103 protein-coding genes, 2 tRNA genes and 1 pseudogene (1 of these 106 running past the window's edge) are annotated in these 115,343 nt (G+C 69.7%); 63 read left to right on the top strand and 43 right to left on the bottom strand.

Annotated elements, in window-relative coordinates; all coding sequences use genetic code 11:
* Positions 1-361, top strand: partial view of a radical SAM family heme chaperone HemW gene (hemW, locus tag NE236_RS15240; protein ID WP_252842621.1) — the final stretch only. The gene continues 848 nt to the left of window position 1, outside the view; 361 of the gene's 1,209 nt are visible here — the last part of the coding sequence; its start codon lies off the left edge, out of view; its stop codon occupies positions 359-361.
* Between the two features lie 10 nt (positions 362-371).
* Here the strand turns inward: hemW and NE236_RS15235 are convergent, their stop codons facing one another.
* The 4 genes from NE236_RS15235 to NE236_RS15215 all read right to left on the bottom strand — a co-directional run bounded on the left by NE236_RS15235 (position 372) and on the right by NE236_RS15215 (position 3,728).
* Positions 372-1,079, bottom strand: coding sequence for a DUF4870 domain-containing protein (locus NE236_RS15235; protein ID WP_252842620.1), 708 nt, complete (start codon positions 1,077-1,079; stop codon positions 372-374).
* Between the two features lie 8 nt (positions 1,080-1,087).
* The gene (locus tag NE236_RS15230; RefSeq protein WP_252842619.1) at positions 1,088-1,732 is read right to left on the bottom strand and encodes a DUF4870 domain-containing protein; all 645 of its coding nucleotides are present in this window, start codon (positions 1,730-1,732) and stop codon (positions 1,088-1,090) included.
* Between the two features lie 101 nt (positions 1,733-1,833).
* Positions 1,834-2,655: a DUF3097 domain-containing protein gene (locus NE236_RS15225; RefSeq protein WP_252842618.1), complete on the bottom strand. Its 822-nt coding sequence runs from the start codon at positions 2,653-2,655 to the stop codon at positions 1,834-1,836.
* Between the two features lie 251 nt (positions 2,656-2,906).
* Positions 2,907-3,728, bottom strand: a complete 822-nt coding sequence (locus NE236_RS15215; RefSeq protein WP_252842617.1) for an MBL fold metallo-hydrolase — start codon at positions 3,726-3,728, stop codon at positions 2,907-2,909.
* A 135-nt stretch (positions 3,729-3,863) separates the two neighbouring features.
* On the opposite strand from NE236_RS15215, the gene hrcA reads away from it, so the two are divergent.
* Together hrcA and dnaJ are read left to right on the top strand one after the other, a co-directional pair.
* Entirely contained in the window at positions 3,864-4,877 is a 1,014-nt protein-coding gene (gene hrcA, locus NE236_RS15210; protein ID WP_252842616.1) for a heat-inducible transcriptional repressor HrcA, read from the top strand.
* The gene (dnaJ, locus tag NE236_RS15205; protein ID WP_252842615.1) at positions 4,878-6,011 is read left to right on the top strand and encodes a molecular chaperone DnaJ; all 1,134 of its coding nucleotides are present in this window, start codon (positions 4,878-4,880) and stop codon (positions 6,009-6,011) included.
* Between the two features lie 48 nt (positions 6,012-6,059).
* On the opposite strand, the gene NE236_RS15200 is transcribed toward dnaJ, so the two are convergent.
* Positions 6,060-7,529: an MFS transporter gene (locus NE236_RS15200; protein ID WP_252842614.1), complete on the bottom strand. Its 1,470-nt coding sequence runs from the start codon at positions 7,527-7,529 to the stop codon at positions 6,060-6,062.
* A gap of 126 nt (positions 7,530-7,655) precedes the next feature.
* On the opposite strand from NE236_RS15200, the gene NE236_RS15195 reads away from it, so the two are divergent.
* The gene (locus NE236_RS15195; protein ID WP_252842613.1) at positions 7,656-8,771 is read left to right on the top strand and encodes an Lrp/AsnC family transcriptional regulator; all 1,116 of its coding nucleotides are present in this window, start codon (positions 7,656-7,658) and stop codon (positions 8,769-8,771) included.
* On the top strand, positions 8,768-9,499 hold the full coding sequence (locus tag NE236_RS15190) for a 16S rRNA (uracil(1498)-N(3))-methyltransferase (RefSeq protein ID WP_252842612.1): 732 nt from the start codon (positions 8,768-8,770) through the stop codon (positions 9,497-9,499). The genes NE236_RS15195 and NE236_RS15190 overlap by 4 nt, the downstream gene beginning before the upstream one ends.
* An 8-nt stretch (positions 9,500-9,507) precedes the next feature.
* Here NE236_RS15190 and NE236_RS15185 read toward each other — a convergent pair whose 3' ends face one another.
* Positions 9,508-10,158: a hypothetical protein gene (locus NE236_RS15185; protein ID WP_252842611.1), complete on the bottom strand. Its 651-nt coding sequence runs from the start codon at positions 10,156-10,158 to the stop codon at positions 9,508-9,510.
* Complete coding sequence (locus NE236_RS15180; RefSeq protein ID WP_252842813.1) at positions 10,158-10,697, bottom strand: SigE family RNA polymerase sigma factor; 540 nt, start codon at positions 10,695-10,697, stop codon at positions 10,158-10,160. Before NE236_RS15180 ends, NE236_RS15185 begins: the two co-directional genes overlap by 1 nt.
* 313 nt (positions 10,698-11,010) lie before the next feature.
* On the opposite strand from NE236_RS15180, the gene NE236_RS15175 reads away from it, so the two are divergent.
* From NE236_RS15175 to era, 6 genes are all read left to right on the top strand, one after another.
* On the top strand, positions 11,011-11,361 hold the full coding sequence (locus tag NE236_RS15175; protein WP_252842610.1) for a histidine triad nucleotide-binding protein: 351 nt from the start codon (positions 11,011-11,013) through the stop codon (positions 11,359-11,361).
* A 117-nt stretch (positions 11,362-11,478) separates the two neighbouring features.
* Complete coding sequence (locus NE236_RS15170) at positions 11,479-12,525, top strand: PhoH family protein (protein ID WP_252842609.1); 1,047 nt, start codon at positions 11,479-11,481, stop codon at positions 12,523-12,525.
* Positions 12,526-12,616: 91 nt separating this feature from the next.
* Positions 12,617-13,099: an rRNA maturation RNase YbeY gene (ybeY, locus tag NE236_RS15165; protein ID WP_252842608.1), complete on the top strand. Its 483-nt coding sequence runs from the start codon at positions 12,617-12,619 to the stop codon at positions 13,097-13,099.
* The gene (locus tag NE236_RS15160; protein WP_252842607.1) at positions 13,096-14,406 is read left to right on the top strand and encodes a hemolysin family protein; all 1,311 of its coding nucleotides are present in this window, start codon (positions 13,096-13,098) and stop codon (positions 14,404-14,406) included. Before ybeY ends, NE236_RS15160 begins: the two co-directional genes overlap by 4 nt.
* A gap of 42 nt (positions 14,407-14,448) precedes the next feature.
* Positions 14,449-14,778 (top strand): cytidine deaminase-like protein, encoded by a 330-nt coding sequence (locus NE236_RS15155; RefSeq protein ID WP_252842606.1) that lies wholly within the window; start codon positions 14,449-14,451, stop codon positions 14,776-14,778.
* Positions 14,779-14,829: 51 nt separating this feature from the next.
* On the top strand, positions 14,830-15,753 hold the full coding sequence (gene era / locus NE236_RS15150; RefSeq protein ID WP_372494347.1) for a GTPase Era: 924 nt from the start codon (positions 14,830-14,832) through the stop codon (positions 15,751-15,753).
* On the opposite strand, the gene NE236_RS15145 is transcribed toward era, so the two are convergent.
* Positions 15,744-16,202, bottom strand: coding sequence for a hypothetical protein (locus NE236_RS15145; RefSeq protein ID WP_252842605.1), 459 nt, complete (start codon positions 16,200-16,202; stop codon positions 15,744-15,746). The two genes, era and NE236_RS15145, sit on opposite strands and share 10 nt — an antisense overlap.
* Positions 16,203-16,537: 335 nt before the next feature.
* On the opposite strand from NE236_RS15145, the gene NE236_RS15140 reads away from it, so the two are divergent.
* Both NE236_RS15140 and ddaH read left to right on the top strand, forming a co-directional pair.
* Positions 16,538-17,152 carry a TerB family tellurite resistance protein gene (locus NE236_RS15140; RefSeq protein ID WP_252842604.1) on the top strand — a complete coding sequence of 205 codons (615 nt, stop codon included), beginning with the start codon at positions 16,538-16,540 and terminating at the stop codon, positions 17,150-17,152.
* Between the two features lie 53 nt (positions 17,153-17,205).
* The gene (gene ddaH / locus NE236_RS15135) at positions 17,206-18,006 is read left to right on the top strand and encodes a dimethylargininase (RefSeq protein ID WP_252842603.1); all 801 of its coding nucleotides are present in this window, start codon (positions 17,206-17,208) and stop codon (positions 18,004-18,006) included.
* Here ddaH and NE236_RS15130 read toward each other — a convergent pair.
* Both NE236_RS15130 and NE236_RS15125 read right to left on the bottom strand, forming a co-directional pair.
* On the bottom strand, positions 17,996-18,415 hold the full coding sequence (locus tag NE236_RS15130) for a type II toxin-antitoxin system death-on-curing family toxin (protein WP_252842602.1): 420 nt from the start codon (positions 18,413-18,415) through the stop codon (positions 17,996-17,998). The two genes, ddaH and NE236_RS15130, sit on opposite strands and share 11 nt — an antisense overlap.
* On the bottom strand, positions 18,412-18,624 hold the full coding sequence (locus NE236_RS15125; protein WP_252842601.1) for a ribbon-helix-helix protein, CopG family: 213 nt from the start codon (positions 18,622-18,624) through the stop codon (positions 18,412-18,414). Before NE236_RS15125 ends, NE236_RS15130 begins: the two co-directional genes overlap by 4 nt.
* Positions 18,625-18,864: 240 nt before the next feature.
* On the opposite strand from NE236_RS15125, the gene leuA reads away from it, so the two are divergent.
* Complete coding sequence (leuA, locus tag NE236_RS15120) at positions 18,865-20,574, top strand: 2-isopropylmalate synthase (RefSeq protein WP_252842600.1); 1,710 nt, start codon at positions 18,865-18,867, stop codon at positions 20,572-20,574.
* Between the two features lie 79 nt (positions 20,575-20,653).
* On the opposite strand, the gene NE236_RS15115 is transcribed toward leuA, so the two are convergent.
* The 3 genes from NE236_RS15115 to NE236_RS15105 form a co-directional block, all read right to left on the bottom strand.
* Complete coding sequence (locus tag NE236_RS15115) at positions 20,654-20,911, bottom strand: protealysin inhibitor emfourin (protein ID WP_252842599.1); 258 nt, start codon at positions 20,909-20,911, stop codon at positions 20,654-20,656.
* Complete coding sequence (locus tag NE236_RS15110; RefSeq protein WP_252842598.1) at positions 20,908-21,945, bottom strand: M4 family metallopeptidase; 1,038 nt, start codon at positions 21,943-21,945, stop codon at positions 20,908-20,910. The genes NE236_RS15115 and NE236_RS15110 overlap by 4 nt, the downstream gene beginning before the upstream one ends.
* A 106-nt stretch (positions 21,946-22,051) precedes the next feature.
* Entirely contained in the window at positions 22,052-22,513 is a 462-nt protein-coding gene (locus NE236_RS15105) for a DUF2076 domain-containing protein (RefSeq protein WP_252842825.1), read from the bottom strand.
* A 66-nt stretch (positions 22,514-22,579) separates the two neighbouring features.
* On the opposite strand from NE236_RS15105, the gene recO reads away from it, so the two are divergent.
* Together recO and NE236_RS15095 are read left to right on the top strand one after the other, a co-directional pair.
* On the top strand, positions 22,580-23,386 hold the full coding sequence (gene recO / locus NE236_RS15100) for a DNA repair protein RecO (RefSeq protein ID WP_252842597.1): 807 nt from the start codon (positions 22,580-22,582) through the stop codon (positions 23,384-23,386).
* Positions 23,387-23,401: 15 nt separating this feature from the next.
* Positions 23,402-24,226 (top strand): isoprenyl transferase, encoded by an 825-nt coding sequence (locus NE236_RS15095; protein ID WP_252842596.1) that lies wholly within the window; start codon positions 23,402-23,404, stop codon positions 24,224-24,226.
* A 174-nt stretch (positions 24,227-24,400) separates the two neighbouring features.
* Here NE236_RS15095 and NE236_RS15090 read toward each other — a convergent pair whose 3' ends face one another.
* A complete protein-coding gene (locus NE236_RS15090) occupies positions 24,401-24,589 on the bottom strand; it encodes a hypothetical protein (protein WP_252842595.1) in 189 nt (62 codons plus the stop codon).
* Between the two features lie 439 nt (positions 24,590-25,028).
* Between NE236_RS15090 and NE236_RS15085 the strand changes: the two genes are divergently transcribed.
* Positions 25,029-25,829, top strand: a complete 801-nt coding sequence (locus NE236_RS15085) for a DUF559 domain-containing protein (protein WP_252842594.1) — start codon at positions 25,029-25,031, stop codon at positions 25,827-25,829.
* 300 nt (positions 25,830-26,129) lie between these two features.
* On the opposite strand, the gene NE236_RS15080 is transcribed toward NE236_RS15085, so the two are convergent.
* From NE236_RS15080 to NE236_RS15055, 6 genes are all read right to left on the bottom strand, one after another.
* A complete protein-coding gene (locus tag NE236_RS15080; protein WP_252842593.1) occupies positions 26,130-26,444 on the bottom strand; it encodes a siderophore-interacting protein in 315 nt (104 codons plus the stop codon).
* A gap of 241 nt (positions 26,445-26,685) precedes the next feature.
* Entirely contained in the window at positions 26,686-27,054 is a 369-nt protein-coding gene (locus NE236_RS15075) for a Fur family transcriptional regulator (RefSeq protein ID WP_252842592.1), read from the bottom strand.
* Positions 27,051-27,872 carry a metal ABC transporter permease gene (locus tag NE236_RS15070; RefSeq protein ID WP_252842591.1) on the bottom strand — a complete coding sequence of 274 codons (822 nt, stop codon included), beginning with the start codon at positions 27,870-27,872 and terminating at the stop codon, positions 27,051-27,053. Before NE236_RS15070 ends, NE236_RS15075 begins: the two co-directional genes overlap by 4 nt.
* Positions 27,869-28,624: a metal ABC transporter ATP-binding protein gene (locus NE236_RS15065; protein ID WP_252842590.1), complete on the bottom strand. Its 756-nt coding sequence runs from the start codon at positions 28,622-28,624 to the stop codon at positions 27,869-27,871. Before NE236_RS15065 ends, NE236_RS15070 begins: the two co-directional genes overlap by 4 nt.
* On the bottom strand, positions 28,621-29,511 hold the full coding sequence (locus tag NE236_RS15060; RefSeq protein ID WP_252842589.1) for a metal ABC transporter substrate-binding protein: 891 nt from the start codon (positions 29,509-29,511) through the stop codon (positions 28,621-28,623). The genes NE236_RS15065 and NE236_RS15060 overlap by 4 nt, the downstream gene beginning before the upstream one ends.
* 60 nt (positions 29,512-29,571) lie before the next feature.
* Positions 29,572-29,859 (bottom strand): DUF6703 family protein, encoded by a 288-nt coding sequence (locus NE236_RS15055; protein WP_308209106.1) that lies wholly within the window; start codon positions 29,857-29,859, stop codon positions 29,572-29,574.
* 48 nt (positions 29,860-29,907) lie between these two features.
* Here NE236_RS15055 and NE236_RS15050 point away from each other — a divergent pair, with 48 nt between their 5' ends.
* The 10 genes from NE236_RS15050 (at position 29,908) to NE236_RS15005 (ending at position 39,737) form a co-directional block, all read left to right on the top strand.
* Positions 29,908-30,189: an antibiotic biosynthesis monooxygenase family protein gene (locus NE236_RS15050; protein WP_252842587.1), complete on the top strand. Its 282-nt coding sequence runs from the start codon at positions 29,908-29,910 to the stop codon at positions 30,187-30,189.
* A 121-nt stretch (positions 30,190-30,310) separates the two neighbouring features.
* Entirely contained in the window at positions 30,311-31,510 is a 1,200-nt protein-coding gene (locus NE236_RS15045; RefSeq protein WP_252842586.1) for a DUF1906 domain-containing protein, read from the top strand.
* Between the two features lie 206 nt (positions 31,511-31,716).
* Positions 31,717-32,163 carry a hypothetical protein gene (locus tag NE236_RS15040; protein WP_252842585.1) on the top strand — a complete coding sequence of 149 codons (447 nt, stop codon included), beginning with the start codon at positions 31,717-31,719 and terminating at the stop codon, positions 32,161-32,163.
* Positions 32,164-32,177: 14 nt separating this feature from the next.
* The gene (locus tag NE236_RS15035; protein ID WP_252842584.1) at positions 32,178-33,587 is read left to right on the top strand and encodes a WXG100 family type VII secretion target; all 1,410 of its coding nucleotides are present in this window, start codon (positions 32,178-32,180) and stop codon (positions 33,585-33,587) included.
* Complete coding sequence (locus NE236_RS15030) at positions 33,523-34,668, top strand: S8 family serine peptidase (protein ID WP_252842583.1); 1,146 nt, start codon at positions 33,523-33,525, stop codon at positions 34,666-34,668. Before NE236_RS15035 ends, NE236_RS15030 begins: the two co-directional genes overlap by 65 nt.
* A gap of 146 nt (positions 34,669-34,814) precedes the next feature.
* A complete protein-coding gene (locus NE236_RS15025; RefSeq protein ID WP_252842582.1) occupies positions 34,815-35,468 on the top strand; it encodes a YbaB/EbfC family nucleoid-associated protein in 654 nt (217 codons plus the stop codon).
* A 2-nt stretch (positions 35,469-35,470) separates the two neighbouring features.
* A complete protein-coding gene (locus NE236_RS15020) occupies positions 35,471-35,851 on the top strand; it encodes a hypothetical protein (protein WP_252842581.1) in 381 nt (126 codons plus the stop codon).
* A 3-nt stretch (positions 35,852-35,854) separates the two neighbouring features.
* Positions 35,855-36,538 carry a WXG100 family type VII secretion target gene (locus NE236_RS15015; RefSeq protein WP_252842580.1) on the top strand — a complete coding sequence of 228 codons (684 nt, stop codon included), beginning with the start codon at positions 35,855-35,857 and terminating at the stop codon, positions 36,536-36,538.
* 1,201 nt (positions 36,539-37,739) lie between these two features.
* Positions 37,740-38,150 carry a hypothetical protein gene (locus NE236_RS15010; protein ID WP_252842579.1) on the top strand — a complete coding sequence of 137 codons (411 nt, stop codon included), beginning with the start codon at positions 37,740-37,742 and terminating at the stop codon, positions 38,148-38,150.
* Between the two features lie 198 nt (positions 38,151-38,348).
* Complete coding sequence (locus NE236_RS15005; protein ID WP_252842578.1) at positions 38,349-39,737, top strand: glycine--tRNA ligase; 1,389 nt, start codon at positions 38,349-38,351, stop codon at positions 39,735-39,737.
* Positions 39,738-39,826: 89 nt separating this feature from the next.
* On the opposite strand, the gene NE236_RS15000 is transcribed toward NE236_RS15005, so the two are convergent.
* Entirely contained in the window at positions 39,827-40,012 is a 186-nt protein-coding gene (locus NE236_RS15000) for a DUF397 domain-containing protein (protein WP_252842577.1), read from the bottom strand.
* The gene (locus NE236_RS14995; RefSeq protein WP_252842576.1) at positions 40,009-40,830 is read right to left on the bottom strand and encodes a helix-turn-helix domain-containing protein; all 822 of its coding nucleotides are present in this window, start codon (positions 40,828-40,830) and stop codon (positions 40,009-40,011) included. Before NE236_RS14995 ends, NE236_RS15000 begins: the two co-directional genes overlap by 4 nt.
* A 191-nt stretch (positions 40,831-41,021) precedes the next feature.
* Between NE236_RS14995 and NE236_RS14990 the strand changes: the two genes are divergently transcribed.
* The 8 genes from NE236_RS14990 (at position 41,022) to NE236_RS14955 (ending at position 58,626) form a co-directional block, all read left to right on the top strand.
* A complete protein-coding gene (locus NE236_RS14990) occupies positions 41,022-41,495 on the top strand; it encodes an ATP-binding protein (RefSeq protein WP_252842575.1) in 474 nt (157 codons plus the stop codon).
* A 120-nt stretch (positions 41,496-41,615) separates the two neighbouring features.
* Positions 41,616-43,061, top strand: a complete 1,446-nt coding sequence (locus tag NE236_RS14985) for an ATP-binding protein (protein WP_252842574.1) — start codon at positions 41,616-41,618, stop codon at positions 43,059-43,061.
* A gap of 63 nt (positions 43,062-43,124) precedes the next feature.
* Positions 43,125-45,509, top strand: coding sequence for a hypothetical protein (locus NE236_RS14980; RefSeq protein ID WP_252842573.1), 2,385 nt, complete (start codon positions 43,125-43,127; stop codon positions 45,507-45,509).
* Between the two features lie 638 nt (positions 45,510-46,147).
* Entirely contained in the window at positions 46,148-53,578 is a 7,431-nt protein-coding gene (locus NE236_RS14975; protein WP_252842572.1) for a toxin glutamine deamidase domain-containing protein, read from the top strand.
* Positions 53,579-53,768: 190 nt separating this feature from the next.
* Positions 53,769-54,035 (top strand): hypothetical protein, encoded by a 267-nt coding sequence (locus NE236_RS14970; RefSeq protein ID WP_252842571.1) that lies wholly within the window; start codon positions 53,769-53,771, stop codon positions 54,033-54,035.
* Positions 54,032-54,427 (top strand): hypothetical protein, encoded by a 396-nt coding sequence (locus NE236_RS14965; protein ID WP_252842570.1) that lies wholly within the window; start codon positions 54,032-54,034, stop codon positions 54,425-54,427. Before NE236_RS14970 ends, NE236_RS14965 begins: the two co-directional genes overlap by 4 nt.
* A gap of 155 nt (positions 54,428-54,582) precedes the next feature.
* The gene (secD, locus tag NE236_RS14960; protein WP_252842569.1) at positions 54,583-56,778 is read left to right on the top strand and encodes a protein translocase subunit SecD; all 2,196 of its coding nucleotides are present in this window, start codon (positions 54,583-54,585) and stop codon (positions 56,776-56,778) included.
* 774 nt (positions 56,779-57,552) lie between these two features.
* Complete coding sequence (locus NE236_RS14955; protein WP_252842568.1) at positions 57,553-58,626, top strand: monodechloroaminopyrrolnitrin synthase PrnB family protein; 1,074 nt, start codon at positions 57,553-57,555, stop codon at positions 58,624-58,626.
* A 286-nt stretch (positions 58,627-58,912) separates the two neighbouring features.
* Here the strand turns inward: NE236_RS14955 and NE236_RS14950 are convergent, their stop codons facing one another.
* Complete coding sequence (locus NE236_RS14950) at positions 58,913-60,787, bottom strand: glycoside hydrolase family 15 protein (RefSeq protein ID WP_252842567.1); 1,875 nt, start codon at positions 60,785-60,787, stop codon at positions 58,913-58,915.
* Between the two features lie 235 nt (positions 60,788-61,022).
* Between NE236_RS14950 and ppdK the strand changes: the two genes are divergently transcribed.
* The 6 genes from ppdK to NE236_RS14920 all read left to right on the top strand — a co-directional run bounded on the left by ppdK (position 61,023) and on the right by NE236_RS14920 (position 69,189).
* Complete coding sequence (ppdK, locus tag NE236_RS14945) at positions 61,023-63,683, top strand: pyruvate, phosphate dikinase (RefSeq protein ID WP_252842566.1); 2,661 nt, start codon at positions 61,023-61,025, stop codon at positions 63,681-63,683.
* A gap of 32 nt (positions 63,684-63,715) precedes the next feature.
* Positions 63,716-64,693: a YdcF family protein gene (locus NE236_RS14940; protein WP_252842565.1), complete on the top strand. Its 978-nt coding sequence runs from the start codon at positions 63,716-63,718 to the stop codon at positions 64,691-64,693.
* A 37-nt stretch (positions 64,694-64,730) separates the two neighbouring features.
* Positions 64,731-65,150, top strand: a complete 420-nt coding sequence (locus tag NE236_RS14935) for a PPOX class F420-dependent oxidoreductase (protein ID WP_252842564.1) — start codon at positions 64,731-64,733, stop codon at positions 65,148-65,150.
* A 291-nt stretch (positions 65,151-65,441) separates the two neighbouring features.
* Positions 65,442-67,058 carry a cellulose binding domain-containing protein gene (locus NE236_RS14930; RefSeq protein WP_252842563.1) on the top strand — a complete coding sequence of 539 codons (1,617 nt, stop codon included), beginning with the start codon at positions 65,442-65,444 and terminating at the stop codon, positions 67,056-67,058.
* Positions 67,059-67,129: 71 nt separating this feature from the next.
* Positions 67,130-68,695 carry a cellulose binding domain-containing protein gene (locus NE236_RS14925; protein ID WP_252842562.1) on the top strand — a complete coding sequence of 522 codons (1,566 nt, stop codon included), beginning with the start codon at positions 67,130-67,132 and terminating at the stop codon, positions 68,693-68,695.
* 275 nt (positions 68,696-68,970) lie between these two features.
* Positions 68,971-69,189 carry a hypothetical protein gene (locus NE236_RS14920; protein ID WP_252842561.1) on the top strand — a complete coding sequence of 73 codons (219 nt, stop codon included), beginning with the start codon at positions 68,971-68,973 and terminating at the stop codon, positions 69,187-69,189.
* Positions 69,190-69,375: 186 nt separating this feature from the next.
* Here NE236_RS14920 and NE236_RS14915 read toward each other — a convergent pair whose 3' ends face one another.
* Positions 69,376-69,948, bottom strand: coding sequence for a TetR/AcrR family transcriptional regulator (locus NE236_RS14915; RefSeq protein WP_252842560.1), 573 nt, complete (start codon positions 69,946-69,948; stop codon positions 69,376-69,378).
* A gap of 89 nt (positions 69,949-70,037) precedes the next feature.
* Here NE236_RS14915 and NE236_RS14910 point away from each other — a divergent pair, with 89 nt between their 5' ends.
* Together NE236_RS14910 and NE236_RS14905 are read left to right on the top strand one after the other, a co-directional pair.
* Entirely contained in the window at positions 70,038-70,409 is a 372-nt protein-coding gene (locus NE236_RS14910; RefSeq protein WP_252842559.1) for a DUF4267 domain-containing protein, read from the top strand.
* A gap of 43 nt (positions 70,410-70,452) precedes the next feature.
* The gene (locus NE236_RS14905; RefSeq protein ID WP_252842558.1) at positions 70,453-70,947 is read left to right on the top strand and encodes a cupin domain-containing protein; all 495 of its coding nucleotides are present in this window, start codon (positions 70,453-70,455) and stop codon (positions 70,945-70,947) included.
* Between the two features lie 52 nt (positions 70,948-70,999).
* Here NE236_RS14905 and NE236_RS14900 read toward each other — a convergent pair whose 3' ends face one another.
* Together NE236_RS14900 and NE236_RS14895 are read right to left on the bottom strand one after the other, a co-directional pair.
* Positions 71,000-72,520 (bottom strand): M48 family metallopeptidase, encoded by a 1,521-nt coding sequence (locus tag NE236_RS14900; RefSeq protein ID WP_252842557.1) that lies wholly within the window; start codon positions 72,518-72,520, stop codon positions 71,000-71,002.
* 91 nt (positions 72,521-72,611) lie between these two features.
* A complete protein-coding gene (locus NE236_RS14895; protein WP_252842556.1) occupies positions 72,612-73,115 on the bottom strand; it encodes an NUDIX hydrolase in 504 nt (167 codons plus the stop codon).
* Between the two features lie 53 nt (positions 73,116-73,168).
* Between NE236_RS14895 and NE236_RS14890 the strand changes: the two genes are divergently transcribed.
* The 5 genes from NE236_RS14890 to NE236_RS14870 all read left to right on the top strand — a co-directional run bounded on the left by NE236_RS14890 (position 73,169) and on the right by NE236_RS14870 (position 79,120).
* Positions 73,169-74,407 (top strand): deoxyguanosinetriphosphate triphosphohydrolase, encoded by a 1,239-nt coding sequence (locus NE236_RS14890; protein WP_252842555.1) that lies wholly within the window; start codon positions 73,169-73,171, stop codon positions 74,405-74,407.
* Positions 74,408-74,525: 118 nt separating this feature from the next.
* Entirely contained in the window at positions 74,526-75,761 is a 1,236-nt protein-coding gene (locus tag NE236_RS14885) for an NAD(P)/FAD-dependent oxidoreductase (protein WP_252842554.1), read from the top strand.
* Positions 75,758-76,642: an RNA polymerase sigma factor SigJ gene (sigJ, locus tag NE236_RS14880; protein ID WP_252842553.1), complete on the top strand. Its 885-nt coding sequence runs from the start codon at positions 75,758-75,760 to the stop codon at positions 76,640-76,642. The genes NE236_RS14885 and sigJ overlap by 4 nt, the downstream gene beginning before the upstream one ends.
* Positions 76,643-76,730: 88 nt before the next feature.
* On the top strand, positions 76,731-77,171 hold the full coding sequence (locus NE236_RS14875) for a carboxymuconolactone decarboxylase family protein (RefSeq protein ID WP_252842552.1): 441 nt from the start codon (positions 76,731-76,733) through the stop codon (positions 77,169-77,171).
* A 245-nt stretch (positions 77,172-77,416) separates the two neighbouring features.
* On the top strand, positions 77,417-79,120 hold the full coding sequence (locus tag NE236_RS14870) for an L-lactate permease (RefSeq protein ID WP_252842551.1): 1,704 nt from the start codon (positions 77,417-77,419) through the stop codon (positions 79,118-79,120).
* A 34-nt stretch (positions 79,121-79,154) separates the two neighbouring features.
* On the opposite strand, the gene NE236_RS14865 is transcribed toward NE236_RS14870, so the two are convergent.
* Entirely contained in the window at positions 79,155-80,423 is a 1,269-nt protein-coding gene (locus tag NE236_RS14865) for an ABC transporter ATP-binding protein (protein WP_252842550.1), read from the bottom strand.
* 252 nt (positions 80,424-80,675) lie between these two features.
* On the opposite strand from NE236_RS14865, the gene dnaG reads away from it, so the two are divergent.
* From dnaG to NE236_RS14835, 6 genes are all read left to right on the top strand, one after another.
* Positions 80,676-82,556 (top strand): DNA primase, encoded by a 1,881-nt coding sequence (dnaG, locus tag NE236_RS14860; RefSeq protein WP_252842549.1) that lies wholly within the window; start codon positions 80,676-80,678, stop codon positions 82,554-82,556.
* 71 nt (positions 82,557-82,627) lie between these two features.
* Positions 82,628-83,770, top strand: coding sequence for an RNA polymerase sigma factor RpoD (gene rpoD / locus NE236_RS14855; RefSeq protein ID WP_252842811.1), 1,143 nt, complete (start codon positions 82,628-82,630; stop codon positions 83,768-83,770).
* A gap of 210 nt (positions 83,771-83,980) precedes the next feature.
* Positions 83,981-85,108, top strand: a complete 1,128-nt coding sequence (gene efeO / locus NE236_RS14850; RefSeq protein WP_252842548.1) for an iron uptake system protein EfeO — start codon at positions 83,981-83,983, stop codon at positions 85,106-85,108.
* The gene (efeB, locus tag NE236_RS14845) at positions 85,108-86,331 is read left to right on the top strand and encodes an iron uptake transporter deferrochelatase/peroxidase subunit (RefSeq protein WP_252842547.1); all 1,224 of its coding nucleotides are present in this window, start codon (positions 85,108-85,110) and stop codon (positions 86,329-86,331) included. Before efeO ends, efeB begins: the two co-directional genes overlap by 1 nt.
* A gap of 220 nt (positions 86,332-86,551) precedes the next feature.
* A complete protein-coding gene (locus NE236_RS14840) occupies positions 86,552-87,829 on the top strand; it encodes an amylo-alpha-1,6-glucosidase (RefSeq protein WP_252842546.1) in 1,278 nt (425 codons plus the stop codon).
* 25 nt (positions 87,830-87,854) lie between these two features.
* Positions 87,855-88,319 (top strand): hypothetical protein, encoded by a 465-nt coding sequence (locus NE236_RS14835; protein ID WP_252842545.1) that lies wholly within the window; start codon positions 87,855-87,857, stop codon positions 88,317-88,319.
* A 192-nt stretch (positions 88,320-88,511) separates the two neighbouring features.
* Here NE236_RS14835 and NE236_RS14830 read toward each other — a convergent pair whose 3' ends face one another.
* The gene (locus tag NE236_RS14830; RefSeq protein ID WP_252842544.1) at positions 88,512-88,847 is read right to left on the bottom strand and encodes a hypothetical protein; all 336 of its coding nucleotides are present in this window, start codon (positions 88,845-88,847) and stop codon (positions 88,512-88,514) included.
* A 137-nt stretch (positions 88,848-88,984) separates the two neighbouring features.
* Between NE236_RS14830 and NE236_RS14825 the strand changes: the two genes are divergently transcribed.
* Both NE236_RS14825 and NE236_RS14820 read left to right on the top strand, forming a co-directional pair.
* Positions 88,985-89,057 (top strand) — tRNA-Asn (locus NE236_RS14825).
* Between the two features lie 255 nt (positions 89,058-89,312).
* On the top strand, positions 89,313-89,822 hold the full coding sequence (locus NE236_RS14820) for a hypothetical protein (protein ID WP_252842543.1): 510 nt from the start codon (positions 89,313-89,315) through the stop codon (positions 89,820-89,822).
* On the opposite strand, the gene NE236_RS14815 is transcribed toward NE236_RS14820, so the two are convergent.
* Complete coding sequence (locus NE236_RS14815) at positions 89,776-92,739, bottom strand: AfsR/SARP family transcriptional regulator (protein ID WP_252842542.1); 2,964 nt, start codon at positions 92,737-92,739, stop codon at positions 89,776-89,778. The genes NE236_RS14820 and NE236_RS14815 overlap by 47 nt on opposite strands.
* Positions 92,740-93,064: 325 nt before the next feature.
* Here NE236_RS14815 and sigE point away from each other — a divergent pair, with 325 nt between their 5' ends.
* The gene (gene sigE, locus NE236_RS14810; protein ID WP_252842541.1) at positions 93,065-93,682 is read left to right on the top strand and encodes an RNA polymerase sigma factor SigE; all 618 of its coding nucleotides are present in this window, start codon (positions 93,065-93,067) and stop codon (positions 93,680-93,682) included.
* 17 nt (positions 93,683-93,699) lie between these two features.
* On the opposite strand, the gene NE236_RS14805 is transcribed toward sigE, so the two are convergent.
* The 3 genes from NE236_RS14805 to NE236_RS14795 form a co-directional block, all read right to left on the bottom strand.
* On the bottom strand, positions 93,700-94,041 hold the full coding sequence (locus tag NE236_RS14805; protein WP_252842540.1) for a molybdopterin-binding protein: 342 nt from the start codon (positions 94,039-94,041) through the stop codon (positions 93,700-93,702).
* An 8-nt stretch (positions 94,042-94,049) separates the two neighbouring features.
* Entirely contained in the window at positions 94,050-94,859 is an 810-nt protein-coding gene (locus NE236_RS14800; protein WP_252842539.1) for a molybdopterin-dependent oxidoreductase, read from the bottom strand.
* 346 nt (positions 94,860-95,205) lie between these two features.
* The gene (locus NE236_RS14795; RefSeq protein WP_252842538.1) at positions 95,206-96,369 is read right to left on the bottom strand and encodes a MalY/PatB family protein; all 1,164 of its coding nucleotides are present in this window, start codon (positions 96,367-96,369) and stop codon (positions 95,206-95,208) included.
* 102 nt (positions 96,370-96,471) lie between these two features.
* Here NE236_RS14795 and NE236_RS14790 point away from each other — a divergent pair, with 102 nt between their 5' ends.
* Entirely contained in the window at positions 96,472-97,857 is a 1,386-nt protein-coding gene (locus NE236_RS14790; RefSeq protein ID WP_252842537.1) for an FAD-binding oxidoreductase, read from the top strand.
* 18 nt (positions 97,858-97,875) lie between these two features.
* Here the strand turns inward: NE236_RS14790 and NE236_RS14785 are convergent, their stop codons facing one another.
* Entirely contained in the window at positions 97,876-98,703 is an 828-nt protein-coding gene (locus NE236_RS14785) for an IS5 family transposase (RefSeq protein ID WP_252842810.1), read from the bottom strand.
* A gap of 196 nt (positions 98,704-98,899) precedes the next feature.
* Complete coding sequence (locus tag NE236_RS14780) at positions 98,900-99,310, bottom strand: MerR family transcriptional regulator (RefSeq protein WP_252842536.1); 411 nt, start codon at positions 99,308-99,310, stop codon at positions 98,900-98,902.
* Positions 99,311-99,365: 55 nt separating this feature from the next.
* On the opposite strand from NE236_RS14780, the gene NE236_RS14775 reads away from it, so the two are divergent.
* Positions 99,366-100,295, top strand: a complete 930-nt coding sequence (locus NE236_RS14775; RefSeq protein WP_252842535.1) for an SDR family NAD(P)-dependent oxidoreductase — start codon at positions 99,366-99,368, stop codon at positions 100,293-100,295.
* A gap of 362 nt (positions 100,296-100,657) precedes the next feature.
* Positions 100,658-100,891: pseudogene (locus tag NE236_RS14770) on the top strand (NUDIX hydrolase); the annotation flags it as partial.
* Here NE236_RS14770 and NE236_RS43535 read toward each other — a convergent pair.
* A complete protein-coding gene (locus NE236_RS43535; RefSeq protein ID WP_289850492.1) occupies positions 100,862-100,984 on the bottom strand; it encodes a hypothetical protein in 123 nt (40 codons plus the stop codon). The pseudogene NE236_RS14770 and the gene NE236_RS43535 sit on opposite strands and share 30 nt — an antisense overlap.
* A 104-nt stretch (positions 100,985-101,088) precedes the next feature.
* Entirely contained in the window at positions 101,089-101,949 is an 861-nt protein-coding gene (locus tag NE236_RS14765; protein ID WP_372494355.1) for a phosphotransferase family protein, read from the bottom strand.
* A gap of 141 nt (positions 101,950-102,090) precedes the next feature.
* On the opposite strand from NE236_RS14765, the gene hemC reads away from it, so the two are divergent.
* Positions 102,091-103,095, top strand: a complete 1,005-nt coding sequence (hemC, locus tag NE236_RS14760) for a hydroxymethylbilane synthase (RefSeq protein WP_252842533.1) — start codon at positions 102,091-102,093, stop codon at positions 103,093-103,095.
* A gap of 31 nt (positions 103,096-103,126) precedes the next feature.
* Here hemC and NE236_RS14755 read toward each other — a convergent pair whose 3' ends face one another.
* From NE236_RS14755 to NE236_RS14725, 7 genes are all read right to left on the bottom strand, one after another.
* Positions 103,127-103,723, bottom strand: coding sequence for a histidine phosphatase family protein (locus tag NE236_RS14755; RefSeq protein WP_252842532.1), 597 nt, complete (start codon positions 103,721-103,723; stop codon positions 103,127-103,129).
* Positions 103,724-103,750: 27 nt separating this feature from the next.
* Entirely contained in the window at positions 103,751-106,177 is a 2,427-nt protein-coding gene (locus NE236_RS14750; protein WP_252842531.1) for an FAD-dependent oxidoreductase, read from the bottom strand.
* A complete protein-coding gene (locus NE236_RS14745; protein ID WP_252842530.1) occupies positions 106,174-107,232 on the bottom strand; it encodes an alpha/beta fold hydrolase in 1,059 nt (352 codons plus the stop codon). Before NE236_RS14745 ends, NE236_RS14750 begins: the two co-directional genes overlap by 4 nt.
* Positions 107,233-107,362: 130 nt before the next feature.
* A complete protein-coding gene (locus NE236_RS14740) occupies positions 107,363-110,266 on the bottom strand; it encodes a helix-turn-helix transcriptional regulator (RefSeq protein WP_252842529.1) in 2,904 nt (967 codons plus the stop codon).
* A 408-nt stretch (positions 110,267-110,674) separates the two neighbouring features.
* Positions 110,675-111,214: an ATP-binding protein gene (locus NE236_RS14735; RefSeq protein ID WP_252842528.1), complete on the bottom strand. Its 540-nt coding sequence runs from the start codon at positions 111,212-111,214 to the stop codon at positions 110,675-110,677.
* Between the two features lie 116 nt (positions 111,215-111,330).
* Positions 111,331-112,005 carry a response regulator gene (locus NE236_RS14730; RefSeq protein WP_252842527.1) on the bottom strand — a complete coding sequence of 225 codons (675 nt, stop codon included), beginning with the start codon at positions 112,003-112,005 and terminating at the stop codon, positions 111,331-111,333.
* Positions 112,002-113,627, bottom strand: coding sequence for a sensor histidine kinase (locus NE236_RS14725; RefSeq protein ID WP_252842526.1), 1,626 nt, complete (start codon positions 113,625-113,627; stop codon positions 112,002-112,004). The genes NE236_RS14730 and NE236_RS14725 overlap by 4 nt, the downstream gene beginning before the upstream one ends.
* A 134-nt stretch (positions 113,628-113,761) precedes the next feature.
* Here NE236_RS14725 and NE236_RS14720 point away from each other — a divergent pair, with 134 nt between their 5' ends.
* Together NE236_RS14720 and NE236_RS14715 are read left to right on the top strand one after the other, a co-directional pair.
* Entirely contained in the window at positions 113,762-115,156 is a 1,395-nt protein-coding gene (locus tag NE236_RS14720; protein WP_252842525.1) for a cation:dicarboxylate symporter family transporter, read from the top strand.
* A 98-nt stretch (positions 115,157-115,254) separates the two neighbouring features.
* Positions 115,255-115,328, top strand: a tRNA-Ile gene (locus NE236_RS14715).
* The last annotated feature ends 15 nt before the right edge of the window (positions 115,329-115,343 follow it).

Here is a 115,343-nt window from a genome sequence, read left to right as displayed (position 1 = left end):
CCTGCTGTACTGGACCGGCGGCGACTGGTGGGGGATCGGTCCCGGCGCGCACAGCCACGTCGGCGGCACCCGCTGGTGGAACGTCAAGCATCCCGCCGCGTACGCCGCCCGGCTCACGGCCGGCACCACTCCGGCCCACGCCCGGGAGATCCTCGACGCCGCCGACCGCCGGTTCGAACGCGTCATGCTGGAGCTGCGGCTGGCCGAGGGCTGCCCGCTGAACCTGCTGGACGATGCCGCCGTCCGCGGCGCGGTCGCGGACGGGCTGCTGGTCCCGGAGGCGTACGACGCGGGACGCGCGGTGCTGACCCTGCGCGGACGCCTGCTGGCCGACGCGGTCGTCCGTGACCTGACCCCCTGAGGGGCCTCGATCACTTGACCATCGGCCAGCACAGCCACCTCGGGATGACGTACGGCTGGGCCTTGCCGGCCCGTACGGCGGCGAGGATCAGATAGATCAGGTGCGCAACGCCGTACACCAGGAGCGCCGGGAGGACGAGGATCGCGCCGAATCCGAACGTGACGACGATCAACAGGATCGAGCCGAACGTCAGGATCAGGCTGGTGAGTGCAAGGTTCAGTGCTTGCGCGCCGTGGTGGCGGACGAACGGAGACCGGTCCTTACGGGACAGGTAGACGATCAGCGGCGCGACGAACCCGATCGCGAACTGCCCGACGTAGGCGAGGATCGCCCACGTCGTGTCGTCGGCCGCCGTGATCCCCGGGGCGGGGAACGGAGGCCCGTAGCCGTACGGGACGGGAGGCCCGCCGTACGGCGGACCGGGCGGGTTCGGCGGGCCGCCGTATGGAAGAGGCTGTGGCGGTCCGCCGTAGGGCCGTCCGTAGGCCGGCGGCTGCCCGTACGTCCCCGGCGGTGTCTGCGGGCCGCCATAGGGCGGCGGCTGGTGTGGTGCGCCGTCGTGGGGCGGCCCGCCGGGCGGGGCGCCGTGGGGGTGCGCGTACGGTCCCGGCCACGGCCCGCCGGGCGCCATGTCGTACGGACCCGGATCCGGCGGCTCGAATCCGGGTTTGGGGTCCGGGGGCTCGAAACCGGGCCGGGGATCCTGGGGTTCGCTCATGCGCGGCCCTACCGGAGGATCGGCCAGGCGGCGATCGAGGGCAGGCGGTACCACTCGCAGCGGTTCGCGCCGATCGCCGCCTTCACGACGCAGAAGAACTCGATGGCGATCACCGCCAGCGTGATGAGCAGCCCGGTCATGCCGACGAAGTACGTCACCGCGAAGGCGACGAGGTTGCACGCGGTCATGGCGATGGACAGGTTGAGCGCCTGGACGGCGTGGAACCGCGCGAACCGCGAGGAGCGGCCCTTGGCGAGGTAGACGATCGCCGGCGCGATGAACCAGGCCACGAACATCCCCACGTAGGCGGGAACGGCCCACCTCTCGTCCTCGTCCGTGACAGGTCCGCCGGTCGGCGTCGGCTCGCGGCGCCGCTTCGCGGGCTGGGGCGGGCCGTGTCCCGCGGCCGGAAGGGCGTGCTGCTGGGGGGGCGCGCCGTACGGCTGCTGCTGGTAGCCGTACGCGCCCTGGTCGTACCCGCCCGGGGCGTATCCGGGCTGGGCGTGCGGCGACGGCCCGTGGCCCCGGACCGCGGGCCGTCCATGGCCCTGGCCTCCATGGCCGGGCCCGTACGCCTGGCCTCCCGGCCCGGGGCCGTAACCCGGACCGCCGAGGCCAGGGCGTCCATAGCCCGGTTGCTGGCCATAGGTCATGTTGGTGTCCCTTCCGGCGGAACATCGAGAAATAGCGGTCGGTGACCGAAGAGGTCGGCAGTCTATGAGACGTACGCCGCCGGAGATTGGTTGCGCCGACCTCACCCCTGGTTCGGCACGGTGACGAAGTCGATCAGCTCCTCGACCCGGCCGAGCAGCTCGGGCTCGAGATCGATGTAGGCGCGGACCCGGCCGAGGATCGCCTGCCACACCTCGCCCGGCTCGCCCTTCCATCCGAGTGCGGCGATGACGCCCTCCTTCCACGGAGTACCACGCGGGATCCGCGGCCATCCCGGGATGCCGAGCACCGAGGGCTTGACGGCCTCCCAGATGTCGATGAAGGGGTGGCCGGTGACGAGCACGTACGGCGAGGAGACCTGGTCGGCGATGCGGCTCTCCTTGGATCCGGCCACGAGATGGTCGACGAGCACGCCCAGCCGCCGCTCCGGTCCCGGGCCGAACTCCTCGACGATGTCCGGAAGGTGGTCGACGCCCTCGAGGTACTCGACGACGACGCCTTCGACCCGCAGGTCGTGCCCCCAGATCTTCTCGACGAGCTCGGCGTCGTGGCGGCCCTCGACGTAGATCCGGCTCTCCCGCGCGACCCGCGCCCGCAGGTTCGGCACGGCGATCGAGCCGGAGGCCGACCGCGCCCGGCCCGGCGCCCGTACGGGACGGACGAGCGTCACCGGCTTGCCGTCGATGAGGAACCCCGCCTTGGCCAGCGGGAACACCCGGCGCTTGCCGAACCGGTCCTCCAGGGTCACCGCGTCCTTCTCGCAGGCGACGACGGCGCCGCAGAACCCGCTCGCCGGATCCTCGGCGACCAGACCGGGCTCGGCGGCGACCTCGGGGATCTGGCCCTTCCGCGGGCGGCGCCAGTCGCCGGACAGAACGTCGCGTCCATAGTCTTTGCTCCCCACGCGTCGCACCGTACCGGTCCGGGGGCGAGCGGGTCAGCCGGCCGCGCGCCCACCGCCGGGTCCGGGTCGGTTCGCTCCGGTGAACGGTGCTCCGGGTCGAGGGCGGCCCCATCGGGCGGCCGCCAATCCGGGTCCGGGTCGGTTCGGCGGGGCGGGCGGCGTTCCGGGTCCAGGGCGGCCCGGTCGGGGGACCGTCCATCAGGGTCCGGGCCCGCCCGGTCGGGCGGACGGCGAACCGGGCCCGGGGCGGCTCAGCCGGGGGTGGGCCGGTCGTCCGGGCCGGGTCGCCGGTCCAGGTGGTCGTGGCCGCGCCGCACCGCGTCCCGCAGCGTTTCGGCGGGATACGGCCAGTCGCCCGCCGCCAGGGCCTCCTCGACGTCCAGTCCCGCGTCGTGCGTCTCCCCGATCCGGCGGGCCACCAGGTCGATCTCCTCCCGCTGCCGGGCGGCGAAGCCCGGATCCACGGGCGCGCCGTGGCCGGGCACGAGCACGCCGTCCACGGTCCGCAGCAGCGCCGCGAGAGTGGCCGGCCACTCGAGCGGGAAGGAGTCGGCGCCGTACGCCGGAGGGCCGGACTGCTCGACAAGGTCGCCGGCGAACATGCACCGCGCGTCGGACGCCCACACGACGAGGTCGCCGTCGGTGTGGCCCCGGCCGAAGTGCCGCAGCTCGACGACACGGTCGCCCAGGTCGAGTTCGGCGCGGTCGGTGACGAGCCGGTCCGGCGCGAGCAGGAGGTCGGTCTCGACCTTCTCCGCCCACCCGGGGAACTCACGCGCCAGCATCGGCCGCGCGGTCCGCGCGAGGTAGCCGGGCAGTGACGCGTGTCCCCAGCGCTCCCCGGCGAACGCGGCGTTGCCGAAGCAATGGTCGAAGTGGCCGTGGGTGTTGACGACGATGGGGTTCTCGACGCCGAGCAGGCGAAGGTCGTCGCGCAGGCGCACGCCCTGTGCGACACTCGCGCGGGTGTCGATGACGACGGCGCCGGCCGCCCCGACGATGACCCCCACGGTCACGTCGAAGTCGGAATAACGGCGTTGAAAACAGCGTTCCGCAACTTCGTGCCAGGTCACACCAGTGACTCTGCCACGCCCGACGCGAGAACGTGATCCACCGCCGTCTCCTCCTGCGTGCCGCCGAGCCGTACACTTGGCACTCAGAGGAGAAGAGTGCCAGATTGAAGGGCTGCGGACACGGGAGGTGAGTGCGTGCTCGACGATCGAAAGCTGGCCGTGCTGCGAGCCATCGTTGAAGATTACGTGTCCACCCACGAACCGGTGGGTTCCAAGGCACTGGTCGATCGGCACAACCTCGGCGTCTCGCCGGCCACGATCCGCAATGACATGGCCGTGTTGGAGGAGCAGGGCTACATCGCCCAGCCCCACACGAGCGCGGGGCGTGTGCCGACCGACAAGGGATACCGGCTGTTCGTCGACCGGCTGTCCACGATCAAGCCGCTGTCCGCGGCCGAGCGGCGCGCCATCGAGACGTTCCTCGCCAACGCCTACGACCTCGACGACGTCGTGAGCCGCACGGTCCGGCTGCTGGCGCAGCTGACGCGGCAGGTCGCCGTCGTGCAGTACCCCTCGCTGACGCGGTCGTCGGTGCGGCACGTCGAGCTGGTGCCGATCGCGACCCAGCGGCTGCTGCTCGTGGTCATCACCAACACCGGCCGTGTCGAGCAGCGGGCCATCGAGACGCACGAGGACGTCCCGGACGAGGCGATCGCGCACCTGCGTGCGCTGCTCAACGCCCGCCTCGACGGGTGCTGGCTCACCGACGTCCCCGACGTCCTCGCCGACCTGACGGAGCAGGTGCCGGTCGGCGAGCGGCCCCTGGCCGCGACGGTGCTGTCGGTTCTCCTCGAGAGTCTCGTGGAGAAGCACGAAGAGAAGATAATCATCGGCGGCGCGGCGAACCTCGCGCGCGCCGACTTGTCCCAGAGCCTCCGCGACGTGCTGGAGGCCCTGGAAGAACAGGTCGTCCTGATGCGACTGCTCGGCGAGGCGGGGGACCCCTCCAGCCTCACCGTGCGGATCGGCACCGAGAACCCGCACGAGGGCCTGCGCACGACCTCGGTGGTCGCCACCGGATACGGCGCGGGCGACCAGGCCGTGGCCCGGCTCGGCGTGCTCGGTCCGACGCGGATGGACTACCCCGGGACGATGGGAGCAGTACGCGCAGTGGCACGTTACGTCGGTCAGATTCTGGCGGGGTCGTAAGTGGCGAACGACTACTACGCGACCCTCGGGGTGCGCCGTGACGCCGGCGCGGACGAGATCAAGAAGGCATACCGGAGGCTCGCGCGCGAGCTGCACCCGGACGTGAACCCCGATCCGGCCACCCAGGACCGGTTCAAGGAGATCACCCAGGCGTACGAGGTGCTCTCCGACCCGAAGAAGCGCGAGATGTACGACCTGGGCGCCGACCCGTTCGCCGCCGGCGGCGCCGGCGCGGGAGCGGGCGGCTTCGGCGCCGGCTTCCCGTTCAGCGACATCATGGACGCGTTCTTCGGGAACGCCACCCAGCGAGGACCGCGCAGCCGGGCCCGCCGGGGCCGCAACGGCACCGTGCGCGTGGAGCTGGACCTCGCCGAGACGGCGTTCGGCACCACGAGGGAGCTCACGGTCGACACCGCGGTCGTGTGCGACAACTGCTCGGGCGCGGGTACGGCCCAGGGCACGCACCCCGAGACGTGTGACATGTGCCACGGCCGGGGCGAGGTGCAGCAGGTCACCCGCTCGTTCCTCGGCCAGGTGATGACCTCCCGCGCCTGCCCGCAGTGCGGCGGCTACGGCACCATGATCCGTACGCCGTGCCCGGAGTGCTCCGGCGACGGACGGGTCCGCACCCGCCGGACGATCAAGGTGCGCATCCCCGCCGGCGTCGAGAACGGCACCCACATCCAGCTCGCCGGTGAGGGCGAGGTCGGACCCGGTGGCGGCCCGGCCGGCGACCTGTTCCTCGAGATCGTCGAGCGCCCGCACCCGATCTTCGAACGGGAGGGCGACGACCTGCACTGCACCGTCCAGATCCCGATGACGGCGGCCGCGCTCGGCACGTCGCTGACGGTCGAGACCCTGGACGGCCCCGAAGAGATCGACCTCCGGCCCGGCACCCAGTCCGGCCAGGTCATCCCGATGTACGGCCGGGGCATCAAGCACCTCAACGAGAACGGCCGCGGCGACCTGATGATCCACGTGAACATCGAGACGCCCACCAAGCTCGATGAGGAGCAGGAGGAGCTGCTGCGCAAGCTGGCCGGCCTGCGCGGCGAGGAGCGCCCGCCGGGAAAGTTCTCCCCGGGCCAGCAGGGCTTCTTCTCCCGCCTGCGTGACGCGTTCAACGGCCGCTGAGGTCTTGGGAACGGCCCCCGCCTCCTCCGGAGGAGGCGGGGGCCTTCGTCATGCGTGAGCGGGTTCGGCCGACTCCGAGGCCGCCTCACGCGTGCGCATCAGCGCGGCGGTGACACCCGCCGCCGCGAGCAGCCCGGCCGCGAGCCAGAACACGAGCCCGGCGGCGTGCAGCGACGCGGTGCCGGGCGTGCCGCCCGCGCGCGTGCCGGTGGCCAGGGAGTGGAAGAAGACCGTCCCGAGCAGCGCGATGCCCAGGGTGCCGCCGAACTGCTGCACGGCGTTGAGTAGGCCCGCAGCCGACCCGGTCTCGTGCGGGCGTACCCGCGTGAGGGCGGTGGTGAAGAACGGAACCGTGAACAGCCCGTTCCCGACACCGCACAGCGCCAGCGCGCACGGCAGCGGCCAGGGGTACGCCCCCGGCCGCGCACCGGCGTAGACGGCGATCGCGGACAGGAGCCCGGCGAGCATGACGGCCACCCCGACGAACATCATGCGCGATCCATGGCGGGGCACCAGACGCGTCCCCGAGACCCAGGAGGAGATCGCCATGCCGCACGACCACGGCAGCAGCGTGAGCCCGGCCGTGAGAACGTCGTCGCCCAGACCGACCTGCACCTGCACCACGACAACGAGCATCAGCCCGTTCATCACCGCGAAGAACAACGTCGAGGTCGCCAGCGCGGCGGGGAAGCCCCGGTCACGGAACAGGCTCGGCTCGACCAGCGGCCGACCGCCGCGCCGGGTTCCGTACCGCTGCTGGAGGCCGAACACCACCAGGACGACGACCCCGGCGGCCATCGCCGTCCGGCCGCCGGCCGACAGGCCCGCGGTGCCACCCTGGATCAGGGGGTAGACGACCAGCCCGGCCCCGGCGATCGCCAGCACCGTGCCGGGCAGGTCCAGGCGCGGCCGCACCGCCGCCCTGTCCTCGCGCAGGAGCGGAACCGCGGCCAGCACGGCGGCGGCGAGCGGGACGTTGACGAGGAACACCGCCCGCCACGACGAGCCGAACAGGTCGGCGTGCGTGAGTACCGCTCCCAGCACCGGTCCACAGATCGCGGCCAGTCCCATGACCGGCCCGATGCTCCCCATCGCCCCGGCCAGTTCGGCGCCGTCGAACATGGCGCGGATCAGCCCGATCGTCTGCGGGATGATCAATGCGGCGGCGGAGCCCTGGACGGCCCGCGCGGCGATCAACGCCGTGGCGTCGGGCACCAGCGCGCAGCACAGCGACGCGAGGCTGAAGCCCGCCACCCCGACCGCGAACATGCGCCTGCGCCCGGCCATGTCGCCCAGCCGGCCGCCCATGATCAGCAGCACGGCGAACGGCAGGGTGTAGGCCGCGCTGAACCACTGCATGCCGGACTCGGCACCGCCGAGGTCGGCGTGGATGACCGGCGCGGCGACCTGCACGATCGTGGCGTCCAGCAGGTTCATCGCCTCGGCGGCCAGCAGGACGGCCAGCGCCGCCCAGCGCCACCGGTACGCCGCTCCCACCGCCGCTTCCCGTATCTCCATCGATTCTTCCCTCCGGTCAACCTGATGTCGCGGTCCAGCGTGGAATGGACGGCCGGGTCGTTCCATCCACGGAGCGATATCGGCGGCTTCTTTCCATCGAGGCCGGATCGGATGGAAGATCTGTCCATGCTCGACGACCTCGACCGCGGTGTCATCCACGCCCTCCACATCGACGGGCGGGCGCCGTTCAGCCGGATCGCCGCGGCCCTCGGCGTGTCCACCCAGACCGTGGCGCGCCGCTACCGGCGACTGCGCGCCGAGGCGGGCCTGCGCGTGGTCGGCCTGGCGGAGTCCCGTCAGGCCGGGCAGACCCAGTGGATGATCCGGCTCACCACCACGCCGGCCACCACCCAGGCCCTCGCGTACTCTCTCGCCCGGCGGCCGGACACCTCATGGGTCAAGCTCGTCTCGGGCGGGACGGAGATCTTCACCATCGTCCACGCGCCGCACGGCGTGGCGGTCTCCCGCGCGCTGCTGCTGCGCGACATCCCGCGCCGGGCCGGGATCACGGCGGTCTCCGCGCACTGCATGCTGCACAGCTACCTCGGCGGCCCCACCGCCTGGCGGGGGATCGCCCAGGCCCTCAGCGACCGGCAACAGGCGCAACTCCGCCCGGCCCGCGAGCCCGCCACCGCTCCGTTCCCCGCGCCCGCAGCCCCGGTCCACGATCCCTCCGTCGCTTCCGTCCGCGAGCCCGCGAAGGCTCCTCCCCGCGCGACCGCCGACGCCCCGACCCGCGAACCCGCCACCCCGGCCGGGCGCCGGGCGCCGGCGCGTGCGGACCGGGACCTCCTCGACGCGCTCCGCCGCGACGGCCGCGCCTCGTACGCCGAACTGGCCGCCGCCACCGGCTGGTCACAGGCGACCGTGGCGCGCCACCTCACCGACCTCCGTTCCCGGGGGACGGTCTTCTTCGACGTCGAGATCGATCCGGCGCTCCTCGGCGCCACCACCCAGGCCCTGCTGTGGATGGCCGTCGCGCCGGCACGCCTGGACCACGTCGCGACGACCCTCGCCGGCCACCCGGAACTGGCCGTGGTCGCCGCCACCACCGGCCCCACCAACCTCCTCGCCCAGGCGCTCTGCGCCGACCCGGCCGAGCTGCACCACTACCTGACGCGGCGCCTCGGCGCCCTCGACGGGATCCACACCCTCGAGACCGCACCGATCCTGCACACGATCAAGGCGGCCGGCTCGCTCGACCCGGCCGTCGCCCGTACCCCCCTACGATCGGTGCCATGAGCCCACCCGTCTTCCTCATCGACCCCTCCCGCCTCGAGTCCGACCGGATCGTCCTGGACGGGCCCGAGGGGCGCCACGCGGCAGCCGTGCGCCGGCTGCGGGCGGGGGAGCGGGTCGACCTGAGCGACGGGGAGGGCCGGCTGGTCGAGTGCGTCGTCACCTCGGCCGAGCGGGACAGCCTTCACCTGGAGGCGCGCGCCCGTCGCCACGTTCCCCGGCCGGAACCCCGGATCGTGGTGGTGCAGGCGCTGCCCAAGGGCGACCGGGGAGAACTGGCGGTCGAGATGATGACCGAGGTGGGCGTCGACGTCATCGTGCCGTGGTCGGCCGCCCGCTGCGTCACGCAGTGGCGGGGCGAACGCCGCGCCAAGGCGCTCGGACGATGGCGCAGCACCGCCCGTGAGGCGGCCAAGCAGAGCCGGCGCGCATGGCTGCCCGAGGTGACCGAGCCGGCCGACACGGCGGCGGCGGCCGAGCGCGTCACCGGCGCCGCGCTGGCCGTGATCCTGCACGAGGAGGCGGAGCGGCCGCTCAGCCGGGTCGACGTCCCGGCCACCGGCGACATTGTCGTGGTCGTCGGCCCGGAGGGCGGGCTGACCGACGACGAGCTCGCCGCGTTCGAGGCCGCGGGTGGAACACCGGTGCTCCTGGGCCCGACCGTCCTGCGCACCTCCACCGCGGGGGTGGCGGCGGCCGCCGTGCTGCTCAGCCGCACCGGCCGCTGGTAGACGTCACATCACGGCGACGACTGCGTGGACGGCTGCTGGGCCCCGTTGGTCGGCGCCTCGCTCGTCGGGGTCTGCTGCGTCGGCGAGGTGACGGGCGGCGGGCTCGCGGCCTGTGACGTGGGCGGAGAGGTCACCGTGTCCGGGCGGCAGGTGACCTGCGGTGAAGGACTCACGCTCGCCGTCTGGCCGTCGGTCGAACCGGGCGGCGGCTTGATCGGGTCCTCACCCGGCGGGCACTTGCGCCCCGTGATGACGTGGGCGCCGGACGGCGTGGTCGGGGCCCACGTCGGATGGGGCGCGGCACTCATCCCCGAATGGGACGGGTTGACCGGGGGTGCGGCGGTCACCGCGTGCTGCCCGCCGGCCACCGACGTGCCGCCGTCCTGCCGATCCTCCGGGCTGAAGTGCCCCGTCTGAACGAAGGTCTTGAGTGCCGGGGTCGCCGACACGGCGGCCCCCGCGACCACGATCGCGGCGGCCACGGCCGCCAGCGGGCGTAGCCACGGGATGGCGAACCAGGCGCCGAAGCGCCGCTCGCGCTTCTTGCTTATCTTGCCGCGGATCTGCTCAAGCCCCTCTGGAGAGGGCGTGACCGCTTCCGCTTCCGCGTGCAAGACACGGCGTAGACGCTCGCCGTACTCGTCGAAGGGTTCGGTCATTAAAGCTTCTCCAGAACGCTGCGTAGCGCGGCCATCCCGCGCGCGGTATGGCTCTTGACGGCTCCCCGGCTGATCCCCATGGTGTTGGCGATCTCCGCCTCGGACAGATCACCGTAGTAGCGCAGCACCAGCGCCTCCCGCTGTCGGGTGGGCAGCCCGCCCAGCGCCTTGACCACGGCGGTGCGCTCGAGCTCGACGATCGCGCCGTTCTCGGCGCTCGGCGCGTCCGGCAGGCCCTTGGGAGCGTACTTCTCGACGACGGCCCGGTGCCGCAGTACGGATCGTGACCGGTTGACCACCGACTGCCGGAGGTACGACAGCGCCTTCTCCGGATCGCGCAGCCGCCGCCAGGCCCCGTGCATGGCGACGAACGCGTCCTGAACCACTTCCTCCGCCGTCGCGAGGTCGCGCACCAGGAGGGCGCTGAGTCGCACGAGGGAGCGGTAATGGGCGCTGTAAAGCGCGGTAACCGCCTGGTCAGCGTCCCAGGCCACGGCTACCGCGCCCGTCGTTCCTCTGGCCACGAGGGTCTCGGTCACATCAGTGGGACGCGTGCCCTCGCCGTCAGGTTTACGAAAGGGCATGCCTCGTCTCGCCTTATCCGCCCGTCAGTGCCGTCATCGGCTGTCGTCTTCATTGGACGAACGCCGTGCCCCAGCAAGTTCGCGCGAACGTCACCCGGCTCTGGATTTACCGAACGGATCCGGCGCTGGGGGTTCGCGTGAGAGCAACGATAACCAGACAAGGGAGTGTCTTGGCCAGAGTTACACGCCCGCACGCGTAACGATTCGCAGACGACAGCGGCCTCCCATGCCGCGATAACATGCGCTGGTCCCGGCGAAGGAGAGTGCATTGACGGAACAGGACTGCTTGTTCTGCAAGATCGTGTCGGGTGAGGTGCCCGCGGACGTGATGCGGGAGTCGGACCGGACGATCGCGTTCCGTGACATCAACCCGCAGGCGCCGACGCACGTGCTCGTCATCCCGCGGGAGCACCATCCGACCGCGGCTGCGCTCGCCTCCTCCGACGGCGACCTGCTCGCCGAGCTGATCCGGGAGGCGCACCGGGTGGCCGTCGCGGACGGCGTCGACGAGACCGGTTACCGCGTCGTCTTCAACACCGGTTCCGGCGCTGGACAGACCGTCTTCCACGTGCACGCGCACGTACTCGGAGGCCGCGGGCTGGGCTGGCCGCCGGGATGAGCCGGCCGTCCCCGCGTGATCGGAAAATGAGTGGTGCAGGCCGGTAACATGGGTGACACGCAGCCGAAGACCCGACGTGACCGGAAGGCAGGGGCGAAGAGGCCGCAAGGCCGCGCTATGGCCGAATCAACTCATACCGATGCCGCGCCCGACGGCGCGCGTACGCAGATCAAGATCGTGATCCCGGACGACCACTCCATGGTCGCCCTGCTCGGTTCTCGCGACGAGCTCCTCGACGTGGTGGAGCGAGCCTTCGACAGCGACGTCCACGTACGCGGCAACGAGATCACGATCACGGGTCGCTCGGAAGAGACCGAGCTCGCCGCCAAGCTCTTCGAGGAACTGCTCGACCTGCTCAAGAGCGGCACTCCCATCACCCCCGACGCGATCGAGCGCAGCATCGCGATGCTGCGCGCCGAGACGTCAGAGCGGCCCGCCGAAGTGCTCACCCTCGACATCCTTTCGTCGCGGGGCCGCACCATCCGTCCCAAGACGCTGAACCAGAAGCACTACGTCGACGCGATCGACCGGCACACCATCGTGTTCGGCATCGGACCGGCGGGCACCGGCAAGACCTACCTGGCCATGGCCAAGGCCGTGAAGGCCCTGCAGGCCAAGGAGGTCAACCGCATCATCCTGACCCGCCCGGCCGTCGAGGCCGGTGAGCGTCTGGGCTTCCTGCCGGGCACCCTGTACGAGAAGATTGACCCCTACCTGCGGCCGCTGTACGACGCGCTGCACGACATGGTCGACCCCGACTCGATCCCCCGCCTGATGGCCGCCGGCACCATCGAAGTGGCGCCCCTCGCATACATGAGGGGCCGGAGCTTGAATGACTCCTTCATCATCCTCGATGAGGCGCAGAACACCTCGCCGGAGCAGATGAAGATGTTCCTGACCCGGCTCGGCTTCGGGTCCAAGGTCGTCGTGACCGGTGACGTCACCCAGGTCGACCTGCCCTCGGGGCAGCAGAGCGGCCTGCGGGTCATCCAGGGCATCCTCGACGGGCTGGACGACATCGCCTTCTGCACGCTGACGAGCAAGGACGTCGTGCGCCACAAGCTGGTGAGCGCCATCGTCGACGCGTACAGCCGCTACGACGCGCAATCCGGCCCGATCAATCAGGGCGCGTCGAGCCGCGGTACCCGCAAACGGGGGCGCTGACAGTGAACCGGAGTGAGCCCGCCGCAGCGAGCGGAGTGGAGGGCCGAGGGATGAGGTTCTCCGCGAAGCGAGTGAGAAGGGCGAGCGACCAATGAGCATCGAGGTCCTGAACGAGTCCGGCGCGGCGGCGGACGAGACCGCCCTGTCGGCCCTGGCCGCGCACGTGCTGGAGAGGCTGCGGGTGCATCCGCTCGCCGAGCTGTCGATCGTCCTCGTCGACGAGGACGCGATGAGCGAGCTACACGAGAAGTGGATGGGCGAGCCGGGCCCCACCGACGTGCTGTCCTTCCCGATGGACGAGCTGCGGCCGGGCCACGTGTCCGGTGGGGCCGAGGACGCGCCGCCGGACCCGGCGCTGCTCGGTGACGTCGTGCTGTGCCCGACCGTCGCGGCGAGGCAGGCCAAGACGGCCGGTCACAGCACCGAGGACGAGCTGCATCTGCTCTGCACCCACGGCATCCTGCATCTGCTCGGCTACGACCACGCCGAGCCCGAAGAGCACAAGGAGATGTTCGGCCTGCAGGCTGAGCTGCTCGCCTCTTGGCGTGAGGCTCGGTCCCGGCCCTCCTCATGACCGCTGTTCAGGGTTGGTTGATCGTCGGCGCCGCCGCGCTGGTGGCGGTCGCCGGTCTGTTCGCGAGCGCCGAGACCGCGCTCGCCCGGATCTCCCGGGTCCGGGTGGAAGAGATCGTGCGCGAGGAGCGGCGGGGGGCCCGGCAGCTCGCGGAGGTCGTCGCCGACCCGCCGCGCTACCTCAACCTCGTGCTGCTGTTGCGGGTGAGCTGCGAGCTGACCGCGACGGTCCTCGTCGCAGACCTGTGCATCACGTGGCTGGGCGCGAACTGGCGCGCGTACCTCACGGCCGCCGCCGCCATGATCGTCGTCAGCTACATCGCCGTCGGCGTCTCGCCGCGCACGCTCGGCCGCCAGCACGTCGACCGCGTCGCGCTGGCCGGCGCGGCGGTGATCCACCCGCTGGCCCGCGTCCTGGGGCCGCTGCCACAACTGTTGATCCTGCTCGGCAACGCCCTCACGCCCGGTCGCGGGTTCCGCGAGGGGCCGTTCGCGTCAGAGGCCGAGCTGCGGGACCTCGTCGACCTCGCCGAGCAGCGGCGGCTCATCGAGCCGGACGAGCGCGAGATGATCCACTCGGTGTTCGAGCTGGGTGACACGCTCGTGCGCGAGGTGATGGTGCCGCGCACCGACATCGTGTTCATCGAGCGCGACAAGACGCTGCGGCAGGCGCTGTCGCTCGCGTTGCGCAGCGGGTTCTCCCGGATTCCGGTGGTCGGCGAGAACGAGGACGACGTGGTCGGCATCGCCTACCTCAAGGACATCGTCCGCCGCAGCCACGAGTTCCGCGAGGGCGAGTCGGTCGAGAAGGTCGAGTCGATCATGCGGCCGGCGACGTACGTCCCGGACAGCAAGCCCATCGACGAGCTGCTCCGCGAGATGCAGGCCCGCCAGATCCACTGCGCCATCGTCATCGACGAGTACGGCGGGACCGCGGGCCTGGTCACCATCGAGGACATCCTCGAGGAGATCGTCGGGGAGATCACCGACGAGTACGACCAGGAGCCGCCCCGCGTGGAGCGGCTGCCCGACGGTTCCGCGCGGGTCACGGCCCGGCTACCGGTGGAGGACCTGGCCGAGCTGTTCGGCGTGGAGATCGAGGTGGACGAGGTCGAGACCGTCGGCGGTCTGCTGGGGCACGCGCTCGGCCGGGTGCCGATCGCCGGGTCCCGGGCGAAGGTGTCGGGGCTGCGGTTGACCGCCGAGAGCCTGGTCGGCCGCCGCAACCGCATCAGCACCGTCCTGGTGGAGCGGATCCCCGCCGAGGAGTCCGAGGCGGAGCAGGAGCCCGAGAACGTCGAGGCCTGACCCCCACCGCGGTCGCCGGACGCGGGAAGTACGCTGGGGCGCGTGAGCGAGCTGGATCCGGAAGACGCGAAGATCATCACCTTGGCCCGGTCGACGCGGGCCCGTGCCGGGTCCGCGGAGGGCGCCGCGGTCCGGGACGAGACCGGCCGCACGTACGCCGCCGCGACGGTGGAGCTGCCCTCGCTGAAGCTGACGGCGTTGCAGGTGGCCGTGGCGATGGCGGTGTCCAGCGGAGCGGAGAGCCTGGAGGCCGCCGCCGTCGTCACCGAGGCCGCCGCTCCCGATGTCGCGGCGGTCCGTGACCTCGCCGCCAAGGCGCCGGTGCTCGTCGCGGGCCCGGACGGCGCCGTACGGACCGTGCTGGCGGACTGATCGCCGCATGTGCTGTCGGACCCTGGCGCGGAATACGGGACAATCGACGATGTGACCTCGCCCCAGACTTCGACCGGCACCCGCTTCCGATCCGGGTTCGCCTGCTTCATCGGGCGTCCCAACGTGGGCAAGTCCACGCTGATGAACGCCCTCGTCGGGACCAAAGTGGCGATCACCAGCAACAAGCCGCAGACCACGCGCCGTGCCATCCGCGGCATCGTGAACCGGCCCGACGCCCAGCTGGTCATCGTCGACACGCCGGGACTGCACAAGCCTCGCACGCTGCTGGGGGAGCGGCTGGACAGCCTGGTCCGCTCCACGCTGAGCGAGGTCGACGTCATCGGCTTCTGCGTCCCCGCGAGCGACCCGGTCGGGCCGGGGGACCGCTTCATCGCGGCGGAGCTGGCCCAGGTGAAGAAGACGCCGGTCATCGCGATCGTGACCAAGACCGACCTCGCCGACCGAAAGCAGGTCGCCGAGCAGCTGCTGAAGGTCTCCCGGCTCGGAGACTGGGCCGACATCGTGCCGTGTTCGGCCGAGTCGGGCTACCAGCTCGACGTGGTCAGCGACCTGCTGACCGCCCGGCTGCCCGAGGGCATGCCGCTGTACCCCGAAGGCGAGCTGACGGACGAGCCTGAGCACATCCTCGTGGCGGAGCTCATCCGCGAGGCCGCGCTGGAGGGCGTGCGCGAGGAGCTCCCGCACTCGATCGCCGTCGTGGTCGAGGAGATCAGGCCGCGCGAGGACCGTGACGACCTGATCGACGTCCAGGCGTGGCTGTTCGTCGAGCGCCCCAGCCAGAAGGGCATCGTCATCGGGCCCAAGGGCGCACGGCTGAAGGACGTCGGCACCCGCGCCCGCAAGCAGATCGAGGCGCTCCTCGGCACCAGGGTCTACCTCGATCTGCGGATCAAGGTGGCGAAGGACTGGCAGCGTGACCCGAAGCAGCTGCGCCGCCTCGGTTTCTACGACTGAGGGTGTTCGCGCGCCAGCGCGGCCAGGCCGAGGGCCAGCACGGCCACCGACGCGAGGACGGCGATCCAGAACCCCCAGGTGATCGACTCGGTCACGCCCTCATCGCCGAGGGTCACGCCCCGGTGGAAGACCGCCAGGAGGCTGAGGGCTCCGGGGATCGCCGCGTACGGGATGAAGCGCTCGTGCACGGCCCGGCCCGCCAGGGCGAGGCCGAGGGCCGCCATGCCGGCGAGCACGACGATCTCCCCGTGCGGCCCGGCCAGCCCGTACGTGGCGTGCGCCCGGGAGGCCGGCATTCCCTCCAGGACGCTCCGCCCGAGGTCGGGAGTGCGCCAGGTGGTCCACGGCAGGAAGAGCGACAGGAGGAGGAGTGCCGCCGCGCCGATCAGTGTGACGCCGACGTACTCGGCGAGGCTCTTGTGCGGGGCCGCGGCCGGTTGTTCGGGCACGGCCGGTACCTGAGGTGGCGTGAACCACGCCTGAGGCGGTCTCGGCGAAGCCGTGCCGTCCGGATCCGGCCCGGCCTCCGGGGCCGTCGCGCGCACTCTCCGGGCGTCGGATGCTGGGGGCGAGGAGGGCGAGGCGTCGGACAGGGGATGGTCACCAGGCGGGGTGGTCATGGCGCGGGAGCCTAACGTCCGGCGGCCGAAGAGATCGGGAACATCGGAGATTCGGTCGTCCTCGTGACCGGCGAGGACGGGCGCGGCAGCGGCGGGCGCTCTGCGGGGCGAATTGGTGGGCTCGATATTCTCCGATATCAGGTTGATTCAGGAGGAGGTCGCCCGTGCTGTTGATCTTCGGGTTCGCCGTGTTCTTCCGAACCGTGAGCCACGGTGACTTTCACTGCCCCCACTGCGGAGGCGACCGGCGCTATCGGCGGAGGGTGGCCCGCCGGTGGTTCACGCTCTTCTTCCTGCCGGTGATCCCGCTGACCCGCGTCGGTGAGATCGTCGAGTGCACCACGTGCCGCAACCGCTTCGGTCTCGGCGCCCTCCGCCTGCCGACCGTCCGGCAGATGGAGGCCGCCCTGCCGGTGGCCATGCGCGCCGCCGTGGTGCCCGTCCTGACCGCCGGGAACCCCGACCACACCGGGGCACGGAACCGCGCGGTCGAGGCGATCCGCGGGTACGGCGCGGCCGACTTCGACGACGACGCGCTCCAGGCCGACCTCGACGAGCCGCCCGGCGACGCCGAAGATGTGATCGCCACGGCCGGGGCGCAGCTCACCACCGAGGCCAGGGAGTGGTTCCTGGCGCAGACGGTCCGCGTCGCCCTGGCCGACGGTGCACTCAGCGACGCCGAACGCCAGGTGCTCCGCCAGGTCGCGAGCCGGTTGGGCCTCACGCCCGCGCACGCGTTCGGTGTGATCGCGACGACCGAGCGGGCCGCGCGGGAGTGAGCGCCGCCTCGAAAGCGCAACGACCCGAGGCGTTCCCCGACGCGGGGAGCGCCGTGACAAGGCAGGAGCCGTTCGTGGTGGAACCCGAGCAGCCGATCACGCGTACCGCCCTGGTACGGCGGCCGAGCCCGCGCCTGGCCGATGGGCTCGTGACCCACATCGACCGGACCCCGGTCGACGCCGAGCTGGCGGCGCGTCAGCATGACGCGTACGTCGCGGCCCTGCGGTCGGCGGGCTGGCGGGTGCGTGAGCTCCCGGCGGCCGACGACCTCCCGGACGCGGTCTTCGTCGAGGACACCGTGGTCGTCTGCGGCGGCCTCGCCGTCCTCGCCCGGTCCGGGGCGCCGGAGCGCCGTCCCGAGGTGGAGTCCATGGAGCGGGCGGTCACCGAGCTGGGTCTCGAGGTCGCCCGGATCGACGGGGAGGGCACTCTCGACGGTGGCGACGTGCTACAGGTCGGCACGACCGTCTATGTCGGGCGCTCGGGCCGTACGAACGAGGACGCCATCTGCCAGTTGCCCCGGCTCCTCGGCACTCGCGGCCGGCATGTCGTCCCCGTCGAGCTGCGGGACTGCCTGCACCTGAAGACCGCGATGACGGCCCTGCCGGACGGCACGCTCATCGGCAACCCGGACTGGGTGGACACCTCGGTCCTGCCCGGCCTCCGGGTGGCGCCGGAGCCCTCCGGCGCGCACGTGGTCGTGCTGGGGGAGAAGCAGGTGCTCATCGCCGCGTCCGCCCCGCGTACGGCCGAGCAGCTCCGGAACGAGGGCTACGACGTCGCCGTCGTCGACATCAGCGAGTTCGAGAAGATGGAAGGCTGCGTGACCTGCCTGTCCGTCCTCATCCCCTGATCCCGACCCGCTCCCTGATCCAGTGAGCGAGTCCGGCGATGACGTGGTCGGTCACCGGTCCGGCGGCGACGTCGAGGATGATCTGGGCAGAGATCTCTCCGTCCTCGTCTCCCGGAGGTGGCGTCCAGCGGTAACCGCTGCGCTCCATGAGTTCGATCATGGAGAGGAACGCGACCCGTTTGTTCCCGTCGGGAAATGGGTGATTCTTGGCGAGATGAATACAGAGGACCGCGGCCTTGGTCGGCAGATCCGGATAGAAATCGACGCCGTCGTAACTCGCCGCCGGTGCATGAGCCGCCGACTCAGCGAGAGCTAACCGGCAGGAGTATGCGAGCTTCTCGGCCGGCATCTCCAGCACGGCCTCGGCGATGATGAGCAGGTCAGCGAGATCGAGATAACGGAACGTCACTCCGCCAGTCTGTCTAGTACGCGGCGGTTACGCTCCATGGTCGCGCGAAGTCGCGCCTGGAATTCCCCGTCCTTGCGGCGTGCCGCAATGCGCTCCGTAAGGGCGCTGCGCACTTCTTCGGCCACTGAGGTCCCCTCTGCGGCGGCGATCGCCTCGAGTTCTTCGGCCTGGTCCTCGGACACCCGCACGGTGAAGGCTCGTGTCGTCATGGTCGGCCTCCCTTCCGTTCACCAGGATAGCGCACCGAGGTGCGGCGCACCTCGGTGCGTCGTCTCATTGGGTGGGATCGTTTGGGATGCGGCGGGGGGCATCTGTTAGCTTGTTTGGCATGCTGTGCGAGCTGCTCCTCCTTAGCGGCCGCGGCGGGGGCCACTAACGGCCGGCTCCCTCGCCGCGGGGCTTCGGCGTGACCGTCGGCCGCAGGCATCTGCTCCGGGAGCACCCCTTTCATGAATCCTCGAATCCAGCAACAGCCCAGCTCCATGCCCTTCGGCCGGTACGCCCCGTTCAAACCGGTCGACCTGCCCGACCGCACCTGGCCGAGCAAGACGATCACCAAGGCGCCGCGCTGGCTGTCCACCGACCTGCGTGACGGCAACCAGGCACTGATCGATCCCATGAGCCAGGCGCGCAAGCTGGCCATGTTCGAGCTGCTGGTCCGCATGGGCTACAAGGAGATCGAGGTCGGCTTCCCGTCGGCCAGCCAGACCGACTTCGACTTCGTCCGCCAGCTCATCGAAGAGGGCCGGATCCCGGCCGATGTCCAGATCTCCGTCCTCACCCAGGCGCGTGAGGAGCTGATCGAGCGCACGGTCCAGTCGCTGGCCGGCGCGCCCCGCGCCACCGTCCACCTGTACAACGCCACCGCGCCGCTGTTCCGGCGCGTGGTGTTCGGCATCGACCGGGACGAGTGCAAGGCCCTGGCCGTGCAGGGCACCCAGCACGTCATGAAGTACGCCGAGAAGTACCTCGGCGACTGCGACTTCGGTTACGAGTACAGCCCGGAGATCTTCATCGACACCGAGCTGGAGTTCGCCCTCGAGGTCTGCGAAGCGGTCATGGACACCTGGGAGCCGGGCCCGGACCGCGAGATCATCCTGAACCTGCCGTCCACGATCGAGCGGTCCACGCCGAACGTCTACGCCGACCAGATCGAGTGGATGAGCCGTAACCTGTCCCGCCGCGAGCACGTCGCGCTGTCGGTGCACCCGCACAACGACCGCGGCACCGGCGTGGCCTCCGCCGAACTGGCGATGATGGCCGGTGCCGACCGCGTCGAGGGCTGCCTGTTCGGCAACGGCGAGCGTACGGGCAACGTTTGCCTGGTGACGCTGGGCATGAACCTCTTCTCCCAGGGCATCGACCCGCAGATCGACTTCTCGGACATCGACGAGATCCGCCGCACCGTCGAGTACTGCAACCAGATTCCGGTGCACGAGCGCCACCCGTACGCCGGCGACCTCGTCTACACCTCCTTCTCCGGCTCCCACCAGGACGCCATCAAGAAGGGCTTCGACGCCCTGGAGCGCGACGCGGCGGCCGCCGGCGTGCCGGTGGACGAGTTCCGCTGGGCGCTGCCGTACCTCCCGATCGACCCGAAGGACGTCGGCCGGTCGTACGAAGCGGTGATCCGGGTCAACAGCCAGTCCGGCAAGGGCGGCGTGGCCTACATCATGAAGACCGAGCACTCCCTCGACCTGCCGCGCAAGCTGCAGATCGAGTTCTCCCGCGTGGTGCAGCAGCACACCGACGGAGAGGGCGGCGAGGTCACGCCCGAGCAGATGTGGGAGATCTTCGACCGGGAGTTCCTCACCAACGGGCCGCGTGTGGGTCTGCTGGCCCACCGCGCGAGCTCCCGAGTCGACGAGAAGGACGTTCTCAACGTCGACCTGCGCATCAGCGGGGAGATCCGCGAGATCGAGGGCATCGGCAACGGCCCGATCTCCGCGTTCGTCAACGCGCTCGAAGCGGTCGGCGTCGAGGCCCGCGTGCTCGACTACACCGAGCACGCCCTGTCTTCGGGCAGTGACGCGAAGGCCGCGGCGTACGTCGAGTGTCAGGTCGGCGAGCAGGTGCTGTGGGGCGTCGGGATCGACGCGAACACGGTGACCGCCTCACTGAAGGCCGTCCTGTCGGCCGTCAACCGCGCCGCCCGCTGACCGCGGGAGCCAGGCACGCCGTTCGGCCGTCGCGATCCGGCGGTACGAACGGCCCGGCCGGTCGCGCCCTCATGAGGGGCTATGACCCGCCGTGGGCCAGCACATAGTCGACGAGCTCGCGGAGCGGGCCGTGCAGGTCCGCCTCCCCGACCGACACGTGGCGGTCGCCGATCTCGATGTCGTACACGAACCGATCGGCGGCCGGTGCCGGCTCCGGGACCTCACCCAGGTCGATCTCGTCGATGAGCCGACCCGCCACCGGATGGTCCGCCGAGTCGATCTCGGCGCGGCGGACCATCCCGGCGAATCCTCCGCTACGGGTGACGATCACCTTCACTCGATCTCCACGCCGACGGTGGTCCACGCCTGGCGCACGGCGTCGCTCTCTGCGCTCTTCACACCGAAGAGCTTGCCCGCCGTCGCGTGCGTCATGCCGGCGAACGTCGCGAAGTCGGCGTCCGTGGGCACCTGACCGCCGGTGAGCGTGTCGTACCAGATCCGCCCGGCCTTCTCCCATGCGTGACCGCCGATCGCGGTCGCGGCGAGGCAGAACGCACGGTTGGGGATCCCGGAGTTGATGTGGACGCCGCCGTTGTCCCGCGACGTCTTGACGAAGTGCGCCATGTCGGCCGGCTGCGGGTCCTTGCCGAGGTTCGGGTCGTCGTACGCGGTGCCCGGGGCCTTCATCGAGCGCAGCGCGGTGCCGTGCACTCCGGAGGCGAACATGCCCTGGCCGATCAGCCAGTCGGCCTGGTCCGCGGTCTGGCCGAGGTGGTACTGCTTGACGAGCGAGCCGAAGACGTCCGACAGCGACTCGTTGAGGGCTCCGCTCTGATCCGAGTAGTCCAGCCCGCCGGAGTACTGGGTGACGCCGTGGGTCAGCTCGTGGCCGGTGACGTCGAGCGGACCGGTGAACGTCGTGAAGATCTGCTGGTCGCCGTCGCCGTAGACCATCTGGGACCCGTCCCAGAAGGCGTTGTCGTAGTTGACGGCGTAGTGCACCGTCGCGACGAGCGGCAGGCCGGCGCCGTCGATCGAGTCGCGCCCGTAGGCGCTGCGGTAGAAGTCGAACGTGACGCCGAGCCAGTCGTAGATCTCGTCGGCGGCCTTGTCGCCGGTCGCCGGGCCGCCCTCGGACCGGACGGTCCTGCCGGGCAGCCGCTCGCGGTGACCGGCGTCGTGGATCGTCCGCTTCGGAGCCGACGGACCGGACGTCGGCTCGGCGGAGGCGATCAGCTGCGCGGCCGCGCGGGCGTCGCGCCGTCCGCTGTCGATGGCCAGGGTGCGCTCGGCGAGCTCGCGCAGCCGCTCGTCACGATGGCGTTCGGCGATGTGGTCCAGGACGTGTGGGGGGATGATTGCGCATCTCATGGGGCCACGCTCCCACGCGCCTGCCCGCCCCACCACGGATTCCCTGGGCCGCATCCGGTCACCGAACGTCAGAGGTCGCCTCCGCAGTGGAACTATGGGCGCTTCCTCACCAATCGCCCCCATAGCCACCGTCGAAGTCGTCGTGTTCGACCACGTGCTCGATGACCTCGACGTGCTCGTCATCGTCGTCCAGCAGCTCGTTGACGACCATGCCGCCGACGAAGCCCGCCGCACCCGCGGCGGCGACACTGCCGAGGCCGTACTGGCGCCGCTGCTGGTGGTCGTGGTCATAGTCCGGGTAGCCCGGCTGCGGGTAACCCTGCTGGTAGCCGTGTGGCTGGGGATATCCCTGCTGCGGATAGCCCGGTTGCGGATATCCGCTCTGCGCGTGGAGGTACTCCATCCAGCGCTGCGCGCACGCCGCGCAGCAGCGTACGGGGCGCGGCGACCCCCACTGCGGCGTCCAGGTGATCTCCTGGGCGGCCGGGCCGTGTGAAGCGTCGAAGAAGCAGGTCAACGTTGTCTCCTGAGACGTCGGCTCGTACGAGCCTTCGGGTCGGACGATCAAGTCAACGACCTTGGACGGTTGCGGGTTCCTGACGGTTCCACCCGGCTTCTGCGGGACAATGGACGGGTGAGTCTCTATCGTGACGAAGGCGTCGTCCTACGTACCCAGAAGCTGGGCGAGGCGGACCGCATCGTGACGATCCTTACCCGTCGCACCGGGCGGGTGCGGGCCGCGGCCAAGGGCGTCCGCAAGACCAAGTCGCGGTTCGGCGCCCGGCTGGAGCCGTTTACCCACGTGGACCTGCAGCTGTACGAGCGCCGCTCCCTCGACCTGATCACCCAGGCCGAGACGCTGCGCCCGTACGGCGAGCGCCTCGTCACCGACTACCCGCGGTACACCGCGGGCACGGCCATTCTGGAGACCGCCGAGAAGCTCACCCCGATCGAGCGGGAGCCGGCCCTGCGGCAGTTCCTGCTGGTCATCGGGGGTCTGCGGACTCTCGTGGAGGGCGGGCACGATCCCCGGCTCGTCCTCGACGCCTATTTCCTGCGCTCGCTGGCCATCGCGGGCTACGCGCCGTCGCTGGAGGAGTGCGCGCGCTGCGGTGAGCGGACCGGCCGGGCGTTCGCGATCGCCGCCGGCGGTATGGTGTGCGGGTCCTGCCGTCCGCCCGGGTCCGCCAGTCCCGCCGAGGCCACGGTCGGCCTCATGATCGCATTGCTGCGTGGCGACTGGGCGCGCGCGGACCGCAGCGAGCCGAGGCATCGGGTGGAGTGCAGCGGCCTCGTCGCGGCCTACCTCCAGTGGCACCTGGAGCACGGAATCCGCTCCCTCAAGCACGTGGAGCGCGAGGCGCCGAGCGAGCGGAGTGGCCGGCCGAGGGACGAGGCCGCGCGGTTCCACGGCACGACGCTGAACCTGACCATCGAGTGAGGAGACGACCGGACCATGAGGGGCGTACAGCCGCCGGAGCCGCACAAGAGCGGCGCACGGCCGCCCGCCATCCCCAAGGAGTTCATTCCCCGGCATGTCGCCGTCGTCATGGACGGCAACGGGCGGTGGGCGAAGGAACGAGGCCTGCCGCGCACCGAGGGGCACAAGATGGGGGAGTACTCCCTCTTCGACGTGATCATGGGGGCGATCGAGCTCGGTGTGCCGTACCTGTCGGCGTACGCGTTCTCGACGGAGAACTGGCGGCGGTCGCCCGAGGAGGTGCGGTTCCTCATGGGCTTCAACCGCGACGTGATCCGCCGCCGTCGTGATCAGCTGAACGCCATGGGCGTCCGCGTGTGCTGGGCCGGCCGCCGGCCGAAGCTCTGGCGGAGTGTCATCAACGAGCTCGAGGACGCGGAGCGCATGACCGAGCACAACAAGGTGCTCACGCTGCAGTTCTGCGTCAACTACGGCGGCCGGGCCGAGATCGCGGACGCCGCCGCGGCCATCGCCCGCGATGTGCAGGCCGGCAGGCTCCGCCCGGAGAAGATCAACGAGAAGACGTTCGCGCGGTACCTGTACCGGCCGGAGATACCGGAGGTCGACCTCTTCCTCCGCCCGTCGGGCGAGCAGCGCAGCTCCAACTTCCTGGTGTGGCAGGCGGCGTACGCCGAGTTCGTGTACCAGGACATCCTGTGGCCGGACTTCGACCGGCGCCACTTCTGGCAGGCGTGCGAGCAGTACGCCCACCGCGACCGCCGTTTCGGCGGTGCGATACCGAACGAGGTCACCGCCCCCGACGCGGGTCTCGACGACGACGAGCCCGTCTCCGTCCGCTGAGCGACCCCGCAGCGAGGTTTCATGTCTCGCGGCGGAGGCGTGTGTCGTCGTCGGACTTCGGTGTGCCGGCCGCGGGAGCGTTGTCGCGCTGCGGCGGCCGGACCGTCGACGCCGGATCGACAGAGAAGCGGCCCCTCTGAGAGGGGCCGCTTCATTGTCATGGGGCTGCGCCCATCAGTTCTCGCCGGTCTTCGTGCCGGGTTCGTTCGCAGGTGCCTTCTCGCGGCTCTCAGCGACGTGCCCCGCCACCGCGCTCGCCGCAGCGGCGGCGACCGTGACGCCGAGGCTGCCAGTGGTCACCGCGGCCGTCATGACCGCACCGGTTCCGACAGCCGAGGCTGCCTTACTTATCTTGTCCTTCATCGGGGATTCCCTTCTCCGTTGTGCCCCGCGCGCGGCGGGACGGCTCTGGTCCTAGGGAGGACTGCACGGAACGCGGCTGCTCGGCAACCACAACGTCGCGCCGTGCGAGCGCAGGCGGGCGGAGCTCAGATGCGGAGGGACGGCTCCAGGCCCTCGTCGAGGAGCCCGTTTCCGTCCGCTGCGCGATCCCGTTCGCACACAAACGGTCCGGTGCGGGCTTCGCCACCTGCGCGAACGGTCGGCCGGGCGCGAGTTTGTGTGCGAACGGGCTCAGGGCAGGGGCGGATGCGAGGAAAGCCGCACGATCAAGGGCCGCGGACTCCATCCTGGTCGCTCGTGGATCCCGTCGACTTCCTCACCGCGAGTGGTGGAGTGGCTCATCGCCGTACGATGCTGGCCGCCGGAGTCTCGAAGTCCGCATTGACGCGGGCTCTCGCCGATGGGCGGGATCCTGCGCGCGCATCAGAAGGTCTACTGCCTCGGGACTGCGGGCGGCGTCGGGCTGACCAGGCTGGCGGTGCTGGCGACGGGCGGAGTCGTCTCCCATGACGCTGCCGCTGCCCTGCATGGCATCGAGATGGCGCATCGTCCCGATCGTCATGTCACGGTCAGGCGGAACCAGGCACGCGTCGCCCATCCCGGATGTTTCGTCCATCGTTCCGATCTCGGTCCGTCCGAGGTCATGCGCGTCGACGGAATCCCCGTCACAACGCCCTTTCGTACGGTCCTCGATTGCGCCCGAGCACTCGAACCGACCGAGGCGGTGACCATTGCTGACTCGGCGGTACGGCAGGCGCTGGTCTCGTCTGCGGACCTTCGGGACGCGGCGCGCGAGACTCGAGGTCGCGGCGCCGGGCGGCTGCGCCATGTGATCGACTGCTGCGATCCGGGTTCGGGGTCGGTCTTGGAGTCCGCCCTGCGGATGCTGCTGATCGAGCACGGGATCAGGCCGGCGGCGAGCCAGTACCAGATGCGTGCGGTCAGCGGGCGTCATCTCGCGACGGTCGACTTCGCGTGGCCGGACCTGCGCGTGATCGTTGAAGCGGACGGCTTCGCCTATCACCGCGACCGCAAGGCGTATCTCCGGGACCGGACCCTCGGCAACGCGTGCACGCTGGCGGGCTGGCGGCTGCTGCGGTTCTCCTGGGAGGACGTCTTCCGGCATCCGGCGTACGTCGTGCGCTCGACGCAGCGGGTCATCGCGCTCGCGGCGGGGGCCGGGCGATCGCCGGGGCGGTAAGTGGCCCCGTTCGCACACAAACGGTCTGGCACGGGTGTCGTTACCTGCGGAAACGGTCGGCCGGGCGCGAGTTTGTGTGCGAACGGGCTCACCGGGCCTAGCGAGGCGCCAGCCGGTGCCCTCCAACCGGACCGCCCGTCAGTGATCGCCGTGCCACCCGTCCCTCCTCGCCGCGCCGGGTCGCCGTGCCACCGTCCCTTCCCGCCGCGCCGGGTCGCCGCGCCGTCGTCCCGCCCGGCGTCTCACCGCCGTCGCGGCCGCACGGCCCGGGGTCCGAGGCCGCGCGACCGGGGAGCGTGGTCACTCCATGCCCTGCTTGCCCGGGGTCCAGAACGGCTTGGTGAGCACCGAACGCCGGCCCCAGGCGCGTTCGCGGACGAGGACGTCGCGTACGGCCTGGACCGTCCGCGCCTCGCCGGCGACGTAGGCGGTGCCCGGTTCGTCCGGCAGATCGAGGTCGCGTACGGCCGCCACGAGCGTCGCGGACGAGGCGGCGGGCGCGCCCTCGCGGTAGCGCCACGTGAGGTCGACCGGCAGGCGGTCCTCCGGCGTGTCGACCTCGATCACCCCGTACACCGGGGCGTCGCCGAGCGCCCGGACCATCGGCCCGAACACGACGAGTCCGAGCCGCTCGACGGTCGGCGTGTGCAGCCCCGCCGGGCCGCCCGTCCGTCGAGGTCGGTCACCGTCAGCATGACGAGACCGCCTCGGTGGCGTTCGGCCCGTCGAGGCGCCGCCCGCACAGATCGCCATGGCCTGGCACCGCCGGTACGACGCCGACGCCGCGCACGCCTGGCTGCGCCGCCGCGTCCGGGAGGCCCTCGCCGACGTCGTCGACCGGCTCTGACCCTGCGGATCAGTGCTCGGAGCAGGTGCCGAACACCTCGACCGTGTGGGTGACGTCCGTGAAGCCGTGCTCGGCGCCGACCGTCTCGGCCCATTTCTCCACCGCCGGGCCCTCGACCTCGACGGTACGGCCGCAGACGCGGCACACCAGGTGATGGTGATGCTCGTCGGTCCGGCAGGCGCGGTAGATGGCCTCGCCCTCGTCGGTGCGCAGCACGTCGACCTCGCCGGTTTCGCAGAGCGCCTGCAGGGCCCGGTACACCGTGGTCAGGCCGATCCGCGAGCCGGACGCCCGCAGGTCGGTGTAGATGTCCTGTGCGCTGCGGAAGCTCTCGCAGCCGGAGAGGGCCCGGCGCACGTCTTCCCGGCGACCGCTCACTTCACGTCCGTTCGGCGCATACGGACCAGTCTCCCCGTTCCGACGGCGACCAGGAAGACGGCCATCGCGAGGAGAACGATCGTCGGGCCGGGGGCGAAGTCGGCGTCGACCGAGACCCACAGGCCGCCCACGGACGCGACGACCCCGACCACGACGGCGAGCCCGATCGTCGCCCTGAACCCGCGGGTGAGCTGCTGCGCCGCCGCGACCGGCACCACCATCAGGGCGCTGACCAGCAGCAGACCGACCGCGCGCATCGCGACGACCACGGTCAGCGCGGCGGTCACCGCGATGAGCAGCGACAGGAACCGGACCGGCAGGCCGCTCGCGCGGGCCACCTCTTCGTCCTGGCACAGGACGAACAGCTCCCGGCCGAACAACGCGAGGATGACGATCACCGCGACTGCCAGGCCGGCGATGATGTACAGGTCACCGGTGCCGACACTGCTGATCGAGCCGAACAGGTAGCTGCCGAGGTTCGCGCTGCCGCCGGACAGGTTGGCGAACAGCACGCCACCGGCCAGCCCGCCGTAGAACAGCAGGGCGAGGGCGACGTCGCCGCCGGTGCGGGTGCGCACCCGCAGCAGCTCGATCGCGACCGCGCCCAGCGCCGACACGACGAGCGCGAGGATGGTGGGCGAGGTGCGCGTGAGCAGGCCCAGGCCGACGCCGGTGAGCGCGATGTGCCCGATGCCGTCACCGAGCAGGGCCAGCCGCCGCTGCACGATGAACGTGCCGACCGCCGGTGCGGCGATGCCCACGAGGACCGCGGCGATCAGCGCGCGGCGCAGGAAGTCGTACGACAGGAGTTCGATCATGACAGGAGGTGCGGCTCCTCGGCCGGGGCGTGCGGGTGGACGTGGTCGTGGCCGGGCCGGGCGCACTCGCCCCGCGGCCTCGGAGGAGCGCCCTCGTGCGCGATCCGGCCGTCCTCCAGGACCACGGAACGGGTGATCAGCGGCTCCATCGGCCCGAGCTCGTGGGCGACCAGCACGACCGTACGGCCCTGGGCGACCTGTTCGCGCAGCGTACGGGCGAGGGTCTCCTGGCTGGCGGCGTCGACGCCCGCCGTCGGCTCGTCCATGACGAAGACGTCCGGCTCACCGGCGAGGGCACGGGCGATGAGCACGCGCTGCTGCTGGCCACCGGACAGCTCCTGCGCGGAGTCGCGCGCGCGATCGGCCATGCCGACGGCGTCGAGGGCCCGGTCCACCGCCCGCCGGTCGGCGGCCGAGAACGGACGGAACCGCGACTGCCGGGCGATCCGGCCCGACGACACGACCTCGCGTACGGTGGCGGGCACACCGCCGCCGACCGACAGCCGCTGCGGGACGTACCCGACGCGCTTCCAGTCCCTGAACCTGGCCGGCGGCACGCCGTACAGCTCCACCCGCCCGGCCGACAGCGGGATCAGGCCCAGCAGCGAGCGGATCAACGTGGACTTCCCGGAGCCGTTCGGCCCCATCACGGCGAGCACCTCGCCCGGCTCGACGGTCAGGTCGACGCCGCGCAGCACCGGGCGGCGGTCCAGCCGCACCTCACCGCCTGTCATGCGGAACGGAACGGTCATCGGCATCCTAGGGCGGGTCGCAGGGTCGCCAGGTCACGGCGCATGATCGAAAAGTAGTCGTCCGACGACCCGGCCTTCACGCCTTCGACCGGGTCGAGCACCTGTGTCCGTACGCCCGCCTCGGCGGCGAGCGTCGCGGCGGTCTTCGGGCTCATGAGCGTCTCGGTGAAGACGGTGGTCGCGCCGGTACGCCGGACGAGCTGCGTCAGGCTTGCCAGCCGGGCGGGCGACGGCTCGGCCTCGGGGTCCAGGCCGGTGACGCCGACCTGCGTCAGCCCGTATCGTGCGGCCAGGTAGCCGAACGCCGAGTGGCTCGTGACGATCTCCTTGCGGGCGCAGTCGCGCAGGCCCGTACGGAATTCCGCGTCCAGGGCGGTCAGCTTGGTGACCACCTGCGCGGCGCGCGAGCGGTACTCCGCGGCGTGAGAGGCGTCGATCGCGGCGAGACGTTCACCCAGGGCGGTGGCCACGGTGGCGAACCTGCTCGGATCGAGCCACAGGTGCGGGTCCTCGGCGGAGTGGTCGGCCTCGTCCTGGGGGGCGGGCAGCGTCTTGACCAGCGACGCCGCGTCGAGGGAGTGCTTCTTGGCGTGCTCGCGCACGGCCTTGTCGACGGCCGGCTGCACGCCCCTGATGTAGAAGGCCAGCCTGGCCTCGCCCACGTCGATGACCTGGCGCGGGGTCAGTTCCAGGTCGTGGGGCTCGGCGCCGGGCTTGGTGAGGTTCTGCACGGTGGCGTCGGGGCCGGCGACCTGCCCCGCGAGCCACGCCAGCGGATAGAACGCCGCGACGATCTTGGGGTCACCGTCGCCGTTCGTTCGCGCCCCGCAGGCGGTCGCCAGCAGCGCCGCGCCGAGCGCGAGAGGCAGGAGTCGTCGGTATCGCACGGTCCGAGTATGGATGAATATGAAAATGATTGTCAAAACCGTACATGTCCGGGTTTCCGGTCAGCTCACCAGCTTCCCGATCGCCACGGCCAGAATGACCAGCGGAACCACCAGCCTGACCAGGCGATGCGACGCGCTCCGCGCCGGCGACGCCAGGAACGCGAACCAGATCAGGAACGCCAGCACCGCCAGCAGTACGCCGCCGACCACACCCGGCAGAGCCAGCCCCGCGATCAGCAGCGCGGGCAGGCCGACCAACGGAACCCAGCGGGGAAGCTGGTGAAGATAGACGAAGAAGACGGCGCTGCGCCGCTGGAGTTTCGAAGCCACGCTCCCATCGTCGCGCATCGGCGTCCCGGGCGGTGAGATCGCCTCGCGTACCGGCATGATGGACGGGTGCTGGCCATTACCCGATACCGCGTGCCCGACACCGAGACCGAGACCTTCGCCAAGACGGCGCACGAGGTGCTCCGCTCCCTCGCCGGCAGCCCCGGCCACCGCTCCGGCCGCCTCGCCCGGGCCGTCGACGACCCGGAGCTGTGGGCGATGGTGACCGACTGGGACGGAGCCGGCTTCTACCGCCGCGCGCTCGGCGCGTACGACGTGCGGCTCGCCCTCATCCCGCTGTCGGCGCTCGCCGTCGACGAACCGGGCGCGTACGAGACCGTCGATCCCTGAGGCCGCGTAAAGCGCCGGACGGCTCCGGGCGAAGATCTCCCCACCTCCGCGCGCGGCGCACCGTCGTCATGCTCCCCCTGCCGATCATCGGTCGTACGGACGACGATCGTGGGGGGACGCCATGCGACGTGTCATGCTGCTCGCCGGAATCCTCGGAACGTTGATCTCGGGCCTACCGCCCGCCCAGGCGGACACCGACGTCCACTACCAGGGGCTGCGCATCCCCGTACCCGCCGGATGGCAGGTGCACCGCCTCGGCCCGCACTCGACCGACTGCCTCCGCTTCGACCGGCACGCGGTCTACCTCGGCCCGGCCGGCGAGAACCAGCTCTGCCCGGCACACACCGTCGGACGCACCACGGCCATCCACGTCGAACCGCTCACCGAGCAGACCCGCGAACTCGTCACCGGCCTCCTGGCCGGGCGTGGTGGCGAGTCCACGGGAGGGCCGCCGGGCCTGAGGGTGACCGACCCGGCCGCCCACGAGATCCGGATCGCCGTCCCGGAGGCCGGCGCACTGATCACCGGGTCGTACGGCCGAAGCGAGGAGGACCTGGAACGCGTCCTCGCCGGCATCACCGTGGATCGGCCCCCGCCTGAAGGCGCGGCCGAACGCCACAGTGGCATGGCCCACCGGCACCGCTGGATCAGAGGCGACGGCTTCGACACCTGCAACGCACCCTCCCTGGACGCCATGCAGGCCTGGCGCGAGGACTTCGTCGCCGCCAACATCTACATCGGCGGCGTCGCCCGGTCCTGCCCGGACGGCAGGCTGTCCCACGACTGGGTCGCCGCCGTACGGAGCATGGGGTGGCGTCTGATCCCGACCTACGTCGGCCCGCAGGCGCCCTGCGGCCCGCACCGGGTCCGCTTCACCCCCGACAGCGCCACCGACGACGCGAAGGCCTCGGCCGAGGACGCCGTCCGCCGCGCCCGCCTCCTCGGACTCCGCCGGCACACGCCCATCTACTTCGACCTGGAGGCGTACGCCCACAACGACCCGGTCTGCCGCCAGGCGGTCCTCGACTTCATGGACGCGTGGACCAAGAGGCTCCGCCGGCTCGGGTACGTTCCGGGCATCTACGGCAGCGTCGCCTCGGGCATCCGCGACCTGGCCCAGGCGACCGGCATCAAGAAGCCCACCGTCGTCTGGTTCGCCCACTGGGACAAGAAGTCCGACACACGGGCCGACAAGTACATGGAGGACGGTTGGTGGCCGGGCCACCGCCGGATCAAGCAGTACCGCGGCGACCACCTCGAGACCCACGGCGGCTACACCCTGAACATCGACAACGACGCCGTCGACGGCTACGTACGCTGACCGAATCCGTCAAACCGCCAGACCGAAACGAGCGCGAGCGCGACGCTATTTGCGGTCACTGGCCGATTGCCTGCGGATCCAGAGCGTCATACCGGACGAGTGAGGACATTCCGGTTTTTACGCCCTCGACATGACAGCTAGTCATTCTGTACTTTGACAAGCCTTGCAGGCACGGGGGTGCACAAGTCAAGAAGGGGGACGGGCGAATGCCGCCGCTCAACGATGGGGGCACGCAGTCGGGGTCGCAGTACCCCAAGGTGTGGATCGGCGGTGGCGCCCCGGATGTCAAGTGGGCTCCATCGAAGATCGGCCACGCCGCCTCGATCCTCGAGGACGCGCTGGAGGCCCTCGGTGGCACCGGCGCCCTTGGCAACGTCCAGGCCCAGGGGCTCGTCACGGCTGCCGAGCTCGGCAACTGGGACGCAGGCCAGGCACTCGCCGGCACCACCCAGGCCGCCCACGAACACATCACCGCCGTGTTCCAGGACCTCATCCGGCAGTACGCCGCCGCCATCCAGACGCTGCGTAAGACGGCGGCCAACTACGCCGACACCGAAGCGGGCCTGACGAAGCACGAGCGGCGAATCGGCGGCCAGGCGCAGCCGGCCTCAGCCGAGAACCCGACCTGGCACAACGTGCCGTCGGCCGACTGAGCCGGGGACTCACCATGGCTGTTGACCACCAGACCTACGTCATCAAGAGCGGCGGACGGCCCGCGGGCGCCGGCTCCTACGGCGACGCGGAGACCGTCAAGAACATGATCGCCGCGACCCAGCCCGGGAAGATCACCACCGCCGCCCAGGCTTACGACGCGATGGGTACCGCGCTCAACGACGTCCAGACCGCCATCTACGACGCCGCGAAGGTCCTGGCCGACCACTGGAGCGGCCCCGCGGCGGACGCGGCCCAGGATGCGCTGCGCCACCTCTACGGGACCGCCAGCGAGCTCGTCATCCGCAGCAACGAGACCGCCAAGTCGCTGCAGTGGTACGGCGGATCGATCCTCCCGATGTACAAGAACATCAAGTGGCCCAAGAACACCAGCTCACCCGCCGCGACCACCGCAGCCGCCCAGGTGATGAAGAACCTCAACGAGCGCATCGCCCAGACCTGGGACGGCATGCCACCCCAGATCGAAAAGAACCTGCCAGACATCCCAGACCGAGGTGACGGCCCCGGGGACGGAAACCCCGGGAGCGGCACCGCATCCGGAAGTGGCGGTGGTGGGGGCACCACGGGCGGATATGGCGGATTGGGACGGCCCCGGGTTCCGCATTCATCCCACGAGCAACTCCCGCCGTCAAGGCCCGGTGGAGATCTCTCACCTGGAAAGCCGAGACATCCAGGGGGTTCCTCCGGAATCCCGAGCCCCGGTGGCACGGATCTGGCCGGTGCGGCGCCTGTGGTGCCACATTCGACTAGCGGAGGCCTCGGTCTCGGTGATCCACTGCTTGGTGGTGGTGCTGGTGGCGCGCCTCTGGGATCGGGAACAGGGGCGTTCGGGACAAGCGGTCCGGGAGGAATGTTCGTCTCAGGCACTGGGCTGCCAAGGCCGGGTGCCGGGAGACTGAGCATTCCGGGGGAGTCTCAGCAACCGAGCACTGGGCGGGGTTCTGCCGGAGTGGTTGGGCGGAGCGGCGGAGACGAGGCTCCTCTGGCATCCGCAGGGGGACGGTCCGATGAGAAGGAGCGCGAACGGACCACCTGGCTTGCGGAGGATCGCGATCTTTGGACCGGCGGCACCGAGGCTGTCCCGGATGTGATTGGACAAGCACCGAACCGGTTTGGAGACAGCAAGTCGGACGATGACGAGTTGTTGACTATCGACGAGCTACAGGAACTGCTGGACTTCGTCGATGAGTCGGCAGAGGAGACTGGTGAAGATCTCAGCCAGGCATCGATGTTGGGCCTCACCGACAGATCCCTCTTCGCTCTTGACGCCGAAGCGTCCGCTGACGTCGGTACGGAGCTCGGAATCTCGCAAAGGCGCTTCGACGTGGGCGAAGCGCACGTTGTCGACCTTGATAGTGATGTCCTCGGTCTTGATAACGACACCTCCCGCGTACAGCGAGACTAGGCCACGGGCGGAAGAGTGGTGGTTCGGCACGTGGGACATCCAGGAGAAGGTCTGGCCGATCACCAATGGCAAAGGTGTCACGGTGGCGGTAATCGACAGCGGCGTCAACGCGCGCCTTCCCGAGCTGCGTGGTGCCGTAATTCCCGGTGCCGACATGGATGCTGGCAAGGGCGACGGCCGTACCGACTTCGACACGCAAGAAAACGGCCATGGAACCGCGATGGCAGCCTTGATTGCTGGCCAGGGGGCAGGTAGCGGAATGGTCGGTGTAGCGCCCGGGGCCAAGATCCTTCCGATTCGCGCGAAGGCTGGCAACCGAGAGATTGAGAACGGGATTAGATATGCCGTTGATCACGGGGCCAGTGTGATCAACATTTCTCAGGGCGTGCCGAGTCCTGATTGGGTCGGCTGCGGAGAATCAACCCAACAAACCATTTCCTACGCTCTAAACCACGACGTGGTGATCGTAGCCTCTGCAGGCAACGATGGTGACGGCCCTAATGACAAAGAGTGGCCCGCAGAGTGCCGTGGCGTCCTTGCTGTGGGAGCAGTCGACCATACGTTCAATCCGTGGGTGAAGACGCAGCGCCAGCCATACGTTATGGTGGCGGCACCAGGCGTGCGCGCAGGATCGGTCAACAAGAGTGGCGAGTTCGTTCCAGTTTGGAATGGCACCAGCCAGGCATCTGCGCTGACCTCGGGTGTCGTTGCACTGGTGCGATCGAAGTTCCCCAAGATGTCCGCAGGCGAGGTCGTGCAGCGCATTACTTCCACTGCGCGTGACGTTGGAGCGCCGGGCCGGGATGACGCTACCGGTTACGGTCTCGTACGGCCCTACCATGCTCTGGTTGATAAGGCCACGGGTGATGTACCTAACCCGCTGTCCGGCAAATGGAACAGCAGTGGCGCCAGCAAGATCGCTTCTGGAGAATCCAAGCCATCTCGGGCACCAGTCGCCGTCAAAACAACTGGGCGTCCTAATAGATTTCCCATCTATGTCGCTGCAGGGGGTGCTATGGCCATAACATTTCTCGCGCTATATGCGACCCTAAAAAGGAAGGGGCGACGACGGATCCCTTAGTGGCAATCTATAGGCTGGTAAGCCGACTGTGAGTGATCGCAGATTGAGGTGAAAAGCCGCCTGCACTCGAACAATCTATTAACTTATGCTAGGGGGTCAAAGTTATCTCCGATGATCTCGCTCTGGCTCGAGCGACATTGCAGCAGATGGGCGAGTGGAGCAAGAAGAGCTCTCGTCTACTCGAAACGAAACTTATCAGCCGAGGTGATGATAAGGAAATTGTCGTCGCGACAGCTAATGGATTGGGGGAGCTTCTCAAGCTTGTTATCGCCGAGCGTGCCCTGGATTATCCGTATGGGATTGACGACAGAATTACGATGGCGATTAATCGTGCGCGCGCAGCGGGGCGTGAGTTCGGTAAAAGATTCGACGAATTGAAGTATCCTGCTCTTCGGACGCTACGGAGCCTTGGAGATAGCATCTTCGATGCGTCGATTTATGAGAGCTACGATTATGTCGACTACTCGGACTCTCAGAACACAAGGAATATTATCGCGGAATGCTCTGAAGTACTACAATCGATGGCGCGCGCAGCGGAGTCGTTCGATGGCAAGTTTGTGCGCCGCGAGATCGGATCTGGGTTCGGCTACATCGAAACCAATCTCGCGGACACTAGGGTCACCGTCAAACTGCATCCGAGCTCCCTCAAGAAGATCGGAGTCGATCGACTCGCAGACCAGGTCGTCAGGGAGCTTAGCAACGCGCAGTCGGAAGCTCGGAGGATCCGATTGCAATCTCTCCAAGATTTTGCGCTGTGGTGGCGACGGCAGGCGCCTGCTAGCTTTGATATGAAGGGATAGGAATGTTTGAAAACTTTAGCGTCGAGCGGCGCCAGCTCAAGAAGCACGCCGTCCTATTGAACGATCTTAGAGAGCAATGGAGCACCACCATTCCAGCTTCCTTGGGGGAGCTTTATACCGACGGGGACGAATTTACGATAGCAGGAGATGACTTCGTCTCGTCCCTTGAGTCTGTGAGAGCGCGCTACTCGAACGATATAGTTCCTGGAATAGCCAGCCTAATGGCAGAGGTGGTTAGCGGGCTTCAATGGGTAGCGAAGAACTACGGTGATGCGGAAGCCGCCTCGACTGTTTCACAAGGAGGAGAGAGTCTGCCAACGCATCAAGTGCAAGTGCCAGGTGACAACCCTGGAGATATCCTCGGTGGAAGTGTGAGGAATTAACCTATGGCGGAGAGCTTTCCTGGGCCGGTCAGCGCAGCAATTTCCCTCGCATATAAAATCAACCCATCGCTCGGCGGGGCGGTAGAGCAAAATATGAAGGGCTTGTGGGGTGATCCGCCATCAATCCGGGAGTCGGCGCTGCAGTGGACTAAGCTAGGGGTGGATGTCGATAATTCGACAAAGTCGATTAAAAATGCAATAAAGGTGCTTGGTGAGCACTGGGAAGGTCAAGCAAAAGATGCATATGTGAACTGGATGCAGACACTAAATGAGGACTCTATAGCGGTTATCGGTAATCAATTTAAGAAAATCTCTGGAATCCTTACTTCGGTAGCGGACGATGTTAATGCAATGAATGGTGAGCTGACTCAGCTTTGTACCTGGTTCGTTGGCGTGGTGGGGGGTATTCTATTCAAGAATATGGCTGGAAAGGCCGAGGCAGCCGCTGCGGCAACTATGTTTCTTGATAAACTCTCGGAATTCAATACCTCCTATATCAATAAATTGGCGCCACGTGTAGCAGAGATAAGTCAAATCGATGCCGAAATAGGCGAAGGCGTTATTGGAAGGATGGTTCAGCATGTGCCAGATATGAATCACCCATTCCCTTATCAGGTTAGGCAGTTTGCTGACTCATATAAGTGGAACATAATGGGCGATTGGCGAAAATGGAACTATACTAAATAACGTCTGTCTGTCTCACTCGGAGTGACTGGTGACTTCAGAAAAAATCATTCTCAAGGCCACATTGCGATGGTCGGGCGTGGTCGGCCCGGCTTTGTTGGGGGTTGCATGTAGTGTCGTGGCATTGCTCGCGGGTGAGGAGATGGCGCGCTTGGGGATTTATGCAGCGATTTTTTTGATCGGACTGGCCGTTAATGTTGCCGAAACTGCTTTGTATCGCGTTGAGCTTGACGACCACAAAGCGGTGGTTCGAAGCTGGAGAACGAGATTTGTTCCTAGAGGGGCCATAGATCGGATTGAGATTCGCCGCTCAGTGGTAGGCCGGCGTGTGATGTTGATATGCACCGATGGAACAAGCATTAGGTTGCCTGTTCCGCGGCACTCGGATGCCAATTGGGAAGGAGCTATTCAGCAGATAGACGATTGGCGTGTAAGGTGAGGTCGAGCTTGATGATATTGTTGATCTTGACCGCAAGTGATTAGAGAAAGTGAGGGAGTGGCTTTTAGTAAATGGCGAGATACTCCTCTGTTTCTTGGACGGGGCTAGATCGTTTCTCGTCTGGCGAACCACAGGAAATTTGTGCAGGTCTCCAGCGCCGGTGACGAAGCATGGCTGCTCGCGTCTCCCGAACGGGATGTCGCCACAGTAACCGTGGTCACTCTCCGTGGAATGTCGTGGCCAAGGTTGCCCATACCTTGACGGGCCTCCACCAGTAAGAGCACGCGGCGCGCACAGCGACCGAGGCGGCCGGGAGCGCGCTGGCCGCCGTGCATTTCCGCTGATGCGGCTGGATTGACCGCCGCACTGATGGACGCTGGCCTCCATGCGCCGTTCATGTCGCCTCGGTGAGATGCCTTCTGTTTAAGGGGCTAAAGCAGTGCAAGATCGGTGCCGACGGCGGGGCGTTTGCGTGATGCGGGCGGTCCCTCACTCAGAGTTGCCTTCCGGCTCGCTTCCTTAGGAGGGGCGGTCATCGGGCGCCTCGGCAAGTCTTGAGACGTGGTTCACACAGTCTTGACGGGTTGGTTGCGGTGCAAGATCATTCCGTGGTATCGGGGGTTAGGGGATGATCGGGGTGGTGCTGTGGCCGGGCGGGGGTCCGTTGCTGGGTGTGGTCTGGGGGGTCTAGCGATTGGGGTCGTTCTTGTTCTCGGCGGGTGCGGGGACAAGTATGAGCGCACGACGGTTTCGGATCCCTGCAGGTTGCTCGACCGCTCGCTCGTTCGGCATCTGACCGGCAAGAGCCAGGGCACTGGTGACACCTTCGGTGCCGGCTCCTGGGGATGCCGATGGAACGACGAGCAGGGTGTCGCGCTCTACCTGGATCTCCGTGTCTTCAAGTCCAAGCGCTATCGCGACGACCTTCGCACCGCACGGAGCACGTACGACCAGATGACGCGACCGGGAGCCGGCCGTGCCAGGTTCACGCGGATCAAGAACGTTGACGGCTTGGCCTGCTGGCGGGAGGACGCGCAGGGGATGGAGATCTTCGTCAGGCGGTACGACGTGGTCGCGCGCATCTCCTCCCCGGGGCTCCGGCCGGCGGCGCGCAAGCACGTCAAGACCGCTGAGATCGCGCGACTGCTCGCCGAGAACCTGATGCATCATCTCTGACGCGCCCGCGGTTCAGGTACGCGGCCGTCCGGTGCCGTCGGCGTGATGGTGCGTGACGGGGTATTGGAGCGCGCGACCGGCGGCGGTGTTCTAAGCTGAGTAGCACAGGCGCCGTGGCCGGACCTGCAGGTCGGCCGCTGGCGCCGTACGTCATATTCGCGGGGAACCCGCCGACCGCCAGCCGGATGGAGATCACTCATGGCCCGTCGTTCCGAAGTGATGGAGACCATCGTCAACCTCAGCAAGCGCCGAGGCCTGGTCTTTCCATCGAGCGAGATCTACGGCGGCCTCCGCGCGTCCTGGGACTACGGCCCCCTCGGCGTCGAGCTGAAGAACAACGTCAAGCGCCAGTGGTGGAAGTCGATGGTGCAGGGCCGCGACGACGTCGTCGGCCTCGACTCCTGCGTGATCCTGGCCCGCGAGGTCTGGGAGGCCAGCGGCCACGTCAGGGAGTTCGTCGACCCGCTGACCGAGTGTCAGTCCTGCCACAAGCGGTACCGCGCCGACCACCTCATCGAGGCGTACGAGGAGAAGCACGGCAAGGCTCCGGAGAACGGCCTGGTCGACGTCGTCTGCCCCAACTGCGGCACGCGCGGCGCCTTCACCGAGCCGAAGATGTTCAACGGCCTGCTGAAGACCTACCTCGGCCCGATCGAGGACGAGTCCGGCCTGGCCTACCTGCGACCGGAGACTGCGCAGGGCATCTTCATTAACTACGCCGCCGTGCAGCAGGCGGCCCGGCGCAAGCCGCCGTTCGGCATCGGCCAGATCGGCAAGTCGTTCCGGAATGAGATCACGCCGGGCAACTTCATCTTCCGTACGCGGGAGTTCGAGCAGATGGAGATGGAGTTCTTCGTCGAGCCGGGCACCGATGAGGAGTGGCACCAGTACTGGATCGACACGCGCCTGCAGTGGTACGTCGACCTGGGCATCTCCAAGGACAACCTTCGGCTGTACGAGCACCCGAAGGACAAGCTGTCGCACTATTCCAAGCGCACCGTCGACGTGGAGTACCGCTTCAACTTCCAGGGCAGCGAGTGGGGCGAGCTGGAGGGCATCGCCAACCGCACCAACTTCGACCTGTCCACGCACGCCAAGCACTCCGGTCAGGACCTGTCCTACTACGACCAGGACAAGGAACAGCGCTACGTCCCGTTCGTCATCGAGCCGGCGGCCGGCGTCGACCGGTGTCTGCTGACGTTCATGATGGACGCCTACAACGAGGACGAGGCGCCGAACGCCAAGGGCAAGCTGGAGAAGCGCGTCGTGATGCGCCTGGACCACCGGCTCGCGCCGGTCAAGGTCGCGGTGCTGCCGCTGTCGCGTAACACCGACCTGTCGCCGAAGGCCAAGGACCTCGCCGCGCAGCTGCGCCGCAACTGGAACGTCGAGTTCGACGACGCGGGCGCGATCGGCCGGCGCTACCGGCGCCAGGACGAGATCGGCACACCGTACTGCGTCACCGTCGACTTCGACACCCTCGAGGACAACGCGGTGACGATCCGCGAGCGCGACTCGATGGCCCAGGAGCGCATCGGCATCGACCAGGTGGAGGCATTCCTCGCCACCCGTCTCCTCGGCTGCTGATTCACGGCGCCCGGCGGGCGTACGGTCTGTCTGGAACGTGATGAGCCCCTGTCCGGTGACGGACAGGGGCTCGGCCGATTAGCGCGGGGTCACCTGGGCTCGAGGTCCCGTCGGCCGGTCGCGGAGGTCAGAACGGCGATCTCGACGCAGTCGCCGCCCGTGTTGGTGCTACGGCTGCTCTTTCGCCAGACGGCGATCTCGACGCAGTCGCCTCCCGTGTCGGTGCTGCGGCTGCTCTTTCGCCAGGGGGAGGTCGACGGGCTTGGCGTGCTCATAGGCTCTCCAATACCTCGTGGAGCAGTTTCAGGGTCTCGTCGGTGGACATCGCCGCGCCCCTGATCAGGTCGTAGCGTAGCGCGTACTCACGGATCGTGGCCCCGTCGGCGACGACCTGCCCGCCCACGTGGCCCTCGGTGTACACCAGGTCGGGGCCATCGTCGAAGCCCAGGATGGTGAACGCTCCCGGCAGCCCGGCGTACGCGCCTGTGGTGCTCGGGACGATCTGCAGCGTGACGTGGGGCTGTTCCGCGACCTCGATGAGGCGGCCGAGTTGTCCGCGCATGACCTGAGTGCCGCCGATGATGCGGCGGATGACGCCCTCGTCGAAAATCGCGACGATGCGGGGCGGCCTCGGGCGGCGGAGGATCTCCTGACGTTCCATTCGCTTGGCGACGAGTTGGTCGACCTCGTCCGTGGTGCGGCCGGCCTTCAGGACCTCGTAGGCGTACGCCGGGGTCTGGAAGATCCCCTTGACCACGCTGGGTTCGAAGACGTACATCCGTGATGCCTCGGACTCGCGTGCGACGTAGTCGGCGAAGCCCGGCGGTAGGACGGCGAGGTGGCGGGTGTCGTTGATCAGCTTCCAGAGCCGGACGAACAGCCCGTTCGTGGTGAAGTGCGTGTCGGTGTCCTCGGCGAACTTCTTCGAGGGCATGTTCTTGCCCGCTTCGAGCTGACCGATCAGCTGGGGTGTGTACCCGAGCGTCTCGGCGAGTTCGACCTTGGACAGCCCGGCCGTGCCGCGCCAGGCCTCCAGCTCTGCGGCGAATGCTCGGATCGCGGGGGATTCGTACGCCTCGCGTCGTGCCACCATTGCGGCCTCCAGGGGGTAAACCGCGTCCAGGTTCGGACGATCGGGTGATGAGGTTGCGCCGCGGTGTGCCGCGGTTCGTCGCAAAGAGTAACCGAGCGTGTGAGTCTGGTCACGTAATTCGGTGGACGAACCTCGATCGGCGGTGATCGTGTGGTTCTCACCGGAAGACCGGAATCGGGGAGGGCTGTGGGATGTCAGTGACATCGGGCGCCGAAGGGGGAGACGGCGAGACGGTGCGGCGGCCCGAGAGTCGTGCCTACGGGCTGCCGCTCCCGCCGCATCCCGTGGCCGCCGAGCAGGCGCGTATCTTGACGAAGATCGCGCTCGCCGACTGGAACATTCCGGAGGTGGCCGATGACGCGCTGCTCATCGCCGCCGAACTCGCGACGAACGCGATGAAGATCGGCGATGTCTTCAGCATCGCCCTGTCCCGTCGGGGCGACGCGGTCCTGATCGAGGTCAGGGACAGCAGCGAGGCGTCGCCCGACTGCCGAGCGCGCTCTATCGATCGGGTGGACGGACGGGGCCTGCTCCTCGTGGCGGCGTGCTCGCAGGACTGGGGATGGAGGCTGGAGGAGCAGGGCGGCAAGACGGTGTGGGCCGTCGTCGGCGGCTGCGAGGAATTCGCCACCACCGTCAGACCGGCGGACGACGTCGGGGTGTGACCGCCGATCGCGGGCGCAGCGGCCGCCTCGCTCAGAGCCGGAGGTTAGCCTGCAGGTGATGGAGGACTGTGTTTCGTCGAACTATACTTCGACGAAATGTACCCCTACTTACGAGGCCGCATGATCGCCAAGCCGACCCACCTGTTCGATCGGGACTTCGAGTGGCGTCACCTGGCGGCCTTCGTCTCCCGGAGACCGGATCGCCCGCAACTCGGAGTGGTCAGCGGCCGCCGACGGCAGGGCAAGACCTACCTGCTGGAAGCCCTCACGCGGCAGTGCGAGGGCTTCTACTTCGGGGCGACAGAGGCGACCGAGACCGAGTCCCTGGCGCTTTTCGCCCAAGCGCTCGCCGAATATCTCGCCATCCCTGTGCCCACGCGGTTCACCGGATGGGACGAGGCGATCACGTACCTCTTCTCCGTCGCAGACTCCCTGCGTGGGCCCGTCGTCATCGACGAATTCCCCTATCTCAGCAAGGCGTCGCCCGCGCTCCCTTCCATTCTGCAGCGGGAGCTGGATCGCGGAGTGTCACGGGGAACGCCGATCTCGCTCCTGCTCTGCGGCTCCGCGATGTCGGTCATGGGCGGCCTGCTCGCGGGGAGCGCCCCGCTGCGCGGGCGCGCAAACCTCGAGCTCGTGATCCGGCCCTTCCCCTACCCTCTGGCTGCGCGGTTCTGGGAGGTCACCGAGCCACGCGTCGCCGTGCTTCTGCACGCGATCGTGGGAGGCACTCCGGCCTATCGCCGCTTCGTGAACGACCAGACCCCGGCGTGTCTCGACGACTTCGACGACTGGGTGCTGCACACCGTCTTGGACCCGGGAACGCCGTTGTTCCGCGAAGCGCGCTATCTTCTGGAAGAAGAGGCCGACGTCCGCGATACGGCGCTCTACCATTCGATTCTCGCCGCCGTTGCGAGCGGCAACAACACCAGGGGCGGTATCGCGGGCTATATCGGACGTAAGGCCGCCGACATCGGACACCATCTCAACGTCCTGGAAGACTGCAGCCTGCTGCGCCGGGACGCGGATCTGTTCCGCAGCGGACGGTCCCGCTATCGCATCGCGGAACCATTGATCGTCTTCTACGAGGTCGTCATGCGACCGCGATGGGGCCTGCTGGAGAGCGGCAGGGCCGCCCCGATCTGGACGGACGCAAAGCCCCGGTTCTTCTCCCAGGTCGCTGGGCCGCACTTCGAGCAGATGTGCCGGGAGTTCGCGACGCTCGCGCCAAGCCATGTCTTCGGTGACCTCCCCGGTGACGTGGGGGCCGGTGTGGTCAGCGGGGGCCGCGAACAGATCGAGGTGGACGTCGTCGTCCTGGGGCCCGCGGTCCCCGGCGAGCCGCGCCGGGTGCTGTCTCTCGGCGAGGCCAAGTGGGGCGACGTCATGGGCGTTCGGCACGTCGACCGCCTGCGTCGCGCACGGGACCTGCTGGGCGATCGCGGCTACGACGTGCGGGACACCGTTCTGGCCTGCTACAGCGGGGTCGGCTTCGACGAACGGCTCCGAGACGGCACGGACGGGGTCGCGTTGATCGGCCTGGATGAGTTGTACGACGTGTCCTGATTACGACCGCCGGTCGGCGCTCCGGCTCCGATCGAAAAGAGCTACCCCAGGAGCACCGCCGCGATGGCCACGCCGCACGTCGATCCGCAACTCGGTCGCGAGGAGCCGGACGTCGCCGAACGACGACTCCTGCACGCCGCCGCCACCGGAACACTCGTCGACCTCCGAACCGGTGACGCGCGGCTCGACGATCTCGTGAACGCGGCAGCGCGGGGAGCCGAGCGGACCGTACGGGCCGGGGTGCTGATCGACCTGCTCACCGGAGAACGGACACCGGACGGCGGCCGGCTACGGGCGGTGAAGTTGCGCGGTGCTCGTATCACCGGCGAACTCGACCTCGAGGCGGTCGAGCTGATCTGCCCGCTCTTGCTGGCCGACTGCCATTTCGAGCAGCCGGTCAATCTGCGGGAGGCATCCGCACCGGCCATTCGCCTGCCCGGTTGCCACCTGCCCGGGCTGACCGCGGACCAGCTGCGCACCGTCAGTGATCTCAACCTCGACGGCCTCGTCGCGGAGGGAGGCGTCACCCTGGGCGGTGCCCGAGTCGGCGGGAGCCTGTCTTTGAAGGCGGCACACCTCACCGGTCCCGGCGCCTACGCCCTGCGGGCCGAGGCGCTCACCGTCACCGAGAGCATGTGGTGCCGGGACGGCTTCACGGCCATCGGCGAGATCCATATGCCGGGCGCACGTATCGGCGGCCAGCTCTCCTTCGTCGGCGCCCGGCTGTCGAAGCCGGGCGGACGGGCGCTGACCGGCGACAGCATCACCGTCGAGCAGGCCATGACCTGCCGGAACGGATTCACCGCCGAAGGCGAAGTGCGCCTGCCCGGCGCGCACCTCGGGCGGCTGTCCTTCGTCGGCGCCCGGTTGTCCAATTCGGGAGGTGACGCTCTGATGGCCGACGGCCTGACCGTCAAGCAGAACCTGGACGGCCGGGAGGGGTTCACCGTCGAGGGGGAGGTCCGCCTGGTCGGCGCTCGCATCGGGGGCGTCTTGTCGCTGACCGGGGCCGCTCTGACCAACCCCGGCGGTTGCGCGCTCCGGCTCGACCGAGCCACCGTCGACCAAAGCGTCGACTGTGACGGGACGTTCGTCGCCGAGGGAGAGGTGCGGCTGACCGGTACCAAGGTCGCCGGCTATCTCTCCTTCCGGGGAGCATGCCTGAGAAACCCCCGCGGGCGCGCGCTGAACGCCGACCGGCTGGCAGTCGAACTCGGAATGTTCTACGACGGGGGCGCCGTCGCCGAAGGTGAGGTTCGGCTGACCGGTGCGAAGATCGGCGGCCGGCTCTCCTTCGAAGGAGCCTGCCTGGACAACCTCGGCGGGAGCGCGCTCAACGCGGACGGCCTGACGGTCGAACAGGCGATGTGCTGCGACGGGGGATTCACCGCCAAGGGCGAGGTGCGCCTGCCCAGCGCGCGCATCGCTCAGCTCACCCTCGATGGTGCCCGGCTCAGCAACCCTGGGGCGATCGCGTTGCTCGCCGACTCGCTCACCGTCGACCGGGGCATGTCCTGCCAGAACGGGTTCACCGCCCAGGGTGAGGTTCGTATGCTCAGTGCCCGTATCGGAGAGGTGTTCTCCCTCGAAGGGGCCACCATCTCCAACCCGGGTGGCCGGGCCTTGTGCGCCTTCCGGCTCGCCGTCGAGAACGACCTGTACCTGCGCAAAGGCTTCACCGCCGAAGGAGAGGTCCAACTGTCCGGCGCGCGGATCGGCGGCCTGCTCCACCTGGCCGGATCCGTACTCTCCGCCACGGGCGGGCAGGCGCTGGACCTGGAGGGCGGCAGGGTCACGGCGCTGTTGCTGCTGCTTCGCCGACGACCTGACGGCGTCGTGAACCTCACCAACGCCCAGGTCGGCATCTTCGAGGACGACGAACGAACCTGGCCTACCACCGTGCGATTGCACGGATTCGTCTACAACGCTCTCGCGAACGACACGGTCGGCGTACGGGCCCGGCTCGGCTGGCTGACCCGTCACCCTGGTGGTTACGTCCCCCACATCTACGATCAGCTCGCTGCCGCCTACCGTCGCGCCGGCCGCGAGGACGCCGTCCGGCGGGTGGCGCTCGCCAAGCAGTGGCGACGCCGCCAGGTCCTGGGTCCTTCCGGGAAGCTGGCGAACTGGCTGCTGTACCTGACCGTCGGCTACGGCTACCGCACCTGGCTGGCGGCCGTCTGGCTGGCCGGCCTGCTCGCTCTCGGCACCTGGGTCTTCACGGATGCCTATCCGCACGAGCTGACCCGCGCCGACGCGCACGGCCCGGGTTTCAACGCGCTCGGCTACACCCTCGACGTGCTGTTGCCGATCGTGGACCTGGGCCAGCAGAAGGCCTGGCAGGCCCACGGCGGCGCCATGTACTGGTCGTGGGCGCTGACGGCAGCCGGATGGGTCCTCACCACCGCCGTGGTCGCCGGCCTGACCAGCCTTCTCAAACGCGACTAGGGCCTGTCTCAAAGTCCCCGTCCGTAGCGAGCGGTGTCCAGGTGGTGCCTCGCGAGGCGGAGGAGGGAGCCAGCCCGGTGTTGGCTGGCGACTCCTCCCGGGGTCCCCGCGGAAACGCGCCGGGTCGGCGAAGCCGTCCCTCGCGTTTTTGTGGGGTGGGGCGACAACGCGGCGAGGCGCCGCCTGGGCGCCGCGCAGTAGGACAGTGGGGCTTTGAGACAGGCTCTAGCGGCCGTACCGTCCGGATCGGACCAGGATCGACCATCCAGCGGTGACCGCGGCGATCCTCTTCGGAGGTCGCCGCCGACGATGTGACAGGGAACAGGCCCTTCCCTGCAGTAACACCTTCCGGTATCACTTACGCTGACCATCTCTCACCAGCAACGACAGCAACCTCATCGATGGCCGAAGACGACACATTCCCTGTCACATCTCAGCGCGACCCGTGACCGGACTCTCGGCCGGGCCCGCCAGAGGTGACGCTTTGTGAGGCGGAGGCCGCGCGGGGGCGCAGGAAGGGTCGGGTCATCGTGGTATCCACCACCGACCGGGGGCGTAGGCCGGCAGCGGCATGGCGGGCCTCAACCCACAGCACCGCGGCGCAGCCTCCCGCCTGTCTGGAGGCCGCCCCCGGACGGATGATCGACGGCGTTTTCATCCCCTATCTGCCCGCCACGCCGACCGTGTCGAGCCACACACTCACGCCCGCGCCACCCGTCACCACCGCACACGATGAGAGGGCTGCCTCCGAGCCCGATCTGCAAGACACGCCCGCCGATCTGCGTACCGCACTCGATGATTGGCTGATTTGGTCCTCGAAGTTGGGGGTGGACATTCCGGCCGCGGGGACACAGGACCTCAGTAACATCTTGTCGCGGGCGGTCGAAAGCCAGTCGCTCGACGAGGTGGCCGAGGTTGACACGACTGGATTGTCGATGGATCACGTCCATCGGGAGTTCTCGGACTTGCGGCTGGACGGGACCGGCGACGAGATCCGCAAGGCTTTGAAGAACTCGCGGTCCGGTTCGTACGACATTCGGATGCTCGCCTTCCTGGAGCAGCGATCCCGGGCGGATCACGGACGCAGCCTGCTGGACGTGATGCCCGACATCGCCGTCAATTGGCGGATCGCGAGGGTCATCGCGAACCGGAACGCGAGGTCGGCACCCGCCCATGTGCGGGACGGCCACCGCCGACTTCCCGACGACGTCGTTGAGTCGAGTTATCCCTGGCTGCCCGAGGTCAACCCGTTCCATTCCTGGGGCGGCGACTTCTTCACCAACTGCGTACTCGCTGCGATCGGCACGGACCTCACGCTTGAGGAGGCCATGCTCGAACCGGGCGAGGATTCGGCGCTGCGCCGGTACAACTACTATTCGGTCTCGCCGAGCGAGATCGCGCCGCGCGAGTACATCGAGAACATGGGCAAGGGCGAGTCGGTCGCCGTGCCCGGATACGCGGCGATCGTCGACGCCATGACCGAGGCGGGCCGCGGGGCGCGAGGCATCGTCATCGTCGATAGACACGTCTACAACGTGGTCCACGACAAGAACGGTGTCGTCTTCCTGGACGGTCAGAAGGGCCGCCAGGCGATCCTGCCAGCGTGGTTCCAGAGGCTGGAGTTTCTGCCGACCAGCGATGATTTCCCTCGCGAGAGTATCGCCGTCAACCCGAATCCGGGACCGCCGTCCCCGTTCCTCGGCGCATACGGCTTTGAGCTCGAGACAGCCATTCTCGTCCACGGGCTTCCGCCTGGTGTGGAAGGGACGAGTGGCTTCGTGCTGGCCGCCAACAAGCGCCTAGGCTACCAAGCCAAGATCGATGGTCGTCCCTTCTATCGTGACACTGAGGGCAAGTACTACCTGACCCGTTCTCATTTCGAGCAGTCCGGTAAGGAGCAGGGGGAGCTGGTCCGCGGGTCGATCGTGGAGTTCGTCTCGACGCCGTTCGGAGCAACGGGGCAGCCCGATGATGCCCGGGCCGACGACCGTGCCACGGTGATGGCGTCGATACGCGAGAAGCTTGAGGTCCTATGGGAGACGGTCACCGAACACCCTGACCATCGTCCGCAGCTGCCGGCGCTGGAACTCTTCCCCGAAGAGGAGGGCTGGGAACTCTTCCCCACACTGAAGGACTTTGAGGTCGACGAGGGGTGGGCGGGGGCGGGGGCTGCGACGCTTGAGATCCTGCCGATCACAGCGCCCGGCAGCGATGCGCCGGTGTTGTACCCCCAGTACACCGCGGGTGTGCCGCTGACCGAGATGCATGATTTCCTCAAGTACGCCCTTACAAAGACGGACGCCATACCGCAGCTGGTGGAAATCGTCTCGGGTGGGCTCGACTTCGGGGACGAGCTTGCCCAGAGGTTTGTCGAGTGGCGCTTCGGGGCGACGGTTCCGCGAACGTCGCTCGACAAGCTCGCTGAGATCGAGTCGGTATCGGCCATCCGCAGTATGGCTGCCCTGGTCTTTCCGCACATCGCCGCGCGGATGATGACTTACCTCTATCCAGGAGCACTTTCTAAGAACTTCCTCGTGGTCGCCTCACGAGTGGCCTTCGCCGGGATGCGGCGGCAGCTCTCCGACGACGCGAAGACCTTTCTGGAGCAGAACGCCCAGCTCGTCAGGGATTCGCTGGTGAATCAGGTCCGCCGCGCTTTTCCAGACTTCGACAGGGACTTCTACGAGAAGGCCACGACTTACCGCGGGACTTACCGCCGTTTCTATGCCTTCGCGAAACGGCTGCCCGACGGACGGATTGACCTGCTCAGGCTTCCCATCCAGGAAGACGAGGATGGGAAGACGATCGGCGACTACCTGGACAACGCCCTGCTCGACCGGCCTAACCAGTGGCTCGATCAGGACGACGCGCTCGGTATATTCACCCAATTTGATGAGGCCGACACCAACAAGAACCAGCTGACCGTTCCGCTCATTCCCGTGGAACTGCGGACGGCCATTCCGTACCCGGCCGACATCCACGATGTGGAGGAGACCCTCACTTCGATCGACGACGAGCTCGGCCCCATGTACGACCGGGCACAGCGCAAGCGCGGTGGGATCGACCAGACGCGCATCGACGCGTTGCTGATCGTTGATGGCTGGGAGACGCAGAGCAAGTTGTCGCCGCGTTATCCGCGTTCCAAAGAACTTCAGCAGATCGACAAGAGGCTCGCTGCGTGGAGGGATCACGGTCGGTATCTATCCGGTCGCTTCGATTTGAAGCAGCAGCAGTTGGAACAGATCCTGTCCGCGATCGACCAGTGGTCGACGTCGAAGCAGGGTCGTCCCAGTAAGCGGGCTGCGGTGGTTGATCGCCTTCGGCGCGGGATCGAGATCGAGTTGTCCGCCGTGGCTACTCAACGCGATGCCGGACTTCGCGGGACACCACCAGCCAGCAGCCAACCGGCCGGCCGGCCACATGACGAGGATGAGGGATCTACCTCCCGGCCCGATCTGCAAGATACGCACACTGATCTGCCTGAAGAGTTCAGAGATTGGCTGATTTGGTCCTCGGAGTACGGGGCGGACGCTCCGGCGCTAGGTACAGGGCAACGTCCGGACGGGGACGTCGATGTTCCTTCCCCACGGACCAGCCGGCGGCCGACACCGGCGGCGTCGGCGGATCTGGTGGATACGAGCGAGTCCGGCGATGGGATTTCGCCGAGCGCGTCGAGCACCAGCGCGGCGGCGACGTCGTCTGCGGGCGCCGTCGCGCCGGCCGACGTGCCGTCCCGCACAGCTCCGTTGTCGGACCAGGATCTCAGCGAGATTTTGTCGCGGGTGGTCCAAAGCAAGTCGTTCGACGCGCTGGCCGAGGTTGACACGAGTGGGTTGTCGATGGCCGACGTCCATCGGGAGTTCCCGGACTTGCATCTGGGTGGGACCGGCGACCAGATCCTCAATGCTTTGAAGAACTCGTCCGGTTCGTACGACATTCGGATGCTCGCCTTCCTGGAGCAGCAATCCCGGGAGTATCACGGACGCAGCCTGCAGGACGTGGTGCCCGGAATCGTCGTCAATTGGCGGATGGCGAACCGCATCGCGAACCGGCGCGCGGCGCCGGTACGCATAGCAGCCTCCGAAACGAATACGTCCGCCGAACACGACACCGGCCGACACGGCGCTGCGGGTACAGGGCAAAGTCCGGACGGGGATGTCGATGTTCCTTCCCCGTCGGCCCAGCGTGGCGATGCCACTTCTGACGTGCTGAGGCTCAGGGGTGGCGCCGGCGAGTTCGACGGTGACATCATCGACGACTGGGAAACCCTTTCTCGCCTGCCGTTTCATCAGTCGCCGACCCAAGGGCGCTCACCTGCGCTGAAGGAAGTCGACCGCGCCCTCCGCCAGTGGAAGGACCATGGTCGTCTGGCCCCGGAAGAACTCGAGCAGAATGCGCGCGAACTACGGGCCATTCTGGATGCGATTGAATGGTGGCGCGCGGAGAGTAGTCACTCCAACCGGAGAATTGCGGCCATCAATCAGCTTCAGCAGCGTGTCCAGCACGAACTCGACAATGTCATACCGCCGCCGGCTGAAGGCAAGCCGATGCCGGTCGCGTCGCATCCTGCCGATGATGATGATGAGGACGAGCGGCAAGGCCTTCTCGCCCGGGAGGCCACCCAGCAGATGGTCCCCGGAGCCAGGGATCTTCAGATTGCCCGGTGGCTTCTTGCCGACGACCAGGTCAAGGCGACCGTGGGGGCGCGGAAGGACATCGAGGACCTCCGCAAAAAGATCAGTCTTTATCCCCGAGACTCTCCCGTCGCAGAGAGGCTACAGCGCCATGCGGAGCGCCTCGAAGAAGATTTTAAAATCTTCTTCTCGATATGGAAGCGTTTCCGGCAGGAGGTCTCGGTGCGAGATGAGGCACCGAGCCAGCGGCGACGGCTACGTGAGGCTCAGGCCGCGGCTCTAGTCGTGGTAGAACGACGGGGCCGAGATGTCAGCAATCGGGACCGTGCAGCGGCAAACAGCCGGCTCGAGCGAGCCGAGTGGGCGCAAAGGTATTCACACCTCAATATCGACCGCCTGTTGCGGGCCGCGCATGAGCATTTGCGTTCGAAAATGCTGCTGACTACGAATATGCCAGTGCGCAAGATCGACGATCTGCTCGCCGATTCCACGGGAAAGTTCCGCAACTATTGGGAGACCGGAACTACCAATGGCGACGATAAGCCAACGAAACGTCGCAAGATCGAGGAGATATTCGGCTACGCGGCGACCCTAGGGCGCAGCCGTGGACTGCCAGGGCCGGAACGGGACGAACTAGGGGACCTCCCGAAGTACGCCGCTCTGATGTCCCGGCTACGACCCCACGGACTCCAGGACTACGGTTCCGCTGTCTTCGTCTGGAAGCAAGAAGTAAGGGCTAGAGCGACGTTTACGCCGGAGGATAGCTTCGAGTGGGAAGTGAGCGATGTAAGAGGGGCACGTAGTGTCACCGGTCCCGATCATCTTTACCCGTTGCTGGCTTACGGTCAGCCAAAGGCGGTGCGATTGGCGCTCGCCGAAGCCACCGGATTCGCTTACGACCCTGAGCTGCGCGGTGAGCTCAACGCGGGCGTAGACATGCGCGATTACTTTGAGGCCCAGATCCACGGTGATCTGCAGTGGCAGGACCTGGAAAAAGTCGTGATCGTGTACTACGGCGGTGGGCGAGATGAGGCCGAACGGTACAGCCAAAGACTCGAGAAGTACGCCCGCGACAAAAAGCTCGATTTCGGCGTCGAGCTGTCCCCCCTTGGTTCCACTGAGCAGCCAGCAAGCGGCTCCACCAATGATTTCTCGTCGCCCAAGCGTGGCGACGTCCCTTCTCAGCCGCTGAGGCTCAGGGGTGGCGCCGGCGAGTTCGACGGTGACATCATCGACGACTGGGAAACCCTTTCTCGCCTGCCGTTTCTTCAGTCGCCGACCCGAGGGCGCTCACCTGCGCTGAAGGAAGTCGACCTCGCGCTTGACCTGTGGAAGAACGGCGGCCTCCGCGACACCGACGGATTCCACCGAAGCGAACGGGGACTACAAAACATCCTGGCCGCAATCGATCGCTGGTTGGATTCTAAAGACCGCCCATCCAACCGAAGCGCGGCGATCTATCGTCTCCAGGGTCGCGTTATACAAGAGCTCGCCAAAGCGGCCGACCAACGGCACCAGGCGGCTGAGATCGAGCCGATGCCACCGCAGCCGGTGGTAGTGCTGAACGAAGACGATCCACATGCGCAGGAACAGATTTCGCCGAGCACTTCGAGCTCCAACGCGACGGCGACGTCGCCTGCGGGTGCCGTCCCGCCGACCGACGTGCCGCCCCGCGCAGCTCTGCTGTCAGGCCAGGACCTCAGTGGTGTACGCCCGGGGCGTCAGCCGCTGTCACCGGCGCAAGTGAAGGACCTCGTCCGGAGGCTGCGGGCCCGGGTCAGTGAGGGGGGCCGGGTGACGGAGTCGGTGGATGAGGTGCGTGACCGGCCAGAGGCCCTGTCGGGGATCATTTCGGCATGGTCCGCGGAGCCGGTCGGGTTCCAGCAGCTGATGGGCGTGAACTTCCCTGACGTGGCGGCGCTGGCGGACGATGTCGCTGAGCGCGTGAGCGATGGGCGGACTGACGCATTCGAGCCGATGTCTGGGATCGAGCACGACACCCTGTCGTTGCTGACCTTGGCGGATGTTTACCGGATCAGGCATGGGCGGGATGTGTTCACCGATGTGCCGGCGTTGGCCGACGCGGTGCGGAGGGTGATGGACCGTCGCGAGCCCGACGCACGTCCGCTCAATGTGCCGGCGGATGCGAGTTACGATATCGCGCAGCTGGAACGCGCGCTGTCGGGGATACAGGACCGCCAGGGCGCCGTTGTGGAGTTCGCCATCACGGTCCGGCCTCTTGCCGGGATGAGTGACCAGGGCCATGTGTGGGTGAGTGTCCGGCTTCCGCTGGGCACGCCGGGGCGCGGAGCGGCCCGGTATCGAGGCCGGGTCTTCACCATGGGGTTCGGCGCGGCGAACGCCGCAGACGTACCGTGGTTCGGTTCCTCAGCAGGCGCGGTGTTCAGCCCGGACTTCCAAAGTGTGCCACGGATCGAGGCACCGAAGCAGGTAACGGTGGAGCAGATGCAGAGCGGCGTCGACTTCGCCCGCTCGAAGCAGAACCAGCCTTACCAGTGGCTCCTCAACAACTGTGTGACGTTCGCTGCCGAGATGCACTCGGCGGTGCTGGGCGATCTCGGCCCGTTCCGCTACCGGTCGGAGAAGGTGCCCTTGCCGATCCCCGGAAACCGGGTGGCGCCCCCGGCTCCGGCCGTGATGGATTTCGAACCCGACCACGTGGCGGAGGTCCGGTTCAACGGAGTTCGCACCGACGTGCCATCCCTCGCCGGCCAGTACGCCGAGGCCCTCATAAGGGATTTGCGGGCCGGGCGCCCCGCACCGGCCCTTCGCATCAGCGCCGGTCCAGGCACAGCTGCGAACTGGGCGACGCCGCAGCACCGGATCGCCAAGGTGGTGCGGGACGTCTTCCTGGACAAGGTCCGCTCCAAGCTCGCTGACTTCGATCTTCCCGCAGCGGCACAGATCGTCGGCACACAGGTCCCCGTCGACATCCGTGCCGATCCAAGCATCGGCCGTGGCCGGGTCCGGATCGAGGCCCGCATAACAGCCCCCGACACGAACACCCCCATCGAACACGACACCGGCCGACACGGCTTCGCGGATCCGGCGCCGGGCCGTGTGCGCCCCGACGCGCCATCGGGACACCGCTCGGACCAGCATGCGGGTGATCCCACCGCAGCCGGCGAACCGGCGGTCGGCTCCCGGCCCGATCCGCAAAATGCCGCGGATGGTCTGCCTCCCGAGTTCGCCGACTGGCAGATTTGGGCCGAATGGGCGGAGAGTAGCTACAGCACGCTGGATGAGAACGGTGAGAAGGCGTGCGTGTCGATCGCCGTTGTCGGCCTGAGGCCGGGGCGGGCTGATGACGGCCCAGGTTATCCCTCCGGCCACCGTGAGCTTAAGAGCCTGTTAGCAGACGGTTTGGGTGGGGATCGCGTGTCGGCTCTGGAGAGGGAAGAGGGCTTCTGGTAGTCGAGGGAGTGTCTAGATCACTCGCCCACCAGAAGCCCTTGGATGACTGTCTACCGGTTTCCTGGCGCCAGCGCCAGTTGTGTTGTGCCCGGTTGTCTGTGCTGGGATCGGGTCCGGGCAGGCGCTGGACCTGGAGGGCGGCAGGGTCACGGCGCTGTTGCTGCTGCCTCGCCGACGACCTGATGGCGTCGTGAACCTCACCAACGCCCAGGTCGGCATCTTCGAGGACGATGAACGGACCTGGCCCGCCACCGTGCGATTGCACGGATTCGTCTACAACGCGCTCGCGAACGACACGGTCGACGTACGGGCCCGGCTCCGCTGGCTGACCCGTGGTACTGGCCATCGGCATGGCGGTGGACGCGAACGTGCGATCAGGATCCAAGATCCAGCGCTGACCGCAGTGCTCATCGGATACGGTGGCGGAAAGATCATCGACGGCGGGAGGGCGACGTGAACGACCGGATCGCCCGCCGTCTCCGGATCCTGGCCCTGCTTCTCGGGGTCATCGGGTTCGCCCTTCCCGCAGGGACCGGTACGACGTCGGCGTACGCCGCGTCGGCCAGGTCCCTGTCGGCGGCGTCGGCCTATGGCACGGCAGCGACCGTGTCGAGCGCCGTCGGCCTGGTCACGGAGAAGAGCACGCTCCGGGTCTGGGCCGCCGCGGATGCGTCAAGGTCGTCTTCGCGGCACACGACCTCGGACGCGCCGGCGGTCGTCTGCGGCGGTACGGCGGTCGGCGCGGACCGGCGCCTGCTCGAGCCGGTCGTCGAAGCTCCGGCGGTACCACACGGGGCATCGACACTCACTCCGCGCGGCCGTGGGCCGCCCTCCACCACGGGTTCCTGATCATCACCCGCCACGCCTGACGCGTCGCGGGACCCGCCGACCGCGCGAGCATCCCCGGCCGCACGGCCGCGAGTGACGCGCGTGGCGGGGTTCGTCCGTGGCCCGGTTCGCCGGGCCGGCCCGTATGGAGGCATCCCATTTCTCGTGCCACGGCGGTGCGAGCGCTTCTGGCGTTCGCCGTGATCGCCGCCTCACTGTTCATCACCCTGTTCACGTCTCCGCGCCTGGGGCTCGACCTGCGCGGAGGCACTCAGATCGTGCTGCAGACCCACGACTCCCCGTACGCGAAGGCCGATCGGCGGTCCACCGACCGCGCCGTCGAAGTGCTGCGCAGGCGGATCGACGCCCTCGGGGTCTCCGAGCCGGCGCTCACCCGCTCCGGCGACAAGCGGATCATCGTCGAACTGCCCGGCGTGCAGGACGCCCGGCAGGCCACCGGGGTCATCGGCCGTACCGCGCAGTTGTCCTTCCATTCCGTGGTCCCCACCGGCGGCCGCGCCATGCCCGACGAGAAGGGACAGCCGCTCCAGGTAGGCCCCGTCGCGCTGACCGGGAAGGACGTCGGCACGGCGCAGGCCGGGTTCGACCCGCAGAGCCTGCGCGGCTGGTTCGTCTCGGTCGACTTCCATCATGACGCGGCATGGCAGCGGCTGACCGCGAAGGCGGCCTGCGCCGCGCCCGGCGACCCGGCGCGCAGGGTCGCCATCCTCCTCGACGACAGGGTGATCTCGGCGCCGCAGGTGGACCCGGGCGTCGGTTGTGGTACCGGCATCACCGGCGGATCGACGCAGATCACCGGTGACTTCGGCGAGAAGGACGCCAAGAACCTCGCCGCGCTGATCCAGGGCGGTGCTTTGCCGGTGCCGGTCGACGTCGTCGAGCAGCGTACGGTCGGGCCGACCCTCGGGGCGGAGGCGATCGACGCCAGTGCCCGGGCCGCGGTGATCGGGGTCGTGCTCACCGCGCTGTTCGTGATCTGGATGTACCGCTTGGCGGGCGTGGTGGCCGCCCTGGCGCTCGGCTCGTACGCGCTGATCTCCTATGCGGCGCTGAGCGCCATGGGCGCCACCCTCACCCTGCCGGGGCTGGCCGGGTTCGTGCTGGCCATCGGCATGGCGGTCGACGCGAACGTGCTGGTGTTCGAGCGGGCGCGCGAGGAGCACGCCGCGATGCCGCGCCAGGGGGTGCGGTCCGCGCTGACCCGGGGCTTCCGTAAGGCCTGGTCGGCGATCGCGGATTCGAACATGACCACCCTGCTCGCCGCGGGGCTGCTGTTCTTCCTGGCCTCGGGGTCGGTCCGCGGTTTCGGCATCACCCTGTCGATCGGTGTGCTGGCCTCGTTCGTGTCGGCGCTGCTGGTGACGCGGGTGCTCGCCGAGTGGGCGCTCGGCCGCCGGGCGGTCGCCGCCCGGCCGTCGCTGACGGGGCTGGCCGGGAGCGGGCGGGTACGGCGCTGGATCGAGCGGCGCGATCCGGACGTGATGGGACGCCGCCGTATCTGGCTGTCGGTCTCCGCCGTCGCGGTGCTGCTGGCGGTCACCGGGATCGCCGTACGCGGCCTGAACCTAGGGGTGGAGTTCACCGGCGGCCGGCTCGTCGAGTACTCCACGAGCAGGTCCGTCGACGCGGACACCGCGCGCCGGGCGGTGTCGAACGCGGGGTTCCCGCACGCCGTCGTCCAGGCGTCCGGCGGGAACGACGTCTCCGTGCGTACCGGCGACCTCACCGACGACCAGGAGCACCGGATCCACGAAGCCCTTCAGCGCCACGGCGGTACCGTCACCAAGCAGCGCGACGAGAGGGTCGGGCCGAGTCTCGGCAGTGAGCTGCGGGACAAGGCGGTGATCGCGCTGGGCGCCGCCCTCGGCGGGCAGCTGGTCTACCTGGCGATCCGGTTCCGCTGGACGTTCGGCGCGGGCGCCGTGCTGGCGATGCTGCACGACGTCGTCATCGTCACCGGTCTGTTCGCCTGGTCGGGCAGGTCCGTCGACGGGGTGTTCCTCGCGGCGCTGCTGACGATCATCGGCTACTCCGTGAACGACTCGGTGGTGGTGTTCGACCGCGTACGGGAGCTGTGGAGGGAGGACCCGAAGGCCCCGCTCGCCGGGATCGCGAACCGCGCGGCGCTGCAGACCGTGCCGCGTACGGTCAACACGGGAATGGGAGCGATCTTCATTCTGGCGGCGCTGGCCCTGCTCGGCGGCGACTCGCTGACCGACTTCGCGGTGGCGCTTCTGGCGGGGATCCTCGTCGGCACCTGGTCGAGCGTCTTCACGGCGACGCCGATCACCCTCGCACTGGAGGGCCGGAGACCGGCGGGCACGCCTCGGCCCGAGCCGTACGAGGTGTGAACCCGGTACCGGAATGAGCGGGCACCGGGTTTCGCTCCGGAGCTCGGCGAGACCGGGAAGACGAACGCAGGTTGTGTCGCGGTCTGCGGTCAATGCCCACGTCAGGGTCGCGTGTTCCGCCGCCATGAGGACGTATTCACGGTGTGCCTCCGGCGGGCCGCGAACAGCGATGAACGGAGAGGTCGGGCGGCCGGTTCGAGATTCCCCGCCGTATTTGTACGGGCCGCCGGCTCGGGCATCGGTGGAGTAAGCACGCTTCGCCCTGGTCGGCGCGGCCGACCAGGGCGCCGGGGCATGAGCGAACCGTCGATTCGGTCCCCGCGGTCACACGGAGCACACGAGGAACGCCGGCGGCGCCGCTTCGGTGCGGCTGCGACCGATCCGCTGAAATTTCCGCGTTGACCTGCGTAAATGTGCCCGTGTGGCGTCCGTAGGCGAGCGGGGGTTCCGTGATCTACACGTCTTGACGATCTTCGTTCGCCCCCTCTACCATAGTCCGAAATAGCAGTATTGTGCACTCTGGCGGATGTTGACGCTGCGTGATTACTCGGGCTGGTTCATGCCTGAGAAAAGGCTTTCGGTGTCCGTTTGAGCATGTGGATTCCGTCCATTTCGCTGGTAAGTCATACGCCGCGGAGAGGGCGGAAGGTGTGAGCGAGACGGTGCCTTAGTAAACGTGTCCCGGCTGGTGACGCACTGAGGAGAAGTTCCCCCATGCCTTCTGTGCAGGTTGTTCACGGTGAAGTGATATGCGATCCCGCCCGGATCAGAGCCTTGGATCCATTGTCCGCCGACGGCGTCTGCCTGCGACTGCCCGAGATGAACGCCCGTAAGGACGTCGGGGCGATCACCCGGGCTCTGGCCGGAATTCTTCCTTCCGGCGGCGTCTCCGCGTTCTCTGAGGAGGACTGCGTCGCTGCGATGCGGGACCTCGGTGGGTTCCTCGGCTCACTGAAACGCCATGCCGTCCAACCGGTGGACGCCGTGCCCGGGCTCGAGGAGGTCCTCGTCGAGCTGGGTCGGCGGACGCGGATGGTCCCGCGCGACACCGTGCACCACTACAGCGAGTTCAATCCGAGCGGGCCTCGCCGGCGTATGTACACCGGCGATCCGCAGGAGGACTGCCTGATCGGCGTCACCCAGGTCTCCCTTACCCAGTTGTCCGGCGCGGTGGAGGTGTGCCGGCGGCTGTCGGTCTCCGATCCCGGACAGGCCGAGTTTCCGGTGCTGCTCACAGAACTGGCGGAGAAGATCGGTTCGTTCGACGTGGCGATGAGGGACGTCGCGCGGAAGATCGACCCGAGCTTCTTCGGAAGGGAGCTGCGCCCGTATTTCGAGGACATCCAGGTCGGTGGCGCCACCTATGCGGGGCCCGCCGGCTCACAGGTTCCGCTGTTCCTGGTGGACCTCGTGGTCTGGGCGTCCGACCACGGCTCGGAGGAGTTCGACGAGTTCCGCCGGGACGCGGCACCGTACGCGCTCCCGCACCTGCGGGTACATCTGCCCGCCTGGGAGCGGGCGCCCTCGGCGGTGACGAAGGTCAGCAGAGCTCTGGCCGGGTACCGCTCCATCGAGACCACGCCCACCGTACTGCGTGACTCCGCAGGGGCGCTGGCGGCGACACTGCGCACTCTGGTGCTCTTCCGGGGCAAGCACCTGACCTACGCCCGTAAGGCCTACAACGGCGCGGTAGGCCTCTATGAGGCCGGAAGCGGCGGCGGCACCGTCGATCTTCTCCGAGAGATCCTCGACCTCACCCGGCACAACATCGATCTGTTCGCCGGGTCGTTGTCTGAGCGCGAGAATCCGCGGAAACAGACGCGGCGCCCGCTCGGGGCATCTGGCTGATCCAGGGTGAGGCCCGGTGCCGGGGAAACCGACACCGGGGTTCTCCCGGGGCCTGGCGGGGCCGGGAAACGAAACGTAGGTTTTGCAGTGGCCTGGGGTCAATGCCCGCTTCTGGCCGCAACTACACCCTTTCTAAATGTTTGCTCCGCTTGTTATGTTCGAGAATTCGGGTCCGATCGAATCCGTGCCGGTTCCGCTCGCCGCGGACGGGCGTCACTGGCGGCGGCCGCGACCGGCGGGCGTGCCCGCCGACGGGTTTGCTCGCCGGCGGGCGTGGTGGGAAGGATCAGATGAGCGGCGTCTCGCGCTCCTGCTGCTCGGCACGGATGACGTGCATCACCGCGTTGATCAGGGCCAGGTGGGTGAACGCCTGCGGGAAGTTGCCCAGGTGCCGGCCGTTGTGCGCATCGATCTCCTCGGCGTACAGCTGCAGGGAGCTGGCGTAGGAGAGCAGTTTCTCGCACAGTGCTTTGGCACGGTCCAGTTCACCGATCATGACCAGTGAGGAGACCAGCCAGAACGAGCAGATCGTGAAGGTCCCCTCCTCCGACTCGAAGCCGTCGTCCGTCTCCGAGGCGCGGTAGCGCAGCACGAGGTCGTCCTGGGTGAGCTCGTCGGCGATGGCGAAGACCGTCTCGCGGACCCGTTTGTCGTCCGGCGGGAGGAAGCCGAGCATGGGGATCAGCAGCACCGACGCGTCGAGCGCCTTGGTGCCGTAGTGCTGCACGAAGACTCCGCGCTCGTCGACGGCGTTCTCGAGGACGTCGGCGTGGATCTCGTCGGCGGCCTGCTGCCAGCGCTCCGCCCGCTCGGCGTCGCCGCGGATGTGGGCGAGCTGGGCGCCGCGGTGCGCCGCGATCCAGCAGAAGAGCTTCGACGAGGTGAAGTGCTGCGGCTCGCCGCGCACCTCCCACATGCCGCGGTCGGGGCTGCGCCAGTTGGCGAGGGCGGCCTCGACCTGCTTGACGATTATCGCCCAGAGCCGGTCGTCGAGCCGGTCGCGCTTGCGGACGTACAGGTAGATGGAGCCGATGATCGCGCCCCAGACGTCGTGCTGCTCCTGGACGTACGCGCCGTTGCCGATGCGCACGGGACGTGCCCCGTCGTATCCGTGGAGGTGGTCGAGCGTGGACTCCTCCAGTTCGGCGCGGCCGTCGACGCCGTACATGATCTGCAGGTGGCCGCCGGCGGCCTCGGCCACGTCGGTGATGAAGTGGAAGAAGTCGTTGGCCTCCCAGTCGAACCCGAGCGTGTAGAAGGCCCACAGGGCCATCGTCGAGTCGCGGATCCAGGTGTAGCGGTAGTCCCAGTTGCGGTCGCCGCCCGGTGTCTCGGGCAGGGAGGTGGTCGCCGCCGCCGCGACCGCGCCCGTCGGCGCGTACGTCAGGCCTTTGAGGGTGAGGGCGCTGCGCTGCAGGTGCGCCCGCCAGGGGTGGTCGGGGAAGCGGCCGCGGTCGAGCCAGTGCTGCCAGTGGTGGACGGTCCAGGTCAGCCGCTCGTGGGCCTCGTCGTGCGACTGCGGCGGCCGGTGCTCGCTCCAGGACAGGGCGACGAACCGGGTCTCGCCCTCCTTGAGGAGCGTACGGGCGGTGGCGAGGGAGCCCTCGAACCCGATGTTCAGGTCGCTGGTGAGGCGCAACTCTAGGCCGTTTCCGCTGGCAACGGCCTCGTGGTAGCCGGCGCCGGTGTGCTCCCACCGGGCGGCATCCCGGCCGTAGTCGAAGATCGGCATGCAGTCGAGGCGCACCTGCGACTGGCCGTTCACGCAGCGGATCATCCGGAGCAGCACGTGGTCGGCGTCGTAGTCGGTCGGAGCGCGGCGGTGGGTGTGCGACCGCTGGTCCTCGTGATGCCAGGGGCCCATGAGCAGGGCGTCGAGGACGACGAGCCAGCCGCCGGGGGTCCACCAAGTGGTCTCCAGCACCATCGTGCCGGGGATGTAGCGGCGGGCGGCGGGCACCTCGACGCCGGCGGGCCCGACGCGGAAGTACCCGGCGTCGCGATCGAGTAGCGAGCCGAACACGCTCGGGGAGTCCACGCGCGGCAGGCACATCCACTCGATGTTGCCGCTCGGGGCCACCAGCGCGGTGGTCTCCGTGTCCGACAGGAACCCGTAATCGGCGATCGGCGCGAACGCCTCACCCGCCCCATGATTGGTCACCGGCCTCATCGGCACATCATCCCGCAGCGGCGGCGGGGTACGCACATCCGGAGGGCGAGACCCGCCCGACTTAGGGCTATTAGGGCCCCATGGGGGGAATGTCGGTATTGGAATAGACCACTGTACCGGCGCTGACCTGCACAAAGGCCGACGGGCGCTGACAGTGACGATGATCTCACCGTTCGCTGGGTACAGTCGCCGCATTCAGCGTGAACCGGAGGGAAAAGAGTCTCCCATGCCGAAGTACGTGTACGACTTCACCGAGGGCAACAAGGACCTGAAGGACCTGCTGGGGGGCAAGGGCGCGAACCTGGCCGAGATGACCAATCTCGGCCTTCCCGTCCCGCCGGGGTTCACGATCACCACCGACGCGTGCCGGCACTACCTCGAGCACGGAGCCGTTCCGGACGGGCTGGACGACGAGATCGGCCGCTACCTCGACGCGCTCGAAGGGCAGATGGGCAAGCGCCTGGGGCAGGCCGACGACCCCCTCCTGGTGAGCGTGCGTTCGGGCGCCAAGTTCTCCATGCCGGGAATGATGGAGACCGTCCTCAACGTCGGTCTCAACGATGAGTCCGTGCACGGACTCGCCGAGCGCGCCGGTGACGAGCGGTTCGCCTGGGACTCCTACCGGCGGCTCATCCAGATGTTCGGCAAGACGGTGCTCGGCATCGACGGCGAGCACTTCGAGGAGGCCCTCGAGGACGCCAAGCGCGCCAAGGGCGTCGACGACGACCTCGACCTGGACGCCGCCGACTTCAAGGGCCTCGTGCAGACGTTCAAGAACATCGTCCGCGAGCACGCCGACCGTGACTTCCCGACCGACCCGCGCGAGCAGATGGACCTGGCGGTCAAGGCGGTGTTCGAGTCCTGGAACGCCCCCCGCGCCATCCTCTACCGCCGTCAGGAGCGCATTCCCGCCGACCTCGGCACCGCGGTCAACATCGTCGCCATGGTCTTCGGCAACATGGGCATGGACTCCGGAACCGGCGTCGCCTTCACCCGCGACCCCGCGAGCGGCCAGCAGGGCATCTACGGCGACTACCTCCAGAACGCCCAGGGCGAGGACGTCGTCGCCGGCATTCGCAACACCGTCCCGCTGGCGGACCTGGAGCGGATCGACAAGCGCTCCTACGGCGAGCTCCTGCAGATCATGGAGACGCTGGAGAACCACTACCGCGACCTGTGCGACATCGAGTTCACCGTCGAGCGCGGCAAGCTGTGGATGCTGCAGACCCGCGTCGGCAAGCGGACCGCCGCGGCGGCGTTCCGCATCGCGGTGCAGCTCGTCGAGCAGGGCCTCATCGACGAGGACGAGGCGGTCAGCCGGGTCACCGGCGAGCAACTCGTCCAGCTGATGTTCCCCCGGTTCGCCGACGCCACCGAGGCCAAGAAGATCGCCCAGGGCATGAACGCCTCGCCCGGCGCGGCGGTCGGCAAGGCCGTCTTCTCCTCCGCCCGCGCCGTCGAGCTCGCCGAGCAGGGCGAGAACGTCATCCTCATCCGCCGCGAGACCAACCCCGACGACCTCGACGGCATGATCGCAGCCCAGGGCATCCTGACCTCCCGCGGCGGGAAGACCTCACACGCCGCCGTCGTCGCCCGCGGCATGGGCAAGACCTGCGTCTGCGGGGCCGAGGAGCTCGAGGTCGACGTACGGGCCGGGAAGGTCAGCGGACCCGGAGGCGTGACGATCTCCGAGGGCGACGTCATCTCGATCGACGGGTCGTCCGGCGCGGTGTACCTCGGTGAGGTGCCCGTCGTCGACTCCCCGGTCGTCCAGTACTTCGAGGGCACGCTGTCGATCGAGGACGGCGGCGAGCTGGTCGACGCCGTCCACCGGATCATGACCCACGCGGACGCGCGCCGCCGCCTCGACGTACGGGCCAACGCGGACACGGAGGCCGACGCCGCGCGGGCTCGCAGGTTCGGCGCGAAGGGGATCGGCCTGTGCCGTACGGAGCACATGTTCCTCGGCGACCGGCGGCAGCTCGTCGAGGACCTCATCCTCGCCGAGACCGAAGAGGACCGGCAGGCCGCCCTGGACGCGCTCAAGCCGCTCCAGAAGCAGGACTTCGCCGAGATCTTCGAGGCGATGGACGGCAGCCCGGTGACGATCCGGCTGATCGACCCTCCGCTGCACGAGTTCCTGCCCGACCTGACCGAGCTGTCGGTCAAGGTGGCCACCGGCGACGCCTCCGACGACGAGCGCCGGCTCCTCGACGCCGTACGCAGGCTGCACGAGGAGAACCCGATGCTCGGCCTGCGCGGCGTGCGCCTCGGCGTCGTCATCCCGGGCCTGTTCGCCATGCAGGTCAGCGCGATCGCCGAGGCGGCCGCGGAGCGGAAGGCCGCCGGCCGCGACCCGCGTCCCGAGATCATGATCCCGCTGGTCGTCGCCGTCCAAGAGCTCGAACTCATCCGCGACGAGGCCGAGAAGGTGCTGCGGGAGGTCGGCGTCGACGCCCTCATCGGCACCATGATCGAGCTGCCGCGCGCGGCCCTCACGGCCGGGCAGATCGCCGAGGCGGCGGATTTCTTCTCCTTCGGCACCAACGACCTGACCCAGACGACGTGGGGCTTCTCCCGCGACGACGTCGAGGCGGCGTTCTTCAGCCGCTACCTCGAGCTGGGCATCTTCGGCGTCTCCCCGTTCGAGACCCTCGACGTCGACGGCGTCGGGCGGCTCGTTCGCGTCGCCGCCGAGGAGGGCCGCAAGACCCGCCCGGGCCTCAAGCTCGGCGTCTGCGGCGAGCACGGCGGTGACCCGGAGTCGGTGCACTTCTTCCACCAGGTCGGCCTGGACTACGTGTCCTGCTCGCCCTTCCGCGTGCCGATCGCGCGGCTGGAGGCCGGCCGCGCCGCTATAGAGTCGGCAGGGAGCGACAGTCGTTGAACACCGGCCCCGCCGACGGCGTCTAAAGGGTCGTGCGAGACGGAGGAACGATCACCGAACGGTCTGACGGCGCCGAGCCCACGGTCGAGTTCGGCCGGGACGCCACCGGGGTCCCGGCCGAGCAGGCGCGCACCCGAGGCGACCTGCCGCAGTGGCGGCCGGACCCCACCCGGCAGGACCTGCCCGGCCGCCCGCGCGAGGATTCCCGCGACGACGAGACGAGTGTCCTGCCCGGCCGCCCGCGCGGTGATTCTCGTGACGACGAGACGAGCGTTCTCGAACGTCCACGGGGCCGCGCGGACGTCGGCACGGCCGACGACGACCCCTACGACGGCCGTACGGTCGATGACGACTCTTACGGCGGCGGTTCGAAGGGCGGAGGGGCGCGGCCCCGCCGCCGTTCGCGGGGGCGGTGGGTGCGGCGGGTCTTCGTCCTGCTCCTCGTCCTGGTCATCGGGACGCCGCTGTTCGCCGGGTTCCGTGTCTGGTGGGTCGCGCGGCAGGACGACCACCGGCGCTCCGACGCGATCATCGTGCTGGGGGCGGCGCAGTACAACGGCGTGCCCTCGCCCGTCCTCGAGTGGCGGCTGCTGCACGTCCTGAAGCTCTACCGCGAGGGCGTGGCCCCGCACATCGTGACCGTCGGCGGCAACCGGCCCGGCGACAACTACACCGAGGCCGGCACCGGCAAGGCGTGGCTCACGAAGCACGGCGTGCCGAGCAACCGGATCGTGGCCGTGCGCAGCGGAAGCGACACCCTGCAGAGCATGATCGACGTGGGCAGGGAGTACAAGCGGCAGGGCTGGCACACCGCCGTCATCGTCACCGACCCCTGGCACGCGCTCCGGTCCCGGACGATGGCCGGCGACAACGGCATCAAGGCGGTGACCTCGCCGACCCGCAGCGGCCCCACCGTCGGCAGCCGCGACACCCAGTTCCACTACATCGTCCGCGAGACCGGCGGCTACCTGTACTACGTCTTCATCGGCCGCTGGCGCGGCGACTCCTGATTGACCTCAAGCGCGGTCGAGGTCCTAACGTCGGCGCATGGTCTTCACCGACAGGGAACGCGCGTATTTGACCGGACAGAACCTCGGCCGCCTGGCGACCGTCGCCCCCGACGGGACCGTCCAGGTACGGCCGGTCGGCTTCCGGCTCAACGCGGACGACACGATCGACATCGGCGGCCCGAACATGAGCGCCAGCCAGAAGTACCGCAACGCCCGGGCCAATCCGGTGGTGGCGTTCGTGGTCGACGACATGACGCCCGACGAGCCGGGGGAGGTCAGGCCCGGCTGGGGCCGCGGCGTCGAGATCCGGGGCCGCGCCGAGACGATGATCGTCGAGGAGCCTCCGCTGGCGCCGGGCTTCTTCAGCAATGAGGTCATCCGGATCCAGCCGCGGCGCGTCAACAGCTGGCACATCGACCCGGACCATCCGGACCTGCTCTCCCGGAACGTCGACTGATCCGCGAGGCGACCGGATTTCGGGCTGCTCGATCCGGTGTTCCGGACATGAGGGTGATCGCCTGGTCTAGGCACTGACGAGCGGCCCGCCGGGAGGCGTTTCTATCTGATAAGAAACTTTCTTAAGGATATTGACGGCTCGGGTTCATATCGGGTCCACTCGGAGCGACTGCCGCTTCAGGTACGGCGCAGGCGGAAGCCTCCGGGGGCTCGCCCGACGACAGCGACAGGGTTCTGACCGCCGGACGCGACCCCGCCCGCGCCTGTGCGCGGGTGCCGCCAAGGAGGACCCGTGCGTGTTCGCCCGCGTGCCCTGACCATCCTCGCCACCTGCCTCCTCCTGCTCGGCGTCCTGACCGGACCCGCCCACGCCGCCGGCTCCCTCACCGCGACGTTCGCGAAGACGTCGGATTGGGGGAGCGGCTATCAGGGACAGTTCACGATCAAGAATGACGGCTCGTCGGCGGTCAACGGCTGGACGGTGGCGTTCGACCTGCCGTCGGGATCGTCGGTCGGTACGTACTGGGACGCGCTGGAGACCCAGTCGGGGTCGCATTACGTGTTCAAGAACCGGGACTACAACGGCTCGATCGCGGCGGGCGCCTCGGTGGTCTTCGGGTTCGTGGCCTCGGGGAGCGGCACGCCGACCGGCTGCACGCTGAACGGTGGGTCCTGCGACGGCGGGGGCGGCGGCTCGGACACGCAGGCGCCGAGCACGCCGACCGGGTTGACGGTGACGGGTCACACGTCGTCGAGCGTGTCGTTGTCGTGGACGGCCTCCACCGACAACGTCGGCGTGACCGGCTATGAGGTGTATCAAGGTTCGTCCCTGGCCACGACGGTCTCGGGGACGAGCGCCACGGTCTCGGGTCTGGCCGCCTCGACGTCGTACTCCTTCACGGTGCGGGCCAAGGACGCGGCCGGGAATTCGTCGGCCTTCAGCGCCTCGGTGAGCGCCACCACCGACGGCGGCGGAACCACGCCGTCCGGGGGCCTGCGGGCGGCGCCGTACTTCATGCCGCTCGACAACGACCCCCAGCCGATCTCCGCGATCGTCTCCGGGAGCGGCGTGAACTCGCTGGTCCTCGCCTTCGTGCTCGCGCCGAACGGCGGAGGCTGCACCCCGACCTGGGACGGCGACGCCGCGCAGAAGGTGTCCGCGGACACGGCCGCCAAGGCGCAGGTCGACGCGGTACGGGGGGCGGGCGGCGACGTCGCGGTCTCCTTCGGCGGCTACAACGGGGTCGAACTCGGCGCGGCCTGCTCCGACGCCTCCTCACTGGCGCAGGCGTACCAGCAGGTGATCGACAAGTACACGCTCACCCACGTCGACTTCGACATCGAAGGCGACGACCTCGGCGATGCCTCGGGCGAGACGCGACGCTTCCAGGCCATCAAGATCCTCAAGCAGAACGCGGCCGCGGCCGGGCGGAGGCTCGAGGTCTCCCTCACGATGCCGGTCACGACCGTCGGCCTCAGCGACCTGGACAAGGCCGAGATCCAGCGGGCCAAGGACAACGGCGCCGACATCGACCTGTACGCCGTGATGGCGTTCGACTACGGGGGTCCGGCCGCGTCCATGGCCGCCGACGTGCAGAAGGTCATGGAGGCCGCACACGGCCAGCTCGTCACGCTGCGCCCCGACCTGTCCGCCGCCACCGTGTACGCCCGGACGGGCCTGATCCTGATGAACGGCCACACCGACCAGCCGAGCGAGCTGTTCACGCAGGACACCTTCCGCACCCTGCTCGGCTACGCGCAGCAGCACCACCTCGGCCGGCTGTCGTTCTGGTCGCTGAACCGGGACCGGCAGTGCACCGGCACCACCGGCTGGGCGGACGGCAAGTGCAGCAGCGTCACCCAGCAGCCGTACGACTTCGCCAAGATCATCGGCCAGTTCACCGGTTGAGCACCGGCTCCCGGCCGCGGTCCCCCCGCCGGCGTGGCCGGGGGCCGGCCACCACGAGAGAGGTCCCCGCCTTGAAGAGATCCAGGATCGCGTCCCTGATCGTCGGGATGCTGCTACTTCCCCTGGCCGTCGTACTGCCCGCGGTATCGGCGTACGCGGCGGCGAACACCGCGACGTTCGCCAAGACGTCGGATTGGGGGAGCGGCTATCAGGCGCAGTTCACGGTCACGAACAACGGCTCGTCGGCGATCAGCGGGTGGACGGTGGCGTTCGACCTGCCGTCGGGGTCGTCGGTGGGCACGTACTGGGACGCGTTGCTGACGCAGTCGGGGTCGCACTACACGTTCAAGAACCGGGACTACAACGCCTCGATCGCGGCGGGAGCCTCGGTGACGTTCGGGTTCGTGGCCTCGGGGAGCGGCACGCCGACCGGCTGCACGCTGAACGGGGCCGCGTGCGGGGGCGGCGGGGGCGGCTCCGACACCCAGGCGCCGAGCACGCCCGCCGGCCTGGCGGTGACGGGTCACACGTCGTCGAGCGTGTCGTTGTCGTGGACGGCCTCCACCGACAACGTCGGCGTGACCGGGTATGAGGTGTACCAGGGTTCGTCCCTGGCCACGACGGTCTCGGGGACGAGCGCCACGGTCTCCGGGCTGAGCGCCTCGACGTCGTACACCTTCAAGGTCCGGGCCAAGGACGCCGCCGGGAATCTCTCGGCCTTCAGCGCCTCGGTCAGCGCCACCACCGACAGCAGCAGCGGCGGCGGGGGCAGCGGCGTGTTCTCGCCCTACGTCGACATCACGATGGCCACCCCCACGCTGAAGGACGTTGCCACGGCCACCGGCCAGAAGCACTTCACGCTGGCCTTCGCCCTCGGGGACAGCACCGGCTGCAACCCGTCGTGGGGCGGCACGATCGCGCTGGGCGACTCCCGTGTCATCGGGGAGGTCAATGACCTCAAGGGCGTCGGCGGCGACGTCACCGTGGCGACCGGCGGCGCGCTCGGGCCGTACCTGGAGAACAGCTGCGGAAGCTCGTCCGCGCTGCTCGCCGCCTACAAGAAGGCGCTCGACGCGGTCGGCAGCAACCACATCGACGTGGACGTGGAGGCGTCGATCCCGGTGGCGCAGGTCAACACCGCGCTCAAGCAGCTCCAGAGCGAGCGCGGGACCACGGTCACGTACACGCTCCGGGTGCAGGCCCAGGACTACGGCGTCGACCCGTTCTCGGTCCAGATCCTTCAGGACGCCGCCTCCCGCGGCCTGAACGTCACCGTCAACCCGATGCTCATGGACTTCGGCTACTCCGGCTCGTGGGGTGACGCCCTGATCTCGGCGGCCAACGCGACGCTCGGCCAGATGAAGCAGATCTGGACCGGCAAGAGCGACGCCGAGCTCAAGCGGATGCTGGGCCTGACCCCGATGATCGGAAAGAACGACACCGGTCCGACCACCACCCAGGCCGTCGCCGGCCAGCTGCTGAGCTACGCCCAGAGCAACCACGTCGGCTCCATCGGCTTCTGGTCCGTCGGCCGCGACAACGGCGGCTGCCCGAACGGCTCCGTCTCGCCGACCTGCAGCGGCATCAGCCAGAGCACGTACGAGTTCACCAACATCTTCAAGGCCTTCACGGGCTGACGCCGGGGGTGTAGCGGACAGGGAGGGGAGTCTGGGGCGTTCCCGCCGGCAGCAAGGCGGGAACGCGCCCGGAATCCGGGGCAGTCGAATCCCTTGCGAACAGGGGTTTCCTGCGGGCATTGTGTACCCATCGCGTCAAGATCATTTTGGCGGACCGGCCTTGCTCGCCTACCTCTGGGGCGGTCTTCGAGCACGCCACAGAGAGCCGGGTGATCACTGCCGGGACGGAATGATCGGTGACCGGAGTCCGAGATCCCCAACGGGAGGAGACGTAGATGCGCCTACGTACGGCAGCCGTGAGTGCCGGGATCGCCATTGTGGCGGTCGCCGGTCTGAGCACACCTGCTCAGGCGGCCGATTGGAAGGTCTACGGCCACTACGTCACTAAGTCCCAGTGCGTTGATGCCGGTCAGCAGTATGTGCGTGAGGGTTTCAACGCTTACAAGTGCACGGAACGCGGCATCTACCCGCCCTGGATACTCTCGCTCAAGTAAGCGAGCGACACCTGACGAGACGTCCTGGTGTTCGTGAGCCCCGGGTGCGACCGGGCGGCACCGCCGCCCGGTCGCACCCGGGGCGTCAGAACGAGTCGGCCTTCTCCGGGATCTCGAGATCCGTGATGCGGATCTGCGACCACCGCGCTCACGGCCGGATCGCTCCGTTGCCCGCCCGGTAGACACTCAACCCGAGAAGCGGCTGATGAGGAGCGCCAGGCGTTCGTCGTGGTCCTCGCGGCGGAGGCGGCCGTTGCGCATCAGTGTCATGAGCCCGTGCAGGCCGCTCCAGAACGTCTCGGTGAGCGTCTCGAGGTTGTCGTCGCCGGCGAGGGGCAGGACGGCTTCGCGCAGCTCGCCGAAGGCCTCCTTGAGGGCCGGCGGAGCCTCCGGGGTGGCGAACGGCAGGTCCACGGCGTGTGTGAACATCGCGTCGTACAGCGCGGGCCGCCGCTCGGCGAAGGCCGCGTACGCCGCGCCGACGGCCGCCAGGGCCCGCTGCGGATCGGGCGCCGCCGTACGGGCCGCGCGCAGCTCGGCGGCCATGTCGGCGCAGCCCTCGACCACGACGGCGGCCATGATGGCGTCCTTGCCCTTGAAGTGGCTGTAGAGGACCGGCTGGCTGTACTCGATCTCGGCGGCCAGCCGGCGAGTGGTCACCGCGTCCCATCCTTCGGACTCGGCCAGCTCTCGGGCCGTCGTGACGATCAATCGTTCCCGCTCTGCCCGCTCGCGCACTCGGCGCGCCTGGATCGACATGCTCTTTATCCTAGCACTGCTAGCAAACCTGCCAATGCTCTGCTAGTGTCGATCTCGTTCCTAGCGCTGCTAGTAAATCGGAGATCGCCATGCTCACCCCCATCGCCTACGGCCTCGCCATCGTCCTCGTCGTTCTCGTCCTGATCATCGGCCTGCGATTCCTGCTGGTGCCCCAGGCGGCGGCCGCCGGCTACGGAGTGCCGGCGAAGGAGGACGGCGACCCCGCGTACCTGACCATCAAGGGCCTGCGCGACCTCACCTACGGCATCCTCGGCGCGGCCCTGCTTGCCTTCGCGAGCGCGCACGCCGTCGCCTGGTACATGCTCGTCGTCGCGATCATCCCCCTGGGCGACACCCTCATCGTCCTTCGCAACGGTGGCACCAAGGCCGTGGCGTTCGGCATTCACTTCGCCACCGCCGTGGCCGTGCTCATCAGCGCCGCCCTGCTCTTCGCCGTCTGAGACCGACCGCCCCCCTTCGAACTCACGTCAAGGAGTCAGTTCCATGTCCCTGATCACGCCGGACTTCAACGAGGCCGTCATCGTCCGTTCCGCCGAGGCGGAGGTGATCGGCCGGGCACCCACCACCATCCGGCTGCTGGCCGACAGCAGCTCGACCGGGGGTGCGCTGTCCACGCAGCGGGTCACCCTGGTCGACGGCGCCGACGGCGCCAAGCCGCACAGCCACGGCAGGTCGGCCGAGCTGTTCTACATGCTGGACGGAACCGCCCAGCTGCTCTCCGGCGACCAGGTCGTGACCGCCGAACGCGGGGACCTGGTGGTCGTGCCGCCCGGCGCCCCGCACGCCTTCGCCGCCGCACCGGGGGAGAACGCCGACATCCTCATCGTCCTCACGCCCGGCGTCGAGCGGTTCGAGTACTTCCGGCACCTGGAGCGCATCGCCTACGGGAAGGTGCCGCCCGAGAGCCTCCTGGAGGTCCAGGAGCTCTACGACACCTACTTTCTTTCCAGCCCCGCCTGGAACGATGTCAGGCCCTGAGCGCGGGTCCGCCGAGGGTGCCCGGGGTCATGACGCCGGACACCCTCGGCGATCAGGCTCCCACTCCCGCGGGTGGCGGCACCGGGCTGGCAGGGGCAGGGGCCGGAGCGGCCGCCGGGGTGATGCCGAGGCGCAGCAGGCCCTCGTACAGGGTGTTGACCTGGCGGGGATCGTCCACGGCGCTCCGCACGAGATCGGTCAGGTCGACCTCGGTGCCGTTGCCGTCGACCAGGCGGGCGACGTCGGACCAGGAGAAGGTGTAGCGGGCGCGGCCCGCCTGGATGAGCAGGCCCTCGAAGGCGCGGGCGACGATGCGCGCCACCAGGGCGGGAGTGTCGTTCCCCTGCCAGCCGGCCGCCCGCAGGCGGACGCCGAGGTCGCCGGCGCCGCCGCCCGCGAGGATCCGCAGGACCGTGTCGACCGTCGGCTGCGGCGTGTTCGCCATCTGGGCCGCCGCCGTGAAGACGTCCTTCATCGCCTCGGCGTTGGCCCCGGCGTACAGGCCGCGCTCGACGATCTGCGGCCACTCCAGCACGGGCAGGCGCAGCGCCTCGTCGGTGAGCATCGACGCCTGGGTGGCCAGCGCGGCGCGCCGCGGGTCGGCGAGCAGGGCGAGGGCCGGACGGGGGTCGGGACGCGCGGCGGGTTCCGGCAGTGCCGCGATCGCGGCGAGGCGCTCGGCCAGGCTCGGGTGCGAGTCGTACGGCGAGCGTTCCTCGGGTGCGTTCACGACCTTGGCGAGCTCCTCCTGCCGGCTCGGCTCCCGCAGCAGCGTGGAGAACCCGGCGAACAGGTCCGCGGGGCGGGCCTGGGCGGGCCCGATCAGCGAGCAGTACGAGGCGAGGTAGAAGTCCCAGGCCGCCGCGCTCGCGCGGACCTTCCGGAGCGCGTCGCCCATCGGCCGCCGCCCGGCGATCGCGACGGCCGAGGCGTCGGCCTCCAGCTCCTGCCGCCGGGACACCGCTTGCGACACCCGCAGGTAGATCCTGGCGTACACCAGGAAGATCGTACGGATGACGGCGTGGGACCGTAGACGTTCGATCGTCCGGATCAGCGCGGTGCGACCCCGGTAGGTGATGCCGCCGAGGCGGGTGTGCGATCCGCTGTAGTGCCCGAGCTCATGGCAGAGCACCGCACGCATCTCGTCGGCGGTGAGACTGAGCATGAGCGGGACGCCGATGTACATGTACCGGCGCCCCGGGACGAGGCCGAGCAGCCGGGTGTTCTCGCTGACGGCGGCGTTCACCTCGGGGACGAGGCGGATCTCGTCGGGCACCCGGGTCTTGACCTGGTGGGCGAGCTCGGCGACCGTGCGCCACAGCTCGGGCTCGTCGCGGGGCGTCACCGCGACGCCGGGCTGGTCGTCGGCCGTGCGCCGGCCGACGACGAAGACGCCGCGCAGCATCGCCAGCACGCCGAAGGTGGCGAGCGCCGCGACCTTGAAGCCGCCCGCGTGGCCGTACTTCACGGCGTAGAAGTCGAAGACGACCGTTCCGGCCGTGATGGCGGCCACGAGTACATAGAAACCGGCGAGCAGGACGACGGCGACCGCAGCGCGGAACGTGGTGAGCATGGGCGCCCTCGAGACGTACGAACAGGGATGAAGAGGACCTTAACTGAGGATCTCCGAATCTCGCCCTCGCGTTTCGCCGAACGGCGCCGGCTCAGTGATGCCAGGGCAGCAGGACGGGTTCGGGCGCCCGCCGGTCGGCGATCAGGTCCCGCAGCAACGGCACGAGGCCGAAGGGGTAGACGACCTCCGTGGTGGCGGCCAGTTCGTCCACAGTCCACCAGCGGTGCCCGGTGACCTGCTTGAGCTCGTGCGGTTCGAGGCCGCTGGTGTCGACGTCGTGCGCGGTGACACGGTGGGCGAAGAAGTCGTCGCGGAACCGGCCCTTGGCCCAGCTGAACTCCGCGTACCCGGAGGTCGTCGCGACCGGCGCCCCGAGGTCCTCCGGCGCGACGACCAGCCCGATCTCCTCGCGCAGCTCACGCGCTGCCGCCTCGGGGAGCGCCTCCCCGTCGTCGACGCCCCCGCCGGGCGTGAGCCAGTAGTGACCGCGCCGGGGTTTGCGGTGGTCGTGGTAGAGGCGGAGCAGGAGGATGCGGTCGGCGCGGTCCAGGAGGATCACGCGGGCGCTGCGGCGCCGGTACGGTTCGTCGGGCATGTGCCGCACCTTAGGGCCTGTCTCAGGCCCTAGATGGATACGCTCGGACTCCGATGACCGATTACAGCGAGCAGGACACGACGCGCTGGGCGCCCGAGCCGCCGAAGCGGCGCGGCCGCACGCCGTTCGAACGCGATCGTGCCCGCGTGCTGCACAGCGCGGCGCTGCGCCGGCTCGCCGCCAAGACACAGGTCGTCGAGCCCGCGGCGGGCGACCAGCGCGGCCAGCACAGCCCCCGGACCCGGCTCACCCACTCCCTTGAGTGCGCCCAAATCGGCCGGGAGCTCGGCAAGGCGTTCGGTTGCGACCCCGACTTGGTGGAGGTCGCCTGTCTGTCCCACGACCTCGGCCACCCGCCGTTCGGCCACAACGGCGAGGCGGTGCTCGACGAGGTGGCGGCCGCGTGCGGCGGGTTCGAGGGCAACGCGCAGAGCCTGCGCCTGCTGACCCGCCTGGAGGCCAAGTCGTTCGCGCCCGACGGGCGCAGCGTCGGCCTCAACCTCACCCGCGCGACGCTCGACGCGGCCATGAAGTACCCCTGGCCGAAGCGAGGTCCCGGCGACGGGGTGAAGTACGGCGTGTACCAGGACGACGTTCCGGTCTTCGCGTGGATCCGGGAGGGCGCGCCGGACGAGCGGCTCTGCTTCGAGGCGCAGGTCATGGACTGGGCCGACGACGTCGCCTACTCCGTGCACGATCTGGAGGACGGGCTGCACGCCGGGCACATCCGGCTGGAGCGGCTGGCCGATCCCGGCGAGCGGCGGGCCGTCTGCGAACTGACCGCCCTGATGTACTGCGACGCGGAGGTCGCCGAACTGGAGGAGCGGTTCGCGGCGCTGCTCGCCGAGCCGTACTGGCCGCGCGCCTACGACGGCACCCTGCGCGCCGCCGCCGCGCTGAAGAACCTCACGAGCGAGCTGATCGGCAGGTTCTGCCGGGCCACCGAGCGGGCCACGCACGAGGCGTACGGCACCGGCGCGCTCACCCGCTACGCGGGCGACCTGGTCGTGCCGCGGGCGCAGCGGCTGGAGTGCGCCCTGCTGAAGGGCGTCGCGGCGCGCTACGTGATGGGCCGCGCCGACCACGGTGCGCTGCAGGCCCGGCAGCGCGAGCTCGTGGCCGAGCTGGCCGACGCGGTCGGGCGGAAGGCCCCGGCGGTGCTCGACCCGGTGTTCCGCGGCTTCTACGCGGAGGCCGCCGACGACGGCGCGCGGCTGCGCGTCGTCGTCGACCAGATCGCCTCGCTGACCGACACCTCCGCGCTGGCCTGGCACCACGAGCTCCTCGGCTGATGCGACGTGAGGCCCGCGGCCGGGCGGCTGCAGGTCCTCGGCCGGGCGGTACCGCCCACGGGAGCCGGCCGCGCCGGAGGATACTTGGGCTGACGCGGAGCCGAAAGCGGAGGTGCACATGCCCGTCCCCGAGACGCACGTCATCGTCGGAGCCAGCCTGGCCGGCGCGAAGGCAGCGCAGACGTTGCGGGAGGAGGGCTTCACCGGGCGCGTGGTCCTGGTCGGAGAGGAGCCGCTGCGGCCGTACGAACGGCCGCCGCTGACCAAGGGCTTCCTGTCGGGCAAGGATCCCCTGGAGAAGGCGTACGTCCACGAGGAGTCCTGGTATGCCGACAACGACGTGGAGCTGCGGCTCGGAGTCCGGGCGACCGGGCTGGACCGCGCGGCGCGGGAGGTGCGGCTCGCCGACGGAGAACGCGTCGGCTACACCAAGCTGCTCCTCGCCACGGGGGCGTCGGTCCGGCGGCCGGACGTGCCCGGAGCCGACCTCGACCACGTCCACTACGTGCGGACCGTGCCCGACTCCGAGCGGCTGCGCGCGGCGCTGGAGTCCGGCGACCGGCGCGTGGCGGTCGTCGGCGCCGGCTGGATCGGGCTGGAGGCGGCCGCCGCCGCCCGGGGGTACGGCAACGAGGTGCGGGTGATCGCACGGGGCACGCCGCTGCGCCGTTCCCTGGGCACCGAGCTCGGGGAGGTCTTCGCGGCGCTGCACCGCAGGCACGGCGTGGCGTTCGTCCCGGGCGGCGTCGCGAAGATAACGGACCCGTCCGTGTTCACCACCGAGGGCGCGGAGGTGCCCGCCGACGTGGTGATCGTGGGCATCGGCGCGGCGCCGAACACCGTGCTGGCGGAGGAGGCGGGACTGGAGGTCGACGACGGCATCGTCGTCGACGCGTCGCTGCGCACCTCCGACCCGGACGTCTACGCCGCCGGCGACGTCGCCAGGGCCGACAACCCGCTGCTGGGCCGGCGGATCCGGGTCGAGCACTGGGCGAACGCCCTCAACGGCGGCCCGGCGGCGGCGCGCTCGATGCTGGGGCAGCCGGTCGTGTACGACCGCGTCCCGTACTTCTACACCGACCAGTACGAGCTCGGCATGGAGGCGTCCGGCGCCTGGGCCGGCGGCTACGACCAGATCGTGTACCGCGGGTCGGACCCGGCCGCGTACGTCTCGGGCGACACCGACGACCTGGAGTTCATCGCGTTCTGGCTGTCGGGCGGCAGGGTCGTGGGCGGCATGAACGTCAATATCTGGGACGTCGCCGGGGACGTGCAGGCGCTGATCCGGTCGGGTGAGCCGGTGGACACCGCGCGGCTGGCCGACCCGGGGGTGCCCCTCGCGGATCTGCTGTGAGCGCGCCGGGGACCTTCGCGGCGACCGACGAGGAGTGGGCCGAGCACCGGCCGGCGGTCTTCGGGGTGGCGTACCGGCTGCTCGGAACCGTCACCGACGCGGAGGACGTCGTCCAGGACGTGTGGCTGCGCGCCGCGGGCGCCGACATGTCGGGGGTGGAGGACCGGCGCGCGTGGCTGGTGACGGTCGCGGCCCGCAGGTCGTACGACATCCTCCGGTCCGCGCGGGTGCGCCGGGAGACCTACGTCGGCCCCTGGCTGCCCGAGCCGCTACTGACCGGGCCGGACGCCGCCGAGCCGGTGCTGGTCGACGAGTCGGTGAGTACGGCGATGCTCCTGGTGATGGAGGAGCTGACGCCACCCGAGCGGGTCGCGTTCGTCCTGCACGACGTCTTCGGGGTGCCCTTCGACGAGGTCGCCGGCGTGCTCGGTAACACCCCCGCGGCCAGCCGTCAGCTCGCCTCGCGGGCGCGCCGGCGCGTGGCGGCCTCCAGGGAACGGCCGCGGGCGACCAGGCCGGAGCGGGAACGGGTCCTCACCGTGTTCCGTGCCGCGTACGAGGCCGGTGACCTGGAGCAGCTCGTGAAGCTCCTGCACCCCGACGCCGTGTACGTCACCGACGGCGGCGGCAAGATCTCGGCGGCGCGCAAGCTGATCGTCGGCGGCGAGCGGGTCGCCGAGGTGCTGAACCGCGTGCGCCGGCGATGGGCGCTCGCCGGAGTCGCCCCCTGCGAGGTGGGGGGCGAGCCCGCGCTCGCGGTCTTCCGGGACGGCGAGCTGTCGCTGATCGACACCTTCGACATCGCGGCCGACGGCCGGATCCTGGCCGTCCAGCGCGTACTCAATCCGGACAAGCTGGCGCACGTCAGGCTGGCTCGCTGATCTTCTTCGAGGAATCCCGTCACATCGGCGGGTGCCGTCTCGTCTCCCTGGCGACGGTACAGATTCACCATCGAGAAGGGTTCACGTGATGTCGCGCTTGAACGTCGGCGAACTGGCGCCGGAGGTCTACAAGGCGTTCCTCCAAGCGGAGCAGGCGATTCGCAAGGGGCCGCTGGCCGCCACGGTCCGCGAGCTCGTCAAGATCCGCGGGTCGCAGATCAACGGCTGCCTCTTCTGCATCGACATGCACGTTCACGAGGCGCTTGAACTCGGCGAGAAGCCGGACCGCATCTTCCAGCTCCCCGCGTGGCGGGAGTCGCAGTTGTACACCGAGGCGGAGCGGGCCGCGCTGGCCTACACCGAGGCGGTCACGAGGCAGCCCGACGGCGTGTCGGACGAGGTCTGGGACACGGTGACCGACGCGTTCAAGCCGGAGGAGGCCGCCTTCCTCGTCGCCCAGGTCGCGCAGATCAACATGTGGAACCGCGTCGCCGCGCCGATGCACGCCCACCCCCCCAAGAGGGACTGAGGTCTCGCCGCGTGAACGGCGCGTCGCCCTCGTGGCGACGCGCCGTTGCCTTCGCTGCCACCGCCTGGTGGGGATACCTCCGACCAATAAGCGAGTTGGGTCCGAAGCGAGGGCATCCTGGCGGGAAACGGTCACGCATTGCTCGGATCTCTGGGTTCCGTTGGCCGGGACGTGATGGCACTATGAACCGACCCCACAGGATGGTGTTCCGTTCGGCGGAACACGTGGGGGAATAGCGCGCGCCCATGTCTCCCGGGAGGTGGCCGTTGTTCCGCCAGGACCTCAATCCGACCGGTTCCCTCACGCTCAGCGCCCTGCTGGCCCTTCTTCCTCTCATCGCCCTCCTCGTGCTCCTCGGCGGCCTCCGCTGGAAGGCCCACTGGGCGAGCCTCGTCGCCCTCCTCCTCGCCATCGGGGTGGCGCTGTTCATCTTCTCCATGCCGCTCGCCCAGACGCTCGACGCCGGGCTGTTCGGGGCGGCCCTCAGCGTCCTGAGCATCCTCTGGATCACGTTCAACGCCATCTGGATCTACAACCTCACGGTCCGGTCGGGGCACTTCGCGGTGCTGCGGCGGGCGTTCGCCACGGTCAGCGACGACCGCCGGGTGCAGGCCATCGTGATCGCCTTCTCGTTCGGAGCGCTGCTCGAGGCCCTGGCCGGGGGCGGCGGCCCGGTCGCGATCTGCTCCGTCATGCTCATCGCCATCGGCTTCGATCCGATCAAGGCGGCCGCGCTCGCGCTGATCGCCGACACCGCGCCGGTCGCCTTCGGCGGGCTGGGCAACCCGATCACCATCCTCGGCACCGCGACCGGGCTGAAGCCGGAGGACTTCGGCGCGATGGCGGGCCGCCAGACGGCGATCCTCGCGGTGTTCGTGCCCTTCATCCTCGTGGGCGTCGCCGACGGCCGGAAGGGACTGCGGCAGGTCTGGCCCGCCGCCCTCACCGCCGGCGTGACGTTCGGCGCCTGTCAGTTCGCGTTCTCCAACTACTGGTCCTACCGGCTCTGCGACATCTTCGCCGCGCTGGTCTCGGCCGGAGCCATCATCCTGCTGAACCGCGTGTGGCGGCCGGGGGAGAGCGAGACGCCGGTCGGCGCCCCGGTGATCGCGGGCGGCTCGGTCGACGACCCCGCGTTCGAGCGCCGGATCGGCCCGCCGGACGGCGACTCGAAGGTCGACGTGCTGCGGGCGTTCGCCCCGTACACCATCGTCATCGCGCTGTTCTCCCTGGCGCAGATCGACGCCGTCAAGGAGCGGCTCGCCGTCGCCCCGGGCAAGCCGGTCGGCACCGTCCTCGGCGTGCCGGTCGGGCACGTGTTCACGTGGCCCGGCCTGCAGCACATCACCGGCCCGACGAGTAAGCCGGTCGCAGCGGCGTACGTGCTGAACTGGATGGGCGCGACCGGGACCCTGCTGTTCGTCTCCGGGCTGCTGACGCTCGTCGCCCTGCGGATCGGCCCCCTCGCCGGGCTCAAGGCGTACGCCGAGACGATCCGCCAGTTCGGCTGGGCGATCTTCACGATCCTGTGCGTCTTCGCGCTGTCGTACGTGATGAACCTGTCCGGGCAGATCTCCACGCTCGGGGTCTGGCTCGCCAAGGCCGGCGGGTTCTTCGCGTTCCTGTCGCCCGTCGTCGGCTGGTTCGGCGTGACGATCACCGGCACCGACGCCGGTTCCAACGCGCTGTTCGGCAACCTCCAGGTGACCGCCGCGCACCAGTTGAACGTGTCCCCGGTGCTCTTCGGCGCGGCGAACACCTCCGGCGGCGTCATGGCCAAGATGATCTCGCCGCAGAACCTGGCGGTCGGCACCGCCGCCGTCGGGATCGTCGGCGCGGAGGGCACGCTGTTCCGGCGGGTGTTCGGCTGGAGCGTGCTGCTGCTCCTGCTGATGTGCGTTCTCGTGTGGCTCCAGTCCACGCCGGTGCTCGGCTGGATGGTGCCCTGACCGGGCCGTCTCCCGCCGAGAGTCGGCGGGAGGCTCACCGGCGTACGGGGTCGACGCGACGGCCGTCCTCGCCGAACAGCAGGATGCGGTCGGTGTCGACGGCCAGGCGGACGACGTCGCCCACCGTGACGCCGGACCGCGACTGGAGCCGGAACACCACGTCCGAGCGCCGATGCGTGCCGTCGTGCGCCACCCGCTCGGCCGCGGCCTCCTCGGCGATGATGCCGGTGGTCCGCAGGATGCGGCGCAGCATGCCCTCGCCGTTCCTGTCCGGCTCCTGCTCGTGGACGGGCGGCGGCGCGTTCTCGTACGGGGCCTCGGCGTCCACGTGCGGCAGGCCTGCCTCGGCGTAGGCGAGCCACTCGGAGCCGTGGAACTCCAGCGCCCGGACCCGGCCCGAGAGCACGCCGTCCGCCGCCGGGCGCAGGGCGTCGGCGCGGAAGCCGATCGTCACGTACGAGCCGTGGCGGGACACGAGCGCGGGCGACCGGGGATCGGTCCAGGGCAGGACCAGCCGCTGGTTCCCGAGGCCCAGGACGATCCCGGGCTCCTGGTCGGCCCAGACGTAGGCGCGGACCAGGTTGAGCGGCGGTGTGCTCAGGAACGCCCCCACGAACATGGTGGCCGGGTCGTCGTACACCTGCTGGGGCGTGCCGACGTCCTGCAGGACCCCCTGCCGCATGATGCCCACTCGGTCGGCCAGTGTGAGGGCCTCGGTCTGGTCGTGCGTGACGTAGAGCGTGGTCACGCCGAGGGAGCGGACGAGCGAGCCGATCTCCATGCGCAGTTCGGTGCGCAGGCCGGCGTCCAGATTGGACAGGGGCTCGTCCATCAGGAAGATGCCGGGCTCGCGGATGAGCGCCCGGCCCATCGCGACGCGCTGCCGCTGGCCGCCGGACAGCGTCGAGGGCGAGCGGTGCAGCGTCTCCTCGATGCCGAGCGCCCGCGACAGCTCGACGATGCGCTCCTGGGCGGCAGGGGAGTCGTCGCCGGCGATCTCCAGCGGGAACGCGATGTTGCCCCGGACGTCGCGGTGCGGGTACAGCGCCCCACTCTGGAACACCATCGCGAGGTCGCGTTCGCGCGGCGCGAGGTTGTTGGCGTACTTGCCGCCCAGCCACAGGTCACCGGAGGTGATCTCCTCCAGGCCGGCGACCATGCGCAGCAGCGTCGACTTCCCGCAGCCGGACGGGCCCAGGAGCACGAACAGCTCGCCGTCGGGAATCCGCAGGCTCACGTCCCGTACGGCGTGGAAACCGTCCGGGTACACCTTGTTCACCGCGTCGAGGACGACTTCGGTCATCGCTCCGCCTTGTGTCGCAGGGACGACCCATGGCGTGCCCGCCGTCGCTCGCGTGTGCTCCGATCGCGGACCCCGAACCACTCGATGCCGAGTGACGGCAGCACCGCCAGGGCCGTCGAAGTTGAGTAAGTACACCGCGCCTTTCCGTGATTTGTCCAGAGTGTTGTACGGCTTTCGGCGAGGGGTTCTCGAGGGCCTGGGCGCGTGTCCGGTACGGCCCGCGCTGTCCGGGGGCGGGACTAGACTGCCGACGTGGCAGGCCGGATCCGCGATGAAGACATCGCCCTCGTACGTGAACGGTCGCCGATCGACGGGGTGGTGGGGGAGTACGTCCAGCTCCGCAACGCGGGGGGCGGCGCGCTCAAGGGACTCTGCCCGTTTCACGACGAGAAGTCGCCATCGTTCAACGTTTCGAACGGAATGTTCTACTGCTTCGGCTGCGGTGAGGGCGGCGACGCGATCGGCTTCGTCCAGAAGATCGAGCAGCTGTCGTTCGCCGATGCGGTCGAGCGGCTCGCCGCGAAGGCCGGCGTTCAACTGCGCTACAGCGAGGGCGGCTACGTCCCGGGTAAGCAGAAGGGCGAGCGCACCCGCCTGGTGGAGGCGCACCGCGCCGCGGCGGAGTTCTACGCCGAGCACCTGCTGACCCCGGCGGCCGAGCTCGGCCGCCGGTTCCTGGCCGAGCGCGGTTTCGGCCGGGAGGACGCCGAGCGGTTCGGCGTCGGCTACGCGCCGAACGAGTGGGAGGCCCTCGTGCGCCACCTGCGCGGACGGGGCTTCACCGACAAGGAGCTCGTCACCGGCGGGCTGGCCAGCCAGGGCCGGCGCGGGCCGATCGACCGGTTCCGCGGCCGGCTGATCTGGCCGATCCGCGACATCACCGGCGACGTCATCGGGTTCGGCGCGCGCCGCCTGGAGGAGCGCGACGACGGCCCGAAGTACCTCAACACCCCGGAGACGCCGCTGTTCAAGAAGGGCTCGGTGCTGTACGGCGCCGACCTGGCGAAGAAGGAGATCGCCCGGCGGCGGCAGGCGGTCGTCGTCGAGGGCTACACCGACGTCATGGCCTGCCACCTGGCGGGCGTGGGCACCGCCATCGCCACCTCCGGCACCTCCTTCGGCGACGAGCACATCAAGATCCTGCGCCGGCTGCTGATGGACCAGGACGAGGCCAGCGGTGAGATCATCTTCACCTTCGACGGTGACGCTGCGGGGCAGAAGGCCGCGCTGCGGGCGTTCGAGTCGGAGCACAAGTTCGCCGCCCAGACGTTCGTCGCCGTGCAACCGGACGGCCTGGACCCGTGCGACCTGCGGATGAAGCACGGCGACGCCGCCGTGCGCGACCTGGTCGCCTCCCGCGTGCCGCTGTTCCGCTTCGCCATCCAGGCGACCATCGCCAAGTACGACCTCGACACCACCGAGGGCCGGCTCGCCGCGATCGACGCCGCCGCGCCGATCATCGCGGGGATCAGGGACCGGGGCATGCGCGAGCGCTACGCCATCGACCTGGACAAGTGGACCGGCTTCCTCGACGAGCAGTTCGTCCTCCGGCGGGTCCGCGAGCACGCCTCCGGCCGTCCGGGCGAGACCCGGCGGGGCGACGCGCGCGGGCGGCGGCACGAGGCGGCGCCGGCCCCGCGGCGTCCCTCCTACGACCCGAGCGACCCGGTCGTCCAGGTCGAGCGGGAGACCCTGAAGCTCGCGGTGCAGCGGCCCGCGTTGCTCGGACCGGCCTTCGACGCCATGCCGACCGAGGCGCTGATCGCCCCGGGCCATGCCGCGGTGCGGTCGTTGATCGCGGAGCTCGGAGGCGTCGCGACGGCGGAGAGCGGCCCGGAGTGGGCCGGGCGACTGCGTGCCGCCGCGCCGAATGACGAGGTCAGGGACCTGATCACCGGCCTCGCCGTTGATCCGTTGCGGTCCAGCGGAGATCCGGATGACCGATATGCCGCCGCGATGCTGTCCCGATTGCAGGAGATCCAGGTCACGAGAGAGATCACCAAACTGCAGTCCAAACTCGGGCGGCTGAATCCGGTCGGGCACCAAGACGAGTACAACCGCCTTTTCGGAGACCTCATGGCCCTTGAGCTGCAGCGAAAGGTGTTGCGCGAGCGAGCCATCAGTTCTCTGTGACCTCTGGGACTCAAAAATGGGTCCCCCGGAATACGGGCCGCTTGCCGCACACTGTCACCGTGGGCCCTTCGGTGCTGCCTAGCGAGACGCCATCGGTTGACCAGGTGGCGGACCTCGTCGCACGCGGCAGAGAACGTGGAATAACGGTGGACGATGTTGCCGCCGCGATCGATCGTTCCGACCTGCCGGCGGACTCGGCCGACCGAGTCGTCCGGATGCTCGCGGATCAGGGGGTGGAGGTTCTCGAGTCCGCCAGCGGACACGAGGACTCCGCGCGAGCTGATGGGGACGACCTCGGGAGGCGGGCGCCGACAAGCGACCTGGTCCGGATCTACCTGCGCGAGATCGGACGCGTACCGCTGCTCACGGCAGAAGAAGAAGTAGAACTCGCCAAATCGATCGAGGCGGGGCTGTTCGCCGAGGAGAAGCTGGCCAGAGCGGCCATCATCGCTCCCGGTGAACGCACCGACCTCGAACTGCTCGCCCATGACGGTGTACGGGCGAAGCAACGTCTGACCGAGGCCAATCTGCGCCTGGTGGTGTCGATCGCCAAGCGTTACGTCGGACGCGGCATGCTGTTCCTCGATCTCATTCAGGAGGGGAATCTCGGGCTGATCCGTGCGGTCGAGAAATTCGACTACACCAAGGGGTACAAATTCTCGACGTACGCCACCTGGTGGATCCGCCAGGCGATCACACGGGCGATCGCCGACCAGGCCCGGACCATCCGGATCCCGGTCCACATGGTGGAGACCATCAACAAGCTGGTGCGCGTGCAGCGCCAGCTCCACCAGGATCTCGGCAGGGAGCCGACTCCCGAGGAGATCGGCGTGGAGATGGGGCTTCCACCCGACCGGGTGGTCGAGATCCAGCGGGTGGCGCAGGAGCCGGTGTCCCTGCAGTCGCCGATCGGCGAGGAGGACTCCGACCTCGGTGACTTCATCGAGGACGCCGACGCCGTCGTCCCCATGGAGGCGGCGGCGTTCATCCTTCTCCAGGACCAGCTCGGCGGGATCCTGGGGTCGCTGTCGGACCGGGAGCAGCGGATCATCCAGCTGCGGTTCGGCCTGACCGACGGCCATCCGCGGACGCTGGAGGAGGTCGGCCGGGAGTTCGGCGTGACGCGAGAGCGCATCCGGCAGATCGAGTCCAAGACCCTGGCGAAGCTGCGGCACCCGACGCGCGCTCAGATGCTCCGGGAATACCTCGAATAGGTGGCGGCTCTCCGCACGGTCCCCCGGCGGACGAGCGGTCCCAGCGGTCCCGAACGGGGCCGGCGTGGTGATATTCACATCACGTCGGCCCCGTTCCTGCTTGACGAACCGAGGTTAGGTAAAGCTAAGTTAGGTATGCCTTATCAGGCGTGCCCGACCCCTGCCCTCCCAACGGGGCGCCTGATCGTCCTTCGCCTCGTTGGAGACCGCATGCGTCCTGTCCACCTGCTCGCCGCCGCGAGTGCCGCCCTCGTCTCGGTTTCCGCGTTGTCGGCGTGCGGGAAGGACGACAAGGCGGGTGCGAAGGGCGGCGCCGGGGCGATCGAGGTCACGGCCACCGACTCCTCCTGCGACCTCGGCACCAAGAGCACGTCGGCGGGGGCCGTGACCTTCAAGGTCACCAACAAGGGCTCCCAGGTGAACGAGCTGGAGATCCTCGCGCCGGACGGCAAGATCGTCTCGGAGCGGGAGAACATCGGCCCCGGCACCGGCGCGGAGGTCACCGTCCAGCTCTCCGCCGGCACGTACAAGGTCATGTGCAGTGCCGGGATGACGGGCAAGGGGCCCTCGCAGGCGCTCACGGTCACCGGCCAGGGCAAGGCGACCGATCCGCGCCTGGACCAGGCCGTCGCCGCCTACCGGACCTACGTCGCCGACCAGGTCGCCGACACGCTCGACAAGGCCACGAAGTTCGCCGCCGCCGTGAAGGCGGGCGACGTCGAGCAGGCCAAGGCGCTGTACGCCCCGTCCCGCGTCGGGTGGGAGAGCATCGAGCCGGTCGCCGAGTCGTTCGGGGACATCGACCCGAAGGTCGACCTGCGCGAGGCGGACCTCAAGCCGGGCGACAAGTGGACCGGCTGGCACCGGATCGAGAAGGCGCTGTGGAAGACCGGCTCGATCAAGGATGAGGGGCCGTACGCCGACCAGCTGGTCAAGGACCTGCAGACGCTCAAGGCCAAGGTCGGCACCGCCTCGATCACCGCCACCTCGATGGCCAACGGCGCCAAGGAGCTTCTCGACGAGGTCGCGACCGGGAAGGTGACCGGTGAGGAGGAGACGTTCTCCCACACCGACCTGGTCGACTTCAAGGCCAACGTCGACGGCGCCCAGAAGGTGTACGAGCTGCTCAAGCCCGTCGTTCAGGAGAGGAACGCCGACCTCGCCGCGACCCTCGACGATGAGTTCGCCAAGGTGCAGAAGCTGCTCACCAAGTACCAGAAGGGCGACGGCTACGTCGCCTACGACACGGTCGGCGCGAAGGACCGCAAGGACCTCTCCAACGAGGTCAACGCGCTCGGAGAGCCGCTGTCGAAGCTCGCAGGGGTGGTGGCCCGATAATGGAGGTCAGCAGGCGCAGGCTCTTCGGCTACTCCGGCGTGACGCTCGCGGCGGGCGCCGCCGCGGGCGCGGGGCTGGTCAGCGTCGCCCAGGCGACCGAGGGCAACGGGCCCGTCGACGAGGAGGCCGTCCCGTTCTACGGCGCGCACCAGGCCGGGATCGCCACTCCCGTCCAGGACCGCCTCCACTTCGCCGCCTTCGACGTCGTCACCGACGACCGTCGGCGTCTGATTCGGATGCTCAAGGAGTGGACGGCGGCCGCTGCCGCGTTCACCGGCGGGCACCCTTACGGCTCGGCCGCCGGCGGCCTGGGCGAGTCGCCGCCCGACGACACCGGTGAGGCGCTCGGCCTGCCCCCGGCGCGGCTGACCCTGACGATCGGGTTCGGGCCGACGCTGTTCGAGAAGGACGGCAAGGACCGCTTTGGCCTCAAGGCCAAGCGGCCGGCCGCCCTCATCGACCTGCCGCACTTCCCGGGTGACAACCTGGACCCGGCCCGCAGCGGCGGCGACATCTGCGTCCAGGCGTGCGCCGACGACCCGCAGATCGCCGTGCACGCCATCCGCAACCTCGCCCGCATCGGCTTCGGCGTGGTCGCCGTCCGCTGGTCCCAGCTCGGCTTCGGCAAGACGTCCTCGACCACCCCGGACAAGCAGACGCCGCGGAACATGTTCGGCTTCAAGGACGGCACCCGCAACATCGCGGGCAGCGAGGGCAAGGCCCTGAACGATGACGTCTGGGCGTCCGGTTCGGACGGGCCCTCCTGGATGGCCGGCGGCTCGTACGTCGTCGCCCGGCGCATCCGCATGCACATCGAGACCTGGGACCGCACGTCCCTGCAGGAGCAGCAGGACACCTTCGGCCGCACCAAGGGGGAGGGCAACGCGTACGGCGCCAAGCGTGAGCACGACCCGGTGCCGCTCGACAAACTGCCCGCCGACTCGCACGTCCGCCTCGCCCACCCGGACAGTAACGGCGGCCTGCGCATCCTACGGCGCGGCTACTCCTTCACCGACGGCACCGACGGGCTCGGCCGCCTCGACGCCGGCCTGTTCTTCATCGCCTACCAGCGGGACCCGCGCAAGCAGTTCGTCCCCCTCCAGAACAGGCTGGCGGCCTCCGACCACATGAACGAGTACGTCCAGCACGTCGGATCGGGCATCTGGGCCTGCCCGCCCGGAGTCCGCAAGGGCGGTTACTGGGGCGACGGCCTCTTCGGCTGAGCCCGTCGGGTCCCCGAGGGTGGGAAGCGCGCCGGTCGGTACGGCGGGCCGGCCGGCGAGATGGGCCGGTCGACAAGGTCGGCGGAGTCGCGGGCGGGCCGAGTCGCGGGCCGGTCGAGCGTGAGGGGCGCCCCCGTCGACGGGCCGCACCCGATCCCGGCGCTCCGGCCGGCCGAGGCCGGGCATCGCCGGGAGCGGCGCGGGGCCGTACGCTGTTTCAATGGGCCCACGGCTCACCGGCGACGAGACGGCCCTCTGGGTGGCCGCCGCCCGCGTGCTGGACGCGAACTGGACCGGTGCGGCCACGGTCCCCTCCCCGGGGCTGTACCCGCACCAGTGGAGCTGGGACTCCGCCTTCATCGGCATCGGCCTCGCCCACCATCTCCCTGAGCGCGCCCGGACGGAGTTCCTGTCGTTGTTCCGAGGACAGTGGGCGACGGGCCTGCTGCCGCACATCGTCTTCAACCCCACCGAGGCGCGCGACGCCTACTTCCCCGGCCCCGAGGTCTGGCGCAGCGCCGCGCAGCCCGCCGCACCGCGCGGCGTGGACACCTCCGGGCTCACCCAGCCGCCCCTGCACGCCCTCGCGGCCCTGCGGATGGTGCAGGCGTCCGGTGGCACCGCCGACCGGGCGTTCCTCACCCCGCTGTACTCGTGTCTGGTGGCCCAGCACGCCTACCTGGCGCGGGACCGTGACATCGGTGGCGGCGGGCTGGCGAGCCTGTGCCACCCGTGGGAGTCGGGACTGGACGACAGCCCGGTGTGGGATTCACCGCTGGCCGCCGTGGACCCGCGCGGCGCGGCCTACTCCGGCGGTGACCACGACCGGTACGTCGCGCTGGTGGCCGGGATGCGGGCCGCCGGATACCGCGCGGAGTACCTCAGGGACGATCATCCCTTCGTCGTCGAGGATCCGCTGTTCAACGCCGTCTACCTGGCCTCGACGCACGCGCTCGCCGAACTCGCCGACCTCACCGGGGCCGATCCGCGTCCCCACCGGGAGGCCGCGGACCGTATCCACGGCGCGCTCCTGGAACGGCTGTGGGACGAATCGGCGGGCTGCTTCCGGGCCCGCGACGTACGGACCGGGTGCCTCATTCCGGAGACGACCGTGGCCGGCTTCGCGCCGCTCCTGGACCCGGAACTGCCCGCCGCGGTCGTGCGCCCCCTGGCAGACCTGCTGCTGTCGGCGCGCTTCGCGGGCGCGACCGGCTACCCGGTTCCGACCTGTGACATCCAGTCGGAGGCCTTCGACCGCGGGGCGTACTGGCGCGGGCCGACCTGGGTCAACACCAACTGGCTGCTGTGGTTCGGCGCCTGCGCACACGGCCTGGGCACGGTCGCGGACCTGCTGTTCGGCTCCACGGTCCGGCTGGTGCGCCAGTCCGGATTCCGGGAGTACTTCGACCCGTTCGACGGCAGCGGCCGTGGCAGCCACGACTTCAGCTCCTCGGCGGCGCTCGTGCTCGATCTGCTGACCGCGCGCCGCGGCTCCTGACCGGGCCGTTGTAGCGTGATCTGTCATGCGACTGACGTGGCGGAAGAACGTGCCGGACGGCGTGGTCCTCCAGCGGGGAGAGCGGGTGCTGGCGGTCGGCGGTGAGACGGTCGCGACCGACGCCGCCCTCTACCTCCCCGGAGCCGACGAGAGCATCCGGCTGCCATGGGAGCGTGTGGAGCAGGCCACCTGGCAGGACGGCGTCCTCGTCGTACGGGAGGTCGGCGGCCGGCGGCACACCGTGCGGCTGCCGGAGCCCGGGTCGGTGCCCGAGGCCGTCCGCGAGCGCGTCACCGCCACCGTCGTCGTCAGCACCCACGCCAAGCTCCCCGCGGGAGGAGTGCGGATCGTCGGCCGCCGACCACCCACGGCCGGCGGTGACCTGCGCTGGACGTTCGTCTTCGACCGCGGCCTCGACCCCGCCGACCCGGGATTGCTGGCCCAGGCCGAGCAGGCCCTCGAGGAGATCCGCCGCCAGACGGGGCTGTAGGACCGGCGTCCGGGGAGACGAGCGCGCCCGGACCCGCTGGGTCCGGGCGCAGAACGAGGCCTGCCTGATCGCGTTCGCCGGCGCGAGCGCGGTTCGCGGGCGCCCAATGTGCCGTCTTCCCTCGTCGCTCCGGTCGCTACGGTCGCTCCGCTCCCTGCGCTCCTCAGTCCAGACGACACACGCCCGCTCGGGTCAGGTGATGTCGGCGGGCTCGTCGCCGGGGTGGGCGGCGTGCCCGGATCGGTCGGCCGTGCCGGCGGGGGTGGAGTGGTCGGTCCTGCGGATTCCGGGGACCTTCTCCTGGACCTTGCCGCTGACCGTCTGGACCTTGTCGCCGACCTTCTGCCGGGCGGTCCCGGCGAACTCACCGGCCTGGGCGCGCAGCACGCCCGCGGCCTCCTGCACGGTGGGGTTCTCGGCGACGCGCCGGGACAGCCGTTTGATCTGCTCGTAGCGCTCCTGGCCGGCGCGCGTTCCCAGGACGTACCCGGCCGCCGCTCCGGCGAGGAACACAGCGCGGTATTTCATGGTCACTCCTCTGCTGAGTCGCCGTAGGACACATACCCCGAAGAGTGCGGGCCAGTCGAGGAAACGAGCACGTGCGAAATGCGCTAACCTTGTGCCCGTTGGGGCGGCCAGCGGTCAGGGCGGCCTCACGCCTGTGATCCCCCGTAGCTCAATTGGCAGAGCGTCCGGCTGTTAACCGGCAGGTTACTGGTTCGAGTCCAGTCGGGGGAGCGAGGCAGGCTCATGCTGCTCGCCGACCGTTGGTCGGCTTCGCCGGGGCCCGCCATATCTCCCAGGGGGGCGACCCCCTGGAACCCCCGATGCGGGACTTCGCCCCGCCAGGTGCGTTGATCGAAGGGCCGGGCTCGGTGAGCCCGGCCCTTCGTCGTGCTCCGGGGGCCTTCCCGCGCGGCCGCACAAGCGATGAACAAGCGGCGGTTGCGACGTTTGCGACGCATGTCCCCCTCACCCCCCGGAGGTTGACAGATGCGTCGTCCTTCCTGGCGCCGGCTGTGTGCCGGAGCCGCACTCGTTCCCGCCGCGGTGCTCGTCGCCGCCGGCATTCCCGCGACCGCGCACGCGGCGCCCGCCCGTACGGCGTCCGCGCCGGTGACCGTCTCCACGGCCGGGCAGGTGTCGCCGCTGAGCGCCGGCGACGGCACGGCCGCCGGAGCGGTGCAGTGGATGAAGAACCACGTCGGCAGCACCGGCTGGGAGCACTACTGCGAGAAGGCGGTCGAGAACGCCTACGGCACGACCGGAGTCTGGGCGTCGGCGATCGCCCACTGGAACGGCGCCACCCACCACAGCGGCACCAAGCCGCCGGCCGGGTCGTTCGTGTACTGGAAGATCAGCTCGTACGGGCACGTCGGCATCGCCGACGGCAAGGGCGGTTTCTACTCGACCAGCATCAGCGGCAAGCTCGGGCACGCGTCGAGCGTGAGCCATTTCAGCCACTACCTCGGCTGGACGGCGGCGGCGGTTCCCCACCGGTGACGATGACGGGGAGGGTGCCGTCCGCGGGGGCGGTTCCCTCCCCGCGCACTGCCGCCAGCCGCGCCCGGGTGCGCGCCTCCCAGAGCGGGACGTCGAGGCGGTGGAAGAGGGCCAGGGCCTGCTCCAGGCATGCGACGGCCCGTACGGTGTCGCCGTCGTCGTGGGCGGCCCCGCCGAGGGCCCACAGCGTGGACGCCTCGCCGAAGAGGTCGCCCTGTTCCCGGAAGGCCGTGAGGCAGCGGTCGAGGAGGTCCACCCCGGACCGTGGCCGGCCCTCGGCCGTGAGGACCATGGCCAGCAGGCGGAGTGACCGGGTCTCGGCGAGACCGTCCCCGAACCGCCGGAACAGCCCGATGGCGCGCGTCGCGTGCCGGTGCGCGGCCGCCAGGTCCGTGCGGGAGTGGTAGTGGGTCGCGGCGAGGAAGCGCAGGACGTGCGCCTCCCCGTACTCGTCGCCCGCCGAGCGGAAGGTCGCCAGCGCCCGGTCCAGGTGGGCGAGGGAGGCGACCGGGTCACCCCGGTCGCGGTGGACCAGACCCAGATTGAGCAGGCCGTTGGCCCGGCCCGTCAGGTCGCCGTGCCGTTCGGCGATCTCCAGCGCCTCCTGGAAGCAGGCGAACGCGTCGTCCAGCCGGTCGCAGATGTGGTGGACGTCGCCGAGCGCGTTCAGGGCTCGGGCGGCGCGGACGGGCGCGCCGAGCTCCCGGCTCCCGGTGACCGCGGCGGTCAGGTGCCCGGTCGCGTCCTTGTACCGGTCCTGGGCGGTGGCGAGCAGGCCGAGTCCGTAGCGCATCGTGGTCTCTCCCCACGGGTCGCCGCCCGCGTGTGCGGCCGCCAGGGCGACCTCGTGGGTGCGGCGCCAGTCGTCCCAGTGCCCGCGCAGGTCATGGAAGCTCAGTAACGAGGCGGCCAGCCGCCACGACAGCTCGGCCGCTCCGGCGGACGCCGCCTGGTGGACGGCGACGGTGAGGACCTGGCGGTCGGCCTCGAACCAGGAGAGCGGCGCGGCCGTCACGCCGGTGCGCGAGGACCGGTGCGCGTGCGGACCCGGCAGCCGCAGCCGCCGGCTCGGCAGGGCGTCGTCGGCCTCTTCGGCGAGCTCCAGCAGCGCCCGCAGCACCCGGACGACGGCCGCGGCCCGTACCTCCGGTGGTTCGGAGTCCATGGCCTGCTCGCGGGCGAACAGCCGCACCAGGTCGTGGCAGCGGTAACGGGGCCCGTCCGGGGCGTCCGCGCGGCCGGGTTCCAGGAGGCGGGCGTCGACGAGGGCGTCGATGACGTCCTCGGCCTCGGCGACCGGCCGGTCGAGGAGGGCGGCGATCATCCAGGGCGTGACGTCGGGCAGGTCGAGCAGCCCGATCAGGCGGAACGGCCGCCGGTGCGCGAGGGGGAGAGCGTCATGGCTCAGCGCGATACTCGACCGGACCTCCAGGTCTCCGGCGGACAGACGGTCGAGCCGCCGGTGTTCGTCCGCCAGCTGGCCGGCGAGCCGGTCCAGGGTCCACTCGGGACGCCCGGCCAGGCGCGCCGCCGCGATCCGTACGGCCAGGGGCAGGTGGCCGCACTGGGCGACGAGGGTACGGGCGCGGTCCTCCTCGGCGAGGGCCCGCCGCCGGCCGATGACCCCGGCCAGCAGGTCGACGGCGTCGTCCGGGTCGAGGACGTCCAGGTCGATCAGGTCGGCGTACTCCAGCCCGATGAGCCGTGACCGGCTGGTGATGAACGCCGCACAGCCCGGCGTCCCGGGGATCAGGGGCCGTACCTGGGCCTCGTCGACGGCGTTGTCGAGGACGAGGAGGACGCGGCGGCCCGCCAGCCGGTCGCGCAGCAGGGCCGCGCGGTCGTCGACGCCGCCTCTGATCCGGCCGCCCCACACGCCGAGCAGGCGCAGGAACCGGTCCAGCGCCGCCGCCGGGTCCATCGGATGCCCGGTGGCGCCGCCGAGGTCGACGTGGATCCGCCCGTCGGGGTACCGCTCGGCCAGCCGGTGGGCGGCGTGCACGACGAGCGCCGTCTTGCCCACTCCGGCCATGCCCGCCACGGCGCGCACGGCGGGGCCGGCGCCCGTCCGTGGGGCCGCGAGCAGCCGCGCCAGCTCGGTCTCCCGGCCGACGAAGTGGGGCACGTCGGGCGGCAGCGCGAACGGACTGTGCTCCTCGCGTGGCGCCGGATCCAGGGCGGGGTCGGCGGTCAGGACGGCGTGTTCGAGCCGGCGAAGCCGCTTCCCCGGCTCGACCCCGAGCTCCCGGATGAGGACGGCCCGCGCGTCCCGGTACGCCTCGAGGGCCTCGGCCCGGCGCCCGGCCCGGTACAGGGCGAGCATCAGCTGGGCGCGGAACTCCTCCCGGAAGGGATGGGCCGCCACCAGCGCGGTCAGCTCACCGATCAGTTCCCGGTGCCGTCCGAGGCGGAGGTCGGCGTCGACGCGCCGCTCGATCGCGCGCGCCCGCATCTCGGCCAGCCGCCCGGCCTCCTCGCGCCGCAGGGCGTCGGAGCCGACGTCCGCCAGCGGCTCCCCGCGCCACAGCGCGAGGGCCTCGTGGAGCAGCTCGGCCTCGGCGCCGGTGTCACCGCCCGCCGCCGCTCGGGCCGCGTCGTCGATCAACCGCGTGAACCGGTGCGCGTCGATCCGCTCGGGGTCGACGCGCAGCAGATATCCCGTGGGCTCGGTGAGGAGCGCCACGTCGGGGACGGCGGCCAGGGCCCGGCGGATCCGCAGGACATACCCCTGGAGGGTGAGCCGCGCGCTCGCCGGCGGGTCGTCCCCCCAGACGCGTTCGGCGAGTTCGTCGGCCGGCACCACCTGGTTGGCGCGCAGGACGAGTGCGGTCAGCAGAGCGCGCTGTTTGGGCGCGTCGATCGGAATCCGGCGCTCACGATCGATGAGCTCGAACGGGCCGAGAATGCGAATCTCCATCGCGGCTCCCGGGCGGCTGGCGGGGGACGCCCGCGCCCAGAATGCCGAGAACGGCGAAGACGATCAAGTGTGGCCGGCCCGTTTCTCCCCCCTGAGGATGAGGGCGACGTCCCGTCCTCCGTCGCTCGGCCGACAGCGGATCGGGCAACACCCACCTGTCGGGCGACGTCGGGAGGGCACCCGCCTGCCATGCTGGACACCGTCGGAGGAAAGGGCCCGGCCGGAACGTCACCGGAAGGCGCCGCCCGCGGTGAGGATCCCTTACACCGCTCTTACCCCCGGCCGGACAGACTTTGGCGAAGAACAGTGCTATCGGGGGTGACGGGTGAAGGGTGACACGGAGGCGTGGACGCCGCCCAGTTGGGATGAGATCGTGCGTGAGCACTCCGCGCGTGTCTACCGCCTCGCCTACCGGCTGACCGGGAACCAGCACGACGCCGAGGACCTCACGCAAGAGGTGTTCGTGCGCGTGTTCCGTTCGCTGTCGAACTACACGCCGGGAACGTTCGAGGGGTGGCTGCACCGGATCACCACCAACCTCTTCCTCGACATGGTCCGCCGTAGGCAGCGCATCCGGTTCGAGGGTCTTGCCGACGACGCGGCCGAGCGGCTGCGGGGCCGCGAGCCGAGCCCCGCCCAGGTGTACGAGGACCGTCATTTCGACGATGACATCCAGACGGCCCTGGACGCGCTGGCGCCGGAGTACCGCGCCGCGGTGGTGCTGTGCGATATCGAGGGCCTGTCCTACGAGGAGATCGCCGCGACGCTCGGCGTGAAGATGGGCACCGTGCGCAGCCGCATCCACCGCGGCCGCGCCCAGCTCCGTGACGCGCTGGCGCACCGGGCTCCCGAACGCGCCGCGGCCGAGGAGAGCGCGTCCCGGCGCAAGCCGCGCCGCTCCGCGAGCCGCGTCCGCACCAACCCGGCCTGGACGACTCCGTAGCGCCCGCTACCCGGCGGTCAGGTCACCGTGACCGGGTGCCGTACGACGGCGCCGAACAGGTAGCCCAGCGTGTTGTACGGCGCGACGTCCGGCTGCGCGGCCCCCGTACGGTCCACGGCCCGTGCCAGCAGTTCGTACGACCCCGGCCCCGGGGGACGCCAGGGAAGCTCCCAGCGGACCCAGCCGAGAGGGTCGCGTGGCCCGCGCACGCCAGCGCGCCGCCACGTGCGGCCGCCGTCGGTGCTCACCTCGACGTGTCTCACCGCGGCGCCGCCGGTCCAGGAACGGCCGTGCAGCACGATGGCTCGGCTCGCGTCGAACCGGGCGTTCCACGGCAGCTCGAACGCGCTCTTGAGCACCTGCCGGGTCAGCGGGACGCTGCCCTCCGGGGGTACCCGGGGCCGAACATGCGGTAGTACGTGGTGTTCCACGGAGAGGACAACGGCGCGTCGGAGACCTCGATGTCGCCGACCCATTTGATCGAGGCGATGCCCACCCAGCCGGGCACCACGAGGCGTACGGGGAACCCGTGGTCCGGTGGCAGCGGGCGGCCGTTCATCTCGTTGGCCAGCAGGACGTCGTCGAGCGCCTTGGCGACCGGCAGCGGCCGGCGTACCCGCCCGAGGTTCCGCCCCGCGTCGATGAAGTCGGGGTCGAGCCCGCGCGGCATGAGGTCGACCGCCTGGTGCGTGAGCCCGGCGCGTTCGAGGACGTGGGCCAGCGGGACGCCGCGCCAGCGGGCGACGCCCACGCCGCCCAGCCTCCACGGGGTGCCCGTGACGGACTGGTTCTGCTGCGTCGCGTAGAAGCTGCGGCCGTTGCCGGTGCACTCGATGAACGCGTCGATGGTCCGGGCCGGCATGCCGAGCAGGTCCTCGTAGGAGAACTCGACCGGCCGGTCGAGGGTGGGGGAGCCGTGCAGGCCGCGCCCGAACAGGCGCAGCCGCCACGTGCGTGCGTCGATCAGCGGCGTGCGGGTGTGGTTACGGACGAAGAAGCGATCCGTCGGTGTGCGGTACCCCTGCCCGCGCATCGCCTCCCAGCGCATCTCCGCGTTCGTGCCGTACACGACGAACAGCTCAGGCGGCAGCGGTTTGACGATCGGGCCGTCGGCCGCGCGGGCCGGCGCGGAGGCCGTGGCGGCCACCGCCGAGCCCAGGCCGAGCCCGGCGGACATACGGAGGATCGTGCGTCGTGACAGCCGACAGTCGCCTTCTTCGGTGACACCCACGTGCGACTCCCCTTGGAGAGTTTTCCGACCAATATAGTAAGGATATTAGCCCATGTCCGTGGGGGCGGTCCGGCGGATTCGCCCGGCAGGTCGCGTCGGCACTCCTGGTGCGTCGCGGCACAAGGCTCGGTGAAGGCGCGAGCCAGACGCCGATTCGGGGCATCTGATCCGGTTCGTGGTCACGGTCACCGAGCGTTCCGTCCGGCGCACCGCCATGGTCTGGGCGACGACCCTGCGCACGCCCAGTCGGTGACCCCCTTGCGTACGGTCGCCAGGAAGGCGTGCTCCTGCCTCATCGCGCGCCGGCCCCGTCGAGGGCGGCCGCCATGCGGTGCACGGCCTCGGTGACGCGGTCCGGCGCCGTGGCGAAGTTGAATCGGGCGAAGCCGTGCCCCACTCGGCCGAATGTCGGGCCCGGAGAGAGCGCGACCTTGCCGTCCCGCAGGAAGGTCTGTGCGGGGTCGTCCCCGAGGCCGAGCGGACGGCAGTCGAGCCAGGCCAGGTACGTCGCCTGGGGCGGGTGGTAGCCGATGCCGGGCAGGTGGGCGGCGAGGAGGTCGCCCAGGAGCCGGCGGCTCGCCTCCAGCGAGGTGAGCAGGTCGGCCAGCCACGGACGGCCGTGGGTGAAGGCGGCCTCGGAGGCGATCACGCCGAACAGGCCGGCGCTCTCGCTGACCTCCGCGTGGATCGCGGCGACGTCGGCGCGGGCGTCGGGCCCCGGCACGGCCAAGGCGGCCTTGAGACCGGCGAGGTTCCACGCCTTGGACGCCGAGGCGAGGACGATCGAGCGAGCCGCGGCCGGCGCGTCCAACGACGCGAACGGGATGTGCCGCGCGCCGGAATGGGTCAGGGGCGCGTGGATCTCGTCGGCGACGACGCGGACGTCGTACCGGTCGGCGAGGGCGGCGACGGCCAGGAGCTCGTCGCGGGTGAAGACCCGGCCGGTGGGATTGTGCGGGCTGCACAGCAGGTACGCCCGTGCCCCGGCGGCGAAGTCACGCTCGAGCCGGTCGAGGTCGAGGCGGTATCCGTCCGGTCCGGACGCCAGGGGATTGTGGACGACCGTGCGGCCGATCCGTTCGAGCCAGTAGAAGAACGGCGGATAGCCGGGCGTGTTGACCACGACGCTATCGCCGGGCTCGGTGATGGTCTCCAGGACCTCCCTGATGCCGTACATGACGTCGGGGACCAGCCGCATGCCGTCCGCCGCCGGACGCCAGCCGTAGTGCTCGGCGGCGAAGTCCGCGAACGCCTCCGGAAGCCGGCCGGCGGCCGCGTACCCGGTGTCGCCCCGGCCGAGGGCGCCGGTCAGCGCCTCGGCGATGGGCTCGGCGAGCGGGGTGTCCATCTCCGCGACCCACATCGGCAGCACGTCCGGCGGGTACTCGGACCACTTCACACTCCGCCGTTGGCGCAGGTCGGTCAGCTCGTACGCGGTGAGGGGATTCGCGGGCATCGCACGTCCTTCGGCGTTCAACGACATTCCCCCACGAGTCTGCCGATCTCCGTCCCGGCCGCCGCATCCGGGGTCCCGCCCGGCGGGCGTAAGGTGCGGCGTATGACGGTGGTGCCGGAGGACCTGGCGGCGGAGCTGGAACGGGTTCTCCCCGACGGCAGGGTGGTCCGCGACCCGGACGTGATGGCGTCCTACGCGCGCGACGAGGCGGAGTGGGCGCCGTACGGCAAGCCGGCAGCGGTGGTACGCCCCCGGGAGACGGCGGAGGTCCGGGAGGTCGTCGCCCGCTGCGCGCGGCGCGGGGTGCCGGTCGTCCCACGTGGAGCGGGCACCGGCCTGTCCGGCGGGGCCAACGCGATCGACGGCTGCGTGATGCTGTCGTTCGAGGCGATGAACGCGATCCTCACGATCGACCCGGACGAGCGCATCGCGGTCGTGCAGCCCGGCGTCGTCAACGAAGACCTGCGAAGGGCCTGCGCCGAGCACGGCCTCTGGTATCCGCCGGACCCCGCGAGCGCGCCGTGGTCGACCATCGGCGGCAACGTCGCGACCAACGCGGGCGGGCTGTGCTGCGTGAAGTACGGGGTGACGCGGGACTACGTGCTCGGCCTGGAGGCCGTCGTCGGACGCGGCGACGTCGTACGGCTGGGCCGGCGCACCGCCAAGGGCGTGGTCGGGTACGACCTGACCGGCCTGATGGTCGGCTCGGAGGGCACGCTCGGGGTCATCACCGAGATCACCGTACGGCTCCGGGGCGCCCGCGCGGCCGAGCGCACGATCGTGGGCTACTTCGACACGCTCGTGGCGGCGGGGGAGGCGGTCAGCGCGGTGGCCGCCGCCGGGGTGGTGCCCAGCGCGCTCGAACTGATCGACCGGCACTGCCTGCGCGCCGTCGACGAGTGGAAGCACATGGGGCTGGCCGACGAGGGCAACGTCCTGCTGCTCGGCCGTAGCGACGCGCCCGGCCAGGCGGGCGAGGAGGAGGCCGACGCCATCCTGGGTTGCTTCGAGGCCGCCGGGGCGACCTGGAGCGCGCGCTCGACCGACCCCGAGGAGGCGGAGGCGCTTTTCGCCGCGCGCCGCCTCGCGTACCCGGCGGTCGAACGGCTCGGCCCGGTCCTGACCGAGGACGTCTGCGTGCCCCGCATGCTGGTGCCGGAGATGCTGGGCCGGATCGAGCGGATCGCCGCCGAACACGACATCCTGATCGCGAACGTCGCGCACGCCGGAGACGGCAACCTTCATCCACTGATGATCACGAACCCGGACGACGACGCGGCGCGGGAGCGGGCCCAGGTGGCGTTCGAGCGGATCGTCGACGAGGCGATCGGCATCGGCGGCACCGTGACCGGAGAGCACGGCGTCGGCCTGCTCAAGCGCCGGGGCATGGCCGAGGAGGTCGGACCGGTCGTGCTCGGCATGCACCGCGCGATCAAGGAGGCCCTGGACCCCGCCGGCATCTTCAACCCCGGCAAGGTCTTCGCCTAGGGTCTGTCTCGAAGTCGGTTACAGCCACTCATTGATCGCGGTGATGTGCAGGGTGGCTTCGTATCGGACGGCGAGCTTGTCGTAGCGGGTGGCCACGGCCCGGTTGCGTTTGAGTCGGTTGATGCCGCACTCGACGGCATGGCGCTGCCGGTAGATGTGCGGGTCGAAGGTCGGCGGTCGTCCGCCCGCTGATCCCTTGGCGCGCCGGTTTGCGTCCTGGTCTGCCTTGCTCGGGATAGTGGCCTTGCTCCCACGCCGGCGCAGGTAGGCCCGGTTGGCCTTGGACGTGTACGCCTTATCGGCCAAGACCCGGTCAGGGGTGATGCGTGGCTGGCCGCCCCCGGGCCGGGGCACCCGGATGCCTTCGAGCACCGCGACGAAATGCGGGCTGTCGCCACGCTGCCCGGCGGTCAGCAGCAGCGACAACGGCTTCTGACCCTGCTCGCATGCCAGGTGCACCTTCGTAGTCAGTCCACCACGAGAGCGCCCGAGCGCGTGGTCGGCCGGTTCCAGCATCGTCCCGCCTGCCGGTTCCTTCTGCCGGGCTGGGCCCCGCCGGGCACCGGCGGCGTGCTGATGAGCGCGAGCGATGGTGGAGTCCACACTCACGTCCCAGGTAATCAACGCGGCAACATCAGCACGGGTCTGTAGCCCGGTCACGATCTGCTGCCAGATCCCGGCCTGCTGCCACCGGCGAAACAGCACGTACACCGCCTGCCAGGAGCCGTGGCAGTCCGGCACGTCCCGCCACGGCGCACCCACCCGTACCCGCCACCGGATCCCGTCGATGAGCTGCCGCTTGCTCCACTTCGACGGCCGACCCGACTTCTTCGCCTTGGGCAGCAGCGGCTACAACCTGGACCACGCAGCGTCGGTCAGGTCGAACCGCCTCGTCACCGCTATGGTGTCCACGAGGTCTCCGGTGTTCAGGTTCTCCTTGGTCGCTGAACCATCTACCGGAGAGCTCGCCACGTATCGATCACCGACACGCCGACGACATCATCCGCCAGCGGCCGGACACCGAGAACACCGTTGGCTTACCTCAGGGACGATTGGGCTGCCAGGGGTCGCCACCTGCGCCTGCGGCTAGGTGTTTCTCGTAGCCGGCGACCTTTGCGTCGATCAGCATGAGACAGTCGGTGAGCTGAGTCATCTGCTCGCGGACTCGTTGCCGGTGAGCACGGAGCAGGTCAAGGCGGTCAGCCTCGTTGCCCGGGCCTTCGCTGACAAGCCGGGCCAGTTCGGCGAGGGCGGCCAGTGGCATGCCCGAGGCACGGAAGAGTACGCAGTTGCCGAGCCAGGCGATGTCCCATTCGCTGTATACCCGCCGCCCCGCCGCGTCGCGCTGTACCGGACCGGCGAATATCCCGACGCGCTCGTAGAGGCGCAGCGTGTGCACGCTCAGGCCGGTTCTCCGTGCGACTTCGCCGATACCGACACCCGTGGGTCTCATGCGCCGACGATAGCCATTTGACCTAGACCTCGGTCGAGCTCCTAGCGTTCCCGTCATGTACACCGCCGACGAAGTCCTCCACGGAATCGATCTGACCGACCACACTGCCGTCGTTACCGGCGGCTATTCGGGGGTGGGTCTGGCCATCACCCGGGCGCTCAACCGCGCCGGTGCACAAGTAATCGTGCCGGCTCGCCGGCCGGACGTCGCGCGCCGCAACCTCGGCGCGACGGCCGAGACCGTCGAGATGGATCTGGGCGATCTCAGCTCGGTCGACGATTTCGCCACGAGCTACCTGCGGCGTCATCGCGCCCTCGACTTCCTCATCACCAGTGCCGCGATCATGGCGTGCCCCAAGACGCGTGTGGGGCCTGGCTGGGAGGCGCAGTTCGCCGTCAACCACCTCGGTCATTTCGCTTTGACCTGCGGCCTGTGGCCGGCGCTGACGCGGGCGTCGGCCGCAAGGGTCGTCGCGGTGGCCTCGGGACGCTCGCCCGAGGATCGGATCCGCTGGCACGACGTCCACTTCACCGACGGCTACCACAAGTGGGCCGCGTACGGGCAGTCCAAACTGGCCAACATTCTGTTCGCCCACCATCTCGACCGGCTCGGGGCGGCGCACGGCGTGCGGGCATTCTCCGCGAGCCCGGGCTATATCCGTACGCCACTGCAGCGGCATCTGACGATCGCTGAGATGACCGAAGCCGGATGGCTGGGCACCGACGGTGAACCAGCGCCGGGCCTGTTCCGCACTCCGGAACAAGGCGCCGCGACGCCACTATGGGCCGCTACCGCAGCCACCCAGGGCGGCGCCTACTGCACCGACTGCCGCGAAAGCGAGCCGTATCCACACGACGATGTCGAGGCTGAACGGCTGTGGCGGTACTCGGCCAAGTTGACCGGCCGCGCCATCCCGTCAGACAGCATCGCTTCCACCGACTCACCAGCCGATGATGACTCCGTTCGCCGAGGTCGCTCTGGATGAGACCACCGTGACGGCCACCAGCACCGCAGGCCGTGTCTGGGCCTTCCCCCGGAACGCGCCTGAACAGGTGAAGATCGCTGAAGATCCTGCCTACCTCTGGCGCCGTTGACGAATACGAGGCGCTTCGGGCGGCGAACCGGCCAGACCACGTGCGAACAGTCGTGCCCCCGTCGTGAGGATCGCCGCAAGCGGCTCTCGCCCCGGGCGCCGGGTAGCGTCGCCCTGTGACTGCGTCCTCCTCCGAGCGGACCCGCTGGACGATCCACGGTGAGCGCCTGGTCGACGATAACCCGCACATTCGTCTGTCGATTGCCAGCGTGGAGCTACCCGACGGGATCACGTTCGACCAGTACGTGTTCCGGATGCCGCGATGCGCGATGACGATCGTGCTCGACGACGCTGGGGAGAACATCCTTCTGATCTGGCGGCACCGATTCATCGTCAACCGATGGGATTGGGAAGTCCCCGGCGGTTATGTCGACCCCGGCGAGGATGGTACGGCTGCGGCGGCCAGGGAGGCGGAGGAGGAGACCGGCTGGCGTCCCCGGAACGTCAAGTTCCTGCTCTCATACCAGCCGATGATCGGCTCGGCCGATGCTCCACAAGACGTCTACGTCGCGCACGGCGCTGACCACGTCGGCGAGCCTGAGCTTGACGAGGCGGAACGCCGCCCGGATCTGCTCGATCATGCTCTCGACCGCCGCTGCCGCGGATCGGTCCGGGCATCGTCGTACGTCGCCTGGATACGTGCTCGTACGCCGCAGGCGCCCTTATCCGCGGGGGTATCGCGGCATCACAGGATCTGCCACTCCAGCGCGGTGTTCTCGGACGCCAGCCCTTCGATGCGCCGAGTCACTTCAGGGGCGGTCTGCGGTGCGTGTATGACCTTGCGGGCATTGGTGGCGATCATCCGAATCTCTCGTAGATCACGCAAGACGGGATAGCCGTCCCAGGCGGTGACGTCATAGCCGTAGGCGTCAGAAAAAGCCTGGTAGTGCTGCCTGCCGTAGCCGAACCTCCGGCAATGGATCTCGATCGTCACGAGATCCCATTCCGGATGCCCCCACACGAAGGTGTCCCAGTCGCACAGAACGGCGCGGTCGCCGAGATGCAGTGCGTTCCGGTGCTGCGGATCTCCCTGCAAGATCCCTTCCGGCAAGTTGAACCGTACGGTTGCGAGGGCGGCCTCGAGCCGATCAAGTCGATTGGCCAGGTACCGGAGTGCATGAGAGGGAAGTGACTGGGTCGCGGCCAGAGACCTTCGTATCACGGCAACGTTGTCCACGCGCCGGATCGGAAACGGCGGCGTTGGCAGCGAATGCAGAGCGTGTAGCGGTGCCGCGATCTGCGCAGCTGAGACCGGGTGATCGGGTTGCGGCAGAAACGTCCAGAACGTCACCGCATGACCGTCGACAACGACTGGCTGATCAGAGACCGGATACAGCGGTACGGTCGGGAAGTCTTGCTCCATGAGCCACCGAACGAACTGCACCGTCCTGGCGACCTCAGAAGGCCGTGTGCCTCGGCGGGCGATTTTTACCACCACCGGATCGCGGATCAGCCGGATCACCGCGTTAGTGTGACCGCGGAGCAGGACCGCGTCCGTGCAGTCGAGGCCGGCTCTTACACAGGCGACTTCGAGGACATGCTGCATCTCGGGCGCTGAATAGCCGCCGGGGAGGGGCGTCATGTCGCAAGGTTGGCGCAGCGACGGCCGGAGTGTCACATCCAGCCGGGCGGGAGCGCCAGAATCTCCGTCAGCTCTCTCGTCCACGAACAGGAACGCCGCACCACGATGACGATCGTCTCGACCGAATCCCAGGCCGCCGTCGCCGCGACCTACTTCGCCCGGTCCCTCCCTCCTCGCAAACTGCGCCTGGGTAGCCGCACTTCCCAGCTGGCGATGGCCTACGCGGGCAGGGTCGTCGACGCGATCCGTGGAGTTCTGCCCGATCTGCAGATCGAGATCGTCCCGATCAAGACCTCCGGCGACGCCTGGAAAGGTGACCTCGCCCAACTCGGCGGCAAGGGCGCCTTCATGAAGGAGCTCGACGCGGCGTTGGTCACCGGCCAGATCGACATGGCCATGCACGCGATGAAGGACGTCCCCGGAGACGTCCCTCTCCCGCAAGGCCTCATGTTCGGGGCCTACCTGCCGCGCGAGGACGTTCGAGACTGCGTCGTGTGGCGTGCGGGATCGCCCTACGCGTGCCTGGACGACCTCCCGCCCGGGACCGTGATCGGCACTTCGGCCGTGAGGCGCAAGGCGCAGATCCTGCGCGTTCGACCCGACCTCCAAGTAGAGCGCTTCCGAGGCAACGTCATTCCCCGCCTCGCCAAGCTCGACGAGAACGACCGGATCGAGGCGCTCGTCCTGGCCCGTATCGGACTGGTTTGCGGCGGAGTCGCCGACCGCGTCGGCCAGATCCTGGAAATGGATCAGATGTGCCCCGCCGTCGGCGCGGGCGTCATCGGTGTGCAGTGTCGCGAGACGGACGAGGGGATCCGCGAGCTGCTGCGAATGATCGACCACGAGGAGACTCGCGTGCACATCACCGCCGAGCGGACGATGCTGCACGCCCTGCAGGGACACTGCAACTCACCGATCGCCGGGCACTGCTCGACGACAGCCGATGGGCAGCTGTCCCTGCTCGGCATGGTGTTCAGCCGAGACGGCGGCCAGTTCGTCTACGCCCAGGAGTGGGACACCCCCGACCGCGCCTTCGAACTCGGCGCGTACGTCGGCGCGCTGCTGAACCGCAAGGGCGCTCAGAAGATCATCAGTGGTATCCCGCACTGAGTTCCGGCGCGGAGCGCGCGCGGTAGGACATTCAGATCGGCACGTTGTAGGTGAGCAGGGCGGTGTCGGGGCCGTCGAGGCGGAGTTCGGCGGGCGCGCAGTTGGGCAGGGTCGGGAAGACCACGCGGTACCGGGACAGCGGGATGCCGAGCAGCTCGCACAGGGCCAGGCGCAGGAGCGTGCTGTGGGACACGACGAGGATGCGCCGCCCGTCGTGGCGCTCGGCCGCCGCCCGCAGGGCCGCCACGCCGCGTGCGGCGGCGGCACGCGGATCCTCGGCGCCCGGGAACGCCCCGGCGACCGGGTCCGCGCGGAACGCGACGGCCTGCCGGACCGGTAGCTCGGCGAGCCGCCGGCCCTCGGCGACGCCGAAGTGCATTTCCCGCAGGCGAGGCTCGATGGTGGGTGTCAGGCCGAGGGCGTCGGCGGCGGGGGCGGCGGTGAGCCGGGCTCGGCTCAGCGGTGAGACCCGGATCGCGTCGATCCCGGCTCCGGCCGCCCAGGCGCCGAGGCGCTCGGCCTGCGCACGGCCGTTCTCGGTCAGCTCGACGTCGCTGCTTCCCGCGTAGCGGCTCTCACCGTGCCAGACCGTCTCGCCGTGCCGGACGGCGAAGATCGTCGTGCTCACTATGCCCCCGTCAGAGCGCCGGTTCGCCTACGTCGGGCTGGGTTCGCTGCCGGCGGCTGCGGGCTGGGGGTCTTCGTTGTCCGGTGCGCGTCCGCCGAATATCTTCGGGCGATAGGTGTCCCAGAGCTCGCTGAGGAAGAACCCGCCGAAGCGCTCCAGGGCGGCCAGGCCGCCCGGCCCCTCCGTGCGGAACGTGGTGAGCTGCCGGGCGAAATCGTCCAGGCTGATATGGAGGATGCCCGCGCCGGCGATGGCCGCGTCGTCGTCCCCGCCCTCGGGCACGTGTCCCTCGAAGATGCGGAAGAACAGTGTCGTGGTGTCCGGCCAGACGTGCGTTGCCGTCCGGTGCCGGATGTCCTTCCACCCGGAGAGGGTGCGGGGCCGGTCCTTATCGTCGGTGAAGTGCAGGCGATACCGCATGAGCTTGCGGTCCGGCGCACCTCCCGGACAGAACAGGTTGAACCAGCCCCGCTGGATCTGACACCGGCCCCCGCAGACAGCGGCGTCGATCCATCCCTCGGCCCGTGCCGTGTGCTCGGGCTCCTCCAGGAAGCGGTCCACGTCGTCGACGGTGATCGTGAGCCGGAACCCGAGCGCGTGCCCGTGCTCCCGCCCAGCCCGCTCTCCCGCCCCGGGAGCGTGCACACCATCGGCGTAGAACCCCTTCATCTCCTCGGTGAACGACAGCGACGTGCGCTCGGAGGCACCCCTGCGGACCTCCGGAGCACGCGCCGTGCCGTTCACCGCCCCTCCGACCGGGCGTCGCTCCCCGTTTGCGCGCCCGGCGCTCTCCAGCAACCGCGTGCACATCCGGTCGGACAGTGCCGCGATCGTCAGTGACGGGTTCGGCCCGACCGCGCCGGGCAGTGCCGCCCCGTCCGCGATGTACAGGCCGGGGAACCCGTGCACCTCCCCGAACGGGTCGCAGACCCCCTCACCGGGGTGGCGCCCCATCGGTGCGCCGCCCCCGGGGTGCACCGTGATGATGCGCTTGCGGAACCAGATCGGGTTGTCGGCGTAGGTCGCACCGAGCACGGCGGCGATCCGCTTCATCGTGGAGCGCAGCCGCGCGAAGTACTCCTCGCTCGTCTTCGTCGTCCAGTCGGCGTGCAGCTTGCCGCCCCGCAGGCGAAGCACGCCGTCCGGGACGTCGCGGCCCATGCCGAGCAGCGGCAGCGAGCTCACCGACAGCGCCCCGTCGCCGATCAGCTCCGACAACTCACTGGACAGATTGGTGTCCGGTGCGCGGGAGATGAACGCGACGAACCGCTCGAACATCAGGCGGACGACCCGCGAGACCTCGCGGCTGACGTCGGCCTCCTCGACCATCCAGTCGACGAAGGTCGGGTAGCCGCCGTCCTCGATGTAGGCTCCGCGCCCGGCGCCCGGCACGCCGTCGACCTCGTCGGGGAGCCGGATGGCGCTGGTGATCGTGGGGCCACGGCTGGCGTCGAGCGGACGGATCCGGTCGCGGTCCTTGGCCCGCATGAGGAAGGTGAGCAGGTCGCCGTTGCCGGAGAAGCGCGTGCCGAGTGCGTCGCTCAGGCCCGGGAAGCGCGCCTGGTCCCGTAGCAGCAGGTAGGTCGTGCCGTACGCGCCCGCTCCCAGCACCAGGCGATCGCACGAGATGGTCCGCGGCGTCGGCTTGCGGGCCTTCTCCAGAGGGTCGTGCCGGACGTAGTCGACCTCGTAGCCGCCTTCCGGGCGGGGCCGGATCCCGCGCACCTCGTGCAGGGTGCGCAGGTCCGCGCCATGGCGCCGGGCCGCGGAGAGGTAGGTGTGGTCCAGGCTGTTCTTCGCCCCGTCGTTGCAGCCCAGGTAGCACTCACCGCACAGCCGGCAGCTGCGGCGCTCCACGCCGTGCACGTTGCCGTACGGGGGGTCGGCGATCGGCAGCCCGAGCCCGGGCTCGGCCCCCGGTCTCGGCGCGAAGCTGACCGCCAGTGACGGCAGCTGCCAGTCGAGCCCGAGCTCGGCCGCCGCGTCCTGCATCGCGTGGGCCTTGGCGGTGGCCGCGAAGGCCGGATGGTCGAGCGGGTAGGGCGTGCCCCCGAGCATGCCCTCGACCGCGTCGTAGTGCGGATCCAGCTCTTCGCGGCTCACCGGCCAGGTCTCGTACCCGCCCCCGGGCAGCGCCTGATCCTTGACGAACCACTCCTCGTCCTTGCGCAGCAGGACGTTGGCGTAGATCAGCGAGCCGCCGCCCAGGCCGCTGGAGACGACCGAGTCGAATCCCCGGAACCCCCAGACGTCGAACAGCCCGTACAGGCCGTCCGCCGGGTCCCAGAAGGCGCGGCTCATCTGTGCCGGCGTACGGGCGAAGGTGCCGGGAGGGTAGTCCTGGCCGCGCTCCAGCACGACGACCGACAGGCCCGCCTCGGCCAGCCGGTAGGCGGCGACGGCCCCGCCGAAACCGGAGCCGACCACCACGACGTCGGAGTGTTCGCTGCTCATGAGGCCTGCCGCTTCAGGAAATCAAGGATCTTCGGGAAGACGTCGATGTGGGCGTTCTCGCCGATAAAGGGATCGATGTGGCCGTAGCCGGGGAGGGAGGCGAACTCCTGCCGCCCGGGCCGGGCCCGCTCGAGCGCCTCGTGACAGGCCGCGTTCGCGCCGGGGAAGACATGGTTGCGATCACCCGACAACAGGAGGACCGGTGTGGTGACCTCGTTCGCACGTGTCAGGTAGGCGTCGGGCAGAGCGGCGTGACGCGGGTCGCCCGGGTCGTATTTGACGGCCTGACCGGCCGACACCATCTTGCGGATGTGCCGGAAGTAGTGCACGCCTGTCGGGCCGAGCAGGTCCGCGATCCGCTGGTGGGTGACCGGCAGCAGGTTGTCGTGCTCGTACAGGGCCGGATGACCGCTGCCCCACATGAAGCTGATCATGTGGCAGTCGCGCACGTCGCACTCCCGGTGGAAGAGCGAGACCAGACGGGAGACCATCCAGCCGCGAGTGAGCGGCGGAGCCTCGCCGAAGCGTGAGTCCATGAACGACAGGCCGATGAGGTACTCCGACAGACCGGGGCCCGCCGCGAGCTTCAGCCGCGACCAGGTGGGCACGCGGGGCGTCAGCGAGACGCTGTTGCTCACGAAGCTCGCGACGCCGTCGAGGGCGCCGCCGAACAGGCTCATGGAGAACGACATCGACCCGAGGCAGTGCGCGACCACGTGCACCCGCCGGTCGCCGATGTGCCGGCGCATCTCGCGCAGGGCGGCCGGGTGGTCCCAGGCCGCGATGTCGTCCAGCGTGTAGCGGTGCGTCTCGGTGTCGTACGGCAGCCGGGAGCTCATGCGGAAGTCGAGCGCCCAGACGTCGGCGAACCCGTTGTCCAGCAGGGCGCTCACCAGGTTCTGGTGCTCGGGCATGATGAACATGTCGATGGAGGCCGTGAGGCCGTGCAGCAGCAGCACGACGTCGTCACAGTCGCCGCGCCGGAAGCGCGTCAGGTTGAGCCCGAGACCGTCGTCCGTCGCGAACGGATGCACGGACACTTCGGCATCGGACACGCCCTCGAGGGTGTATCGCGCCGGGACACGATGTTGCACGACTTTTCACCTCCCTGTCTCCGGGCCCCACAATGGCAGGCTCACAAGGGCGTGCGTCATCGTGGTAAACCCTGATTCCGCCCGGCGGCGACTACGGGTTCTGGTTCAGCGCGCTGACGATACCGACCCGGGACGACACTCCGAGCTTGGCGAAGATGTGCGACAGGTGCGTCTCGACCGTCCGGATGCTGAGGAACAGCCGTTCGGCGATCTGCTGGTTCGTGCACCCCTCGGCCACGAGCGTCGCCACCTCGAACTCCCGCGGGGACAGTCCGTGCGGGCCGGCCGACCGGCCGGTCGCGCCCGGCACGCGTACGCCGACCCTGCGCTGCGCCTGGACGGCCTGAGCGTGGAGGGTGTGGGCGCCGCACGCGGCGAAGGTCTCCGCGGCGGCGCCGAGCTCGGCCCGCGCCTGGGGGCGTTCGCCGGCCGCCGTGTAGGAGATCCCGGCGCGGAGCCTGGCCCGCCCGGCGTGGATCCGCATGCCGCCCTCGTCGAGGATGGCGGCCGCGGCCTGGGCCTGCTCGGCCGCCACGCCCGGATCGGACGCCGCCAGCGCGTGCGCGCGGGCCAGCATGGCGAACCCGCCGTTCGTCTCCAGACCGGGTCGGGCGAGCACGTCGGCGCGGTCCGCCCAGCCCGTGGCGTCCCGGGGCCGCCCCCGCGTCGCGTCCACGTCGGCCAGCGTCTCGCAGCAGGCCATCAGCGTGCCGGGATCGAGTCTGGGGTCGGCGAAGTCGCCGCAGGCGGCGAGCAGCTCCTCCGCGCCCTCGTCCAGGCGCCCCACATGGATTAATGCCATTCCCCGCGCGTACAGGGCCATGGCGGCCCACCACTCCCCGCGGCCGAGCCTGAGGCCGACGAGCTCCTCACCGAGCCGCAGGGCGGATTCGTGGTCACCGGACCAGCTCGCCGCCAGGCACTGCTGCGTCATCGCGAAGCCCAGCGACTCGCTCGAGCGCAGGAGGCGGGCCACTTCCGCGGCCTCCTCGGCGGCGGCGGCCGCCTCGTCCAGTCGCCCGAGCATCGTCAGCGTCTGAGCCTGACCGGCCATGATGTGCGGCAGCATCGAGCTCTGCCCGGTGGTGCGGGCCACCGTCAGGAAACGACCGAAGTGCTGCAGGGCGTCGGCGTACCGGCCCATCATCAGCTCCAGCCAGCCCAGCCAGATGTCCGTGTCGAGCCAGTCGGCGAGGTGGTCGCCCGGCGCGACCGCCATGAGACCGGCGGCCACCGTCGCGTAGCGGGCGGCGTCCGCGATGCGACCGGCGGCGTAGGCGGGCATCGGGCGTACGGCGGCGACCGCCAGCACCAGGCTGGGCTCCCAGCCGTCGGCGCTCTCCGGCATCAGGTCGAGTACGGCCTGGGCGGCGCGGAAGTCGCTGCGCATCAGGCTCTCGGTCACCAGCCGCACGCGCAGCTCGACGGCGGCCGGGGCCTGGGTGTCGGGGATCCGGCGAAGCTCGTCGAGGAGGAGCGCGCGGGCCTCGTGCGGGCGGTCGAGCTGGCGTTCCATGATGCCGCACAGCCGAGCCGCCCGGGCGCGGCGCGCGAAGTCGTCGGGCGGGAGCAGGCGCAGCAACTCCCGCGCGGTGTCCTTGCCCTCGGCGATCCGGCCGCTGACCGCCTGCGCACGGGCGAGCTCCAGCAGCAGCTCCAGCCTCATCTCGAGGGTGTCCGGAACGAGCCGGAGTGCCTCCTGCAGCCAGTGCGCGGCGGTCGCGGGGGCCTGTGCCGCGACCGTACGGGCCGCCTCGACGAGCGTCGCGATGGCGGTCTGATCACCGATCCTGGCGGAACGCTCGACGTGCGGAGCCCGTGCCGTCGCCGGAGCGAGCAGGTCCGCCAGCCGGGCGGCGATCCGGGCGTGCACGGCATGCCGCCAGCCCGCCGCCGCCGACTCGTAGGCCGCATGCCGGACGAGCGGATGCCGGAACCGGAACCGGCCCGGTGCCGCCGGCCGTACGACGTCACGCGCGACCAGCTCGTTGATCGCCTGCAGCGTGAGGTCTTCGGACGTCTCGGCGGTCACCGCGACGAGGGCGGGTTCGAACTCGTCGGCGGCGACGGCGGCCGCCTGTCCGATGAGCAGCGCGGTGGCGGAAAGACCGCTCAGCTCCATGCCCAGGGCCGCGCGCACGGCCAGGGGCAGTTCGCCGATCTCGGCCGGCTCGCCGGTGCCGTCGAGCGTCCCGGCGCCGGGCCCCATGCGGGCGAGAGCGTCGAGATAGAAGGGGTTTCCGCCGCTGGTCTCGTACAGCGCCCTGCGACGCGCCCTGCTCACCTCCGGGCCCAGGAGCTCGCCGGCCTCCGCCTCGCTGAGCGGGTTCACCGGGACCCGCGTCGCGATCTCCATCAGCGCGGCGAGCCGGGGCGACGCCTGGGCCGGCCGATAGGCCACCGCCACCAGCATCCGCCCGCGCGGCGGATGGCGTGCCAGGTGGTCGAGCAGCTCGACCGTCGACTCGTCGGCCCAGTGCACGTCGTCGAGGATGAGCACGAGCCCGTCGGGCGCGGCCAGCTCCTCCAGCAGGCGCCGGACCGCGCGGTACAGGTGGTACCGGCCGGTGGCGGGCGCGAGCGTCTCGATGTCACCGGTCGCGGCGCCGGAGAGCGCGGGGAAGACCGTGGCCAGCAGCCCGGTCGCCGGTGCGCCGAGCCGGTCGGGCAGCTCCTTCGCGATCGTCTCCAGGCGGTCGTCCAGCGCGTCGAGCACGGCACTGAACGGCATCTCCTCGAACTCGGTGGCCCGGCCGGACAGGGTGGGCAGCCGGCGCCGGGTGGCCTCGGCGACCAGCTCGTCGAGCAGCCGTGTCTTTCCCGCACCGGGATCGCCGGCCAGGCCCACGAACCGGAAGGTGCCGGCGGTGGCGGTGTCGAGGAGCTGGGTGAAGCCATCGAGGACGTCGCGGCGTCCGACCAACGGGGAATCGGCGTCTCCCGTCATGCCCGCGGTCGGCGATGCACCGGTCGCCCCGCCGACACGACGATCCATACCTTTTCCTTGGGGTGGCGGTGCTTCGCGGCCCTGCTGCGACCCGAGGGGTCGTAATCGGCAGTTTACCGAGACAGGGCTTTCGGCGTCGCGGGCGGCGGTTCGGGCTCTTCCCGCTCAGCCGCACGTCGCGGGGCAGGTAATCAGATTGTTACTCAGGGAAGCCCCTCGGACGCGGCCGACGGAGGCCGGAAATGGGCCGCCGGGCGCGGGCTGCGGGGGTACCGCGGCGCATCGGGAGGGGCGGCCGGGGCCTACGGCGAGGCCGACCGAATTCGTCGGGCGCGATGAGGGCGACCGAGGGAGCCACGGCGACCGGGGGCGTCACGGTGAGAGCGACCGGGGGCGTCACGGTGAGGGCGGCCCCTCCGGCAGGTGCCGGCCGGGGCGGGCGCGGTCGATCGGAGGTCAGGCGCGGGGGACGGCGAGGGCGGCCCATACCGCCTTGCCGGCCGCGGGCAGGGGCGTCCAGCCCCACGTGCGGCTGAGGGCCTCGATCACGTGCAGGCCGCGGCCGTTCTCGCTGATCTCGCAGGGGTCGCGTACGAGGGGCTCCTCGCGGCTGGCGTCCGCGACGACGCAGACGACGAGGCCGCCGTGGCGGATCAGGGTCAGCCTGATCGGCCGGTCGTCGGCGGTCCCGAAGAGCGGGGGCAGGCCGTAGCGCAGGGCGTTGGTGACCAGTTCGGAGACGACGACGGTCGCGTCGTCCGCGAGGTCGGCCAGCCCCCAGGCCCGCAGGGTCGCGATGGTGAACTCGCGTGCGATGCCGGGAGAGGCGCCGCTCGCCCGCAAGGGGCACATGGCGTCCTGGGAGGGACCGAAGACCGGTCCGTACGCCGCGAGCTGAGGCAGCACGTGCGCGCTGTCGCGCGCGCTCGCCGGGGAGGGTGACTCCTCGGCGCGCTCGTGCCGGGCAGAGGTACAGCTCGTGCGATACAGGGGCATCTGGGTTGCCTCCAGACGACTCGGGCGGGCCGAGTGGGCTTGATCGGCTATCTTCCCTCGGAGCGCGTTCCGATGCAAGAACTGATGCACACACAAATGCACGTGCAAATGCGCGGTCACCGGGACCACTGGTACAGGAGTTCCGGACGGCCGACCTGGCCGTACTGGGGTGTACGGGCGGCCTGTCCTCCGTCGACGAGGTGTTCCAGGTACCGGCGGGCGGTGACCCGCGAGATTCCGGCGGCCGCCGCCACCGCCCCGGCCGTCAATCCCTCGTCGGTGCCGCGCAGGGTGGCCGTCACCGTCTCGAGCGTCGACGCGCTCATCCCCTTGGGCAGCGCCGGACGGTCCGCGCTGCGCAGCGTGGCGAGCGCCCGGTCGACCTCCTGCTGGTCGGCCGCCTCTCCGGGCCGGGCGACCGTGGCGTGGAACCGCGCGTACCGCTCCAGCTTGGCGCGCAGCGTCGCGAAGGTGAACGGCTTGAGGAGGTACTGCACGACGCCGACGGAGACCGCCGAGCGCACGGTGGTCAGGTCGCGGGCCGAGGTCACCGCGATCACGTCGGCCCGGTGTCCCGCCGCGCGGAGCCGCCGGCACAGCTGGAGCCCGTGGCAGTCGGGGAGGAAGAAGTCCAGGAGCAGGAGGTCGGCCGGTCGGCGTTCCAGGGCCCGTAGGGCCTCCGCCCCGGAGTGCACCACCCCCATCACCGCGAATCCGGGCACCCGCTCGACGTACATCCGGTGCGCCTCCGCCGCGACGGGATCGTCCTCGACCACCAGAACCTCGATCACGCCGGTGCCCTCCGCCCGAGTGGCAGGGTCACGGTGAACACCGCCCCGACCTCCCTGCCCACCTCGATCCGGCCGCCGTGCCGCGCGGCGGCCTGGGCGACGAGCGCCAGCCCGAGGCCACGCCCGGCCGGACGGTCGCCGTCCTTCGTCGACCAGCCCCGCTTGAAGATGTCCTCGACGGCGTCCGGACCGACGCCGCGCCCCGTGTCGGCGACGCGGAGGACGACGTCACCGTCCGCCGTACGGGCGGTGACGAAGACCTTCGGGGAGTCGCCACCGGCGTCCACGGCCGCCTCGACGGCATTGTCGATCAGGTTGCCCAGAAGCGTCACCATGTCGCGCGTGCCGAGCGTCTCGGTGATCACTGTGTCGTCGATCCGGGTGTCGGGGGTGATGACCAGCTCGACACCGCGCTCGTTCGCCTGCGCGGCCTTCCCGAGCAGCAGCGCGGCCAGGGTGGGCTCGGCCACCGCGTCCACGATCTGGTCGGTGAGGCGCTGGGTCAGCTCCAGCTCGGCGGTGGCGAACTCCACCGCGTCGTCCGGACGACCCAGCTCGACGAGGGACACCACGGTGTGCAGCCGGTTGGCCGCCTCGTGCGCCTGCGACCGCAGCGACTCGGCGAACCCCCGGACCGAGTCGAGCTCGCCGCTGAGCGCCTGCAGCTCGGTGTGGTCCCGGAGCGTCACCACGCTGCCCAGGTCGCGCGACTCCGACGTCACGGCCGACTTGTTCACCACGACGACGTGCTCGCGCGTCACGTGGATCTCGTCGACGCACGGCGCCGGGGAGGTGAGCGACGTACGGAGGGTCTCCGGCAGGGCAAGCGCGTCCACCTCCCGTCCTTCCACGTCGTCGGGCAGCCGGAGCAGTTCGCGCGCCGCGCCGTTGGCCAGCGCCACCTGGCCGCGCGGATCGAGCAGCAGCAGCCCCTCCCGTACGGTGTGCAGGATCGCGTGGTGGTACTCGAACATGCGGCCGAGCTCCGCCGCGTCCATGCCGTGGGTGTGGCGGCGGAGCCGCGCGTTGACGAGATAGGTGCCCGCGCCGCCGACGCCCAGCGCGAGCAGGGCGAGCAGCACCAGCGCCAGCAGCTGGTCCCGTACCTGCCGGTCGAGGACTCGCGCCTTGATGCCCGTACTGACCAACGCGACGACGCGGTGCCGCCCGTCGAACACCGGGGCCACCCTCCGCACCGACGGGCCCAGCGTCCCGGTGAAGGTCTCGGTGAAGGCGTGACCGGCCCGCGCCTGCTCGATGTGGCCCAGGAACGGCAGGCCGATCATCTCGGGGTTGGGATGCGTGTACCGGATGCCGGCCGGGCTCATGATCGTCACGAAGGCCACCCCGGTGTCCCGCCGCACCTGCTCGGCGTACGGCTGCAGCACCCGCGACGGATCCGGTCCCTCCACGGCGGCGGCGACGGTCGGCGCGTCGGCGATCCCCGCCGCGACGGCCGTCACCTGCCGCCGCGCTGTTTCCGCCGTCCTCCCCGCCGCGTACAGATAGGCGAGCACGGCGCCGCCCGCGACGACCGTGGCGACCACGATGATCTGCATGACGAAGAGCCGGCCGGCCAGGCTCCGATGCCGCCGACCCGCAGGCCGGGAGACCCATCGCATGTACGCAAGTGTGCACTGTGGGTTTCGGTGGTGTGAACGTCGGTTTTCGCGAACGAAATGAACGTAAAGGTGACTCTGCCCACAAACCTGCGCATAGTCCAGGCAGATTTCTCCCCGTTACGAAGGAGGCGGACATGTCTGCCGAGGCTGTGCGCCGGACGCCCGGACGACGCCGGGACCGTACTCACCTGCTCTACCTGATGGTGATCGCAGCGGTCGCCGCCGGCATCGTCGTCGGCTTCGCCGCGCCGAAGTTCGCCGTCGAGCTGAAACCCGTGGGCACCGGCTTCATCAACCTCATCAAGATGATGATCACGCCGATCATCTTCTGCACCATCGTGCTCGGAGTGGGCTCGGTGGCCAAGGCCGCCAAGGTCGGTGCGGTGGGCGGCCTCGCGCTCGGCTACTTCCTGGTCATGTCCACCATCGCCCTGGCGATCGGGCTCGTCGTCGGCAACGTGCTGCACCCCGGCTCGGGCATGCACCTGACCGCCGCGCTCCGCCAGGCCGGCCACGCGCAGGCGGCGACGGGCAAGGCCGAAGGCACGGCCGACTTCCTGACCGGCAGCATCCCCGACACCCTGCTCTCGGCGTTCACTGCGGGCCAGGTGCTGCAGACGCTCCTGGTCGCCCTGCTGACCGGCTTCGCGCTGCAGTCCATGGGCCCGGTCGGCGCGCCGATCCTCCGCGGCGTCGAGCACCTCCAGCGACTGATCTTCCGTATCCTCTCGATCGTTCTGTGGGCCGCTCCGGTCGGGGCGTTCGGAGCGATCGCGGCAGTGGTCGGGGCCACCGGAATCGACGCGCTGAAGAGCCTCGCGGAAGTCATGATCGCCTTCTACGTGACGTGCGCGCTGTTCGTCTTCGTCGTTCTCGGCGCGACCTTGTGGCTCGTGGCACGCGTCAACATCTTCGCCCTGCTGCGCTACCTCGCCCGCGAATTCCTGCTGATCTTCTCCACGTCCTCTTCGGACACCGCGCTGCCGCGCCTGATCGCGAAGATGGAGCACTTCGGGGTCGACCGGTCCGTCGTCGGCATCACCGTGCCGACCGGATACTCCTTCAACCTCGACGGCACCGCCATCTACCTCACGATGGCCTCGCTGTTCATCGCCTCGGCCACCGGGGCCCCGATGTCGATCGGGCAGCAGGTCGGACTGCTCCTCTTCATGGTCGTCGCCTCCAAGGGCGCGGCCGGGGTGACCGGCGCCGGCCTGGCCACTCTCGCCGGCGGTCTGCAGGCCCACCGGCCCGACCTCGTCGACGGCGTCGGCCTCATCGTCGGCATCGACCGCTTCATGTCGGAGGCCCGCGCCGTCACCAACTTCGCCGGCAACGCCGTCGCCACCGTGGTCATCGGCACGTGGACCAAGGAGTTCGACCGCGACCGCGCCCGCGAGGTCCTCGCTGGACGGCTCCCCTTCGACGAGACCACCCTCCTGGACGACGCGCCCCCCGCCGAACCCGGCACCGTGCCCCCGCCCGCGCCGGCAGGAGACACGGCGGCGTCCGCCCCCGCGAAGGTCTGAGCGCGCACCCCGTGGAACGCCCGCGCACCTCGGCTGTGTCCGAGTTGCGCGGGCGTCTGTGGGCAGGCAAGGTAGTGGGGCTTGATGCTCGCTACCCCGGGGCGGTAGCTCAGCCGGTTAGAGCAGGGGACTCATAATCCCTTGGTCGTGGGTTCGAGTCCCACCCGCCCTACGAGGCGGGTATCCC

This window comes from Actinoallomurus purpureus (assembly GCF_024055795.1).
Lineage (GTDB): Bacteria > Actinomycetota > Actinomycetes > Streptosporangiales > Streptosporangiaceae > Actinoallomurus > Actinoallomurus purpureus.
This window is presented reverse-complemented; position numbering and strand designations above follow the sequence as displayed.

Excerpts from the sequence above, each read along its gene's own strand:
- efeO (WP_252842548.1), top strand. The coding sequence starts at position 83,981 with ATGCGTCCTGTCCACCTGCTCGCCGCCGCGAGTGCCGCCCTCGTCTCG.
- NE236_RS14815 (WP_252842542.1), bottom strand. The coding sequence starts at position 92,739 with ATGGAGATTCGCATTCTCGGCCCGTTCGAGCTCATCGATCGTGAGCGC.
- NE236_RS14885 (WP_252842554.1), top strand. The coding sequence starts at position 74,526 with ATGCCCGTCCCCGAGACGCACGTCATCGTCGGAGCCAGCCTGGCCGGC.
- NE236_RS14740 (WP_252842529.1), bottom strand. The coding sequence starts at position 110,266 with ATGGATCGTCGTGTCGGCGGGGCGACCGGTGCATCGCCGACCGCGGGC.
- NE236_RS14980 (WP_252842573.1), top strand. The coding sequence starts at position 43,125 with ATGGCCACGCCGCACGTCGATCCGCAACTCGGTCGCGAGGAGCCGGAC.
- NE236_RS14750 (WP_252842531.1), bottom strand. The coding sequence starts at position 106,177 with ATGAGCAGCGAACACTCCGACGTCGTGGTGGTCGGCTCCGGTTTCGGC.
- NE236_RS15160 (WP_252842607.1), top strand. The coding sequence starts at position 13,096 with ATGACCGCTGTTCAGGGTTGGTTGATCGTCGGCGCCGCCGCGCTGGTG.
- NE236_RS15015 (WP_252842580.1), top strand. The coding sequence starts at position 35,855 with ATGGCGGAGAGCTTTCCTGGGCCGGTCAGCGCAGCAATTTCCCTCGCA.
- NE236_RS15035 (WP_252842584.1), top strand. The coding sequence starts at position 32,178 with ATGGCTGTTGACCACCAGACCTACGTCATCAAGAGCGGCGGACGGCCC.
- NE236_RS14775 (WP_252842535.1), top strand. The coding sequence starts at position 99,366 with ATGTACACCGCCGACGAAGTCCTCCACGGAATCGATCTGACCGACCAC.
- NE236_RS15185 (WP_252842611.1), bottom strand. The coding sequence starts at position 10,158 with ATGACCGAACCCTTCGACGAGTACGGCGAGCGTCTACGCCGTGTCTTG.
- NE236_RS14915 (WP_252842560.1), bottom strand. The coding sequence starts at position 69,948 with ATGTCGATCCAGGCGCGCCGAGTGCGCGAGCGGGCAGAGCGGGAACGA.
- NE236_RS15195 (WP_252842613.1), top strand. The coding sequence starts at position 7,656 with ATGCTCGACGACCTCGACCGCGGTGTCATCCACGCCCTCCACATCGAC.
- NE236_RS15000 (WP_252842577.1), bottom strand. The coding sequence starts at position 40,012 with ATGAGCACGCCAAGCCCGTCGACCTCCCCCTGGCGAAAGAGCAGCCGC.
- NE236_RS15170 (WP_252842609.1), top strand. The coding sequence starts at position 11,479 with ATGGCCGAATCAACTCATACCGATGCCGCGCCCGACGGCGCGCGTACG.
- NE236_RS15005 (WP_252842578.1), top strand. The coding sequence starts at position 38,349 with ATGGCCCGTCGTTCCGAAGTGATGGAGACCATCGTCAACCTCAGCAAG.
- NE236_RS14920 (WP_252842561.1), top strand. The coding sequence starts at position 68,971 with ATGCGCCTACGTACGGCAGCCGTGAGTGCCGGGATCGCCATTGTGGCG.
- NE236_RS15055 (WP_308209106.1), bottom strand. The coding sequence starts at position 29,859 with ATGCGCGACGATGGGAGCGTGGCTTCGAAACTCCAGCGGCGCAGCGCC.
- NE236_RS14735 (WP_252842528.1), bottom strand. The coding sequence starts at position 111,214 with ATGCCCCTGTATCGCACGAGCTGTACCTCTGCCCGGCACGAGCGCGCC.
- NE236_RS15070 (WP_252842591.1), bottom strand. The coding sequence starts at position 27,872 with ATGATCGAACTCCTGTCGTACGACTTCCTGCGCCGCGCGCTGATCGCC.
- NE236_RS43535 (WP_289850492.1), bottom strand. The coding sequence starts at position 100,984 with ATGATCGAGCAGATCCGGGCGGCGTTCCGCCTCGTCAAGCTCAGGCTC.
- NE236_RS14995 (WP_252842576.1), bottom strand. The coding sequence starts at position 40,830 with ATGGTGGCACGACGCGAGGCGTACGAATCCCCCGCGATCCGAGCATTC.
- NE236_RS15045 (WP_252842586.1), top strand. The coding sequence starts at position 30,311 with ATGCGACGTGTCATGCTGCTCGCCGGAATCCTCGGAACGTTGATCTCG.
- NE236_RS14910 (WP_252842559.1), top strand. The coding sequence starts at position 70,038 with ATGCTCACCCCCATCGCCTACGGCCTCGCCATCGTCCTCGTCGTTCTC.
- NE236_RS15020 (WP_252842581.1), top strand. The coding sequence starts at position 35,471 with ATGTTTGAAAACTTTAGCGTCGAGCGGCGCCAGCTCAAGAAGCACGCC.
- ybeY (WP_252842608.1), top strand. The coding sequence starts at position 12,617 with ATGAGCATCGAGGTCCTGAACGAGTCCGGCGCGGCGGCGGACGAGACC.
- NE236_RS15025 (WP_252842582.1), top strand. The coding sequence starts at position 34,815 with ATGGGCGAGTGGAGCAAGAAGAGCTCTCGTCTACTCGAAACGAAACTT.
- NE236_RS15125 (WP_252842601.1), bottom strand. The coding sequence starts at position 18,624 with ATGACGACACGAGCCTTCACCGTGCGGGTGTCCGAGGACCAGGCCGAA.
- NE236_RS14975 (WP_252842572.1), top strand. The coding sequence starts at position 46,148 with ATGATCGACGGCGTTTTCATCCCCTATCTGCCCGCCACGCCGACCGTG.
- NE236_RS14865 (WP_252842550.1), bottom strand. The coding sequence starts at position 80,423 with ATGACCGAAGTCGTCCTCGACGCGGTGAACAAGGTGTACCCGGACGGT.
- NE236_RS14870 (WP_252842551.1), top strand. The coding sequence starts at position 77,417 with ATGTCTCCCGGGAGGTGGCCGTTGTTCCGCCAGGACCTCAATCCGACC.
- NE236_RS14905 (WP_252842558.1), top strand. The coding sequence starts at position 70,453 with ATGTCCCTGATCACGCCGGACTTCAACGAGGCCGTCATCGTCCGTTCC.
- NE236_RS15090 (WP_252842595.1), bottom strand. The coding sequence starts at position 24,589 with ATGAAGGACAAGATAAGTAAGGCAGCCTCGGCTGTCGGAACCGGTGCG.
- NE236_RS14840 (WP_252842546.1), top strand. The coding sequence starts at position 86,552 with ATGGGCCCACGGCTCACCGGCGACGAGACGGCCCTCTGGGTGGCCGCC.
- NE236_RS14935 (WP_252842564.1), top strand. The coding sequence starts at position 64,731 with ATGGTCTTCACCGACAGGGAACGCGCGTATTTGACCGGACAGAACCTC.
- NE236_RS14780 (WP_252842536.1), bottom strand. The coding sequence starts at position 99,310 with ATGAGACCCACGGGTGTCGGTATCGGCGAAGTCGCACGGAGAACCGGC.
- NE236_RS14820 (WP_252842543.1), top strand. The coding sequence starts at position 89,313 with ATGCGTCGTCCTTCCTGGCGCCGGCTGTGTGCCGGAGCCGCACTCGTT.
- NE236_RS14765 (WP_372494355.1), bottom strand. The coding sequence starts at position 101,949 with ATGCAGCATGTCCTCGAAGTCGCCTGTGTAAGAGCCGGCCTCGACTGC.
- NE236_RS14725 (WP_252842526.1), bottom strand. The coding sequence starts at position 113,627 with ATGCGATGGGTCTCCCGGCCTGCGGGTCGGCGGCATCGGAGCCTGGCC.
- ppdK (WP_252842566.1), top strand. The coding sequence starts at position 61,023 with ATGCCGAAGTACGTGTACGACTTCACCGAGGGCAACAAGGACCTGAAG.
- NE236_RS14890 (WP_252842555.1), top strand. The coding sequence starts at position 73,169 with ATGACCGATTACAGCGAGCAGGACACGACGCGCTGGGCGCCCGAGCCG.
- NE236_RS15065 (WP_252842590.1), bottom strand. The coding sequence starts at position 28,624 with ATGACCGTTCCGTTCCGCATGACAGGCGGTGAGGTGCGGCTGGACCGC.
- NE236_RS14795 (WP_252842538.1), bottom strand. The coding sequence starts at position 96,369 with ATGCCCGCGAATCCCCTCACCGCGTACGAGCTGACCGACCTGCGCCAA.
- NE236_RS14720 (WP_252842525.1), top strand. The coding sequence starts at position 113,762 with ATGTCTGCCGAGGCTGTGCGCCGGACGCCCGGACGACGCCGGGACCGT.
- NE236_RS15040 (WP_252842585.1), top strand. The coding sequence starts at position 31,717 with ATGCCGCCGCTCAACGATGGGGGCACGCAGTCGGGGTCGCAGTACCCC.
- NE236_RS14985 (WP_252842574.1), top strand. The coding sequence starts at position 41,616 with ATGATCGCCAAGCCGACCCACCTGTTCGATCGGGACTTCGAGTGGCGT.
- NE236_RS15110 (WP_252842598.1), bottom strand. The coding sequence starts at position 21,945 with ATGAGATGCGCAATCATCCCCCCACACGTCCTGGACCACATCGCCGAA.
- hemC (WP_252842533.1), top strand. The coding sequence starts at position 102,091 with ATGACGATCGTCTCGACCGAATCCCAGGCCGCCGTCGCCGCGACCTAC.
- NE236_RS14875 (WP_252842552.1), top strand. The coding sequence starts at position 76,731 with ATGTCGCGCTTGAACGTCGGCGAACTGGCGCCGGAGGTCTACAAGGCG.
- NE236_RS15230 (WP_252842619.1), bottom strand. The coding sequence starts at position 1,732 with ATGACCTATGGCCAGCAACCGGGCTATGGACGCCCTGGCCTCGGCGGT.
- NE236_RS15235 (WP_252842620.1), bottom strand. The coding sequence starts at position 1,079 with ATGAGCGAACCCCAGGATCCCCGGCCCGGTTTCGAGCCCCCGGACCCC.
- NE236_RS14900 (WP_252842557.1), bottom strand. The coding sequence starts at position 72,520 with ATGCTCACCACGTTCCGCGCTGCGGTCGCCGTCGTCCTGCTCGCCGGT.
- leuA (WP_252842600.1), top strand. The coding sequence starts at position 18,865 with ATGAATCCTCGAATCCAGCAACAGCCCAGCTCCATGCCCTTCGGCCGG.
- efeB (WP_252842547.1), top strand. The coding sequence starts at position 85,108 with ATGGAGGTCAGCAGGCGCAGGCTCTTCGGCTACTCCGGCGTGACGCTC.
- NE236_RS14830 (WP_252842544.1), bottom strand. The coding sequence starts at position 88,847 with ATGAAATACCGCGCTGTGTTCCTCGCCGGAGCGGCGGCCGGGTACGTC.
- NE236_RS15190 (WP_252842612.1), top strand. The coding sequence starts at position 8,768 with ATGAGCCCACCCGTCTTCCTCATCGACCCCTCCCGCCTCGAGTCCGAC.
- NE236_RS15085 (WP_252842594.1), top strand. The coding sequence starts at position 25,029 with ATGGGCGGGATCCTGCGCGCGCATCAGAAGGTCTACTGCCTCGGGACT.
- NE236_RS15200 (WP_252842614.1), bottom strand. The coding sequence starts at position 7,529 with ATGGAGATACGGGAAGCGGCGGTGGGAGCGGCGTACCGGTGGCGCTGG.
- NE236_RS14800 (WP_252842539.1), bottom strand. The coding sequence starts at position 94,859 with ATGTCCGCCGGGCTCGGCCTGGGCTCGGCGGTGGCCGCCACGGCCTCC.
- NE236_RS14790 (WP_252842537.1), top strand. The coding sequence starts at position 96,472 with ATGACGGTGGTGCCGGAGGACCTGGCGGCGGAGCTGGAACGGGTTCTC.
- NE236_RS14895 (WP_252842556.1), bottom strand. The coding sequence starts at position 73,115 with ATGCCCGACGAACCGTACCGGCGCCGCAGCGCCCGCGTGATCCTCCTG.
- NE236_RS14990 (WP_252842575.1), top strand. The coding sequence starts at position 41,022 with ATGTCAGTGACATCGGGCGCCGAAGGGGGAGACGGCGAGACGGTGCGG.
- NE236_RS14835 (WP_252842545.1), top strand. The coding sequence starts at position 87,855 with ATGCGACTGACGTGGCGGAAGAACGTGCCGGACGGCGTGGTCCTCCAG.
- NE236_RS15095 (WP_252842596.1), top strand. The coding sequence starts at position 23,402 with ATGAGGGGCGTACAGCCGCCGGAGCCGCACAAGAGCGGCGCACGGCCG.